General features: G+C 65.1%; 111 protein-coding genes, 2 pseudogenes and 1 riboswitch (2 of these 114 cut by a window edge). Of the genes and pseudogenes, 25 read left to right on the plus strand and 88 right to left on the minus strand.

All coding sequences use genetic code 11. The annotated features are described in order from the left end of the window. Both BQ7391_RS11280 and BQ7391_RS11285 read left to right on the plus strand, forming a co-directional pair. Nucleotides 1-337: the final stretch of a TVP38/TMEM64 family protein gene (locus BQ7391_RS11280; protein ID WP_075280694.1), read on the plus strand. The gene continues 392 nt to the left of window position 1, outside the view; the window shows 337 of its 729 coding nt (coding positions 393-729); the start codon falls outside the window, past its left edge; the stop codon is at nt 335-337. A 31-nt stretch (nt 338-368) separates the two neighbouring features. Further along, nucleotides 369-1094, plus strand: a complete 726-nt coding sequence (locus BQ7391_RS11285; protein WP_075280695.1) for a DNA alkylation repair protein — start codon at nt 369-371, stop codon at nt 1092-1094. Nucleotides 1095-1255: 161 nt separating this feature from the next. Here the strand turns inward: BQ7391_RS11285 and BQ7391_RS11290 are convergent, their stop codons facing one another. The 4 genes from BQ7391_RS11290 to BQ7391_RS11305 all read right to left on the minus strand — a co-directional run bounded on the left by BQ7391_RS11290 (nt 1256) and on the right by BQ7391_RS11305 (nt 4783). Then, nucleotides 1256-2422: a helix-turn-helix domain-containing protein gene (locus tag BQ7391_RS11290; RefSeq protein WP_075280696.1), complete on the minus strand. Its 1167-nt coding sequence runs from the start codon at nt 2420-2422 to the stop codon at nt 1256-1258. 120 nt (nt 2423-2542) lie between these two features. Beyond that, nucleotides 2543-3028 carry a GNAT family N-acetyltransferase gene (locus tag BQ7391_RS11295; protein ID WP_075280697.1) on the minus strand — a complete coding sequence of 162 codons (486 nt, stop codon included), beginning with the start codon at nt 3026-3028 and terminating at the stop codon, nt 2543-2545. Then, complete coding sequence (locus tag BQ7391_RS12535) at nt 3016-3306, minus strand: type II toxin-antitoxin system RelB/DinJ family antitoxin (RefSeq protein WP_200799613.1); 291 nt, start codon at nt 3304-3306, stop codon at nt 3016-3018. The genes BQ7391_RS11295 and BQ7391_RS12535 overlap by 13 nt, the downstream gene beginning before the upstream one ends. A gap of 100 nt (nt 3307-3406) precedes the next feature. Continuing rightward, nucleotides 3407-4783: an FtsX-like permease family protein gene (locus BQ7391_RS11305; RefSeq protein WP_075280698.1), complete on the minus strand. Its 1377-nt coding sequence runs from the start codon at nt 4781-4783 to the stop codon at nt 3407-3409. 222 nt (nt 4784-5005) lie between these two features. Here BQ7391_RS11305 and BQ7391_RS11310 point away from each other — a divergent pair, with 222 nt between their 5' ends. Next, nucleotides 5006-5416, plus strand: coding sequence for a helix-turn-helix domain-containing protein (locus tag BQ7391_RS11310; RefSeq protein WP_075280699.1), 411 nt, complete (start codon nt 5006-5008; stop codon nt 5414-5416). A gap of 26 nt (nt 5417-5442) precedes the next feature. Here BQ7391_RS11310 and thiD read toward each other — a convergent pair whose 3' ends face one another. From thiD to BQ7391_RS11355, 9 genes are all read right to left on the minus strand, one after another. Next, nucleotides 5443-6270: a bifunctional hydroxymethylpyrimidine kinase/phosphomethylpyrimidine kinase gene (thiD, locus tag BQ7391_RS11315; protein WP_235858674.1), complete on the minus strand. Its 828-nt coding sequence runs from the start codon at nt 6268-6270 to the stop codon at nt 5443-5445. A gap of 8 nt (nt 6271-6278) precedes the next feature. After that, nucleotides 6279-6974, minus strand: coding sequence for a thiamine phosphate synthase (gene thiE / locus BQ7391_RS11320; RefSeq protein WP_083662216.1), 696 nt, complete (start codon nt 6972-6974; stop codon nt 6279-6281). 23 nt (nt 6975-6997) lie between these two features. Then, nucleotides 6998-7561 carry a thiamine phosphate synthase gene (locus BQ7391_RS11325; RefSeq protein WP_075280700.1) on the minus strand — a complete coding sequence of 188 codons (564 nt, stop codon included), beginning with the start codon at nt 7559-7561 and terminating at the stop codon, nt 6998-7000. 8 nt (nt 7562-7569) lie between these two features. Continuing rightward, entirely contained in the window at nt 7570-8838 is a 1269-nt protein-coding gene (gene thiH, locus BQ7391_RS11330; RefSeq protein WP_200799614.1) for a 2-iminoacetate synthase ThiH, read from the minus strand. Then, nucleotides 8835-9647, minus strand: a complete 813-nt coding sequence (locus tag BQ7391_RS11335; RefSeq protein ID WP_075280701.1) for a thiazole synthase — start codon at nt 9645-9647, stop codon at nt 8835-8837. The genes thiH and BQ7391_RS11335 overlap by 4 nt, the downstream gene beginning before the upstream one ends. 92 nt (nt 9648-9739) lie before the next feature. Continuing rightward, entirely contained in the window at nt 9740-10405 is a 666-nt protein-coding gene (thiF, locus tag BQ7391_RS11340; RefSeq protein ID WP_075280702.1) for a sulfur carrier protein ThiS adenylyltransferase ThiF, read from the minus strand. Then, complete coding sequence (gene thiS / locus BQ7391_RS11345; protein WP_075280703.1) at nt 10405-10602, minus strand: sulfur carrier protein ThiS; 198 nt, start codon at nt 10600-10602, stop codon at nt 10405-10407. The genes thiF and thiS overlap by 1 nt, the downstream gene beginning before the upstream one ends. Nucleotides 10603-10611: 9 nt before the next feature. Further along, a complete protein-coding gene (gene thiC / locus BQ7391_RS11350; protein ID WP_075280704.1) occupies nt 10612-11973 on the minus strand; it encodes a phosphomethylpyrimidine synthase ThiC in 1362 nt (453 codons plus the stop codon). Continuing rightward, nucleotides 11965-12077, minus strand: a riboswitch (TPP riboswitch). Its footprint overlaps the gene before it by 9 nt. Before the next feature lie 99 nt (nt 12078-12176). Next, entirely contained in the window at nt 12177-13031 is an 855-nt protein-coding gene (locus BQ7391_RS11355) for a Rossmann-like domain-containing protein (protein ID WP_159437368.1), read from the minus strand. A 61-nt stretch (nt 13032-13092) separates the two neighbouring features. Here BQ7391_RS11355 and BQ7391_RS11360 point away from each other — a divergent pair, with 61 nt between their 5' ends. Further along, a complete protein-coding gene (locus tag BQ7391_RS11360; RefSeq protein WP_075280706.1) occupies nt 13093-13680 on the plus strand; it encodes a nucleoside-triphosphatase in 588 nt (195 codons plus the stop codon). 115 nt (nt 13681-13795) lie between these two features. Here the strand turns inward: BQ7391_RS11360 and BQ7391_RS11365 are convergent, their stop codons facing one another. From BQ7391_RS11365 to yedF, 7 genes are all read right to left on the minus strand, one after another. Further along, complete coding sequence (locus BQ7391_RS11365) at nt 13796-14887, minus strand: ABC transporter substrate-binding protein (protein ID WP_235858675.1); 1092 nt, start codon at nt 14885-14887, stop codon at nt 13796-13798. Nucleotides 14888-14946: 59 nt separating this feature from the next. Beyond that, nucleotides 14947-15756, minus strand: a complete 810-nt coding sequence (locus BQ7391_RS11370; protein ID WP_075280707.1) for an ABC transporter ATP-binding protein — start codon at nt 15754-15756, stop codon at nt 14947-14949. A gap of 1 nt (nt 15757) precedes the next feature. After that, nucleotides 15758-16774, minus strand: a complete 1017-nt coding sequence (locus tag BQ7391_RS11375; RefSeq protein ID WP_075280708.1) for a FecCD family ABC transporter permease — start codon at nt 16772-16774, stop codon at nt 15758-15760. Then, nucleotides 16771-18624 carry a selenium-dependent molybdenum cofactor biosynthesis protein YqeB gene (gene yqeB / locus BQ7391_RS11380; RefSeq protein ID WP_075280709.1) on the minus strand — a complete coding sequence of 618 codons (1854 nt, stop codon included), beginning with the start codon at nt 18622-18624 and terminating at the stop codon, nt 16771-16773. The genes BQ7391_RS11375 and yqeB overlap by 4 nt, the downstream gene beginning before the upstream one ends. Before the next feature lie 394 nt (nt 18625-19018). Next, nucleotides 19019-20167, minus strand: a complete 1149-nt coding sequence (locus BQ7391_RS11385) for an aminotransferase class V-fold PLP-dependent enzyme (RefSeq protein ID WP_075280710.1) — start codon at nt 20165-20167, stop codon at nt 19019-19021. A gap of 167 nt (nt 20168-20334) precedes the next feature. Next, on the minus strand, nt 20335-20559 hold the full coding sequence (locus BQ7391_RS11390; protein WP_235858697.1) for a putative Se/S carrier protein: 225 nt from the start codon (nt 20557-20559) through the stop codon (nt 20335-20337). A gap of 42 nt (nt 20560-20601) precedes the next feature. Further along, nucleotides 20602-21252, minus strand: a complete 651-nt coding sequence (gene yedF, locus BQ7391_RS11395) for a sulfurtransferase-like selenium metabolism protein YedF (protein ID WP_075280712.1) — start codon at nt 21250-21252, stop codon at nt 20602-20604. 118 nt (nt 21253-21370) lie between these two features. Here yedF and yqeC point away from each other — a divergent pair, with 118 nt between their 5' ends. Beyond that, nucleotides 21371-22030, plus strand: a complete 660-nt coding sequence (gene yqeC, locus BQ7391_RS11400) for a selenium cofactor biosynthesis protein YqeC (RefSeq protein ID WP_075280713.1) — start codon at nt 21371-21373, stop codon at nt 22028-22030. A gap of 132 nt (nt 22031-22162) precedes the next feature. Further along, nucleotides 22163-22528, plus strand: coding sequence for a helix-turn-helix domain-containing protein (locus BQ7391_RS11405; protein WP_075280714.1), 366 nt, complete (start codon nt 22163-22165; stop codon nt 22526-22528). Nucleotides 22529-22654: 126 nt separating this feature from the next. Here BQ7391_RS11405 and BQ7391_RS11410 read toward each other — a convergent pair whose 3' ends face one another. The 28 genes from BQ7391_RS11410 to BQ7391_RS11535 all read right to left on the minus strand — a co-directional run bounded on the left by BQ7391_RS11410 (nt 22655) and on the right by BQ7391_RS11535 (nt 46686). Further along, the gene (locus BQ7391_RS11410; protein ID WP_075280715.1) at nt 22655-23041 is read right to left on the minus strand and encodes a Rid family detoxifying hydrolase; all 387 of its coding nucleotides are present in this window, start codon (nt 23039-23041) and stop codon (nt 22655-22657) included. 131 nt (nt 23042-23172) lie between these two features. Further along, nucleotides 23173-24546, minus strand: coding sequence for a dihydropyrimidinase (hydA, locus tag BQ7391_RS11415; RefSeq protein WP_200799615.1), 1374 nt, complete (start codon nt 24544-24546; stop codon nt 23173-23175). Nucleotides 24547-24594: 48 nt separating this feature from the next. Then, nucleotides 24595-25539 carry an NTP transferase domain-containing protein gene (locus BQ7391_RS12050; RefSeq protein ID WP_083662219.1) on the minus strand — a complete coding sequence of 315 codons (945 nt, stop codon included), beginning with the start codon at nt 25537-25539 and terminating at the stop codon, nt 24595-24597. Between the two features lie 106 nt (nt 25540-25645). Continuing rightward, on the minus strand, nt 25646-26587 hold the full coding sequence (arcC, locus tag BQ7391_RS11430; RefSeq protein ID WP_075280716.1) for a carbamate kinase: 942 nt from the start codon (nt 26585-26587) through the stop codon (nt 25646-25648). Nucleotides 26588-26661: 74 nt separating this feature from the next. Further along, nucleotides 26662-27864, minus strand: a complete 1203-nt coding sequence (gene ygeW, locus BQ7391_RS11435; RefSeq protein WP_075280717.1) for a knotted carbamoyltransferase YgeW — start codon at nt 27862-27864, stop codon at nt 26662-26664. Nucleotides 27865-27973: 109 nt separating this feature from the next. After that, the gene (locus BQ7391_RS11440; RefSeq protein ID WP_200799616.1) at nt 27974-29380 is read right to left on the minus strand and encodes a YgeY family selenium metabolism-linked hydrolase; all 1407 of its coding nucleotides are present in this window, start codon (nt 29378-29380) and stop codon (nt 27974-27976) included. A gap of 72 nt (nt 29381-29452) precedes the next feature. After that, nucleotides 29453-30667: a diaminopropionate ammonia-lyase gene (dpaL, locus tag BQ7391_RS11445; RefSeq protein ID WP_075280718.1), complete on the minus strand. Its 1215-nt coding sequence runs from the start codon at nt 30665-30667 to the stop codon at nt 29453-29455. A gap of 325 nt (nt 30668-30992) precedes the next feature. Beyond that, nucleotides 30993-31751, minus strand: a complete 759-nt coding sequence (locus BQ7391_RS11450) for a hypothetical protein (protein WP_075280719.1) — start codon at nt 31749-31751, stop codon at nt 30993-30995. 45 nt (nt 31752-31796) lie between these two features. Further along, nucleotides 31797-32216 (minus strand): hypothetical protein, encoded by a 420-nt coding sequence (locus tag BQ7391_RS11455; RefSeq protein ID WP_075280720.1) that lies wholly within the window; start codon nt 32214-32216, stop codon nt 31797-31799. Nucleotides 32217-32761: 545 nt separating this feature from the next. Continuing rightward, nucleotides 32762-33550 (minus strand): ADP-ribosylglycohydrolase family protein, encoded by a 789-nt coding sequence (locus tag BQ7391_RS11460; protein ID WP_075280721.1) that lies wholly within the window; start codon nt 33548-33550, stop codon nt 32762-32764. Further along, a complete protein-coding gene (locus tag BQ7391_RS11465; protein WP_075280722.1) occupies nt 33534-34289 on the minus strand; it encodes an MBL fold metallo-hydrolase in 756 nt (251 codons plus the stop codon). Before BQ7391_RS11465 ends, BQ7391_RS11460 begins: the two co-directional genes overlap by 17 nt. 49 nt (nt 34290-34338) lie before the next feature. Continuing rightward, the gene (locus BQ7391_RS11470; RefSeq protein ID WP_075280723.1) at nt 34339-34566 is read right to left on the minus strand and encodes a hypothetical protein; all 228 of its coding nucleotides are present in this window, start codon (nt 34564-34566) and stop codon (nt 34339-34341) included. A gap of 49 nt (nt 34567-34615) precedes the next feature. Further along, complete coding sequence (locus tag BQ7391_RS11475) at nt 34616-34942, minus strand: HIRAN domain-containing protein (RefSeq protein WP_075280724.1); 327 nt, start codon at nt 34940-34942, stop codon at nt 34616-34618. Nucleotides 34943-35062: 120 nt separating this feature from the next. Next, nucleotides 35063-35920, minus strand: coding sequence for a hypothetical protein (locus BQ7391_RS12260; protein ID WP_129583968.1), 858 nt, complete (start codon nt 35918-35920; stop codon nt 35063-35065). Between the two features lie 124 nt (nt 35921-36044). Further along, entirely contained in the window at nt 36045-36404 is a 360-nt protein-coding gene (locus tag BQ7391_RS12265) for a hypothetical protein (protein WP_129583969.1), read from the minus strand. A 165-nt stretch (nt 36405-36569) separates the two neighbouring features. Then, nucleotides 36570-37217, minus strand: coding sequence for a hypothetical protein (locus BQ7391_RS12415; RefSeq protein ID WP_159437369.1), 648 nt, complete (start codon nt 37215-37217; stop codon nt 36570-36572). Next, nucleotides 37112-37696, minus strand: coding sequence for a 3'-5' exonuclease (locus tag BQ7391_RS12805; RefSeq protein WP_075280726.1), 585 nt, complete (start codon nt 37694-37696; stop codon nt 37112-37114). Before BQ7391_RS12805 ends, BQ7391_RS12415 begins: the two co-directional genes overlap by 106 nt. 86 nt (nt 37697-37782) lie before the next feature. Next, complete coding sequence (locus BQ7391_RS11490) at nt 37783-38907, minus strand: AAA family ATPase (protein ID WP_075280727.1); 1125 nt, start codon at nt 38905-38907, stop codon at nt 37783-37785. A 181-nt stretch (nt 38908-39088) separates the two neighbouring features. Further along, nucleotides 39089-39178, minus strand: a complete 90-nt coding sequence (locus BQ7391_RS11495; protein WP_235858676.1) for an SDR family oxidoreductase — start codon at nt 39176-39178, stop codon at nt 39089-39091. A gap of 95 nt (nt 39179-39273) precedes the next feature. Then, complete coding sequence (locus BQ7391_RS11500) at nt 39274-39564, minus strand: DUF7336 domain-containing protein (RefSeq protein WP_075280728.1); 291 nt, start codon at nt 39562-39564, stop codon at nt 39274-39276. Between the two features lie 76 nt (nt 39565-39640). Beyond that, nucleotides 39641-41020 (minus strand): ATP-binding protein, encoded by a 1380-nt coding sequence (locus tag BQ7391_RS11505; protein ID WP_159437370.1) that lies wholly within the window; start codon nt 41018-41020, stop codon nt 39641-39643. Between the two features lie 413 nt (nt 41021-41433). Then, entirely contained in the window at nt 41434-42177 is a 744-nt protein-coding gene (locus tag BQ7391_RS11510) for a hypothetical protein (RefSeq protein WP_129583971.1), read from the minus strand. Nucleotides 42178-42200: 23 nt separating this feature from the next. Next, the gene (locus BQ7391_RS11515; RefSeq protein ID WP_075280730.1) at nt 42201-42686 is read right to left on the minus strand and encodes a type II toxin-antitoxin system VapC family toxin; all 486 of its coding nucleotides are present in this window, start codon (nt 42684-42686) and stop codon (nt 42201-42203) included. Further along, on the minus strand, nt 42687-43064 hold the full coding sequence (locus tag BQ7391_RS11520) for a hypothetical protein (protein WP_075280731.1): 378 nt from the start codon (nt 43062-43064) through the stop codon (nt 42687-42689). A 155-nt stretch (nt 43065-43219) separates the two neighbouring features. Beyond that, complete coding sequence (locus tag BQ7391_RS11525) at nt 43220-43996, minus strand: ADP-ribosylglycohydrolase family protein (RefSeq protein WP_075280732.1); 777 nt, start codon at nt 43994-43996, stop codon at nt 43220-43222. Between the two features lie 50 nt (nt 43997-44046). Beyond that, nucleotides 44047-45021: a PDDEXK nuclease domain-containing protein gene (locus tag BQ7391_RS11530; protein ID WP_083662220.1), complete on the minus strand. Its 975-nt coding sequence runs from the start codon at nt 45019-45021 to the stop codon at nt 44047-44049. A gap of 196 nt (nt 45022-45217) precedes the next feature. After that, nucleotides 45218-45835 (minus strand): hypothetical protein, encoded by a 618-nt coding sequence (locus BQ7391_RS12270; RefSeq protein ID WP_129583972.1) that lies wholly within the window; start codon nt 45833-45835, stop codon nt 45218-45220. Nucleotides 45836-46014: 179 nt separating this feature from the next. Next, a complete protein-coding gene (locus BQ7391_RS11535; protein ID WP_075280734.1) occupies nt 46015-46686 on the minus strand; it encodes an HNH endonuclease family protein in 672 nt (223 codons plus the stop codon). 214 nt (nt 46687-46900) lie between these two features. Here BQ7391_RS11535 and BQ7391_RS11540 point away from each other — a divergent pair, with 214 nt between their 5' ends. Then, nucleotides 46901-47194: an HNH endonuclease family protein gene (locus BQ7391_RS11540; RefSeq protein ID WP_129583973.1), complete on the plus strand. Its 294-nt coding sequence runs from the start codon at nt 46901-46903 to the stop codon at nt 47192-47194. 193 nt (nt 47195-47387) lie between these two features. Here the strand turns inward: BQ7391_RS11540 and BQ7391_RS11545 are convergent. From BQ7391_RS11545 to BQ7391_RS12810, 5 genes and pseudogenes are all read right to left on the minus strand, one after another. After that, nucleotides 47388-48367, minus strand: a pseudogene (locus tag BQ7391_RS11545) (IS481 family transposase). 286 nt (nt 48368-48653) lie between these two features. Continuing rightward, complete coding sequence (locus tag BQ7391_RS12420) at nt 48654-48821, minus strand: IS3 family transposase (protein ID WP_159437371.1); 168 nt, start codon at nt 48819-48821, stop codon at nt 48654-48656. Continuing rightward, entirely contained in the window at nt 48818-49129 is a 312-nt protein-coding gene (locus BQ7391_RS11550; RefSeq protein WP_083662222.1) for a DDE-type integrase/transposase/recombinase, read from the minus strand. The genes BQ7391_RS12420 and BQ7391_RS11550 overlap by 4 nt, the downstream gene beginning before the upstream one ends. Further along, nucleotides 49126-49278 (minus strand): hypothetical protein, encoded by a 153-nt coding sequence (locus BQ7391_RS12425; protein WP_159437372.1) that lies wholly within the window; start codon nt 49276-49278, stop codon nt 49126-49128. The genes BQ7391_RS11550 and BQ7391_RS12425 overlap by 4 nt, the downstream gene beginning before the upstream one ends. A 3-nt stretch (nt 49279-49281) precedes the next feature. Next, nucleotides 49282-49533, minus strand: a pseudogene (locus BQ7391_RS12810) (hypothetical protein); the annotation flags it as partial. A gap of 69 nt (nt 49534-49602) precedes the next feature. Here BQ7391_RS12810 and BQ7391_RS12430 point away from each other — a divergent pair. Further along, nucleotides 49603-49743: a hypothetical protein gene (locus BQ7391_RS12430; RefSeq protein ID WP_159437373.1), complete on the plus strand. Its 141-nt coding sequence runs from the start codon at nt 49603-49605 to the stop codon at nt 49741-49743. 169 nt (nt 49744-49912) lie between these two features. Here BQ7391_RS12430 and BQ7391_RS11555 read toward each other — a convergent pair whose 3' ends face one another. The 3 genes from BQ7391_RS11555 to BQ7391_RS11565 all read right to left on the minus strand — a co-directional run bounded on the left by BQ7391_RS11555 (nt 49913) and on the right by BQ7391_RS11565 (nt 52240). Next, a complete protein-coding gene (locus BQ7391_RS11555; protein ID WP_159437374.1) occupies nt 49913-50227 on the minus strand; it encodes a transposase in 315 nt (104 codons plus the stop codon). 163 nt (nt 50228-50390) lie between these two features. Beyond that, nucleotides 50391-50588, minus strand: coding sequence for a hypothetical protein (locus tag BQ7391_RS11560; protein WP_075280737.1), 198 nt, complete (start codon nt 50586-50588; stop codon nt 50391-50393). Nucleotides 50589-51154: 566 nt separating this feature from the next. Next, nucleotides 51155-52240, minus strand: a complete 1086-nt coding sequence (locus BQ7391_RS11565; protein WP_075278793.1) for an IS110 family RNA-guided transposase — start codon at nt 52238-52240, stop codon at nt 51155-51157. A gap of 384 nt (nt 52241-52624) precedes the next feature. Here BQ7391_RS11565 and BQ7391_RS11570 point away from each other — a divergent pair, with 384 nt between their 5' ends. Further along, a complete protein-coding gene (locus BQ7391_RS11570; RefSeq protein WP_075280738.1) occupies nt 52625-53656 on the plus strand; it encodes an ATP-binding protein in 1032 nt (343 codons plus the stop codon). Between the two features lies 1 nt (nt 53657). Continuing rightward, nucleotides 53658-55895 (plus strand): S8 family peptidase, encoded by a 2238-nt coding sequence (locus BQ7391_RS11575; protein ID WP_075280739.1) that lies wholly within the window; start codon nt 53658-53660, stop codon nt 55893-55895. A gap of 284 nt (nt 55896-56179) precedes the next feature. On the opposite strand, the gene BQ7391_RS11580 is transcribed toward BQ7391_RS11575, so the two are convergent. The 8 genes from BQ7391_RS11580 to BQ7391_RS11615 all read right to left on the minus strand — a co-directional run bounded on the left by BQ7391_RS11580 (nt 56180) and on the right by BQ7391_RS11615 (nt 69277). Next, nucleotides 56180-57223 carry a 5-methylcytosine restriction system specificity protein McrC gene (locus tag BQ7391_RS11580; RefSeq protein WP_075280740.1) on the minus strand — a complete coding sequence of 348 codons (1044 nt, stop codon included), beginning with the start codon at nt 57221-57223 and terminating at the stop codon, nt 56180-56182. A 2-nt stretch (nt 57224-57225) separates the two neighbouring features. After that, on the minus strand, nt 57226-59646 hold the full coding sequence (locus tag BQ7391_RS11585) for an AAA family ATPase (protein ID WP_235858678.1): 2421 nt from the start codon (nt 59644-59646) through the stop codon (nt 57226-57228). A 61-nt stretch (nt 59647-59707) separates the two neighbouring features. Continuing rightward, the gene (locus tag BQ7391_RS12275; RefSeq protein ID WP_200799617.1) at nt 59708-61027 is read right to left on the minus strand and encodes a restriction endonuclease subunit S; all 1320 of its coding nucleotides are present in this window, start codon (nt 61025-61027) and stop codon (nt 59708-59710) included. Beyond that, on the minus strand, nt 61017-62528 hold the full coding sequence (locus BQ7391_RS11595) for a class I SAM-dependent DNA methyltransferase (protein WP_075280742.1): 1512 nt from the start codon (nt 62526-62528) through the stop codon (nt 61017-61019). The genes BQ7391_RS12275 and BQ7391_RS11595 overlap by 11 nt, the downstream gene beginning before the upstream one ends. A 9-nt stretch (nt 62529-62537) precedes the next feature. Next, a complete protein-coding gene (locus tag BQ7391_RS11600; protein ID WP_075280743.1) occupies nt 62538-65621 on the minus strand; it encodes a type I restriction endonuclease subunit R in 3084 nt (1027 codons plus the stop codon). A 419-nt stretch (nt 65622-66040) separates the two neighbouring features. Then, the gene (locus BQ7391_RS11605) at nt 66041-67339 is read right to left on the minus strand and encodes a BRO1 domain-containing protein (protein WP_075280744.1); all 1299 of its coding nucleotides are present in this window, start codon (nt 67337-67339) and stop codon (nt 66041-66043) included. 355 nt (nt 67340-67694) lie between these two features. After that, the gene (locus tag BQ7391_RS11610; protein ID WP_083662224.1) at nt 67695-68303 is read right to left on the minus strand and encodes a DUF4230 domain-containing protein; all 609 of its coding nucleotides are present in this window, start codon (nt 68301-68303) and stop codon (nt 67695-67697) included. A gap of 161 nt (nt 68304-68464) precedes the next feature. Then, entirely contained in the window at nt 68465-69277 is an 813-nt protein-coding gene (locus BQ7391_RS11615) for a hypothetical protein (protein ID WP_075280746.1), read from the minus strand. A 109-nt stretch (nt 69278-69386) separates the two neighbouring features. Here BQ7391_RS11615 and BQ7391_RS11620 point away from each other — a divergent pair, with 109 nt between their 5' ends. Beyond that, nucleotides 69387-69623, plus strand: coding sequence for a hypothetical protein (locus tag BQ7391_RS11620; protein WP_075280747.1), 237 nt, complete (start codon nt 69387-69389; stop codon nt 69621-69623). A gap of 69 nt (nt 69624-69692) precedes the next feature. On the opposite strand, the gene BQ7391_RS12280 is transcribed toward BQ7391_RS11620, so the two are convergent. From BQ7391_RS12280 to BQ7391_RS11640, 5 genes are all read right to left on the minus strand, one after another. After that, nucleotides 69693-73361: an nSTAND3 domain-containing NTPase gene (locus BQ7391_RS12280; protein WP_129583974.1), complete on the minus strand. Its 3669-nt coding sequence runs from the start codon at nt 73359-73361 to the stop codon at nt 69693-69695. Beyond that, nucleotides 73355-73672: a type II toxin-antitoxin system YafQ family toxin gene (locus BQ7391_RS11625; protein ID WP_075280748.1), complete on the minus strand. Its 318-nt coding sequence runs from the start codon at nt 73670-73672 to the stop codon at nt 73355-73357. Before BQ7391_RS11625 ends, BQ7391_RS12280 begins: the two co-directional genes overlap by 7 nt. 3 nt (nt 73673-73675) lie before the next feature. Beyond that, nucleotides 73676-73960, minus strand: coding sequence for a type II toxin-antitoxin system RelB/DinJ family antitoxin (locus BQ7391_RS11630; RefSeq protein ID WP_075280749.1), 285 nt, complete (start codon nt 73958-73960; stop codon nt 73676-73678). A 139-nt stretch (nt 73961-74099) separates the two neighbouring features. Then, entirely contained in the window at nt 74100-75500 is a 1401-nt protein-coding gene (locus tag BQ7391_RS11635) for a hypothetical protein (protein ID WP_075280750.1), read from the minus strand. A gap of 63 nt (nt 75501-75563) precedes the next feature. Continuing rightward, nucleotides 75564-76994, minus strand: a complete 1431-nt coding sequence (locus BQ7391_RS11640) for an alanine/glycine:cation symporter family protein (protein WP_200799618.1) — start codon at nt 76992-76994, stop codon at nt 75564-75566. A 236-nt stretch (nt 76995-77230) separates the two neighbouring features. On the opposite strand from BQ7391_RS11640, the gene BQ7391_RS11645 reads away from it, so the two are divergent. Next, a complete protein-coding gene (locus BQ7391_RS11645) occupies nt 77231-78187 on the plus strand; it encodes a Fic family protein (RefSeq protein ID WP_075280751.1) in 957 nt (318 codons plus the stop codon). A 42-nt stretch (nt 78188-78229) separates the two neighbouring features. Here the strand turns inward: BQ7391_RS11645 and BQ7391_RS11650 are convergent, their stop codons facing one another. Further along, nucleotides 78230-79633, minus strand: coding sequence for an AAA family ATPase (locus BQ7391_RS11650; protein ID WP_075280752.1), 1404 nt, complete (start codon nt 79631-79633; stop codon nt 78230-78232). Nucleotides 79634-79790: 157 nt separating this feature from the next. Between BQ7391_RS11650 and BQ7391_RS11655 the strand changes: the two genes are divergently transcribed. From BQ7391_RS11655 to BQ7391_RS11675, 5 genes are all read left to right on the plus strand, one after another. Then, nucleotides 79791-80249: an HD domain-containing protein gene (locus BQ7391_RS11655; protein ID WP_075280753.1), complete on the plus strand. Its 459-nt coding sequence runs from the start codon at nt 79791-79793 to the stop codon at nt 80247-80249. A gap of 205 nt (nt 80250-80454) precedes the next feature. Then, nucleotides 80455-80970 (plus strand): DUF2798 domain-containing protein, encoded by a 516-nt coding sequence (locus BQ7391_RS11660; protein ID WP_075280754.1) that lies wholly within the window; start codon nt 80455-80457, stop codon nt 80968-80970. Between the two features lie 223 nt (nt 80971-81193). Further along, nucleotides 81194-82015 carry a hypothetical protein gene (locus tag BQ7391_RS11665; protein WP_075280755.1) on the plus strand — a complete coding sequence of 274 codons (822 nt, stop codon included), beginning with the start codon at nt 81194-81196 and terminating at the stop codon, nt 82013-82015. A gap of 70 nt (nt 82016-82085) precedes the next feature. After that, entirely contained in the window at nt 82086-82367 is a 282-nt protein-coding gene (locus BQ7391_RS11670) for a hypothetical protein (protein ID WP_075280756.1), read from the plus strand. Further along, nucleotides 82354-82827: a PIN domain-containing protein gene (locus BQ7391_RS11675; protein ID WP_075280757.1), complete on the plus strand. Its 474-nt coding sequence runs from the start codon at nt 82354-82356 to the stop codon at nt 82825-82827. Before BQ7391_RS11670 ends, BQ7391_RS11675 begins: the two co-directional genes overlap by 14 nt. A 154-nt stretch (nt 82828-82981) precedes the next feature. Here BQ7391_RS11675 and xdh read toward each other — a convergent pair whose 3' ends face one another. The 5 genes from xdh to BQ7391_RS11700 all read right to left on the minus strand — a co-directional run bounded on the left by xdh (nt 82982) and on the right by BQ7391_RS11700 (nt 92006). Next, complete coding sequence (gene xdh, locus BQ7391_RS11680; RefSeq protein WP_075280758.1) at nt 82982-85747, minus strand: selenium-dependent xanthine dehydrogenase; 2766 nt, start codon at nt 85745-85747, stop codon at nt 82982-82984. Nucleotides 85748-85758: 11 nt separating this feature from the next. After that, nucleotides 85759-85971 carry a 4Fe-4S binding protein gene (locus BQ7391_RS11685; RefSeq protein WP_075280759.1) on the minus strand — a complete coding sequence of 71 codons (213 nt, stop codon included), beginning with the start codon at nt 85969-85971 and terminating at the stop codon, nt 85759-85761. A gap of 109 nt (nt 85972-86080) precedes the next feature. Beyond that, nucleotides 86081-89074, minus strand: a complete 2994-nt coding sequence (gene ygfK / locus BQ7391_RS11690; protein WP_075280760.1) for a putative selenate reductase subunit YgfK — start codon at nt 89072-89074, stop codon at nt 86081-86083. 129 nt (nt 89075-89203) lie between these two features. Beyond that, a complete protein-coding gene (ssnA, locus tag BQ7391_RS11695) occupies nt 89204-90547 on the minus strand; it encodes a putative aminohydrolase SsnA (RefSeq protein ID WP_075280761.1) in 1344 nt (447 codons plus the stop codon). 58 nt (nt 90548-90605) lie between these two features. Then, nucleotides 90606-92006 (minus strand): uracil-xanthine permease family protein, encoded by a 1401-nt coding sequence (locus tag BQ7391_RS11700; RefSeq protein ID WP_075280762.1) that lies wholly within the window; start codon nt 92004-92006, stop codon nt 90606-90608. 296 nt (nt 92007-92302) lie between these two features. Between BQ7391_RS11700 and BQ7391_RS11705 the strand changes: the two genes are divergently transcribed. Together BQ7391_RS11705 and BQ7391_RS11710 are read left to right on the plus strand one after the other, a co-directional pair. Then, nucleotides 92303-92956, plus strand: coding sequence for a helix-turn-helix transcriptional regulator (locus BQ7391_RS11705; RefSeq protein WP_075280763.1), 654 nt, complete (start codon nt 92303-92305; stop codon nt 92954-92956). A gap of 183 nt (nt 92957-93139) precedes the next feature. Then, nucleotides 93140-93745, plus strand: a complete 606-nt coding sequence (locus BQ7391_RS11710) for a hypothetical protein (RefSeq protein ID WP_075280764.1) — start codon at nt 93140-93142, stop codon at nt 93743-93745. Here BQ7391_RS11710 and BQ7391_RS11715 read toward each other — a convergent pair. From BQ7391_RS11715 to BQ7391_RS11745, 7 genes are all read right to left on the minus strand, one after another. Then, nucleotides 93738-94682, minus strand: coding sequence for a YitT family protein (locus BQ7391_RS11715; RefSeq protein ID WP_235858679.1), 945 nt, complete (start codon nt 94680-94682; stop codon nt 93738-93740). The genes BQ7391_RS11710 and BQ7391_RS11715 overlap by 8 nt on opposite strands. Before the next feature lie 199 nt (nt 94683-94881). Further along, nucleotides 94882-96324, minus strand: a complete 1443-nt coding sequence (locus BQ7391_RS11720; protein WP_075280765.1) for an MFS transporter — start codon at nt 96322-96324, stop codon at nt 94882-94884. Beyond that, the gene (locus BQ7391_RS11725; RefSeq protein WP_075280766.1) at nt 96321-96935 is read right to left on the minus strand and encodes a TetR/AcrR family transcriptional regulator; all 615 of its coding nucleotides are present in this window, start codon (nt 96933-96935) and stop codon (nt 96321-96323) included. Before BQ7391_RS11725 ends, BQ7391_RS11720 begins: the two co-directional genes overlap by 4 nt. 198 nt (nt 96936-97133) lie before the next feature. Beyond that, entirely contained in the window at nt 97134-98642 is a 1509-nt protein-coding gene (gatB, locus tag BQ7391_RS11730) for an Asp-tRNA(Asn)/Glu-tRNA(Gln) amidotransferase subunit GatB (RefSeq protein WP_075280767.1), read from the minus strand. Next, on the minus strand, nt 98639-100144 hold the full coding sequence (gatA, locus tag BQ7391_RS11735) for an Asp-tRNA(Asn)/Glu-tRNA(Gln) amidotransferase subunit GatA (RefSeq protein WP_075280768.1): 1506 nt from the start codon (nt 100142-100144) through the stop codon (nt 98639-98641). The genes gatB and gatA overlap by 4 nt, the downstream gene beginning before the upstream one ends. Then, a complete protein-coding gene (locus BQ7391_RS11740; protein WP_075280769.1) occupies nt 100144-100461 on the minus strand; it encodes an Asp-tRNA(Asn)/Glu-tRNA(Gln) amidotransferase subunit GatC in 318 nt (105 codons plus the stop codon). Before BQ7391_RS11740 ends, gatA begins: the two co-directional genes overlap by 1 nt. Before the next feature lie 639 nt (nt 100462-101100). Beyond that, nucleotides 101101-102057, minus strand: a complete 957-nt coding sequence (locus BQ7391_RS11745) for a bile acid:sodium symporter family protein (protein ID WP_075281019.1) — start codon at nt 102055-102057, stop codon at nt 101101-101103. Between the two features lie 364 nt (nt 102058-102421). Here BQ7391_RS11745 and sufC point away from each other — a divergent pair, with 364 nt between their 5' ends. Genes sufC through BQ7391_RS11775 form a run of 6 tightly spaced genes read left to right on the plus strand, consistent with a single transcriptional unit; the run spans nt 102422 to nt 107900 of the window. Continuing rightward, on the plus strand, nt 102422-103231 hold the full coding sequence (gene sufC, locus BQ7391_RS11750) for a Fe-S cluster assembly ATPase SufC (RefSeq protein ID WP_075280770.1): 810 nt from the start codon (nt 102422-102424) through the stop codon (nt 103229-103231). Next, the gene (gene sufB / locus BQ7391_RS11755; protein ID WP_075280771.1) at nt 103228-104649 is read left to right on the plus strand and encodes a Fe-S cluster assembly protein SufB; all 1422 of its coding nucleotides are present in this window, start codon (nt 103228-103230) and stop codon (nt 104647-104649) included. The genes sufC and sufB overlap by 4 nt, the downstream gene beginning before the upstream one ends. Then, the gene (locus tag BQ7391_RS11760) at nt 104646-105749 is read left to right on the plus strand and encodes a SufB/SufD family protein (RefSeq protein ID WP_075280772.1); all 1104 of its coding nucleotides are present in this window, start codon (nt 104646-104648) and stop codon (nt 105747-105749) included. The genes sufB and BQ7391_RS11760 overlap by 4 nt, the downstream gene beginning before the upstream one ends. Continuing rightward, the gene (locus tag BQ7391_RS11765) at nt 105749-106987 is read left to right on the plus strand and encodes an aminotransferase class V-fold PLP-dependent enzyme (RefSeq protein WP_075280773.1); all 1239 of its coding nucleotides are present in this window, start codon (nt 105749-105751) and stop codon (nt 106985-106987) included. Before BQ7391_RS11760 ends, BQ7391_RS11765 begins: the two co-directional genes overlap by 1 nt. Continuing rightward, nucleotides 106974-107408, plus strand: a complete 435-nt coding sequence (gene sufU / locus BQ7391_RS11770) for a Fe-S cluster assembly sulfur transfer protein SufU (RefSeq protein WP_200799619.1) — start codon at nt 106974-106976, stop codon at nt 107406-107408. The genes BQ7391_RS11765 and sufU overlap by 14 nt, the downstream gene beginning before the upstream one ends. 51 nt (nt 107409-107459) lie before the next feature. Then, entirely contained in the window at nt 107460-107900 is a 441-nt protein-coding gene (locus BQ7391_RS11775) for an RrF2 family transcriptional regulator (protein WP_075280775.1), read from the plus strand. Here the strand turns inward: BQ7391_RS11775 and BQ7391_RS11780 are convergent. The 6 genes in view from BQ7391_RS11780 to BQ7391_RS11800 are tightly spaced (at most 6 nt apart) and all read right to left on the minus strand, a layout consistent with a single transcriptional unit that may run on beyond the window. Continuing rightward, nucleotides 107835-109478, minus strand: coding sequence for a serine hydrolase domain-containing protein (locus BQ7391_RS11780; protein WP_083662225.1), 1644 nt, complete (start codon nt 109476-109478; stop codon nt 107835-107837). The genes BQ7391_RS11775 and BQ7391_RS11780 overlap by 66 nt on opposite strands. Continuing rightward, the gene (locus BQ7391_RS12435; RefSeq protein WP_159437375.1) at nt 109465-109638 is read right to left on the minus strand and encodes a hypothetical protein; all 174 of its coding nucleotides are present in this window, start codon (nt 109636-109638) and stop codon (nt 109465-109467) included. Before BQ7391_RS12435 ends, BQ7391_RS11780 begins: the two co-directional genes overlap by 14 nt. Next, a complete protein-coding gene (gene dltD, locus BQ7391_RS11785; protein WP_083662293.1) occupies nt 109638-110957 on the minus strand; it encodes a D-alanyl-lipoteichoic acid biosynthesis protein DltD in 1320 nt (439 codons plus the stop codon). Before dltD ends, BQ7391_RS12435 begins: the two co-directional genes overlap by 1 nt. Further along, complete coding sequence (gene dltC / locus BQ7391_RS11790) at nt 110957-111211, minus strand: D-alanine--poly(phosphoribitol) ligase subunit DltC (RefSeq protein WP_075280777.1); 255 nt, start codon at nt 111209-111211, stop codon at nt 110957-110959. The genes dltD and dltC overlap by 1 nt, the downstream gene beginning before the upstream one ends. Nucleotides 111212-111216: 5 nt before the next feature. Continuing rightward, on the minus strand, nt 111217-112398 hold the full coding sequence (gene dltB, locus BQ7391_RS11795; RefSeq protein WP_075280778.1) for a D-alanyl-lipoteichoic acid biosynthesis protein DltB: 1182 nt from the start codon (nt 112396-112398) through the stop codon (nt 111217-111219). Between the two features lie 6 nt (nt 112399-112404). Continuing rightward, a protein-coding gene (locus BQ7391_RS11800) for an amino acid adenylation domain-containing protein (RefSeq protein WP_075280779.1) crosses the window boundary here: on the minus strand, nt 112405-112510 show its 3' end. The gene runs 1475 nt beyond the window's last position; 106 of the gene's 1581 nt are visible here — the last part of the coding sequence; its start codon lies off the right edge, out of view; it ends in the stop codon at nt 112405-112407.

The raw sequence follows: 112510 nt of genomic DNA on the forward strand, positions 1-112510 counted from the left end.
GGCCGAGCAGCTGGAGGGCGTCTCGTGGCTGCGCGACTCCGCGCGCTTCGAGCTCCTGATGTTCGTCGTGTTCCTCATCCCCGGCACCCCCAAGGACGTCCTCACCTACGTCGCGGGGCTCACCTCCTGCCGCTGGTGGCGCATCGCGGCCATCGCCACGGTGGGGCGCATCCCCTCGGTCGTGACCTCGACGCTCGCCGCGGGGTTCGCCTCGCGGGGCGACTGGGCCGCGGCAGGGGCCACGCTCGCGGCGACCCTCGCCCTCGTCGGCGCCGGCGCGGCCGCCTACGCCGCCGTGAGGCGCCGGGAGGCCGCGAGGCAGGGGCGACCGAGGTAGAATGGGCGGGAAGCCGGCCGAGAGGAGACCCATGGAAGCCCGCTCCCCCGCCACCCCCGAGAGCGCCAGGCGCATCCGTCGCGAGCTTGAGGCGCTCGCCGACCCCGCGTATCGGGACTTCCAGGCGAAGCTCGTGCCGACCGTCGACCCCGCGCGCATCCTCGGCGTGCGTACGCCGGCGCTGCGCTCCCTCGCCAGGCGGCTCGTCCGCGAGTGCCCGGACGGCGTCCGCGCGTTTCTCGGCACGCCGGCCCACGCGACCTACGATGAGATGAACCTCCACGGCGAGCTCATCGGCCGGGTGGCGAAAGAGCCCGAGGAGGCGTTCGGGCTGCTCGACGCGTTCCTCCCCCTCGTTGACAACTGGGCGACCTGCGACCTCATCCGCGTCCCCGCCTTCCGGCGCGACCTGCCCGCGGTGCTCGAGCGCATCCGGGGCTGGGTCGTCTCGGAGCCGGAATACGCGGTGCGCTTCGGGGTGGTACAGCTCATGACGCTCTTCCTGGATGACGCCTTCGAGCCCGAGCACCTCATGCTCGTCGCCGGCATCGACCGCCCCGAGTACTACATCAACATGGCGCGCGCCTGGTACTTCTCGTTCGCGCTCGTCAAGCAGCCCGCGGCGACGCTTCCCCTCTTCGAGCGGCGGCCGATCGCCCTTGACTCCTGGACGCACAACAAGGCGCTCCAGAAGGCGCGGGAGAGCCGCCGCATCGCACCGGATCAGAAGGCGTACCTGCAGTCGCTCAAGGCGTGAGCGGCCAGCGCGGCTCCCGAGAGCAGGCGGGCGCCCACGCCCCGCAGATCCATGGCGACCTTGCTCCCTATTCGACGCGGCGAGCCCGCACGATCAAGGGCGGAGGGGCGGCGAAGCGGCCGGCGGCGCCCAGGGAAGCTGGCCTCAGCGTCGCGGAATCCCTAGCGCCCTGCCCCGGAGGGCCCAAGCGCCATGTCCCGATAGCGCGGATCATCGCCCGCGAGCTCACGCCACTCAGGGGACGATACCCGCTCGACGAGCGCCTGGCGCATGAGCGACGTCACCTCGTCAGCCTGGCGCGCCTTGTGCTCCGCCCACGCCTCGCCGGCACGGGAGGGGTCGAGACGGTCGCCCATGCGGTCCCACAGCGGGGAGCCGGACGGGTCCGGGCGCGCCGGGGCGGCGGGCACGGCCTCGAGCGCTCGCGCGAGGGCCTCGAGCGCGCCGTCCTTCTCGCCCGCCGCGCGCAACGCCTCGGCGACTTCAAGGGACATCGCCGCCGAGAAGGTCGGGTTCACCGCGCCCATGTCGAGCGCCTCGAAGACCACCGCGGCAGCGTCGCCGGCCGCACGGGCGAACGCCGCGTCGCCCCGCATGCCCACCTCCTGCATGAGCGACGAGAGCACGAAGCCCGCCGCGCGCAGGCGCTCCGCCTGCAGAAGGTCGAGGGCCTCGTCGTCGCGGCCGAGCCTGCGGTAGGCAGAGGCGAGGAGCATCGTCGGGGCGCTCGCGTCCTGCCGGCGCACGAGCGGCTCCAGCAGCTCCGCGGCCTCCTCGTGCCGTCCCGCCTGGAAGAGCGTCGTGGCCTTCTGCTGCTGGGCGAGGAAGAGGGCAGACGGGTCCGTGGTCACCTCGAGCACGCGGTCGAGCAGAGCGAGCGCCTCGTCCGCGAGCCCGCCGGCGTCGGACACGCCGCCCCTCTCGCCCGCAGGAGCGAACGGCGTGGCCATTCCGTCCGCCCACACCGTGAGGAGCGACGCCAGCATGAGCAGCAGGCTCGCGTCAGAGTAGTGCTCCGCAGCGATCGCACGCAGCCGTTCGCGCGCGGCCGAGAGGTCCTTCTCGCCCAGCGCGTAGACCTCGGCGTAGAGCGCGGCAGATTCCTCGCTCGTAAGCTCGTCATGCCAGTCGAAGAGCTCGTCCAGGGTGAGCGAGAAGTACGCGGCGATGCGCGGCAGCAGGCTCACGTCCGGGAAACTCTGTCCGAGCTCCCACTTGCTTACGGCGGCTTTCGAAACGCCGAGGTGGGCGGCGAGCGCCTCCTGCGTGACGCCGGCACGGCGCCGCTCCCGTGCGATCGTGCGACCGATGTTTACGCTCTCGCTCATGGCTCCCCCTCGACGCTGCAGCCGGCTTTCACCTCCAGTATGCGGTCGAGCAGAAGCGGAATCAAAGGAGCGCTCGTTGACATTCCTCGCACGCGGTCAACCGAGGCTCGACGCCGCTCCCTAAAGCCGTACGAACATGCGACGAGAATCGCTCGCTAGGAACTGGAAACCAAAGTGAGCGTAGAAGCCCTCCGCGTGCTCGTCGGCCGGGTCGACGACAAGCGCCCGCGATGCGACGATGCGCGACGCCGCAGCCGCGCGGCGAATGGCGTCCTGCAGCAGACGGGCACCCGCCGACTCCCCCTGATAGCGCTCATCAACGGCAAGCTGGCCAAGCAGCGTGCAGGGGATCGGGTTCGGGGCGTTTCGGCGCAACGAGCCGGCAAGCGTCCCAACACGCGCGACCGCATGAGTGCTCAGCGCATAGAAGCCGCAAATCTCACCTGTCGCGAGGGGCAGCACGTACACCCGCGCCGTTCCGTCGCGCATCGCGCGGTGCGCACGCTCCTTGAGCCAGGCGTCGCTATCGACGTTGCCGGAGCAGAACCCGCTCACATCGTCCTCATCGCGAAGCGAGCGAATGCGACGAAACGCTAATCCTCCCATGAGAACTCGCGATCGAGCAGCTCGCGGGTGGCAGCGGGAACGGCGGAGTCGAGGGCATTCGCAAAGCGTCCGTAGTCATCTGCGGAGAGGTAGGTCGTGGCATCGTCGCTCACCTGCCGGCGAACCTCAAACGGGAAGCCGCCGCACTCGTTGAACATGTGAACGAAGACCTTGATGGCAGCGGACGGCGTCAGGCCCAGGGCAGCGGTGTTCCTGACGAAGGCGTCCTTCTCCTCGGCGCTCAACTTGGTGTTGAGCGACGTCATTGTTGTTGCCACGGAACCCTCCTCCTTCTTAATTCGCTCGGAATCTGCTATTTGATTCATTTTATACCACCTTAGACCACTATGTAATCTAACTAACTCAAAATGGCACCACTCACACCTCGCCCAGCAGCACGCGCGCGCACTCGCGGACGCAGAGCAGGTAGTACAGGGCGAGAAGCCCGAGCGTGCCCACCACGGAGCACGCCGCGATGGCGAGAAACACCTCGTCGGGCACGCCGCCCGCGAGCTGGCGCACCAGCATGAGGCCAAAGCAGTCGTGCACCACCGCAAGCGCCGCGGGCAGCGCAAAGGCAACGCCCACCTGTGCTCGCACGGCAGCACGCGCCTGCCGTTCGTCCGTCCCGAGCGCCATCAGCGTGGCGTAGGCGCGCCGGCCGTTCGCAGCCTGGCTCACCTGCTGGAGCGCGAGCACCGCCGCAGCGGCAACGAGAAACGCCTCCCCGTAGAAGATCCCCACGTAGCCTATCGGCGCGAGCGACGCCTCCGAGAGCGCGCCCGGGTCCGCGAGCCCGGCCGCGCGCTGCCCCACCGAGAACAGGAGCCCCGCGCAGATCATGCAGACCGCGCAGGCCACGAGCACGCACGTGCACGAGAGGGCCTGGCACCCCGTGGACACGTGGCCCTCCACCTGCCGCAGCGTGAAGGCGCGCAGCCCCTCCCAGTAGCTGGATCCGCGGCGCACGCGACCCGGCGCGCCCGTCGCCACCAGCCGAAAGACGAGCGAGGTGGCAACGTAGGCGGCCCACCCCATCGGCAGGATCGCGATCACGAAGAGCCCGGGCTGGACCACGCACGAGCCCCACACCACGGCGAGAAGGACCACGGCCAGAACCGCCTGCGCGCGCGTCACGCCACGATGGGTTGCGAAGGTAAGCTGCTCCGGCGCACAGTCGTGCTCGAGAAGCTCCACGAGCGGCCGTCGCAGCACGTCAACCACGGAGAGCGCGATTGCCAGCCCCTCGATCCCGGCAAACCACGCGCACGCGTCGAGCGCGGCCGCGGGCGAGAAGGACCAGGCGAGTCGCCACGGCACGCCAAAGACGAACGCCGCCACCGCGCCGAAGGCCGGCGACGCCACGACGCCGAGCGCGAGCCCCGCCGCCAGCGCCGCGAGCCCCACAAGCGCGCCTTCCGCCGCGAGGATCGCCGCGAGCGCCGGCGCGCGCATCCCGAGCAGCGCGTACGTCCCGAACTCCCGCGAGCGACGCCGCACGATGAAGCGCGTGGCGTAGGCCACGAGCACGGCGAAGACCAGCACCACAAAGACCGAGAAGGCACCCGTGATGTCGCGCGCCTTGTGGATGACCTCGAGCTGCGGGCCCGTGAGCGGCATCGCCAGGAGGTAGTCGCCCGAGGCGTTGAACGAGTAGAGCAGGCACGTGGCAAAGGCGAGCGTGACGAGGTAGGCCGAGTAGTCGCGCGCGCAGCGCGAGACGTTGCCGAGCGCGACGCGCAGGGTGACGGGCATGGCGGCTCCTTCCGGCCGGCGTCAGTGACAAGCCCATCGTCCTTCTCGCCCGCCCGGCGCGCCATCGCCCGGGCTTATGCTCCCCTAACGGTTTCGCAAGGTTACCTGCCGTAAACTGACACTCTACCAACGGTCGAGCCAACTCAACTGGCGGTCGGTTGAGCGCGGGGCGGCGTCGCGTGACGATGTCCCTGCCAGACGGACCCCAGCGAAAGGACCACCATGACCAAGCAGACCTTCGGCGCCACCATCTCCGCCCTGCGCAAGGAGAAGGGCCTGACGCAGCTCGAGCTCGCCCGGCAGATGGGCGTCACGGACAAGGCCGTGAGCAAGTGGGAGCGCAATCTGTCGTTTCCGGACGTGGCGTCGCTGCCCAAGCTGGCCGAGGTGCTCGGCACCTCGGTGGACGAGCTGCTCGAGGTGAAGACGGCGGCGCAGGAGGAGCCGGCAGGGTCCCGCGTGCCCGCGCTCGTGGAGCTTGTCCTCAAGGCGGTCGCGCTGGCCATGGGCGTGGGCGTGACCGCGCTCACCATCGTGGACGAGGTGGAGCCGAGAAACGCGCTCGGGCTTCTCGGCATCGGCGTCGCGTGCCTGGCGCTCGTCCAGCTCATGCACGGCCCCGAGCAGGAGTGATACGAAGGGATTGTCCCTTCGTATCATTACGCGCGATGACGCCACATGTGGTCCACGGGCCCGGAACCATGCCCCAGGTCCAGGCCGGAGGAGAGCGCGCCGGTGAGGTAGGCCTTCGCGCGCGACACCGCCTCGGGCAGTGCGAGACCCTCCGCCAGGCCGCAGGCGATGGCGCTCGAGAGCGTGCAGCCCGTGCCATGGGTGTTCCCGGTCTTAACGCGCGGGGCGCGCAGCCACGTCACGCGCGGGGCGCCCTCGTCATCGACGGCCGACTCCACCAGCACGTCGTTGGCGTCAGCCACACCATGCCCGCCCTTGACGAGCACGGCACAGCCCAGGCGCTCGGCAAGCGCGAGCGCGGCCGCCTCCTGTTCCGCCTCAGAACGCACCGGCTCGCCGAGAAGAGCCTCCGCCTCGGGGATGTTGGGCGTGATCACGCGCGCGAGCGGCAGCAGGCGCCCCACGAGCGCCCCCGCTGCGCCGTCATCTATAAGGCGCGCGCCCGAGGTAGCCACCATCACCGGGTCCACGACCACGTTCTCGGCGCCCCAGCGCCCGAGCCGCTCGGCAATGGCCTCGACGATCACGGCGGAGGACACCATGCCCACCTTGACCGCGGCGGGCGGGATGTCCTCGAATACGGCGTCGATTTGCTCGGCCACCATCTGGGGCGTGGCCTCCATGACGTCGCGCACGCCACGGGTGTTCTGCGCTGTGAGCGCGGTTATCGCGGTCTCGGCAAAGAGCCCGTGCGCGGCGATGGTCTTGATGTCCGCCTGGATGCCCGCACCGCCGCTCGAGTCCGAGCCGGCGATGGCGAGCACCGCGGGAACACTCCAGCTCCCCATGTCCATGAGACCCCCTATCTCGACTCCACGGCACCCTCGGCAAGGCAGCGCAGCTCGCGCGTCGCGGCCTCGATGTCCTCGGCGGCGAAGATCGCCGAGACCACCGCCGCCCCGTCGACGCCCGTCCCCGCGAGCGAGCCCATCGTGCGCGCGCTCACGCCCCCGATGGCCGTCACCGGGATGTCCACGGCGGCGCAGATGCGCGCGAGGCCCCCGAGGGACACGGCCACGGTGTCGGACTTGGTGGACGTTCCAAACAGCGCCCCCACCCCCAGGTAGTCCGCGCCAGCAGCCTGCGCGGCGAGCGCCTCCTCCACCGTGTGGGCCGAGACCCCCACGATGGCGTCCGGCCCGAGCGCCTCGCGCGCGGCGGCGCACGCTATGTCAGACTGCCCCACGTGAACGCCGTCCGCACCGCTGCGCCGGACCGCCTCCACGTCGTCGTCGATCACGAGGGGCACGCCGTCCGCACGGCAGAGGGGCAGGAGCTGGCGCGCCTCCGCCACAATCTCGTCCGTCGAGAGGCCCTTCTCGCGAAGCTGCACGAAGGTGGCTCCGCCCGCGATCGCCGCGCGGACGCAGTCCACGAGCGAACGCCCCCTGAGCCAGGACCGATCCGTCACCGCGTAGAGCAGCATGCCACGGCGGATGTCGGCGGGCGAGAAGGATCCGCGGACGACGGGTCCCACTTTTATGTGATTGGCGTCCATGAGGGACGTCTCCTTTCCTGGGCTCACGCCATTGCGTCGGACATGCGGACGGCACCGGCGGCACCGGCGGCGCGGACGGCAGGCTCGGTGGCGTCGGTGATGCCGCCGAGGGCGAGCACCGGCACGTGGGCCGCAGCGATGACCTGCTCGAGAAACGCGACCCCGCGGCCCGGGAGTGGCTTGCACGACGGCGCAAAGACGGGGCTCGCCACAAGGTAGTCGGCGCCGAGCCCCTCGGCAACCGCCACCTCGTCCACCTCGTGCACGTTGGTGCCGACGAGGGCGAACCCCTCCGGGCGCCCAACGCGCCCAAGCGCGGGCAGCGGCAGGTGCAGGCGCGACGCGCCGGCCTCACGGGCGGCGAGCACGTGGCCGTGGGCGATAAAGGCGACGCCCGCGCGGTCGCAGGCCGCCATGACCTCGCGGGCAAGCGCGGCGTACGCACCGTCGTCCAAGTCCTTCTCGCGCATGATAAGCGCGTCGTAGGCACCGGCGACCCGCGCCACCTGCTCGGGCAGCGGCCGCGCGCAGCGGCACCGGTCCGTCATGGCAACGCGCAGGAAGCTGCCATCAAAGAGCGATCCCATAGGCGCCCTCACACCAGAACATGGTCGTTCATGACCGGCTCGAGCCCCATGTCTCGCATGGCGGTACACATCTCGGCCAGGCTGCGGCTGTCGTCGATCTCAAACTGGTCGTCGCCCTCCTCAGCCTGGTGTGTATGCTCGCCGATGCCCGTGGACACGCCGGCCGAGACCTTGGTGGCCGTGATCGTGGCCACGTGGTCGCGGAAGCGCGCCGACTCGCGCGACGAGACCGTGACGCCGGCAAAGGGCATGAACAGGCGGTAAGCGCAGATGACCTGCAGGAGCTGCGCCTCGCTCACGTGCGGCCCGTTGGGCGTGACGGCGCCCGCGGCGGGACGCAGGCGCGGGCACGAGAAGGAGATCTCCGCGTGCGGGTAGGCCCGGCTCACGTAGTAGGCGTGCAGCGCGCAGGCGAGCGCGTCGTGGCGAAACTCCGAGAGGCCCAGCAGCGGCGCGAAGGCCACGCCGCGCATGCCTCCCCTGAGCGCGCGCTCCTGCGCCTCGAAGCGGTAGGGCATGATGCGCTTGCGGCCGCGCAGGTGGAGCTTGGCGTAGCGCGCCGGGTCATAGGTCTCCTGGAACACGGTCACGAAGTCCGCGCCGGCCTCGTGCAGGCGCGCGTAGTCGGCCACGTTGGCGGGGTACACCTCGACGCCGACGTTCCTGAAGCGCGCGGCCGCGAGCTCGCAGGCGCGCGCGATGTAATCGACGTCGGACGTCACCGGGTCCTCGCCGGTGAGCAGCAAGATCTCCTCCTGGCCCGTGGCGGCGATGGCGTCGAGCTCGGCGACGGTCTGCGCCTCGTCCAGGCGGGCGCGACGGATGCCGCTCTCGCAGTTGAAGCCGCAGTACACGCAGCGGTTCTCGCAGTAGTTTGCCAGGTAGAGCGGCGTGAAGAACTGGATGTTGGTGCCAAACCAGCGCACGCGCTCGGCCCGGGCCCGCTCGGCCATTTCCTCGAGGAAGGGCTCTGCCGCGGGCGACACGAGCACACCGAAGTCGGTGGGCTCCACCACGTCGGCGTCGAGCACGCGGCGCACGTCGGCGGCGGTCACGGCGTCGGGGTCGTAGGCCTCCACGGCGTCGAGCACGCGGTCGAACATGCCGTTGTCCAGGACGTCCATGTCGGGCAGGAAGGTCATGGGGTCCAGGCCGTAGTCGGTGCGGATGGCGCGCGCCATGTCCTTCTCGTCCATGGAGACGATGCGGCGGCAGCGCTTACCCACCGGCATGGTCTCAGGCTCCGCGACCTGCACGTCCTTCTCGTCCGCGCTCATCGGGCCTCCTCCCCCAGAAATCCGGTGAGCGGGCTCGAGGCCTCGCCCGCGCCGTCGAGCACGCGGCCGGGGCCCGCAAGGAACGCCGCGCGGCCGGCCCGCACCGCGTCACCGAAGGCGCGCGCCATGAGTGGGATGTTGCCGGCGGTGGCCACGGCCGTGTTGGCCATGACGGCGGCCGCGCCCATCTCCATGGCCTCGCACGCCTGCGACGGGCGCCCGATGCCCGCGTCCACGATCACCGGCAGGTCAATCTCCTCGATGAGGATGCGGATGAAGTCCCGCGTCACCAGGCCGCGGTTGGAGCCGATGGGCGCGCCGAGCGGCATGACGGCGGCCGCGCCCGCGCTCACCAGGTCGCGCGCGACGTTGAGGTCGGGGTACATGTACGGCAGCACCGTGAAGCCCTCGCTCGCCAGCATGTCGGTGGCGCGGACGGTCTCGGCGTTGTCGGGCAGGAGGTAGCGCGCGTCGCGAATGACCTCGACCTTGATGAAGTCGCCGCAGCCAAGCTCGCGCGCGAGGCGGGCGATGCGCACGGCCTCCTCCGCCGTGCGGGCGCCCGAGGTGTTGGGCAGAAGCGTCACGCCCTCGGGCACGGCATCGAGGATGCTCCCCTCCTGATTGGTGTTGGCGCGGCGAACAGCAAGGGTCACGATCTGCGCGCCCGCGTCCTCCACGGCCGCCCTGACCACGTCGAGCCTGAACTTACCCGACCCCAGGATGAAGCGCGACGCAAACTCCTTGCCGCCGAGGGTCCAGGTGTCCGCGCTGGGCGCGACGGCGCCCGATGCGATGTGCTCTGTCATGGTGCTTCCTTTCGTTGATGGGCGCCGCGGGCGCTGGGCCCCGCAAAACAGGTCGGCCCGCGGCGCGTTTGGTTGCCAGATAACCGGGGACGTCAGGAGCCCTCGAGCCCCAGGACGATCCTCACGGCGAGAAGAGCCTGCTGGGCGGCGCAGAGCGCGACGCGCGGGGCGAGAAGCGCCCCGGTCGCCCCGACGTCCGACGCGCCGTCGCCGCAGACGTAGAAGCGCCGGCTCACCCGCCTCGTGACGATCTCGCTCGCCGAGCCCGCGCCCGCCATGCCGTTGCCGGCGACGAGCACGGGACCCTCGGGCAGGGTGAGGAGCTCCTCGGCGAGAAGCGCCTTGGCCTCGGGGTCGTCGAAGGCCTCGCAGACGATGTCGCACCCCCCGAAGATCACCCGGGCGTTCTCGGCCGTGACGCGGGTGCGCAGCGCCTGCACGCGCGTGCCCGAGCCGACGGCGCGGAGCTGCTCGGCGAGCGCCTCGACCTTGGGACGGCCCAGATGCTCGCGGAAGTAGTGCTGGCGGTTGAGGTTGCCCTCGTCAACCACGTCAAAGTCGGCGACAACGAGCTCGCCCACCCCGCTGCGCGCAAGCATGACGGCGATGTTGGAGCCGAGCCCGCCCGCCCCTGCGATCCCGATGCGCGCCGCGCGCAGGCGCTCCCGCGCCTCGTGCCCGATACGGCACTCGAGGGCGTCGGGGAGAGCGTCCCCCACGACGGCACCGCCCCTCTCGACGTCCCTCTCCCCCGCCATCAGCCGCCTCCCACGAAGCGGACGACCTCGAGTGCGTCCTCGGCCGTCAGCCGACGGGCGTCGAACTCGGCACGGGGAAGGATCTCTCCGTTGAGCTCGCACGCCACGCGGGCACGCTCGTATCCCATCTGCTCCAGCACCTCGGCGACGGTCCGGCCGTCGGCCTCGGGCGCGGTCCTGCCGTTTATCTGTGCCATGGCAGCCCCCTATTCCAGGTCGAGGTCGATCGTGGTGCCCTCGAAGACCTTGTTCACCGTGCGGACGGCGCACATCTTGCCGCACATGGTGCAGGTCCCCTCCGTCGAGGCAGGCGAGGCCTCGTGGCGCGCGCGGGCCGTGTCCGGGTCGAGCGCGTAGTCCCACATCTCGCCCCAGGCCAGGCGCCGTCGGGCGTCGCCCATGCGGTCGTCAACCTCGCGCGCGGCGGGCACGCCCTTGGCGATGTCCGCCGCGTGCGCGGCGATCCTGGTGGCGATAAGGCCGTCGAGCACGTCCTTTGCGTCGGGCAGGCAGAGGTGCTCGGCCGGCGTCACGTAGCAGAGGAAGTCCGCCCCGGCGCTCGCCGAGATGGCCCCGCCGATGGCCGCCGTGATGTGGTCGTAGCCCACGCCCACGTCCGTCACGAGCGGGCCGAGCACGTAGTACGGCGCGCCGTGGCAGAGGCGCTTCTCCATCGTCACGTTGGCGGCGATCTCGTTGATGGCCATGTGGCCCGGGCCCTCGATCATGACCTGCACGCCCGCGTCCCAGGCGCGCTTCGTGAGTTTACCGAGCTCGATCATCTCGGCGGTCTCCGCCGCGTCGTTGGCGTCGAAGAGGCAGCCCGGCCGGCACGAGTCGCCCAGCGAGATGGTCACATCGTACTCGTGGCAGATCTCGAGCACCTCGTCGTAGTGCTCGTAGAAGGGGTTCTCGTTGCCCGTGACCTCCATCCAGCCAAAGAGGAGGCTCCCGCCGCGGCTGACGATGTTCATGAGGCGCCCGGTCTCCTTGAAGGTCTCGATCACGCGGCGGTTGATGCCGCAGTGGATGGTGAGGAAGTCCACGCCGTCCTCCGCGTGGGCGCGCACCGTGGCGAGAAGGTCCTCAGCGGTGAGCTCCACGAGCGGCTTCTCCATGTAGCCAATGGCGTCGTACATGGGGACGGTGCCCACCATGAGCGGCGTGCGCTCCACGAGCTGCTGGCGGAAGAAGCGGGTCTTGCCGGAGTTGGAGAGGTCCATGATGGCGTCCGCACCGTACTTCTCGGCCGTGCGTACCTTCTCCCACTCCATGCCGGCGTCCGCCACGTCCCCGGAGATGCCGAGGTTGACGTTGACCTTGGTGGAGAGGCCCGCGCCCACGCCGCGCGGCACGAGGCCCTTCTCGAGGTGGCGAACGTTGACCGGGATGGCGATGCGTCCCGCCGCCACGCCCGCGCGGATGAACTCCGGGTCTCGGCGCTCCGCCTCCGCCACGACGCGCATCTCGGGCGTGACCTGCCCAGCGCGGGCGTAGTCGAGCTGCGTGACGAGGCCCTTCTCGCCGCGCGGTGCCTGCCCGCCCAATTTCTCTACAGCTGTGCTCATGCGCAAAACTCCCTCCGTTGGCATTACCCATGTCAGGTTCCTCGGGTCGGGGCGGGCGCGCCCCCTCTCAGCCTGCCGTCCTGCAAGCTCCCCGCGCTATGCGGTTGTTCCGGCGGAGCGAAGTCCGCCTGCGGCAAGTATAGCGCTCCCCTAGGACGTGTGTGCGCTCGAGTCTAGTGCGCCGCAGCGAGGCAAACGGCCCCTCAATCAAGGAGCTCGCCAGCAGCCTGCGCGTGAGCGCCATCACCACCTCCGCCTGGGCTTGCAAGCGCCGCGCGACCGCGAGGCGTTGCAACGAGCACGTGCTCGAGCGCCCCGGAGCCGTGAAGCGCCGCGCCGCAGGTCACGACCTCGCGGGCCAGCTCGGCGTCAGCGACCACGCTGCCGGCGACAAGGTCCGCTCCAGCCTCCAGCACCGGCGCGCAGATCGTGGCCGACGGGCCCACCACGCAGGTGAGCGCGCCGCGCGAAAGCTCCAGCAGGCGCGGCATGGTCTTGTTGGCGAGCGTCATGCCCGTCATGACGACGAGGTCCGCGCCCGGCAGCAGGTACTCGCAGGCGGTGTCGGGCAGGTCCGTGTCCGCGCGGGCAGAGCGCTCCAGCACGACGACGTCCGCATGCTCCGCGATGGCCGCGAGGTGCGGGAAGTGGCCGACCACCACCGCGCGGGGCCGCGAGCCGTCGCTCTTCTCGGCCGCCATGCGCGCGGCCACCGGGGCGAGAAACACGAACGGGTCCGTGCTCTCCGCGTCCTCGACCAGGCCCAGCGCACCCAGCCGCCCTCGCTGGTTGTGCCAGGCGTTGAGCGCCGCCACGCCCACCGACGCCACCTCGAAGTCCCACGACTTGGCACCCGCCGCAAGCTCGCGCAGCGGGCGGCCCGCCCAGCCGCGCTCCATGCGCAGGCGCGCGCCGCCGCGATGGAGCGCGGCCACGCCCGTCCCGCATTCGGCCTCGACGAGGCAGTGGTGGGCACCCATGACCACGCGCCGCACGAGCGCGTCCTCGGGAACCTGGGCAATCATTCGGTCGTAGAGCGACCACGCATCTGTCATCATTTCCTCCAGGTTGGGTCGTCGCGACTTTGGCTCGTCGCGGTTGGGTCGGTCGGGAGGCGGCATGCTGTTCATTCTCACCGGGGACATCCGGACGGGCAAGACCACGTGGCTCGAGGCGCGCGTGCGCGAGCTCGAGGCGGCGGGCGTGCCCGTGCGCGGCGTGCTCGCTCCGGGCGTGTGGCTCGACTGCAAGAAGGTCGGAATCGAGAACGCGCTGCTGCCCTCGCGCGAGCGCGTCCTTCTCGCCACGCCTGCCGGGGATGGGTGCTCGACCGGCCTGGGCTGGGACTTCGACGCTGCGGCGCTCGCCCGCGTGAACGCGCACCTCAACGGGCTTGCCGAGACGACAGGCGAGAAGGACGCGCGCCCCGGGCTCCTCGTCATCGACGAGGTCGGCCCGCTCGAGCTGCGCCGCGGCGGCGGCCTCACCGCGGCGCTCGAGCTGCTGGACGCCGGCCCCGCACCCATCTGGCCACACGCGCTCGTGGTCGTGCGCTCCGGCCTGGCCGATGAGGTGGCCGCCCGCTGGCGCCCCGCGTGGGGCTCGGTCGAGGTTCTGCGCCCCGACGAGCGGGGCAGGCGGCGCCTCCTGGGGTCCGTGCTCGACCAACGGGCGCCACACGGCGTTCGGGGAGAGGATTGTCGGTGATTTTTATCGCTCCCCACGAGTAGGGGCATGACGGCCGATTCGTCTACCTGCGGATCTTCGACCTCGCGTCGTGTCCATACTCGCCAGGAGCCCGTAAAATCACAGACAATCTCCCCTACTCGCGCACGGCGCCGCGCATCAGCGCGTCGTACTCCTCGTCCGTGAGGTCGTGGCCGTAGAAGAGCCGGTAGTACTCCCCCACCACGTCGCGCAGGTCGTCGTCGAAGCGCTCCGGGTAGCACAGGCGCGCGTACCACTGCAGGCCGATGATCTGGTTGACCGACGCCGGCATGGAGATCCAGTTGTACGGCACGCTCGGCGCGCGGAAGTAGTTGCCGGACGTGATGGCGGCAAGTTCAGCCCAGGCAGGCTCGTCCCCCACCGTGTCATAGATCGAGTCGCCCACGAAGACGATGAGCTCGGGGTCCCAGAGCGCGATCTGCTCGAGGCCGATCTCGTTGCCCTTGCCGCTGGACGACGGGTCGTCCACCACGACGACGTTCTCGGAGCACAGGTCGATGATGCCCGACTGGAAGCCGCCGCGCGCCATCGCGTTGGTACCCGTGTCACCGAGCAGGTACGCCGCGCGCGGGCGCTCGCCCTCGGGCACCTCGGCCACGACGGCCTCGACCTCTGCCACCGCGTCGCGGCAGTACTCCGCAAGCTCAGCGGCCTTCTCGGAGTCCAGGATGTCCGCAAGCTGGTCGTAGAGCTCGGCGTAGCTGTGGAGGTCGGTCGAGTCGATGTGCACGCACGGGATGCCAATCTGCTCCTGCAGCGTGTCCAGCTCCTCGGCAAGCGAGTCCTTGGCCTCGCCGATGTCGATAATCAGCTGCGGGTCCGCCGCGGCGACGGCCTCGCGGTTGAAGTCGCCCTTGCCTCCGTAGATCTGGCCAAAGACGGGCAGGTCAGCGAGGTCCTCGCCGAGGTAGGCAAGCTGCTCGTCCGTAAGCTCGCCGGAGAGGCCGACCATCTTCTCGGGCGCCACCGTGAGCAGCACCTGCTGCGCCACGGGCCCGGATGCCGCGATGCGCTCGACCTCGGCCGGAATCTCCACCTCGCGCCCGAGCGAATCCGTGACCACGCGCGTGGCCGCCTGCTCCGCCGCAGGCCGCTGGTCGTCGGCCTGCTGACCGGACTCCGCCGCCGGCGTGCCCCCGCATGCCCCGAGCGACGCCGCCACCGCAAGCGCCGCAACAGCCGACAAGAACGTCCTTCTCCTCACTTCTTCTCCCTTCCGCCTGTAAATTGGGGACAGTCCCCAATTTACATAAAACTTTTGTGCGAATTGGGGACTGTCCCCAATTCGCAGGCCGGCACGCAGGCGCGCGCCCGATCGTTGTGGAGCGAGCTGACCTCGACGGGCAGGCCGTAGAGCTCGCTCAGGAGCGGCCCGGTAATGACGTCCGCCGGCGAGCCGCACGCGCGCACGCGCCCGCCGTCGAGCGCGAGCACCGTGTCCGCGTAGAGGTAGGCCAGGTCGGGCGCGTGCGTGGACGCGATCACCGAGAGCCCCTCGCTCGCAAGCCGCCGCACGACCGCCATCACGCGCGCCGTGTTGCCAAAGTCGAGCGCGCTCGTGGGCTCGTCCATCACGATCGAGCGCGCGTCCTGCGCGATGGCGCGGGCGATAAGGACGAGCTGCCGCTCACCGCCAGAGACCTGCATGAAGCTCCGGTGCGCGAGGTGCGCCACGCCCACGCGCTCGAGCGCCTCCTCGGCGCGGGCGCGGTCCGCCGCGGCGGGCGCGCGCAGCGGCCCCAGGCGCGACGCCGCGCTCATGAGCACCACGTCGAGCACCTCGTAGTCAAAGACCTGCGCGTGGCTCTGCGGAACGAAGGCCATCTCGCGGGCGCGCTCGGCTATCGTGAGCTCCTTGAGCGGCCGGCCGTTCACGAGGATGGTCCCCGCGCGCGGGCGCTCGAGGCCCAGGATGCAGCGGAAGAGCGTGGTCTTGCCCACGCCGTTAGGCCCGAGCACGCACGCGAGCTCGCCGTCCGCGACGGAGAGGTCCACGCCCTCGAGAACCGCGTGGTCGCCGTAGGAGAAGCTGAGGCCGGAGATCTGGAAACTCATGTCAGCCGCGCCCCCTCTTCACGATGAGCCACAGGAAGAACGGCGCGCCCACCACGGACGTGAGGATGCCGATGGGAATCTCCGCCGTGAGCGCGAGGCGCGCGATGTCGTCCACCACCAGGAGAAACGTGGCCCCAGCGAGCATGCTGGCCGGCAGGAGATGCCGGTAGTCACTGCCCACCAGACCGCGCGCGAGGTGCGGCACCACGAGCCCCACCCAGCCGATGAGCCCGGAGACCGCCACGCTCGCCGCGGTCACGAGGGCCGAGAAGAGCACGGCCACGGCGCGCACACGCGGGGCGTTAACGCCCATGGAGAGCGCCTCGTCATCGGACATCGTGAGGACGTTGAGGCGCCAGCGCATGGCCATGAGGCCCGCGAGTCCGATGGCGATGGGGCCGGCCGCCAGCGCGAGGTCGGCCACCTTGGCGCCGTTGAATGAGCCGAGCAGCCAAAAGGTGATGGCCTGCAGCTGGTTGGACGGGTCGGCCACGAGCTTGGTGTAGGAGACGCCGGCCTCGAAGAGCGACTTCACCATGATGCCGGCGAGCACGGTGACAAGGATTCGGTTGCCGCGCGCCCGGCCGCTCACCAGCAGCACGATGCCCACCGCGACGAGCGAGACGGCAAAGGCGGAGCCGGAGATCGCGAGCGAGCCAGCCCCCGCGAGAATCGCCCAGCACGCGCCGAAGGCCGCGCCCTGCGACGCGCCGAGGAAGTCCGGCGAGACGAGCGGGTTCTGGAAGATGCCCTGGAAGGCGGCGCCGGCGGCCGAGAGGCTCGCGCCCACGAGAATCACGAGCAGGATGCGCGGCAGGCGCACGTTGAAGAAGAGCGTCTCCTGCTGCGCGGAGAAGTCGCCGAGGCCCGGCGCCACGCGGGAAAGCAGCAGCTCGAGCGCGTCGGCCGGGCCGATGGGATAGCGGCCGAGCGCCAGCGAGACGAGCACGGCGGCCACGAGCAGCGCGCCGAGAAGGGCTATGATGCGGCCGGGATGTCTGCGGGCGAGGGCCGTCATGCGCGCTCGCCCTTCCCCGGTCCCTCGCCGCGACGCTCGGCGCGACGGCGGACGAGCTGCGCCACGATGGCAAGCGCGATCTCGGCGGGAGTGACGGCCCCGATGGCGAGGCCTATCGGCATAGCCACGGCGTCGACGCGCTCCTGCGGCACGCCTGAGGCGACGAGGTGCTCGCGAGCGAGGGCGGCCTTGCGGGCGCTGCCAATGCAGCCCACGTAGGCAGGCTGGACGTCGCGAGCCAGCACGGCGAGAAGGACCGTCTCGTCGTGGGCGTGCCCGTGCGTGAGCACGACGACGGAGTCGCGCGGCCCGATGGCGGCGCTGGCGGCAAGATCGTCAAACGCGCCGCAGTTCACGGTGGCTGCCTGCGGCAGACGCTCGCGCATGGCGAGCTCCGGGCGGTCGTCATAGACGTGGACCTCAAAGCCGGCCGCCGCGGCCGCCAGGCCCACGAGCGCGGCGCCCACGTGCCCGGCGCCAAAGACGTGCAGACGGCTCGGGGCGGTAACGGGCTCGCGGTAGGTGGCGTGGGCATCGTCCCAGGCCGGGGCGTCCAAGCGCGCGGCCGGGCCGACCTCGATCTTAGGCGCGGCGGCGTCCGCCCAGCGCTCCGCCACGCAGGCGGGCTCGTCGCGCAGGAGCGCGTCACGCACGGCGAGAAGGACGGGCAGGTCGTCGGCCGTGAGCGCGCGCACGGCGAGCAGCGCGTCGCCACCACAGGCCATGGCGTCGCCGGTGTGGTACCACTCAAGGCTCGGTGCGCCGCCGGAGCGCACCGCGCGGGCGCGCTCGATGGCCAGCCGCTCGATCGCACCGCCGCCGACAGTCCCGATGAGCTGGTCGTTTGCGAGGACGGCCAGGCGTGCGCCCTCGTGGCGCGGCATCGAGCCGCTCGTGGCGAGCAGGCTCGCCAGCCCCACGCGCCGCCCGGCCTCGAGCTCCGCCACGAGCGCGGAGACGAATCCCTCGTCAGAGAGAGAGCCGTTGACGGGGCGCGCGTTCTTCTCGCCCGCCGCGTTCTTCTCGCCCGCCGCGCCCTGCTCTGCCGCCGCGTTCTTCTCGCCCACGGCGCCCGAGAGCGCGAGGATCGCCTCGAGCACGCCGCCGCCCACGGCCAGCGCCTTGTCGGAGGCGCTCTCGATGTACTCCGGGTGGCAGCGCGGGTCCACGTCGCCGCACTTCATGCCCTTGCGCACGGGAACGCCGGCCTGCAAGAGCCCCCGCACCACACCGTCAATTGTGGCGCGCATGGGCTCGCCGGCTACCGTGGCGCAGACGTCGCCGGCCGTGACCTGCGCGCCGATCTCCACGCACGGCTCGAAGACGCCGTCCGCGGACGCGCGCATCACGCGCTCGCCGGCGTAGCCGCCGATGAGCCCGGGCACCGCCGTGTTGGGGATGGGCGAGCCCTCGTAGTAGACGCGCCCCAGGTAGTGGCCGCGCATCGTCTCCACCGCAGCGTCGCAGTCCTCGCGCGCGGTGAAGCCGGGACCCACGCCGATCACGACGGGCGCCATGTCGCGCGTGGTGCCAAGGTTGCGCTTGGCGAGAATTGCGTCCACCAGTGCGTCCGGCGCGAGCTCGCGCACGCAGGCGGCCTCGGGGTCAACGAGCACGGCGACGTTTCCCGCCGCCGCTGCCGCACGAGCCGATGCGGCGTCCGCGCAGAGCACGCCGCGCACGCCCTCCACGCGCGTCTCGCCCAAGCGGATGGCCTCCGAGAAGCACACGGTGCGCCGGATGGACGTGGGAACCGCAAGGTCGCACATCACGACCTGCATGCCTGCGCGGAAGAGCCGCAGCGCGATGCCCGACGCGATGTCCCCCGCCCCGCGAATGACGACCAGCATATCCGGAAACCCCCTCGTCAACGTTATACTTTCAAAAGCATAACGGCCTGCGCGACCACTCGTATTCCATCTGGTTAGTCTAGCTTACAAAATGTTTGCCTTAACGCGCTGCCCCCCGAACGGCACCTTCCCGCCGGTGATGGGTCAAAAGTGACAGGCACTTTTGACCCATTCGGCGGCGATTGCCCTCCGCCTGCGCGGTCGTCGTCACCCCCGCCCCTGGGTACGTACACAATTTCAAGGTCTATTCGGTACCATGCAATATTGTTTCCGCAGCTAGCGGGGTTGAGCTCCCCAGCATCAACTTCGCAATAGTGTACGTATCCGGGACGGCAGCGTACGTACCCGGAAGAAGGGGACCGCCGCAGCCGACGCGCCGCAGGCGAGAAGATCCTCAACTCGCGGCGATAGCCCGCACGGCGTCCACGGCAGCGTCGACCTCCTCCTCCGTATTGAACCAGCCGCAGCTCAGGCGCACGGCGCCCCTGCGCTCCGTCCCCAGCGCGCGGTGCATGAGCGGCGCGCAGTGGGCGCCGGCGCGGCAGGCGATCCCCCAGCCGGAAGCGAGCGCGTCGGCAACCTCGGCCGAGTCCAGGCCGTCCACGTTCAGCGCCACGATCGACCCGCAGCGCCCGGTCGCCACGGGCCATCCGCCGTACACCGTCACGCCCGACACCCCGGCCACGCCCTCGTAGAGCCTCTGCGCGAGCTCGTGCTCGCGCGCGCCGACCGCAGCCGGCCCGCCGCCCTCCTCGATGCACCGCACGGCGGCGAGAAGCCCGGCGAGGCCGTGGGCGTTGAGCGTGCCCGCCTCCATGCGCGTGGGCCACCCCAGCGGGTGGCGACGGTCGAACGAGTGGACGCCGGAGCCCCCCTCCGCCCACGGCCGTGGCTCGACGCCCTCGGCCACCGCCATCCCGCCCGTGCCCTGCGGGCCCATGAGGCCCTTGTGCCCGGTGAAGCAGACCACGTCGAGGCCCATGGATGCCATGTCCAGGGGCACCGCCCCCGCCGTCTGCGACGCGTCCACCACGACGAGCGCGCCGACCGCGTGCGCGAGCTCGGCCACGCGCGCCACGTCCACGAGGTTGCCGGTCACGTTGGAGCCGTGCGTCACCGCGACGAGGCGCGTGCCCGGCGTGGCAAGCCGCTCGAGGTCGTCCATGTCCAAGAAACCGTACGCGTCGCAGCCCGCGTACGCCACCTCCGCGCCCCACTCGTCCGCCAGGCGCGCGAGCGGCCGCAGCACGGAGTTGTGCTCCAGCACGGTGGTCACCACGCGGTCGCCCGGCCCCACAAGGCCCGAGATCGCAGCGTTGAGGGCGCAGGTCGAGTTTGCCGAGAAGCACACGTGGTCGGCGCGCGGGCAGCCGAGCAGATGCGCCATCGCCTCGCGACAGCGCAGCACCATGCGCCCCGCGTCGAGCGCGCCCGCGGACGCGCCGCGCCCGGCGTTGCCGAGCGAGCCCATCGCGGCCACGACGGCATCCACGACCTCCTGCGGCTTGCGCATCGTGGTTGCCGCGTTGTCCAGGTAGATCATCGACCCCACGTCCTTCTCGCCTGCCGATTAACGCGCATAATCTGCTACGACTTTCTATATCCTCAGGTGGAAATAGCGCACATGTCAGATTTTGCGCGTTATTTCCGTCCCGCGCCACGCCTGCGCCGTACCCGGGCCCGCCTCGCCGACGAGAAGGACGGCACGCCTCAGCGAAACTCCAGCAGCTCCACCACGGCCCAGCCCTCCACGGGCACGCCGTCGGCGGCAAGCGCTGCCGCGAGCTCGTCTTGCGCCTCCGGCGCGGCCTTCCACGCCAGCCCGCAGCCTGCCGCGACCTCCCCGGGAACCGGGATCATGCGGCCGGGCAGCCCGCGCCGAAGGCAGCACTCCTCGCACGACATCGCCGCCGTGGCGGTGGGAAACGTCACCACCAAAGACGGCACCCGCACGCGCGCCATCGCCCGCCGTCGGCCCTACGGCCGCACCACGAGGCTCGCGCCGGTCAGGCGCTGCGCGATCACGTACATGTTGGTCACCTCGCCCACGGCCAGCGTGTCCGCGATGCCGTAGTGGTCGAGGCAGGTCCCGCAGGTGAGCACCTCCACGCCGGAGGCCGCGAGGCCCCGCAGGTCCTCGAGCGCCGCGGACCCCTCGCAGCTGAGGCGCGCGCCTCCGTTGTAGAGCAGGACGCACGCCGGCAGCTCGTCGAGCTGCGTGAGCGAGTAGACGAAGCTCCCCATGAGCTTCTTTCCCAGCACGTCGTCCCCGGTGCCCATGCACTCAGAGGTGATCGCCACGACCACGCGGCGCGGAGAGGCCGCCGCGGACGGCGTGCCCGGCGCCGGCACCTCGCACGTCGCCGACTCGGCCTCCGCGTCGCTCACCCCGAGCGCCACGGACGTGGTCACGGTAACGCGCCATTCCTTCTCGCCCAGGCGCTCGCTCGCCACCGCGCAGCCCTTGCCCTCGCCCATGCGCGTGAGGTTCTGCACCGCGATCTCGTTGTCCACGAGCGTCTCCACGCTGCCCGGGCCGGCCAGCGCCGCGAGTGCCTTGAGGGTCCGCACCACGGGGATGGGGCACGCCTCGCCCCGCGCGTCGATCGTGAGCACCGTCTCTGCCATGTCCGTCCCTTCGCTCGCTCGCCGAAAATCGTTCTGCCTGCCAGACAGATTGTAATAGGGCGTTATATTTTGAGAACTACAAAGCGGCAGGCGGTAGGACAGCATCGAGGAGGTGCGCATGGGCTTTGCGGAGGCGCTGGGTGTGGGACGCGGCGTGACGTCGGTCGTGGGCAGCGGCGGCAAGACGTCGCTCCTGGCGGCGCTCGCGCGCGAGCTGCCGGGTACCGTCGTGCTCGCCACCACCACGCACATCCTGCCGTTTGCGGACGTGCCGCTCGTGACATCGGGAGACGCCGCGGACGTGCGGGCGGCGCTCGCGGCGTCGCGCGTCGTCTGCGTGGGCTCGCGGGGCGAGAAGGACGGCAAGCTCGTAGCCCCCTCCCTCGGCATGGAGGCGCTCGCCGCCCTCGCGGACTACGTCCTCGTGGAGGCCGACGGCGCGCGGCGGCTGCCGCTCAAGGCGCACGCCGCCTGGGAGCCCGTCATCCCCGCGTGCTCGGGCCGCACGGTGCTCGTGCTCGGCGCGTCGGGGCTCGACCGGCCCGTGCGCGAGGCGGTCCACCGCCCGGAGCTCTTCTGCGAGCTCGCCGGCTGCGCGCCGGAGGACCTTGCCACGCCCGCGCTCGTCGCCCGCGCCGCCAACGCCGAGGCGCTTGCCGACGTCGCCCTCGTCAACCAGGCCGAGACGGCGCCCGGGCGCGCCCGCGAGCTCGCGGTCCTTCTCGCCATCCCGGCGTTCGTGGGTAGCCTGCGAACCGGAACCATAGGCACGCCATAGGCGTTCAAGACCGCAGGGGCACTGCCAGAAAACTCCGCGTAGCCGAACGCAACCCAAAGTTGCGCGATAGGTGCTGTTGTCAACCGGGGCGACTTGCTATGGTTGAGGCCAGCCACGCGGAAAGGAGCTGCCATGATTTACGGACTGGGACCGACGGAGCTCGCCATAGGGGCGCTCGTCGCGCTGGTAAGCGCCCTGCCGTGGATTCTGCTCGTGGTGCTCATGGTTCTTGCCATCCGGTGGTTCCTGCGCCAGGAGCGCGAGCGCAAGGACCCCGAGCGCGTGGCCGTGCGCCGCTCGCTCGGCGAGGTGCTGCGCGCCCATCGCGAGCGCTGCAAGATGACGCAGGAGCTTGTTGCCGAGAAGATCGGCGTCAGCAGGCAGGCCGTGTCCAAGTGGGAGTCGGGCGCCACGGAGCCCAGCACGAGCAACCTCATCAAGGTCGCCCGCCTCTATGGCATCGACCCGGCCGACCTCCTCCGCGAGGTAGAGGACTAGCTAAAAAAACAGACCGGCACCTGAGGACCGAGACGGCGGACGCCCGCCGACTTCCTAAGCAGGATCTTCCGCAAAGCGCAGTCCTGCGTGGAAGTCGGCGGGCGTCCCCTCCCGGCGAGGCTCTGCCTACAGGTAGGCCACGGCCTTGATCTCGACCTTGGCGGCCTTGGGCAGCGCGGCCACCTCGAAGGCGGCGCGGCTGGGGTAGGGCGCCTCAAAGAACTCGCCGTAGACCTCGTTCATGGCCGCGAAGTCGACGATGTCGTCCAGGAGGACGGTGACCTCGGCGACGTCGGCCATGCTCGCGCCGGCGGCCTCGAGGATGTTCTTGATGTTGGTGAGGCTCTGGCGGGTCTGGGCGGCGATGTCCTCGCCGGCGAACTCGCCGGTTGCCGGGTCGATCGGCAGCTGGCCGGACACGTGAATGGCCTTGGTGGCCGGGGCGGCCACCGCCGCGGAGTAGGGGCCGAGCGCGGCGGGAGCCTTGTCGGTGACGATTGCCTCGATTGCCATATTCTTCTCCTTTCTGTGTGTGACAGGGGGACGGAGGTTTTGTCACCGCTCCGTCCCTGTGTCACCTGGTTCCAAGCGTGACAGGGGGACGGAGCGGTGACAAAACCTCCGTCCCCCTGTCACGTCTCACACTATCTTGCCACGTAACGGCCGGGGGTGGGGCCGCAGGGCTCGCCGTCGCGTGCCACGAGCTCGCCGCCCACGTAGACGAGGTGCGCCCGTCCGTGCGCCTCGAAGCCCTCCCACGGCGTGTAGTCCACGGCCTGGTGCTGCGTGGCTGCAGAGATCACCCAGCGCGCCGACGGGTCCCACACGCAGACGTCGGCAGCGGCGCCCACGGCGAGCCGCCCGCGCTCCGGCCACAGGCCGAAGACGCGCGCCGGGCCCTCGGAGAGCAGCCGGCACAGCTCCATCGGACCGAGCTGGCCCTCGAAGGTCGTGGCCACGACGGCCGGGCGGTGCTCGATGCCGGGCCCGCCGTTGGGGATCTTGGTGAAGTCGCCGCGGCCGCGGTCCTTCTGGCCGTGCAGGTTGAACGAGCAGTGGTCCGTCGCGACGGAGTCCACCTCGCCGGCAAGCACCGCCTCGCGCAGCGCGCGCACGTCGGCCGGCTTGCGCAAGGGCGGGCTCATCACGTACTTGGCGCCCGCGAAGCCGTCGTCGCCGGACTCGAGGTAGCGGGTGTCGTCGAGCGTGAGGTACTGCGGGCAGGTCTCCACGTAGACGCCCCTCTGGCCGCGGGCGCGGGCGGCGCGCACGGCGAGAAGGCCGAGCTTCGTGGAGAGGTGCACCACGTTCACCTTGGCACCCGCGACCTGCGCCAGGTAGAGCAGCCTGCTCACCGCGTCCGCCTCGGCCTCGGCGGGACGGGAGAGCGGGTGCCCCTCCGGGCCCGCGATGCCGGCGCCCAGCACGCGCCTCTGCAGCTCGTTCACCACGTCGCCGTTCTCGCAGTGCACGCAGAGAACGGCGTCCAAGTCGCGCACGACCTCCAGGCAGCGGAGCGTCTCCGCGTCCGTGAGCCGCAGGTGGTCGTAGGCGAGGTAGGTCTTGAAGCTGCTCACGCCCGCCTCGCGCATGCGACGCATCTGGGCGGGCGAGTCCTCGCCCCACTCGGAGATGGCCATGTGGAAGCCGTAGTTGGCCGTGCAGCCGGCCCCGCTCTCCGCGCGGCGGTGCCACTCGGCCAGCGCGTCGTCCATCGTCACGCCGCGATCGGCCGTGGCGTAGTCCACGATGCAGGTGGTGCCGCCGCAGGCCGCAGCGCGCGTGCCGGTCTCAAAGCTGTCGGCCGTCCAGTCCATGCCGGTCCAGCACTGCAGATGGGTATGCGCGTCGATGAAGCCGGGGAACACCCAGCAGCCGCTCACGTCCTCGACCTCGTCGCCGGGCGCGGGCTCGATGTGAGCCGCAAGGCCAACGATCTTCTCGCCCTCCAGCGCGAGGTCGCCGCGGCGCAGGCCCTCCGGCGTGACCAGCGTGCCCCCGGCCAGGATTCTTCTCACCGCAATCCCTCCTCTCTCGTTACCTGACAAACTGCCCTGTCACCTTTGTCAGGTCCTGTCGGCCAGCGCGCCCTCAAGGCGCGCCAGGTCGTCGGGCGTGTCCACGTCCGCAAGCTCCCACTCGTCGGTCGCCTCCACCAGGCGAACGCGGCACATGAGCTCGGAATGACCGTCCAGGAGGACGCGCCCTCCCGCGTCGCCCTCGAGTCCCGCCAGCGCGCCCAGCGTGTCGCTTGGCCAGAGCACCGGGTTCGCGGGCCGACCCTGCCACGCCAGCCGCACGATCGCCGTGGGCTCGTGCGTGAGCGCGCTCACCAGCGAGCGCACGCTCCCCTCGCGCAGGAGGGGCTGGTCGCCGGTCACGAAGAGGCAGCCGGCACGATGCCCCAGCGCCTCCAGGCCCGCGCGCATCGTGTCGCTCTTGAGCGGGCCCTCCGCGCGCACGCAGCGCACGCCGAGCCGCTCGCACAGCGCCTCGACCGCGTCCCAGCGCGTGACCACCACGACGTCCAGCAGGTCCGCCGGCAGCGCAGCGAGCGTGCGCTCGAGCACCGGCGCGCCGGCCAGCGGCGCCAGGAGCTTCCCTCCCGGCTCGCCGCCGAAGCGCGCGCCCTCGCCGGACGCCATGACCACGCAGCCCAGGCGCGGCGCGTCGACAAAGCCCGAGAAGCACGTCTCGTAGGAAGCGGAGAGGGCCCGGCGGCTCGTGCGCTCGAACGCGCGGTAGCGCTCGATGAGCTCGCACGCCTCGGCCGTGAGCTGGGACCCGCCTCCCCCGGACCCGCCCACGGTCCGCTCGGTGAGCGCAAGGCCGAAGGCGCGCTCCGCGTCGCGCACGAGGCGCGTGGCCTTGGTGTAGGCCATGCCCATCTCGATGGCGGCGGCGCGGAGGCTCCCGAGCTCCCCCACGCGCTCCAGCAGGTCGACGGGACCGGGCCCGAAGACCCGGCGCCCGTCGTCATCCAGAAGATATGCCCTGAGGTCGGGTCTCATGCCCGCGATTCACCGTCCTTCTCGCCGAGCCGCCCTTCTCGCCGAGCCGGCGAGAAGGGCCCGGGGCCTGCGGCCCTCGTGCAAAAGTGACTGTCCCTTTTGCACACTAACCACGTACGATGGTACCCGTCTTGCCGGCGATGCCGTCCGCCGCGCGCTCGAGGAGCGTGATCAGTGAAGAGCGGCCCTCGCCGGACTGCGCGAACGCGAGCGCAGCCTGGACCTTGGGCAGCATCGAGCCCGGCGCGAACTGGCCCTCCTCGATGTAGCGCGCGGCGGTCTCGGGCGTGAGCTCGTCCAGCCACTGCTGGTCGGGCTTGCCAAAGTTCACGGCGACCTTCTCCACGGCCGTGAGGATCACCAGGAAGTCGGCATCCAGCTGCTCGGCCAGGCGTGCTGCCGCGAAGTCCTTGTCGATGACGGCCGCCGCTCCCTTGAGGTGGTTGCCCTCGGTCCTGAACACGGGGATGCCTCCGCCGCCGCAGGCGATGACCACGTGATTGGTCTCGACGAGCGAGCGGATGGTGTCAAGCTCCACGATGCCCGCGGGCTTGGGAGAGGCCACCACGCGGCGATACCCGCGCCCGGCGTCCTCCACCACGTCGTAGCCGCGCTCGGCGATCATGCGCTCGGCCTCCTCGCGCGTCATGAAGGAGCCGATCGGCTTGGTGGGGTTGGCGAAGGCGGGGTCGTTGGGGTCCACCTCGACCTGCGTGAGCACGGTGGCCGCGCCCACGTCTATCCCGCGGTCGAGCATCTCCTCGCGCAGCGCGTTCTGCAGGTCGTATCCGATGTAGCCCTGGCTCATGGCCACGCAGACCGACAGCGGGCACGGGATGTACTTCTCGGGGTCGGAGCGCGTGAGCTGCGTCATGGCCTCCTGAATCATGCCCACCTGCGGCCCGTTGCCGTGGGCAACCACGACCTCGTTGCCCTGCTCGATGAGGTCCACGATCGCGCGCGCCGTGTGCTTGACGGCCTGCATCTGCTCGGGCAGGTTGTTGCCCAGGGCGTTCCCGCCGAGGGCGATGACGATTCTCTTACCCATGGTTCCTCTCCTGAATAGAAAAGTTGCCTAAAAGGGGCCTGTCCCCTTTTAGGCAACTCTGGGGAATCGAGCGATTAGGCCTGGTTCCAGCGGGGCTTGGCCGCGGCCTCGAGCGCCGCGAGCGTGGCCACGGGGTCCTTGACCTTCTGCAGGAAGATCATCGCCGCGATGGCATACGGCTTGTAGCTGGCCTCCTTGTACATGCCCACGCGGTGCATGTCAAAGACGTCGGCCATGACCTCGCCGTGCTCGCAGGAGACGCCGGAGATGTCGGCGGGCAGCGGGTGCATGTAGATGGTGTCGTCGCCGTGAGCGGTCTTGGCCATGAGCTCGCGCGTGGAGCACCAGTCCATGTGGGTGGCGTTCTGGGCGAGGAGCTCCTTCTCGAGCGCCTTGATGCCGGCGTCGTCGCCCTCGGCGTAGAGGTTGGTGCGCTTCTCCATGGCGGCGTAGGGGGCCCAGCTCTTGGGGATGACGATGTCGGCGCCCTCGAAGGCCTCGGCCATGGTGTTCACCTGGCGGAACGTGCAGCCGGACTCCGCGGCGTAGGCCTTCGCGGCCTCAACGCGGTCGCCCATGAGGTCGTAGCCCTCGGGGTGGGCCAGCGTGACGTCCATGCCGAAGCGCGGGAGCAGCGAGATGAGCGACTGCGGGCAGGAGAGCGGCTTGCCGTAGCTCGGGGAGTACGCCCAGGTCACGGCCACCTTCTTGCCGCGCAGGTTCTCCAGGCCGCCGAACTCCTCGATGAGGTAGAGCATGTCGGCGGAGGACTGGGTCGGGTGGTCGGAGTCGGACTGCAGGGAGATGAGGGTCGGGCGGTGGTCGAGCACGCCGTCCTTGTAGGCCTCGTCGACGGACTCGGCGACCTCGGCCATGTAGGCGTCTCCCTTGCCGATGTACATGTCGTCGCGGATGCCGATGACGTCGGCCATGAAGGAGATCATCGTGGCGGTCTCGCGGACGGTCTCGCCGTGCGCGATCTGGGACTTGCCCTCGTCGAGGTCCTGGAGCTGGAGGCCCAGGAGGTTCGTGGCCTTGGAGAACGAGAAGCGCGTGCGGGTGGAGTTGTCGCGGAAGAGCGAGACGGCGAGGCCGGAGTCGAAGATGCGCGGCGAGATGTTGCGCTCGCGGAGGTTGCGCAGGGCCGCGGCCACGGCGTAGAGCGCGCGGAGCTCGTCGGTGGTCTTGTCCCAGGTGTGCAGGAAGTCGGCGTTGTACATGCCGGAGAAGTCGTAGCCCTTGAGCTCGTCGAGAAGCGCGGAGAAGTCCTTGGCCATGTTCGTTTCCTTTCTGCGTGCAAAAGGGACAGTCACTTTTGCACGGTCCGATTCTTCGGTTCTGGGGGCGTGCAAAAGTGACTGTCCCTTTTGCACGCCCCACGCATCGCTACTTGATGTCGTTGTCAGTGGCGCCGGCGCGGAAGACGGTGACGTCGCCGGTCTTCTTGGACGGGTCGTAGAGGTTGAGCGCGGCGGTGTAGAGCGCGGCGCAGGTCACGAGGTCCTGCTTGTAGGTGACCTCGTTGGGTGCGTGCGCCTGGCTCTCGGCGCCGGGGCCAAAGCCCACGCACGGGATGCCGTAGCGGCCCTGGATGGACACGCAGTTGGTGGAGAAGGTCCACTTGTCGGTCAGCGGACGGCCGGCGCGCTTGTCCATGGACGGCTCGCAGCCGATGCGTTCCTCGCCGAAGAGCTCGTGGTGGGCGTCGACGAGGGCCTGGACGTGAGCGGCGCTCTCGGCGTTGATCCACGTGGGGAAGTAGGCCTCGGTCTCGTAGACGGTGCCCTTCCAGCTGGGGCGGTCGTACATGTACATGGAGACCTTGACGTCATCGCCGTACTTCTTGACGGCGGGCAGGTCGCGGATCTCCTGGAGGCAGGAGTCCCAGGTCTCGCCGGCGGTCATGCGGCGGTCGATGGAAATCGCGCAGCTGTCGGCCACGGCGCAGCGGCTGGGCGAGGTGTAGAAGATCTGCGACACGGTGCAGGTGCCGCGGCCCAGGAAGCGCGCGTCCTCAAAGTGCTCGGGGTTGTACTTGGGGTCGAGCATCTTGACGAGGCCCTTGATGTCGGTGGACTCGTCGCAGCCGTTGTTGTTGAGGGCGCGGACGTCGGCGATGATGTCGGCCATCTTGTAGATGGCGTTGTCGCCACGGTCGGGCGCGGAGCCGTGGCAGGAGACGCCGTGCACGTCAACGCGGATCTCCATGCGGCCGCGGTGGCCGCGATAGATGCCGCCGTCGGTGGGCTCGGTGGAGATGACGAACTCGATCTTCTCGCGCGCGTCCTCCGGGCCGTCGAAGTACTTGTTGACGATGTACTGCCAGCACATGCCGTCGCAGTCCTCCTCCTGGACCGAGCCGACGACCATGATCTTGTAGCCCTCGGGGATGAGGCCGAGGTCCTTCATCATCTTCGCGGCGTACGTGGCGGAGGCCATGCCGCCCTCCTGATCGGAGCCGCCGCGACCGTAGATGAGCTCGTCGGTCTCGTAGCCCTCGTAGGGGTCGGCCTCCCAGTTGTCGCGGTTGCCGATGCCCACGGTGTCGATGTGGGAGTCGATGGCGATGATCTTGTCGCCCTCGCCCATCCAGCCGATCACGTTGCCCAGGCCGTCGACCTCGACCTTGTCAAAGCCGAGCTTCTCCATCTCGGCCTTGATGCAGGCCACGACCTCGCCCTCCTCGCAGGACTCGGAGGGGTGGGAGATCATGGCGCGAAGGAAGGCGGTCATGTCCTTGCCATAGGCCTCCGCGGCGCTCTTGATCTCGTCGAAGTTCAGTTCCTTGGCCATTTTGCTTACGTCCTTTCTGACGCCCTCGTTACCAGTCTTCTGCCGAGAAGAACGCGTTCTTCTCGCCCTTCCCTACTCGGCGGGGTACGCGCCATCCCACACGACCCTGCGGTAGTTCACCGGGTCCGTGTCGCCCTCGGTCGAGAAGAGCAGCACGGAACTCGTCTCGTCCAGGCCGATGGCCTCGCGGAGCTCGGCGTACTCGTCAGACTCCATGAGGGTCGTGATCAGGCCCGCTCCCACGGCGCCGGACTCGCCGGAGATGACGCGCGGGTCGCCCTTCCTGGGGGCGCCGAGCACGCGCATGCCCTTGGCGGCCACCCAGTTGGGGCAGCTCACAAACACGGACACGTGGTTGCGCAGGATGTCCCAGCCCAGCGTGTTGGGCTCGCCGCACGCCAGACCCGCCATGATCGTGGGCATGTCGCCGTCCACGATGCGCGGGTCGCCGTCGCCGGCAAGCGCGCCCTTGTAGAGGCAGGCCGCGGTGTCGGCCTCCATCACCACGAAGGTGGGCGGGTTGTCGGGGAAGAGGTTGGTGAAGTAGCCCACCACGCCGCCGGCCAGGCTGCCGACGCCGGCCTGCACGAAGACGTGCGTCGGGCGCTCCACGCCGGCTGCCGCATACTGCTCGGCCGCCTCGGAGGCCATGGTGCCGTAGCCCTCCATGATCCAGGACGGGATCTCCTCGTAGCCGTCCCAGGCGGTGTCCTGCACGATGACGCCGTTCTCGCAGGCCTCGGCCTCGGCGGCGGCCATGCGGACGCACTCGTCGTAGTTGACGTCCTCGATGGTGACCTCGGCGCCCTCGGCGGCGATGTTGTCAAAGCGGCTCTTCACGCTGCCCTTGGGCATGTGCACGACGGCCCTCTGGCCCAGCTTGTTGGCGGCCCAGGCGACGCCGCGGCCGTGGTTGCCGTCCGTGGCGGTGAAGAAGGTGGCCTGACCGAAGTCGCGCGCCAGCTCGTCGCTCGTGAGGTAGTCGTAGGTCATCTCGGAGACCGGGCGGCCGATCTTGCCCGCGATGTAGTTGGCCATGGCGAAGGAGCCGCCGAGCACCTTGAAGGCGTTGAGGCCAAAGCGGTAGGACTCGTCCTTCACGGCCAGGTTCGCGAGGCCGAGCTCGCCCGCCAGCCGGTCCAGCTTGGCGAGCGGGGTGACGTCGTACTGCGGGAAGCTCCTGTGGAAGCTGCGCGCCGCCTCCACGTTCTCGAGGGACATGATGCCAAGGTGCTTGTCGTCGCTCTTAGGCATCTTGTTGGCGACCCACTTGATCTTCTCGCTCAACGCTTCCTCCTTGTGCTCTGGCGGCTTTCCCGCCTGCGCTCTCGTGCTTGCCGTGCTTGCCAACTTTTTGTCTGGTATCCAAACAAAATGTTTGTTAGCCCATATATTCCCACTTTTCAAGCGTGTTTCAAGAGGAAATTTTGCGGTGTCGCAGACGGTACGTTTGCGGCTGCGAACGGCATGCCAGGAAGAACCACTTCATGACCAGCACACGCGACGTTCGTTCTTCTTGGCGGGGCGGCCGACCGCTCGACGCGGGAGAGCCGCCCCCAGCCCGCCGCCGCCAGAAAGAGCGGGGGACAGGGCCGCTCGCGCGCCGCGGCGGCTAGGACAGGTGGACGCGCTCGGCGACGAAGGCGTCCAGCGCCTCGACCCCCTCAAGCGACGAGGACAGGGAGACGCGCGCGTCAGCCGTGCGGACCACGAGCCTGCGCAGCGCCCCCGACCCGTCCGGGGCGACCACGCGATCGACACCCGTGACCTCGGAGAATGCGAACGCGCGCTCGGGGCCGAGCGTCGGCCGCACCCTCATCCCGCCCAGGTCCGCCGTCACCCCAAAACGCCACGAGCGCAGGGCGAGCGCCGCGCAGAGCAGGGAGAGGGGCGCGAGAAGGACGTTGATGAGCACCACGCCGTAGACCCCCTCGAGGGAGCCCATCACGAGGGAGAGGGCCAGCTCGGCGGCGGCGACCAGCGCCGCCAGGAGCGTCCAGAGCGCCGCGCTCGACCGCGGCGCGCGGACCTCGACCCGGAGGTGGTGGCCCCCTTGGCACCACAGCTCCCCGTCCTCGCCGAAAAAGCGGACGTCAAAGCTGTCGCAGACCCACGGCCACAGCGAGCAGACCGCCTCGGCGACGGCAAGCCGCCGGGCGCCGTCGAGCCCGGCGGCGGTGAAGGCCCCGTCCGCGCCCAGAAACCGCATCTCGTCCGCATGCGCGCAGAACCCGTCCTCCGCGGTCATGCGCCCGGGGACGAGCGATGTGCCACCCGGCAGGCGCACGCCAAACGAGCGCTCCAGCTCCCCGAGGTCCCACTCGGAGAGCTCGACGACGAGACGGGCGTCTGTGAGCTCAGCGACCCTCATGCGTGCCGTCCCGCCGGCTGGCCTTGGTGACGTCCTGGGTGCCCTCTAGGGCCGCCAGCACGTCCGAGAAGCTCCGTGCGAGAAGGACCGGCCCTCGTAGACGTTCTCCTGACGGGCGTCGTCAAAGTAGCCCTCAGGAGCCTGCAGGAGAACGCTGCCGTACGTGCTCGAGCGCTCGTCGCAGTCGAGCGCCGCAACGCAGCCACAGCTGTCGAAGATCGGCAGCAGATGCTCCGCTATCAGTCCCTCCGCGCGGCAGCATCGATAGATGTCGGGTATGCGCTCGGCGGAAAACCACTCGGAGACCTCGCACTCGTCGCCGTCGCCCGTGACGAGATACGCCCGCGAGGGCATGACGGGCTCGACGTGCGCGGCTGCAGCGTCCTGGAAGAGGAAGTCCCTGTACTCGATGGGCACGGGATGGCGGAACTCTTGCACGATCCAGCCCGCGAAGTCGCTCTCCATGTGCCCTCCCCCGCCTCGTTGGCGTGCGTCCCCTGTTTTCCATCTTACGAGAAGGGCGGGTGGAGTGACGGCCGGCGCCTCGTTGCTGGTAGTGAGACACGTGCTGTGGACGATCAAGCACATGAACGTCTAGGTGCTCGGCACGCCAGCGGCGCTGACCGCGGCGGATGCCACGCTCGTAGCACCGAACGTAGCCAAAGTCGTGCAAGTGTGGGTGTGGCGGAGCTCTCGAAACGCAGGGCGTCGCAGTGCAGCTGGAGCGCATGGACATGCCACCGATGCCGACGGCCACACGTGTTTGACGTCCCGCGTCATGGCGAGAGGGATCTCCCTGTGGGCGAGAAGAGCGTGTGGCCGAGGCTGGTCTAGCAAGGAAGTCGGGCGGGGCCCGCCGCGTTGTTCGCCAAGAGAGTTGGGCGGAAGGCTGGAGAGAGCGTAGTCTGGCTTGCCTCCACCTCGGAACACGTTGCGCCTCGCGCGGCGTCTGAAATGGCCACCGGGAACGGATCGCATGATTTGGGTTGAAGTGTTCTACCAGAGAAACATCAGAAGAGGCAGCGCTCGATGATGTCCTTGCCCCTCAGCGCCTCCATCCAGGCAGGTGGGATGGCGTCCGCCCCGTACGCGATGCCCGCGAGCGACCCGGCCACGGCGGCCGTGGTGTCCGTGTCGTCCCCGAGGTTGACCGCGCGCAGCACGCACTCCGCGTAGGATTCCGAGACCACCAGACACCAGAGCGCGGCGCAGTAGGTATCTCGCACAAATCCGCCCGAGCCCAGGTCCTTCTCGCTGGCGGCGAGAAGGACCTCGTAGTCCGGGACCGCCTCCGCCGGCGAGGCGCCAGCCGCGAGCGCGCGCATCACGCGCACCATGTCCACGCAGGCCTCGGTGGATACGGGGTGCGCGTGCGTGATAGCCGAGACCGCGCGGACCTCGTCGTCCGTGGCGTCCGTAAAGGCGAGCGGCGCGATGCGCATGAGCGAGCCGTTGCCGTTGTCGCGCTCGCCCGCGCAGCCCACGCCGGCGGCGAGCGCGCGGGCCGTAGTGTTGCCGTAGTCAAAGACCACGCCGTCGATGGCGTAGGCGCCGTCGTCGATCCACGCGCGGAACCGGGAGAGCATGTCGCCTGTGTCCACGCGCCCGCAGACGCGAATGCTGTCGCAGGTGGCGAGCGTCATGCTCGTGTCGTCCGACCAGGTGCCCGCCGGCTGGTCGTGCGTGCCGTGGCCGACCATCCCCGTGCAAGCGAAGCTCCCCCGCGGGCGGAACTCGTACGGCACGCCGAGCGCGTCACCCACGGCCAGGCCATAGATCGCGTCACGAAGCGTTGGCATGCGCTCCTCCCTCCCCCGGGGCCGGCTGCAGCAGCTCGCGCAGATATCCGACGAACTCGTCCGGGCCCTCCGGCGGGCAGTGGCCGATGACGAAGGTCTCCGGTGCCGGGTCCAGGCCCTCAATCGTGGTGAGAAGTGCGCGCAGCCGCGCGGGGTCGAGGTGGCAGACGGCCAAGTCGTCGCCGGAGTCGTAGTCCTCGCAGAAGCAGTCGCCAACGAAGAGGGTACGCTCCTCGGGGACGTAGACGAGCGTAGAGTCGTTGGTGTGGGGCGCGTCCGTGGCGATCAGCCGGGCCGTCGCGCCGCCGAGGTCGATCGCGAGCTCGCCCTCAAACTCTATGTCGGCGGTCACGACGACAGGGTCCTCCCCGGGCGGGAACTCCTCGGCAAAGCCCTGGGCCGAGCGGATGTCCGCGTGGCGCGGGTCATCCGGGTCCGAGAGGATTCCACGCGCCTCGAGTAGGTGCTCGTTCGTCTCTTTCCGGGCGACCGTGAGGCCGGCGACGGCGCTCATGCCAAAGCTGTGATCCCAGTGCCAGTGCGTAAGCGCGGTGAGGTCGGGCAGCGAAAGGCCCGCCGAGACGAGCTCGCGGTAGAAGTCCGCGACGTGGCGCGGCGAGTAGCCCGCGTCGACGGCAAGCGCGAGGCGATCCCCACGCACGAGCGCCAGCACGGGACGGTCAAGCTCCCCGACGTGCTGGAGATAGGATATGCGCTCCGACAGGCGAACGAGCGTCATGGCGCCTCCTTGCGTACTTGCCCGAAGTGGCAGAAACCCCGGGACGGCCCTAAAGAAGCAGGTCGTAGCTTCCCTGGTCGATGTTGAACCTCATGTTGCCGACGGTCTGCTCAAGACCGAACGAGCCGTCGGGCCGGATGACGCTTTGCATGCCACCGGGCGAGGGAAGGATCTGCGTCATCCGCCCCGTCGCGAGGTCAAAGCGCATGGTGCCGATCTGATGCTCGAGGTGTGTCGTGCCGTCGGACCTGATCACGCTGCGAAAGCCGTTGTCCATGGTTCTCCTCCCGTTCTTCTCACCTTCCCAGCCGTACGCCGACCGGGTCTCAGCGAGCGTCCGTCACGAAGACGCCGACGCGCACCTGCTTCCAAGGCGCAGCCTCCGGGTCCACCTGCAGCACGCGCGCCTCGAACGCCGCGGCGTGCCCGTAGAAGCACATCACCGAGAGCACGGCGTTCTCGTCCGATGGAACGTAACCGAGCTTGGTCCCATGGTAGCGCAGCGCAACTGCCTCGGGATCGTGCGGGTTGTCCGGCTCCGGGACAAGCTTGAGTAGCGTGCCCGCCTTGAGCTCCCCGAGCACCAGCGCACCATCCCAGAACTGGAACCCCGCGACGTTGAACGACATCAGCTGACGTGACGGCTCGTACATGTTGGCTCCCCTCTCTCGACTTGAGGGGAGTGTACAAGGGCGACCGGACAATAATTCGACGCGGGCCGCTTACGCCGCCTTTCGCGAAGCCCCCGTACGCCTAGACCAGGCAAGGCTCAATCAAAGGTTCTCGAGCGTACGGCGATAAGCATCGGTCAAATCGGTAAAGGCCGGATCGGAGAGAAAATCATGCGTCGTCGAAATCTGCCAGCCGTTGACGTGCGAAACCTCCCTCGCGTAACGCCGCGCTATAGAGCAGGGAATTTCTCCGCCAAAGGCAATATCGCCATCTGGCTCAAAGAGCACGACAGAGAGCACGTCAAAGTTCCAGGATCGAAAGGCGGAGAGTGGCGTTGTCCTTACGTCCGTTAGCATGCGAGCCTTCACCTGAATGAGCGTTCCATCCTTAAGCTCGACATCGGCAGAGGGATGTGAGACAGCAAGAGGAACCGTACCGTGATACTCGGCAACGATCCGCTCAGCAAGCTCTCCAACAACGTTATTTGACCTACCAAGAGCAGATGAGATGCGGTTCTTCACTGAGCAGAACTCGCGCCAAAGGGAGCCTATGGGCTCACTGGACTCATTTGTGGAAGCGGAGGCGGCCGCGCCCTCTGAATGGGACTGTTCATGCAGTCCCACATCTGCTTTTGTGGAAACCTCATACGAGAATTGCTCTTTGGGACAATACTCGCTCAGCTTTGGAAAGTCTCTCCTGTTGACGGCACGGTAGTACCAGCGCAACGCATTCTGAAGTCCGCCATTACGCTCCTCCGGACACGACTTGAGCGTAAGCAGCGCGGCGTAGACTCGGTCATCATTTGCCACAACCACGTCAAGGTCTTCTCTCAAAATGCGCTCTACCCTGCGGGCTCTGCTCAGACGCGTCCGAATTGCCTTGTCGCTGAGAGGATCGTTCTTCTCCCTGAGAGGATCGTTCTTCTCCAAGAGCGCGTCACGAAGCTTCCACTCGTTCATTGCCCCACACCCTTTATTCGCTTTAACGTATGCATCACGACCGCATGGCGAGACCCAGGCAGAAACCTCACCTTTCAGTCACAAAATCGGTTAACAGATCTTACGGGCAGTTTCCAATCCCCTACTACGACTGGGAGTACTCGTCCGCAATCTTCGTGTAAGTGCCGTATGAGTGGCCGTGCAGTTTCAGCCACTCGTCTCTCTTTCGATAGGCACACAGCGCCCTAGCGAGAGCATCTGCTCCATAGTCTCGAGCTATCCAGTCCAGAAAGCTGCGCCGGGCGAAAGTACTTATGTCACGACCAAGCGTTCCTCTCTGTACTAGAGAAACAACGGCATCGATATAGATTCTTGCGGAGCCCGCGTCCATTCCGGTTGATCTTGATACGTAATCCGCTAGCTTGGGCTTTGGTTCCCCATTGCGCAGTACCCTCCCGGCAGCTTCGTAGCAGGCACAAATCTGAGCTTCAGTTATTGCTGACATGAATGCCTCCTCGTTTGAATTGAACAAGGCAAACGTTAGCAGGTGAGACGTAATAACTAAATAGTAAACTTTCGGCTAAATTGATGGTTGCACGTCACCTTCCATTTTCACGTACTACCGCAGCCACCCCGCGATCTTGCGGATACCCAGCAGCCTGTCAGCGATTCACGGATAGAGCTCGTCCCAGTGGTCGGGCGCCAAGTCAGCCGGCAGCTTCACAAGCAGCTCTCGGGACTTCTCGTTTGCGTCGTTCCAGACAACCTCTCCCCCGTCGCGACCAAGAAGCTCGTCAATCTCGTCCTTCCGCTCCAGGAGCCGCTCGTACAGCGAGAAGTCCGCAATCCAGATGCTCGCGCCAACCCAAGCGTCCCGACGCGAGTAATACGCAAGGGCGTTGGCACCTCGAAGGCCCAGGCTGAACGAGATATTCCAGCCGGAGTTCTCATACCGATTCGACTGATCCCCGTACGCTTCCACAAAGTCCGGGCGGTCGGAGCAGTAGTTGAAGAGCCCGTCCCAGAACGCCGTACGAAAGATCTTGGGGTCAATTTCCTCAGCTCGCTCGGCATCCATCAGGTATTGCACGCGCACGCCGACGAGAAGCGGGCCCGTCTCGCCCACGAGCCGGGAGCGGAAGACCTCGGGCTCCGGTGCGCCGATGTCCTCGCGGCCGACCGCAAGGTCGATGGGGCAGCCCAGCCTGTCGGCTATCTGCCAACATGTGCGACTGATGCGCGACGCGAGCGAGACAAGATGAGACAGCGCAACTCCCGCCTGTGCAGGAGGCGCGGGCCCAGGGGGCGGCGGGAGCACGGGGCAATGTATCCTTGTAGTTCCCCGAGCCCCCTTGTTGGATATCTCTGGCGGTCAGCATCCCATCGCCCTGCAACGGGTGCGAACTCTCGCATTACGTCAAAGACCGACGCGTTGCCGAAGGAGATGCCTGCCGTCTGAAGAAACAGGAGGTCAAAGGCGACGTTATAACCAACGATAAGATCTGTGCCCTCGAAGAACTCCTCAATCTCCGGCTTCAGCAACACCAAAGACGGACAGCCTGTCACCATCGAAGGAGAGATGCCGTGGGTGCGCTGCGCCAAAGGCCAGCTTGAGTGATGCTCGGGTCGTACGTAGCGAGACAGCGAGACCTCTCCATCGCCACGAACAAGAGCAATCTGCAGTACTTCATCGGAACGCGGGTCGAGTCCTGTGCTCTCAACGTCAAGGCACACGACCCTATCGCACGAGATTTCGCGCAGAGCGGTAATGTCCCCCGTTCTGTACCACAGTCTCATTGCGCCTCCGTTCGCGATGGCTTCAAGTGTCTAGACCATAGCAACCGGACCGGACAATAATCCCTCCTAGGGCACGCGGAGGACGTTTACCCCTCAACCCCATACCGCGCCAGCAACGCCTCGCGATTCTCAATCAGGTACTCCCTCATGAACGGAATCGAGAAGCCCACGTATCCACGGGCTGTCGGCTCAATGACCTGACGGGAGACGAGCAGCTTTCGCGCAGTGGAAAGAGATGAGGCAGGAACGCCCAGCCGGCTGGCTATTTCCCCCGTTGAAGAAGCCAGCACGTCCTCCGACATCGCAACCAAATACTCCATCGCTGTCTTGGGAAGATGGGCGATTGCCGTCTCGAGCACCGTGCGCTCGAACTCCCGCCGCGCGACGGCAACGCCCTTCTCGACATCCTCAGCTGAAATGGCGTCGAATTCCCCGCCGCCACGAACCTGTGCGGCGCGCCAGATGTTGTAGCCCACCAGCTGAATGAGATAGGCATACCCCGCGGTTGAGTCGGCGGCAGTTGCGAGCGCGCCCTCGTCAATCCGGACGCCATTCTTCTCGAAAGTTGCCCTGAGCGCCGCCTCGACCTCGCCCACAGGAATGGTGTCCAGCTCTTTCGGGTACGCGCGCCTCAAGAACGTAGGCCCGTCCTCACCCAGCAGATTCATCACTCCCGCAGTCAGCCCCGCAAAAACAAAGGCGATGTTGCGACGCTCCCGGATAAGATGCTGAATCGCTACGGCAATCTCGCGAACGTCCTCAACGCTGGCGTCCTGAATCTCGTCAATTGTCACGAGCAAGCCTTTTCCCTTCTCGGTCAGCTTGCCGGCGACGCGCTCCAAGGCTTCATAGATATCCTCAGTTCTGTGAGGCTCCTCCTTCTGAGCCTTCGCCTTTACGACCATGAGATCAAGCTCTACCGAGTAGTCAACGCTGTCCGTCTTCTCGAGACGTCGACAAATCAATTGGGGAAGGTGCTCCGCCGCCGTCACGTCCACAACGCGCCACCCGCGCTGACGGGCAATATCGCCCAGCTCAGTGAGAAGAACGGTCTTGCCCGAGCCTCTTGGGCCCGTAATGCGCATAAGCCTGCCGGGGGCGCCGACGCCCTCCTCAAGCCCAATCTCAAAGTCGTCGAGAACCGCATCGCGACCTGCCAGGACTGGGGGCTCCGCACCCGCAGTCGGCTTGAACGGGTTGACCTTCCTCATGGCGCCTCCTCGCGTCGAGGGCTCCGTTTTCGTTATTTTATCCGTTTTCGTTTTTTTATTTTTTCTCGTTTTTCTATTTGAGATGGGAGGACGTCGAGCGCAGCTGCGGACCCGTGACCACAACAAATAGGCCCGGGAGCCGCCCTCAGCTCCCGGGCCCGCACGCGTCAACAGTCAGCACCTACACCGTCATGCCGCCGTCGACGGCCAGGACCTCGCCCGTCACGTAGGACGCGAGGTCGCTCGCCAGGCAGACGAAGGCGCTGAGCACGCCCTTGGTGTTGGTGTCGATGATCTTGCCAAGCTCCTCACAATAGCGTCAGACTTGATTGTCAGTCAGGCTGCCGCCGCCCCGAACCGTGACGGTCACTCCATCACCTCGAACTCGTCGATGAACCAGCACGGTCGGTCTGAGTCGGGGTCCCCGTCGACGAACCAGCAGCCACCATGGCGACTTGGATGCATGGTCGGGCACTCGGCTACGGTCTCCCACGCATCGTCGTCCTCCGCCCTGTTCTCGTCAACGCATCGCTCGTATTCCCACTCGATTGATTCGACATAGGCAATCGCAGCCTCGCGCGTGGAGTAGACGCGCTCAACGTAGCTCAGGTGGTCGCTATAGCAGCCGGATTCATGTCGGACGAGATAGACCTTCACTTCTTCCTCCCCTTGCTATGACGGACTCGTTTGCCCATGAGCCAGCTTATGCTGTCCTAAAACATCGCAGAGGAGCCTACCCCACCCTCACATACCGCTGGAACTTGCTCCTCGGGACGTCCGGCATGGTGAGCGCCAACTTCCCCGCGCGCACCAGCGGGAGGATGCGCGTACGCCGAGCCGTCTCGACCTGAAGCCCAAGCTCCTCCGCGATCTCCTCCCTGGAGCGAGGCTCACGGCAGAACTCGAGAATCCGCTCCTCGTCGGCAACGACCCCATCGTTCTTCTCGGCACGCCCACCGTAGAGCGTGCAAATGAATGTTCCCCTGCGCTCCGTGAACTCCGGCTCTCTGAGCCCCGCGGCACGCATCGCATCGCGCATCGCGGGAATCCCCGAGTGTCGGTTTTCCACGTCATGCGTTATCTCCAGCAGGGAGATGAGCGTGGGGTTTCTCGTTGGGAGACTCTCCCGGCCCAGAGCCTCCACGGTGTTTCCGCCGAAGATGCCGCCGGGATTGACGCACTCGATCCTGTTGGAGTACACAACCAGACGGACGGGGGTGCCTATCGCATAGGGACCATAGTCCCTGTGGACGAGGGCGTTCGCAATCATCTCCCTCACGGCAACCTCGGGGTACTCCGGGACGTTGTCGCGCTTGAGGCCCTTCACGACGGACGAAACGCGGACGTTGCGAGCAACGAATGCCCACGCGTCGTCCAGCATCTGTGGGATAGTGCCCTCGATGGTCCGGTTATCCAGGAAGCGCCGGCCCTCCTCGCCGGCGCCCATATGCTCCCCCGCCACCGCGACCGCGGTGATGCAGCAGTTCCGGTAGAGCCTCTGGGGGTAATCGCCAAGCGTCATCATTCCGGCAAGCGTCGGGGCGTCATCGCGCAGAACCCCCGTGAGGCGGAGCACGTCATCGTCGCTGCGACCCTCGAGGCGCGGACGATCCCTTCGGGCGTCAAGAACATATCTGGCAGTAGAGTCCACGTCGAGCATGCCGCGCGAGGCGTCGGGGTGCACCGAGACATCGTCGGAGACACCCTTCTTGAAAGCGTCAATCTCGTACAGCTCGGCGTCGGTCATGTGCTCGTCAGCGTCGCCAACACGCACGTAAGACCCCTTGAGCATGCCCGACGTGCGCCGGTACGCAGGGCGCTCCCCCATCATGAGACCACGGATGTGAGCAACGACGATCGTCTTACCGTCCAGCTCGCCAGTCTGAATGAACGGATGGATCTGCGGCTCCATCTCGCGGCACTGCTCGACGATGCTCTTCTGGAGCGCCTGGGCATCGTAGACGCCGCATGGCTTGAAGCCATTTGCCTCGTCGATTCCAAAGACGATGGCACCGCCCTCCTCCTGATTCGAGAACGAGGAGAGCGTGTCGTAGATGCGCGGGGCACCCTGCGCAGCCGCCTTCACCTCAATGGTCTGCGTCTCGCAGCGCATCGAGAGGACCTTTTGGATTAGTTGGTGAAGGGACTCCGGCATGGTGATCACCACCTAGATTGAGTTTCTCGGTACCGTAATTCTACCGTAAAACCGTGTCTCTATACCGTTCTTTTACTTACGATACCGTAATTTGGCCAAAAACCGTTATCTATACCGAAAAGTCTCGCGAAATACCGAGAAATCGGCTGTCACACCTCGGCCCCTCGCCGCAAGCAACGCCTTGCGATTCCCATCCAGAAGCTCCCCCGTAACCGAAATCGTGGTTTTATCCGTTTTCGTTATTTTATTTTTTCTCGTTTTCTTATTCGAGAAATGCGGCTCACTGGGCGCGACCGAAAAGCGCCTGTCCTCAATACAAAACGGGCCCGAAAGCAACTCCAGGGCCCGTGAAGTCCAGCGCTACCGCGCGACTACCAATCATGAAAGTCGTCTTTCACCGGCGACCACGTCCCAGCCAGGAAGTCGACAGGCTCGGTCGTCTCCTCTATTCGCACGCCGATTCGCTCGAGGAATCCCCGGTACTGCTCGTCAACGCCAAAGAACGGGTCCGTGTCCGCACCGCTCGGGATCCCCTTCTCCAGGAGGGCGAGGCACAGCTCGCGCTCGTCCTCCCAACGCTTGCCTCGCCGCCACACGTCATGGATGCACGCGTCGGGACTCGGGAGAATCCAGACCGTCCTGTCCTTCCGGTTGTGGAACCCAGCGCACTCCGCGATGTCGACAACGTTGACGCGGACGATTCCGCGGCCGCCCCCGTTCTTCTCCTTGTCCGGCATGAACGAGGTATGGAACAGGCGCCCGCCGGCAGCGAACACGTCGCTCTTGACCGGATGCACGTAATGGTGACGGGCAACAAGAACCGACACGACCGCAAGCGCGGCAAACACGACGAACACAGCAGCGCCGATCACGGCGAGCCACGTGACGTCCCGATCCCCAAACTCGCCGCGCAAGACGCCGTCGACGAGTGTCACGACGACGATGGCAAAGACGATGAGGAAGACCAGGGCGAAGGCGGCCACCCCGAGCGCCGTGCTGTCATGCGCGTAGGAGCGCCCGAACGTCCAGGCGGCCTTTGCCGCGGCCTTCTCGTCGTCCGTCGGCTCGATGATCCGTGCCAGACGCTGGCTCGACCGCTCTTGTCCCCTACTCATCTCCATAGCCTTTCCGAACGCACCTACTCCCCAACCAGCGCGAGAAAGTCGTCCACCGAGAGCGCCGCCACGGGAGCGTGGCGCAGAAGTGCCTCGTCGCTGGTCACGAGATAGTCAGCCTTCGCGCGCTGAGCCGCCGCCAGAACCATACAACCCTCGAAGTCCGTGTGGATTCGCTGATACTTTCGTGCAAGCCAGACATCCGAGGAATCGGCGCCCACAGCCGTCGCAATCTCGTCCATGTTGGTGACGCAGGCCGCGGCGTAGGCGGCTATGGCGCGAGCCTGGCCCTCGGAGAGCGCCGTACCCGCCGTCCGTGCCTGACGCTTGAGCGAGGCACCCACGAGGTAGAACACGTCCTTCGACGTGCCGATCGCGTAGAGCAGATCAATCCCCTTGCGAATGCAGACATCGATCAGCTCGCTTGCCTCGCGGGAGCGCGGACGTGCCCCGTCGAACGCGTCGAGCCAGACGTTGGTATCGAGAAGAACGCGCGAAGGCTGTGACATCTACGCCTCCCTGTCCAGGCGCTCGTCATACCAGTCCTCGCGGAGGTCGTCCCAGGATGGGATGTCCGCCCCGTCGTTTCCGAGGATGCCGAGCTCGCGGGCCGTCCGTGCGTACAGGGAACGCAGGCCGATAATCGCGGATGCCTTCCGAGCCGACTCGTCAGAGAGCGCAGAAGCCACACCGGGCTCGATGACCTTGCGCACAGACGCCGCGTCATCCTGATGGTCCACCACAAACTGCCAGAGCCCGCGCACCGCCGCCGACGGCGAGTAGCCAAGCCGCGTGAGCACGGCGTCCCCGGCTTCTTTGAGGGCCATGTCTATGCGCGTATTCATCTGCGTCTGCCGAACCTGCGGCGCCGCGGTTGTTCCTGGCATACTCATCACCTCGACTTTGTATAGCAGTATAGCAAGAATAATCTGACATGCGATGACCTTTGCTCAGAAAAGTTGACTCAAAACTTTTGACTCAACTTTTCTGAGCAAAACAACCGAGCAAACTCGAGCATGTCGAGAAATAAAGCAAGCACGCCTCAGAACAGGCAGCTCTCGATGAGGGCCTTGCCCCGCAGCTTGTTTAGCCACTCGAGCGGGATTCTCTCGATGCCGTAGACGATGCCGGCGAGCGCGCCGGCGACGGCGGCCGTGGTGTCCGTGTCGTCCCCGAGGTTCACCGCGGCGAGCGTGCACTCGGCGTAGCTCGACGTGTTGGCCAGGCACCAGAGCGCGGCGTCGAAGGTGTCACGCACGAAGCCGCCTGAGCGAATCTCGTCCACAGGGCGCGCAGCGATATCTCCCGCCACGTCCGCCGAGCTCGCGCCGGCGATGAGGTCCCGCGCGATATGCACAATGGCAACGCACGCCTCCGTGGACGTTGGGTGCGCGTGCGTTATCGCGGAGGCGGCGCGCACCTCGTCGTCGGTGGCATCGGTGAACGCGAGCGGGACCGTGCGCATGAGCGAGCCGTTGCCGTTGTCCCACTCCCCCGCAAGGCCGTGCCCGCGCTCGAGCGCCTCGCGCGTTGCGTTACCGATGTCGAAGAGCCCGTTGACCGTGTAGGCGCCGTCGCGATACCACCGCACGAAGCGCTCGCGGATGTCATCGACGTCAATGCGTCCCAGCTCACGATAGCTGTCGCAGATTGCAAGCGCCATCGACGTGTCGTCGCTCCACGTACCCGCCGGCTGGTTGTGGCTGCCGTGGCCGATCATGTCCGTGCAGCGGAACGAGCCCCGCGGACGAAACTCGTACGGAACGCCCAGCGCGTCGGCCACCGCCTGACCGTAGACACAGTCGCGAAGTGTTGGCATGGTTGCCCCTCTCAAAACGGCACCTCAAACAATACGTCAAACGAGACAACTCACCCGCGCAGCTCCGCTTCAATCTCCTCGATGGTAAGAAGCGAGCCACGAAGTTCCTCCGGCATCAGCTTGGAGAGCTCGTACTCGGATATGCCGATCGGCTGGCTGGAGCCCTCCACCGCGTACTGTGCCAGCACATTGTCTTTGCCTTTGCAGATAAGAAGCCCGACCGTTGGCTGATCAATCTCGCTCTTCAGGATGTGGTTGACCGCCACGACGTAGGTCCCGAGCTGCCCCACGTACTCCGGCCTGAAGTCGGTGGCCTTAACCTCAATGACCACATAGCATTGAAGTGCGGCGTGGTAGAAAAGAAGGTCGATCCACTGTTCCGTCTTCCCCACCACCAGACGGTACTCCCGACCGAGGAGAGCGAAGCCCATTCCCAGCTCCATCAGGAACTGGGAGATATTGGTCATCAGGGCATCCTTGAGCTCACGCTCGTCGTAGTCGTCGCGAATGGCGAGAAAGTCGAACTGATAGGGGTCGCGTGTGATCTCCCGAGCGAGGTCGCCCTGCGGGGCGGGAAGCGCACTCGTAAAGTTGTTTACCGCCTTGCCCTGACGCTCATAGAGACCGCTATCCAGATAGTTGAGCAATACGGCGCGCGACCAGCCATTCTCCACGGTCTTACGGATGTAGAACTCCGCTTTCTCGCGGCTGCCACGACACTTGTCAATAATCGTTCTGATATGGCCCCATGGGACAGAGAACAACTCATCGCAAGCCGGCAATTCTGCCATAAGTTGTGGCAGAATTGCCGGGCCCACAGGAAGCAGCTCGTAGAAGCGCTTCATGTACCGAAGGTTGCGCGGCGAGAAGCTCTTGGCGTTCAGAATCTCCTTTTTAAGGTCCCTGCTCGGCGTCTCGAAGAACCCCGAGCCCCACCAACTCTCAGCATGCAACTCGGCAATGTCTTTTCCCAACTGCCAGTAGAACAGCAAAATCTCACGGTTTACCGAATCTGCCGCCTTGATCTAACTGCATATTTACATCATTAGCAAAGCCGCTAAGCCAGAGACAACGCTCAAGATGATTGATTAACGTCGTGTTCTACACCACGTCAGTTGTTTTCTAAACGCCATCTATACCCCAGCATATACTGCCGCATGATATGGTCTAATCCAGCAAGCTGGTTTCTGAATATCTGATATGACAGACAAAAAGCCGGCACTACACCTCGTGCCTTGTCTTCATGGAATTAAGCAGTCCTACGCCGACCTCTAGCGTCCAAATAATGGAGTCAAAAGAGTATTTATCGATATCTCCGTGTGCAGCGCTGTTAAGTGGTGGTATCAAGTCTCGAAGGAGCGCATATTCGTCTGAATTAATCAGTTTGTCATTGTGCAGGATACTAGCAAGTTTGCCCAATCCACACCTGTAAAACTGAACATTGTTCTTTTCGGCAATTGCTCGTAACGTTTTTTCAAGCTCTATGCGCAGTGAAACTAAGGCGAGCTTTGGATCGCCCTGGACAATATCATCCAATGATCCATCAATCCTCTGCGCAGTTAGATTATCAACTTCGACTGCCTCAAGATTTAGTTTTTGTATATTTTCCTGCATTCTTACCTGTGTTTCCCTGTCAATTAACTCAACTTTTCCGATACCACTAATCTCCAAAGTCTTTATATAGGGAATTAACCACGGCATAAGAGCAAATATAATTAGGATGATGAAAGTACTGTCAATGCTGGCCTTAGGGAAAACTACATGAAGAATCGCTAGGGTGACAAATAGAGCAGTAATAATAATGCTTAGAGCAACCTTCGACTTCTTCATATTAATCATGAAAACCCCGATTCATGTCACATTTTCAGTCTCTGAATAGAGTATCAAAATTATGGGCCTTGAGAGGGTAATCGACTATGGGGGTGACAGGACCTCGAAGTCACGCTCGGGATGCCGTTAAGCGTGAGCGCAGATGACGCTCTAGTCCCATACATACAAATCGCACTGCTCTTTTGGGATTACCAGGCAGCTCTTGTCGAAGCTGCCCTTGAAGTGCGCCTTCTTCCCCGCGAGGGCACATCGGATAGCTCAGAGTTATAAGCCGTAAGTGTGAGGTTGCCCAGCGTGTTGATGAGCTCTTCGTAGACGCGCTCGCAGTCATCCCCAAGCATCTCGCGCCACTCCGCACTAGCAAGCGCATTCAGCGGCTTCGCGTGCCAGCTGTTCTCAAGCGTGGTGAGCAGGTAGAAGCCACGTTTGAACGCGTAGCAGTCGCGCGTCCTGAGCGCCCGCTCGAACTCCGCGTCGCTCGGCATGCGTCGAGCCGTCCCCTCCTCTCCCAGAAGAATCGCCTCATAGGCCTCGCGGATGTTGCCACCGTCATCCCGCACCGCGTTCAGCCGCGCAATCACGGACAAGAAGAACTTGTTCAGGCTGTTTGTCGCAACGTCACACACAGAGCGACGGAAGAGGTAGCTCTCCGTGGTCCTCAGCATGGAAGCGAAGTCGTCATGCGAGAGGGCATCGCCGACATAGTCCTCGAAGAAGGACATGAGCAGCGGGTTCACAACGGAGACGTCGAGCGCGTGGATGCGAGCGAGAAGAACGCGGAGCACCTTGTCCTCACAGGCACCAGCCGTGATGCACGCGTAGTGCCCGCCATAGCGGTAGCGCAGTCCAGCTATATCCAAGCATGACCCCCTTCCGCATGTTCTCGATCTCCGCCTTCACGACGGCGACGTCCTGCTCCAGGGCGTAGGTGCGCTCGACCATGTATTAGGACGCGGCCGCGGAAGAACCGTCGCGCTCACAGACGAACTGTTCCGCGTGTTGGAGTCAGCTCCCTCGGTTGGCCTTGAAGCGGAAGCTCGCTGGGGCCTCGTCGAGCATGCGTGGGAGGCCGGCGTGTCGCAGGCGCTCGTAAGCATTGCATATGACGGAGAGGCCGGCGCATTCTGCGCGGCAGAGGGAGGCATGCGGAGAAGGGGGCTCGCATCTGCCCGACACGCCCTCAACGGATACCAAAATGGACAGCGCTTCTACTGCTACGCGAGGATAGACCTTGAGAGCAAGCGGACGTGCGACGTCGACCACTTCTTTCCCCACGTGCTCGCATCAGCGCTCCCGGGCGTTAACATCGACGGCGTGTGGAACCTCGTGCTAGCGTGCCCAGAGTGCAACCGCGGAGAAGGCGGATAATTCGCGCGTGTGCCTGCGATCGAGTACCTCGAACGCCTGTCCAAGAGGAACGAGTTCCTCGTAAGCAGCCACCACCCGCTGCGCGAGGCGATAATCACGCAGACTGGCGCAACCGAAGATGAGCGCCGCTCTTTTCTTGCTCGCGTTGACCGCGAGGCTGTGAATGTGCTCATTCACCGTTGGAGGACGCCGGCTAGGTGTTGCGTGCCATGACGTTGTTTACGCCGACGATGCGCGACATTGGCGGCTGACCCCCGCACGCGCTGTGCGGACGTCCCCAATTGTAGTGCTCGATGAAGGCGGGCAGGGCCTCGGCCCTGCCCGCCTCGCTCTCCCACGCCCTCCCGTACTGCCACTCCTGCGCCAGCGTGCGGTTCATGCGCTCTGCCTTGCCGTTCTGCCACGGGCTGTATGGCCTGGTGTATATGTGGCGGACGCCCTCGGACGCCAGGAGGGCGTTGAACTCGCCCGAGCGGTAGCCGGGGTCGTTGTCGGTCATCACGCGCTCGACCGCGACCCCGAGGCCCGCGAAGAACGCCAGGCAGCGGGACACGAACGCCGAGCGCGTGGCCCTCCTCTCGTCCGGCAGCAGCTCCGCATAGGCGACCCTCGAGAAGTCGTCCACGGCGACGTGCAGGCACGACGCCCCCGCGCCGGAGTGCCCGCCGTAGGGGTCCCCGCCCCTGCCGAGGGCGCGCCAGCCGCCGCCGTCGGGGATCCGGGCGACCTTCTTCACGTCGACGTGCACGAGCTCGCCGGGGCGCGACCTCTCGTAGCGCGCGGGCGTGACGGGGCCCCTCCGGCGGACCTCGCCGGTCACGCGGTCGACGTCGGCCAGGCGCGGCAGCCCGGAGCGCGCCACGATCCTGGCGCAGGTGCGGGCCGGAACGCCCGTGGCGGCGGCGAGGGCGAGCGGGGCGAGCAGCATGGAGCGCCTCGCCTCGACGACCCTCGCCTCGGCCTCGGGCGACGTGGACCTCGCGAGCCTGCGCGGCCTGCTCGGGCGGTCGGACATGGGCTCGCCCCTGCGGGACCGGGCGAGCCACTTGCTCGCGGTCTGCCTGCTCACGCCCATCTGGCAGGCGCGTCCGAGACGCGCATGCCGCCGGCGACCCGGCGGCACAGCAGCTCGAGGCCCCTCGGCGTGAGCCTTGCGTTAGGATGTTGGGACATGGGAGGCCCCCTCTGCCGTAAGCCTAGACAACTCACAGCATGCGGGAGGCCTCCCTATTTGTCACCCTCCGGATGTGAACAACGTATCGGCACTGAACAGCTAGGGGTCTAGCAACGTTCTGATGTAACGTCCCGCCTCTCGTGCCGCCCGCACGACAGGCTCGTCCCCAGCGGCATCCGGCGGCGCGTTCACCCCTCCAGCACATGCGGCACAGGCTGTTGATGTGCAAAAAGAAGTGGTCCGAAGGGGGTGGTAACGGAAATCCGTACCTGGCCGCGCTGCTCCTCAGGCCGCCAGGTCCATCGATTTCCGGTACTCCATGGGGCTCAGACTCCCGAGCGAGCGCTTCCTGCGCCGAGAGTTGTGCCACTCGATATACGAGCGTATCGCCCCCTCGAGGTCGTCGAGCGTGGCGGCTGACCAGTCCCCGTGCTCGAGCATCTCCGCCTTCATCGTGCCTCGAACCGCCCTTCCATCCTCGAGTTGTCCGGGCTGCTGCCCTTGCGCGACATCGAGCGCTGGATGCCCGCCTCCCTGCATGTGTCGAGCCAGTCGGGCCAGCGGTAACGGCATCCGCGGTCGCTATGAACGATCAGGAACCCCCTGTCCCCCTCGCCGACCGTCTCGAGCGCCGCCCCGGGCATCGAGTTCGCCATCTCGGAGTCCGGCGATCGGGAGGCCGTCCAGCTCACGATGGCGCCGTCGAAGCAGTCGAGGACGGGGCTGAGACGCAGCCTGCCGGCGGGGGTCGAGAACGTCATCGCGTCTGTGAACCAGAGGCGGCTGGGAGCGCCGCGCTGAAGTCGTGCCTGATTCTGTTTCCCGGACGCTCGGATATCTCCCCCTTGTAGGAGCGGTGCTTCCTCTTCCTCCTCTCGGTTCCGGCGGCGACCGTCTCCCCCTCGGCCATGAGGCGAGCCACCCTCCGCTCGCCGATCGCATGACTCTTGGCACGCAGCTCGTCAGCGATCCACCTCCTCCCGTACGCGCCGCCGCTTGTTGATGTGCAATATGAACTGGTCCGAATGAGCGTCGGCTTCTGAGCGACGCACGCATCAGGAATTGAGCTGTGTTTGATAGCCTCGGAGTTGCAGGCTTGAGCGTCGAAATAATTCGGGTCTGAGCACGAAATTCTTTCGGCTTCGTGCACGGACACGCCGACCATCTGCAGTCGGCCCGACAATGTCGTTATTTCGGTTTACGATGCAAGGAGAGCCAGGGAGGAATGATTGGCGTGGACAAGATAGAAAACGTAAGCAAAAGGGCCCGGCGCGTCAATCCGATTGCGTCGATTGCGAGGGCGATCGGCGTCTCGGAGCCCACGGTCCGCAAGTACGCGAGGATGGACGACCTCTCCCTGGAGCCCCCGCGCTGAGCGAGCCGAAGAGCGACCTGCTCGCGCCCTACGAGGAGGCGATCAAGGCCTGGCTCGACGACGACCGAGGGAACTGGCGCAAGCAGCGCCAGCGCCACACGGCGACGAGGGTCTACGTGAGGCTCCGCGACGAGGAGGGTTACGCGGGCAGCTGCTCCACCGTGCAGCGCTACGTCAGGCGGCGCCGAGAGCAGACGGCCCGCGAGCGCAACCGCAGGACCTCCTCGGGGAAGTAGCTGCCCTCGCGCAGCCTGGGGATCCTGAGGGTGATCTCGCCGATCACCGTCATCACGCGGCGCTCGCGGTAGCCGTTGCGGCGCACGCCCTCCTCGCTGGCGATCTCCTCGACGGCCATCTCCATCGCGGAGTTGACGCAGCCCTCCACGAGCCCGACGGCGAGCCGCCTGAAGTCGATCGTGCCGTCGGCGGTCATCGGCATGTCGGTCAGCGCCATCGGCGCCGCGCCCTGCTGTAAAGTGTCCATGTGGTCATCTCCCAAGTCTCTGTCAGCGTGGTAACTGAAGATTCTAGGCGGTGGCCACACCCCTTTTCGGGGGTGCTCTAACATGCTCGACACCATCATCTGGCACGTAATCTAAAGCAGCTGAGGAGATAACATGCTTCAACGCCATCTCCTCAGCTCAAGCCTACAGTGGTATCAGAGACAGTCCCTGCTCGTTTTTCAACATCGCCTCTATGACGTCATCATTCCCGTCGGACACCAAGGCAACCAAATCTCGGGTATTGTTCCCCACCGTGCGGACAACCGCCCAAACAGGCACAAAGCCCTTCAGTTCGCTCTCCGGAACAAAATCATGATCTGCGTCAATATAGTTCTCGAACAATTCTCCTCCAAGATGTGCGCCAGCTCGTCGGCGCATCTGTGCCAGGGCCGTCGGACGGAGTATCTTGCGCTCCGCCCAACGGCCTATAGAATTAGAGTCTGTCGGACGGGCTAAGCCCGCTCCGAGCCGCCTCGTAGAGCCCCGTCTGCACACGGGGCTCTACCCTCTCTTGCGGAACCTGATCCTGCCAACATAGCGAATCCTGGTCGGCAGCATTCGGAACCGTACGCGTATAGTCCTCACAGCTCATCACCTCCCCTCGCATCGAGAGAATTAACCGGCCGCTGATATGTAGATCAACCTGTCAAGAGGCAAGACCGTCCCGGCCCGCGGAGGTGCGGGTTGGGACGGTTTCGCTATGCTCCGATCCGGGGCGGCGGCGCGGCGGAGAGCCGGAAGGCTTCAGCGATCTCCAGTCTGACATCCGCGCGTCGTGGCGCATTCCGATCTGTCCGGCGCGGGGCACCCGCTTTCTAGGATCGCGCGTCGCCAGGGGCTGCGCATAGCGGCATCGCGGTTCTCCCCATCGCCCGCCCGGCGCCTGCGCCCCGGGGGTCGGCGGTTTGTCAGCCCTCGCAGTTGGCGAGGGCCCAGACGAAGCCGGCGAGCTCGCGCGCGACGGCGACGTTGGCCTTCGCGGGGCGCACGCCCCTCCTCCTCAGCCGCTCCGCCTTCGAGTGGAGCCTCCGGTTGGCCTCCGCCGCGACGCGAGCGGCCTCCGGGCCTATCCCCCGGCGCGCGGCGACCTCGGTCGGCAGCAGGGGGCTCCATCTGCGCGCGTGGTGCCAGGCGGCCTCGACGAGCAGCGTCCGGACGTGGGCGTTGCCCGTCCGCGTGATCGGCCCCCGCGCGACCGAGCCGCCCGACGAGCCCTCCGAGGGCACGAGGCCGAGGTAGGACATGAACGAGGGGGCCGTCGGGAAGCGCGAGAAGTCGCCGATCTCGGCGGCCACGGAGAAGGCGGTGACGGTGGAGATGCCGCGCACGGCCGAGAGCCGGGAGACGACGGGGCGCCACTCGTCGGTCGCGGCGAGCGCGGCGATGGCGGCGTCGAGCCGGTCGCGCCGCTGCTCGCAGGCGACGACCTGCTGCAGGTACTCCGAGAGCACGAGCCCCTCGGTCGAAAGCGGCAGCTCGATGGAGCGCAGCCAGTCGCGGTGGGCTGCGGTCCAGGCGCTCTTCCCCGGGTAGACGAGCCCCTTCCTCAGCAGCATCTTGGAGAGCCTGTGGCGTGCCGCCATGAGGTCGTCCCGGGCGTCGGCGCGGGCTCGGGCGAGGTCGCGGGCGGCCTCCTGCCCGGGCGTCGGGCACCACACCTCGACGACGTTGCCGACCGCGAGCATGCGCGCCAGGAACACGGCGTCGCGCCTGTCAGTCTTCACGCGGTCCCCGGCCGGCCGGAGCATCTTGCTCACCGCGCCCACCACGCACGGCAGACCGAGGGCGTCGAGGGAGCGCTTGAGGTCGAAGCCGGTGGGGCCGGACTCGTAGACGGCCCGCGCGGGCTGCGGCAGGGCCGCCGCCCACGCGGCGACGGCGGCCGCGTCGTAGCCGAACGAGCTCTCCTCGACCTCCCCGGTCTCCGGGACGAAGGCCGCCGCGGCGATCGAGCGGGCGTGTACGTCGAGGCCGACGCTGGTACGATAGATCATGGCTGGGACCTCCTATGACTTGTGGCGGGCCTGTCTCACGACTCGAGCCTAACCCACGTCGCCGCTGGCGCGGCCCTTGGTTCATAGAGAGAGGTCCCAGTCGCTCTCTACATATCTTCTAGTGGCACCTGGCCCTGTGCCTGGCGAGCGTCTTGCCATCCTTCGACTTCTGCTTGCTCGATGTCGACGACTTGGCGAGACGTCTTGCCGCGGCTCCAAGCCTGCCGCCCGAATGACGCGCCATACTAGCCTCCTCCCCACATCCGAACTCCTACTTAAGGCGATAGTAGCATCTCTCGATTTGAAAATCTAGAACTCGATTTCAATCCGTCCCATTTTGACCAGAATCAGCTATACTGGAGAAGTGGAAGGAGAGGAGACAATATGAAGCGCGCCGATATCGTCAGGCTTATTCGTGCCCATTGCGATCAGGACAATATAGAGTTCAACACCGTAGCCCATTACATTGCCCAAGAGTTTGAGAGCACGGGCGAGCATGAGCTCGCCTCCTACATCATGTCCCTCATCTCGCAGACAAGGACATTTGTTCCCCAAGACTTTGGCGAGACTCACGTCTACCTCCGCCCGGTGACAATTGACAACGCCCCCCTGCCCCTCCCTGAATGCATTGCCGGCGATCTCCGAGGAATCATCAACGCTGTCAGTAGGAACATGGGCGTCAACGCATTTCTGTTTCAGGGCCCTCCGGGAACCGGGAAAACCGAATCGGCAAAACAGCTGGCAAGAATCCTTAGTCGCACCCTGTATATCGTTGACTTCAATTCAGTAATCGATAGTCATCTCGGAGAAACCTCTAAGAACATCTCGTCTCTGTTCGAGGAGGTCAATCAGGCCGGTAAGAGAGCGGTAGTCCTTTTCGACGAGATTGACGCACTCGCTCTGGACCGTATCAACCAAAACGACGTTCGCGAGATGGGTCGCGCAACATCTACGCTGCTCAGGGAGCTCGACAATCTCTCTGAGAGCGTCGTAGTCATCGCCACCACGAACCTCTACGACAAACTCGACCGGGCGCTAACCCGACGCTTCGACACGTCGGTTGACTTCAGCCGCTACACCCATGAGGACCTCGAGGATGTTGGCGTGTCCATCATGTCCCAGTACGCCTCTCAGCTTGACTTCATTCGTAGCGACCTCAAGCTCTTCAAGAAGATCCTCCACTGCGCCTCAAAGCTCCCCTTCCCCGGAGAGCTGTCAAACACCATCAGGAGCTGCGTGGCGTTCAGCGATCCCAACAACCCCTACGACTACCTGAGGCGCCTGTTCGAGGCGCTGTCGCCTTCGACAAATATGTCGGTAGCAAGCCTATCTGCCCTCGGGTTTACAGTGCGAGAGATTGAGGCGCTGACGGGCACGCCAAGGAGCACGGTCTCGCGCATGATCAAGGAGGTGTAACGTGAACAACCTGCTAATGCTCCAGAAGGACTTCGAATCAAAGTCCGCAGCCGCACCGACACACCCAACCATTCCGGCAAAGGCAGAGGTGAGCGCAAACGACATGCGAAGGCTCGCCCGATCCCTTCGGAGCGCAATAGCTGCCTGGCCAAAGGAAGCCCCGCTGCAAAAGATGCTTATTAGCGTTGAGTACAGGAAGATTGCCGCCAAGAGCAATCGAATCAAGCGCATCTTCGCGGAGGGGGCGCAGGACCCCGAAGTTAGCATTCGCGGCGCACGCTACGATGGGTCCGAAGACAGCAGACATCACGTAATTACTCATTACGTAAGTCGAGATGTTGCCGAGGCCTCTGCCAATGAATTGGAACTTGCGGCCAGCTTGCTGAAAGAACATTTCGGAGGACACATCGACAAGAAGTCGCTCGACAACCTCTGGGACAGGAGCGCTGGCAACACCAACGAGTCCTGGAAGAAGCTCACGGGAGGCGTGCTGTCCCGGATTAACTTTGCCCGGCTCATCCACGATACCTGTCACGTTGCGGGGTTCGACATCCCTCGCCCCCCAGCAAAAGAAGACGATGTCGTCCTGACGACACTCTACAGGACCGACGGAACGGCCTATGAGATGCTCCAGAGGCTGGGCATTGACGTCTTGTTCCTAGACACACTCGGAGACAGCGCCGTACTCAAGCAGGCGCAGTACCGCAAGCTTTACGAGACTGCTCCTTACCTCATCGCCATGTCCACATTCGACATGTCCCAGCTCGACGCGATTGACGTAACTGAGCCCTCCGAGACTACGGGTCCGCTATCCATCGGAAGCCCCTCAACCGAGCCCACCATCGGGGTCATAGATACCCCCTTCGACACGGAATACCCACCGTATTTCAGCGAATGGGTTGATGTTCACAATGAGTTGCCAGGAAGCGTTCTCCCAAGAAGCGAGGATTACGTCCATGGCACCTGTGTCACCTCGCTCATCGTAAACGGCCACATGATGAACCCCGGCCTCGATGACGGCTGCGGGTGCTTTAGGGTGAGGCATTTCGGAATAGCCCCCGCAAACGGACTAAACTCGTTTGTAATAGCGCGCAAAATCAAAGATATCGTCGAAGATAATCCCGATATCCACGTCTGGAACCTTTCTCTTGGATCGGACAAGGAGACGGAGCGCTTCTGTATCTCCCCCGAGGCGGAGGTGCTAGACAAGTTGCAGAGCACCAGAAACGTATTGTTCGTGGTCGCCGCAACGAACAACAAAACCTGCAGAGTCCACAGGATTGGCGCCCCCGCGGACTCAGTCAACTCCCTAGTCGTCAGCTCCGTCAGACCAGACGGCACACCGGCAAGCTACAGCCGCAGCGGCCCAGTCCTGGACTTCTATCGCAAGCCCGACGTAGCGTACTATGGAGGCGACAATGGCTGCAAGCTCTCTGCCTGCTGCGGCACCGGAGAGAAACTATGCATGGGCACGTCATACGCAGCCCCGCTTATCGCGAGAAAGGCAGCATTTCTCATTGATGTGATGAGCATTCCTCGGGATGCAGCAAAGGCATTGCTTATCGACTCAGCATCCGGCTGGAGGAATGACGGCCCTCACCCAATCATCGGGCACGGTATCGTGCCCGTCGACATTCACGACGTGCTGGAAGCCCCAAACAACGAGATTAGATTCTTCTTGACCGGTACGGCAAACACCTATGAGACGTACAACTACGGAATCCCCGTCCCCGTGGCAGGAAACGCATTTCCTTACCTTGCCCGTGCCGTCTTATGTTACGCACCAAAATGCGATAGGAACCAAGGAGTTGACTACACCTCAACAGAGCTTGACCTGCACTTCGGTCGACTCCGGGCGGGAGGAGTAGCCTCAATAAAACTAAACACTCAGGGCGAGAAGAACGACCGAACTACCGAGAAAGACGCACGCGATTTTCTAGGTAAGTGGGACAACGTGAAGCGAATCTGCGACAAAATCCCGGCTCACCCACGTGCAAGAAAAATCTACGACATGCCAGCATGGGGCATCAAGATTCGCAAGACATCCCGATTGAGCATGGGAGATCCGGCTGCCCAGCCTTTCGGCCTAGTGGCAACCCTCAGGGAGATAAACAATGCAAACCGAATTGATAGCTTCGTCCAGCATTGCGTTGCTGAGGGATGGATGGTACGCGCGTTCGATGTGGACACCCAAATTCGAATTTTCAATGCGGAGCAGGTTGAGATCGAGTTCGAATAAAAACTCATCACATAATGATTGCCGGGGCGACCGCTTTGACCGTCCCGGCAATCTCAAAAACGACCTGGCATCTGCTCCTCATAATACGCACCCGTATAAAGCTCGATAGTCTTCGGTATATTCCCCCATCATCGTCATACGCGAGAGCATCATCACTTCGCATTCTCGGTCTTGACGAAGGGCTCTGGCGACGTAGGTTCGGCTCATCAGAGATTCGGAGCAAGGGCCCCTACCCACTTTTCGCGACACTACACACGTATCGTCTACGGCGTAATCCCTGCCGCCTACCCCAGCAGCCCCGCAATCGCATCGAGCTGGGCTGCGATACCGGCAAAGTCTTGATTCAAATCGAGCGTTCGTGCGTGATACTGGTGCCCCATGTCCTTCCAGCTCTTGGCATCAAACGTGGCGTCCTCGGTCTTTGCGTACAAGAGCATCCCAGAAACATCCCCGCTAAACGAAGGCGCAGCGTGCATGACATACGCAAAGATCTGGTTCACATTCGCCGGAGATAATATCTCTTTTCCGAAGTGTGTTCCCAGAATGCTGCCGTAGCATTTGGCATCGATAATCAGGCAGTTGCCGTTCTTGTGCAGCATCACGTCGGTATAGAGACGCGGAAGAAAGCTGGGCTCCACATCCCCCGCCGCACGCTTGACCTCATTCGCCGCAGGATGCAACTCCAGCCAATGGCGCCGGTAATACTCCAGGATGAACTTCTCGTACAGCCGATGCAGGGCATCGCCGCTCAACACGTTCGCAAGCTTAACGTCACCTACGTCCGTTCTGGGCAGCAGCTCATGGAGAACCAGATAGCACACGTTCATAAGAAGCTGGTACGCCCGATTGTTTCTGTGGTACCTCAAGGCGTCCCACGCAATGTGCCGAACATCGAGCAGCGCAACGCCCTGCATGAAAACCAACGATCTCTTAAGCTCGCGCTTCCGCTCAGGGGCAACATCCGACGAGCGCATAAGATGAAATGCCGTCGTCTTAAGTATCTGATTCTTATACGTATTCTCCGCGCGCTCGTCAAACGCGCAATGCAAATCCTGCCGCTGCTTCAGGCGCAGGCGCATAGTCTTGTCCAAATCAATGCGTCCGGCAACACGGAGCAAGTCCTCCTCACGCGCCTGATACTCCCGTTCAAAGCCGCGCCGCCGCTGCGAGTCCAGTCCGACAGCAAGAATCGCCGCAAGCAGGTCCAACACATTGTCGAACGGCTCAACCTCGAGCCGTTGGAAATCCGCAACGTCAATCGCCCGGAAAGCATATGCCATCATGTAGTAGATGTTCTTAACGACAACCGTGTCTTCCGAGCAACCCATGTCTAGAACACGCTCTCGAGCTTCTCGGTGATGCTGGCAACCTTGTCCTGATCGTCAAACCAATACTCGGCAATGAGCGGCTCAATCTCGTAACGAGCAACGCTGTGCACCTCATCGTCGGACACACCCGCGCCCAGACAGAAGTAGCTGTGGCCAATGCAGAAGCCCTTCCCCAGGGTCGGGTCCTCGGCAATCCGCTGATTCACCTCTCGCACCTCATCTACCAGCGCGTTGAGCTTTTTGCTTCCCGTTTGATTCAGCCTTTCAGCAAACCCGGGGGAATCGAGCGCAGGTGCCATGTCAAAGAAGGCGAAGCGCCGACGAAGCGCATAATCAATAAGGGCGAGGCCACGGTCGGCGGTGTTCATCATGCCAATGAGGTACAGGTTCTCAGGAACTGAAAGCCTGCTGCGATCAGTTGCCAGCACAACGGAATCTCCGCGATGATCAGCCTCGATGAGCAATAGCAGCTCGCCAAACACCTTTGAGATGTTTGCCCGATTGATCTCGTCGATAATGAAGAAGTACTTTCGTGCGATATCGCGCGCGGCGCGGCTGCAAAACTCGGCGAACACGCCGGGCTGGATGTCGAAGCCACCCTCACCGTTGGGACGGTACCCAACGACGAAATCCTCGTAGGCGTACGACTGGTGGAACTGCACAAAGCCGATGCGCGAATCATCCTCCTCGCCCATCATGGCATACGCAAGTCGTTTGGCGGCATACGTTTTGCCCGTACCCGGTGCACCCTGCAGAATGAGGTTCTTCTTTCGCTCAAGCAAACCCTTCATGGTAGAGAGGTCTTGCCTGGAGACAAAGACGTCCTGGAGGAACTGCTCATCGCTATACGGCTTTTTGTCAGATGCCTGAATGGGCGATGTGTCATCCTCGTCAAACATCTCTTCGAGCCGCAGATACTCTTCTTCTGTGAGCTTGAAGAAGCTGCCGTTGGGATTCTTGCAGAACTCGCACTGAGACAGCGTTGGGTCATCCTTAATGTCAGCAAGCGGAACGGGGGCATCAAGATCGCGCACCTTCTTGAAATACAGGCGCTTACCGTCTTGTGGCTTTGATACCTCACAGATGGCTACGATCTTCTTCACGGGCGTGGTCTCATAGCCAACAACCACATCGCCCGCCCGGGCATCGAGGAAGTTCTTATAAATGCGTCGCGGATTGCCCTTCTCATTACGAATGGTGTAGCTCTGCTCTTCCCCCACGGCAATCTCGGAGAACGACCAAATCTTCCTGTTGGCGGTAAGCCACCAATACTGTTTGGAGGCGTCCAAAGCACCTGCGGCATCCCCTGGGCCTGGCTTGGCGTACAGCGGGACACTGCTAAAATCTCGTGACTTCAGGGCCTCTTTAAGCTCGGGGCGAATCATCCACAGGAATGAGCCACTCTCCTCCGTTGAGGCGCTTTTACCGTAAAACATGACTGCCCAGTATTTCCCCTGCCACAGCGGACAGTGAAGCTCTTCAGCAACGCGCTTGGCAAACCAAACGGCAACGTTTCGATAGTGCTCCGCACTCTCGCCGTAAGTCTCTGCAAGCTGTGTGCAGGTCGCCTTTCCGCCGACATCCATCATGCGGCGAAGCAGTGCCTGTGCCTGTGAATTAAAGATGGAAGGGTCATCGAGCATCATGTCCCAGACATCAGCATCGATTCCGGGGTCGTAGTCATCAAGCTTGGGGAAATATCCCTTGGGGGTTTTCGGCGCAGGCTTCCACAAGTACGCATCGGCAGAGAGCTCGTAGAAGGGCTTATCCGTTGCGGCGCGCACGGCATCCATGATGGCAAGGTAGCCCTCGCCGGTGGGCAAGGCGTTGCCCTTGACCTCGATGCCGAGCTTCTGGGCAAGATAGTCCCTGCTGTGGGCATCGAGGGGCATGAAGCAGCCGGGCTGGATCCAGAAGAGGCCAATAGTGATGTTCCATTTAATGCAGCGCTGGGAGCGGACGACGTCAAACGCATGAGCCATTTTATGGCGAGACTCTACTCCTGCAGGGTTGTCAGCCAGTTCCATTGCGGAGCAAAAGAGCTCCCACAGGTTATCGATATCATGCGCATCACGGTCCTGCTTACCTGCAAAGAACCAGCTGCGCATATTGTTTACATGCGGTAGTCCCTCGTAGTCCGTTGGCGTGGCAACATTTTGGCTGCCAAGACCGTCGAGCGCTAGCCGAACAATACGATTCCTCTTTTCCCAACTGACACCGCGATTGAAAGAGGCGAAGAACGTAAACGGATCAATGGTAGTAAGACCTTCCGCCTCTACATCAATGGGAAATGTCAAATCCTTGTTGCCGCTGAAGATAGATTCAAACAGTTCCAGCAGACGGGACCGATTGTCACTTAAGCCGTAAATCCCCTGCACGATTGCGGCGTATGCAGGAATCCAAGAAAACTGAGTCTGAGACATCGGTCCTCCAAAGAAAAGAAAGCTGATAGCCGTATTCTATCGCGCAGTGAGGACGGGTTGATTAGCAGCCAGGCGCAGTGTTCGATTCCGCCGCAGTAGTCGAATCTCTTCGCAAATAGTTCGCCGATGGCAGAGCTATCCCGCACCACGTGTTGTGATCCGACAGGCACCAAGCCAAATGATTATTTGGCTGCGTAAGGTCGACCTTTGAGACGTCGATTTCACCGGACATCAACCTTGGCAGCAGAGTATCACGCATACGCTCCAGGGCTTGCATCTCATCATCGTTCCGGCGAATCAATGCATCAATAGGTTCTAACCGGGACTCTAGGCGGGCTATCACATCGCTGCTGGGAAGATAAACTGGGAGCTTCTTCAAAGCCTTTCCATTGATTGACCCAAACACGGTGCCGTCACCATTGAAAGTGTCAAGTTGTCTTCCCTGGGCTCTGACAAGATGATGGACGAAGCTTTGATTGTTCTCCGAATGGATTGCAGCAAGGCCTCGACCGATACAACAATCTTCGTTCGCAATATTCAAATCACCAACAGGCGCTCGCACACTCATGAGCGTATCGCCTTCTCGCGCCATGCGCTTTGGTTCGGTAGTAAATAGGCGTCTGCGTGGGAAGAAAGCTCCGAACTCGGCGCGACCTTGATAAAAGACCTCGCCGTTCCCATCTTCATTGTACGAAGATCCTGACGGAGATTGGCCCATGGTGACTTGCGCAATGTCCGACAATATCGCGTTAGGCTCATTTGACTGGGGGCATTCTCTATTGAAGAGCGCGTCTCCGAGCTCAGCTAAATAATCATTTTGGCGATTGTTCTCTCGAATCTTCTTTTCAAAAGCCGAAAGAACGCTAGCTATTTTGCTCTGGACCTCAATTGGGAGATCAGGCAGAAGCTCAGAATCGGCAAACACTTTGTATTGGAAGTTCGAGAGACCGGTCGACCTATTTTGATAACCCCATGTTCTACCGGCAGAGTACATTTCCTGAAGCCAGTAGTAGACAAATTCGCTATTCGCTCTGTTGTCAAATCTAAGGAGACGACAGAAACTCGCGGGGATGACCGGGCAGTCATAGGCATCAATCAATTCATTAGTGACGAAAACCGTCCTACCAGTTGGCCGAGAATCAGTTCCACCTGAATTTTCCAAAACAATATCCCCGGCGCGAAGAGCGACGCTATTAACCTTAGAATCCTTCTCATACCTCACGGGAAGGCCGCCATAAGAGCCCTGCGCGACTGAAGGAAAATCTGCACCGCGAATAATTGCGACACGAGACGACCCCTCAAAAGGAGTTTCTTTCCCCCATCCGCCTCCCCGTGAATACTCAACAAGGTTGCCGACCGGTATCACAGGATTAAAGCCCATACCCGATCGCCTCCAAGTTCTTCTTGACCTGCTCCTGCAGGCGGTTGGACTCTTCGAAGCACTTGGCGATCTCTCCGGTCAGACGGGCCATCTTCTCCTCGAAGGGCTCGCCGTCGTCCTCGGGGTCTGGGATGCCGACGTAGCGACCGGGCGTGATGATATAGTCCTGCTCCTTGATGTCCTCGATGGAGGCAATGGCGGAGAAGCCCTTCTCCTCTTCGAGCGTTCCCTCGCGGAACGCATCGAATGTCCCGGCGACCTTGGCGATGTCCTCCTCGGTGAACTCGCGGAGCTTGCGTGATACCATGGTGCCCATGTTGCGGGCGTCGATGAACAGGGTCTTTCCGGGCTGGGCCTTCTTCTTGGTGATGATCCACAGGCTCACCGGGATGCCCGTACTGTAGAAGAGCTTGTCAGGCATGGCGATGATGCCCTCGATCAGGTCGGCTTCGATGAGCCGCGCCCTGATCTCGCCCTCGTTGTTCGTCTGGCTGGAGAGCGAGCCGTTGGCGAGCACCATGCCCATGCGGCCGGTGCGGTTGAGGTGGTGCACCATGTGCTGGACCCAGGCGAAGTTCGCGTTGCTCTCGGGCGGGACGCCGTACTCCCAGCGCGGGTCCTCCTTGAGCTTGTCGCCGCCCCAGTCAGAGAGGTTGAAGGGCGGGTTGGCGAGGATGAAGTCGAACTTCTCCGTGCGGTGCAGGTCGTTGAAGAACGTGTCGGCGTTCTGCTTGCCCAGGTCCGCGTCGATGCCCCTGATGGCGAGGTTCATGGTCGCCATCTTCCATGTGGTGGGGTTGCTCTCCTGGCCGTAGATCGACAGGTCGTCTATGTTGCCCTGGTGGCGCTTCACGAATTCCGCCGACTGAACGAACATGCCGCCCGAGCCGCAGCAGGGGTCGTAGACGCGCCCATGGTAGGGCTCGATGACCTCGACGAGCGTCCTGACAACGCAGGCGGGCGTGTAGAACTCGCCCGCGTTCTTACCCTCCGCCTCCGCGAACTTGGAGAGACAGTACTCGTAGGTGCGCCCCAGGATGTCGCGCGTGTCGCCCTTCTCCGCCATCTGCACGTTGGTGAAGAGGTCCACGACCTCGCCCAGGCGGCGCTTGTCCAGCTCCTGGCGGGCGAAGTTCTTGGGGAGGATGTTCTTGAGCTTGTCGTTCTCCGCCTCGATCTGGCGCATTGCCTCGTCGATGACCTTGCCCACCTCGGGGGTGTGCGCGGCGGCGGCGATGGTCTTCCAGCGGGCGCTCTCCGGCACGAAGAAGATGTTCTCCGCCGTGTACTCGTCGCGATCCTCCTCGAAGCCCTCTCCCTCGTCGACAAGCTCCTGGTGGCGCTGGTCGAACTTGTCGGAGATGTACTTGAGGAAGATGAGCCCGAGCACGACGTTCTTGTACTCGGAGGCATCGATGTTGCCGCGCAGCTTGTCGGCGGCGCTCCAGATCTGCTGCTCGAAGCCGATCTCGGCGGTGTTGTCCTTCTTCTTGCGTGCCATACGCAGCTCCTATTCGTAGATCTTCGTATCGGCCCAGAGCTCGCACTGCTCCATGACCGTCTCCATGGCGTCGTCGACGCCCTCGGGCGGGTACTTGTACTTGCGCAGGAGGCGCTTGATCGCGCGGCGCATGCCCGCACGGGCGCTCTCCTTCTTCTGCCAGTCTATCGTGGCGCTCCTCTGCAGGGTCTCGGTGAGCTCCCGTGTGATGGACACGAGCTGGTCGTTGTCGTAGAAGTCCTTGACCGCCTCGGGCTTGGTTATGGCGTCGTAGAAGGCCATCTCCTCGTCGTTCAGCCCGAGCTCCTCGGCGTCGGTCCTGTCCCTCATCATGTCCTTGGCCATCTTGACGAGCTCCTCGATGACTTCGGCGTTGGTGAGCATGCCGTTGAGGTAGGAGTTGAGCGTGGCCTGGAGCATGACGCTGAACTTCTGGGCCTTGACCACGCTCGTGCGCTGGTAGGCCCGCACACGCTCCTTGATGAGGCGCTTCAGGCTCTCGACGGCGACGTTCTTCTCCTTCATGCTGGCGACCTCGGCGAGGAACGCCTCGTCGAAGAGGGAGATCTCGACGTCCTGGTTGTCGAAGAGGTTGAGAACCCCGTCCGCATGGACGGTCTGCTGCAGGATCTCGGTCACCTGCTTGTTGAACTCCGCGTAGGTCATGCCTCCCGAGCCCCCGGACTTGCGCCCCGTGAGCCTCAGCACCTGGACGCGCAGGACCGAGAGGTACGCCGCCTCGTGCTGGTCCTCGTGCGAGACCAGGCTCTTGCACAGGCTGAGGGCCTGGTTCATGAGCTGGCACTGCTTGAGGAACTCCTCTGCGTCGTCCCGCCGCCTGGGCTCGAGCAGCCAGTCGACGCCCTCCGCGATGGCGCTCGCGAGCTCGGCCTTCTTGTCTGTGAAGATGAGCTTGCGATAGTCGAAGCCGTACATGAGGTCGCGGCACACGTCGAGCTTCTCCAGGAACTTTGGGTAGGCCGTCGCGGCGACGTCCATGTTGCCGTAGTTTGACTGGTCGCGGTTGGTATAGTCCTTCATGGCTTGCTTGAGGGCGCGGGCGATGCCGATGTAGTCGACGACCAGACCGCCCTCCTTGCCTCGGCAGACGCGGTTCACACGGGCTATGGCCTGCATGAGGTTGTAGCCCTTCATGGGCTTGAAGACGTACATGGTGGACAGGCTCGGCACGTCGAAGCCGGTGAGCCACATGTCCACGACGATGGCAATCTTGAGCGGGTCGTCATCGTTCTTGAAGCGCTGCTCCATGTCCTTCTTGTGCTTGGAGCCGCCGCAGACCTCGAACCACTCCTCGGGGTCCTGGTTGGACATCGTCATCACGACGCCGACCTTGTCCTTCCAGCCGGGGCGCAGCTCCATGATTCGCTTGTAGATCTTCATCGCGATGGGGCGGCTGTACGCCACGATGAGCGCCTTGCCTGCCAGCACGTCGGCGCGGTTCTCCTCGTAGTGCTCGACGATGTCCCTGCACAGAGCATCGATGGTCTCCGGAGTATCGAAGATGGCGTCCAGCCCGCCCAGGTCGTGCTTGGACTTTTGCACGGTCGCCTCGTCGGCTTGGTCGGCGAACTCGCGGTACGCGTCATCGATGCGCCCGAGCGCGTTCTCGTCGAGGTGGAGCGCCACCACGCGGCTCTCGTAGTAGACGGGCTTCGTCGACTCGTCCTCGACCGACTGGGTCATGTCATAGACGTCGATGTAGTCGCCGAATATCTCCCTGGTGTTACGGTCCTCCAGCGCGATGGGCGTGCCGGTGAACCCGATGTAGGAGGCGTTGGGTAGCGCCTTGCGCACCACGCGGGCAGCGCCCACGCTGACCTTGCCGGAGGCGTCCATCCTCTCGGTGAGGCCGTACTGGCCGCGATGGGCCTCGTCGACCATTACGACGACGTTGCTGCGGTCGCACAGGGGCTCATCGCCGTCGGTGAACTTCTGCATGGTGGTGAAGATGATGCCGTTCGCCTCGCGCCCCTCAAGCAGGTCCTTGAGGTCCTTGCGGCTCTCCGCCTGGACCGGTGCCTGGCGGAGGAACGCGGAGCAGCGCCCGAACTGGCCGTAGAGCTGGTCGTCGAGGTCGTTGCGGTCCGTGATGACCACGATGGTCGGACTGTCGAGCCTGCTCTGGAGCAGGTGTGCGAAGAAGACCATGGAGAGGGACTTGCCGGAACCCTGTGTGTGCCAGAACACGCCGATCTTACCGTCGCCCTCGACGGCCTTCGTGGCCCGCTCGATGGCCTTGCGCACGCCGAAGTACTGGTGGTAGGCGGCGAGGATCTTGACAATCCTGTCGTTGGAGTCGTTGAAGCACACGAAGTTGCGGACTATGTCGAGCAGTCGCTCCTTGGGAAGCATGCCGTCGAGCATCGTCTTCCACGTCGCGGCCTTGGTCTCGGAGTAGTCCCCGTCCACGGATTTCCAGGCCACGAAGCGGTCCTCGTCCGCCGTGATGGTGCCCACCCGCGTCTCGGACATGTCACTCATGACGCAGAAGACGTTGGGGACGAACATGCCGGGGATCTGGCGCATGTACTGACGGAGCTGCTTGTAGGCGTCAGACGCGTCCGTCTCCTCGCGCGATGGTGACTTGAGTTCGCACATGACGAGTGGCATGCCGTTGACGAACACGATGACGTCGGGGCGCTTCTCGGAGTACTCGACGAACGTCCACTGGTTTACGACATGGAAGTCGTTGTTGCCGGGGTCGTCGAAGTCAAGCAGGCGAACGATCTCGTCCCGGTCCTGCTCGCCGTCGAAGTAGCGCACCTCGACGCCCGACTGGAGGTAGTCGTTGAAGGTCTCGTTGCGCTGCTCCAAGGTGCCGCCCTCGACGTTCGAAATCTTGAGGATGGCCTCATCGATTGCAGCGGAGGGGAGCCCCTTGTTGATTCGCGCCAGAGCGTCGGGCAATACGTCGGGCAGGAACACATCGCGGTAGTCATCTGAGGAGCGGCGGACGTCCGGCCCATAAAGATGCTCGTATCCGAGGTTGTCGACGAGGTGTTCGACGACAACCTGCTCGAACCAGTCTTCATTGATTCGCAATGAGTCGTACTCTATGTAAGCGTGCTTCATGCTGGTACCTTAGGTGGCTTCATCATGTCGTCAACGACGATTAACAGGTATTATTCTATCACCGGTCATTTTGGTGAACTGGACAGAGCCCTTGTGGCTGAAGATGGGCCGAATGGCCGATGGATCACCGTAGAAGACGAGAACTCATTAACCGCGCCATTTAATAGAGAGAGGGGCCGAGAGCTTCATCCCTCGGCCCCTCTATCGTTTGCGAAGCTCCCCGTGGTGTAAAACTGGAGTACGGAATCTTTCAAGCTGTCAATAAGCCCTCATTTGTCAGGCGTTCTAGCTCCTGAGGCAGATGTTGCCATGATAGCTGAAGCCACTGAACAGTTATTCGGTGGGCTAATCAGAGTTCACGGCACTCCCTGAGAGGAAACGGAGGAGAAAGCGAGCCAACTCCTCAAGAGTCGTATCCCCTACTTCCCTCCGAACGGAAGCTTGAATGGAAGCGAATCCGTAGCCTTCTTGAGGTCAACGTTGCCCATAACCTTACCAAGCTCCTGGACTCCGTCAGCCACGGCAGCCCCCAGATCAGCTGCACCCTTCCCCGCAGCCTCGCCCAGAACACCCGCCCCATCGGCGATCGCACCGCCAAGCTGCTGCGCGCCGTTCGCGGCACCCGAGGCAACGTCGCCAGCAAACTTTCCGGCGACGTCAAGCCACTCCGGGGCGCGCTCGATGACCTTTTCGTCCATCTCGATGTCGAGCCCTTTGGAGAACTGGCTGGTCTGCTCCATCAGCGAATCAAGAGTTCTGAGAACGTCGTCCACGGCAAAGGGGTGGAGGAGCTTCTCCTCCCTGACTCTGTCTGCCGACAGCTCAAGCACCTCGCGAAGGGCATCAATCCTGACCTTGACCTTGCCAAGGCGCTCTCTCCTCGCCTCCACGATTCCCAAACGATGCTCCTCAAGCACCTCGGGGAGCTCGGCGTAGGCGCGTTCCAGCTCGATGACCGAGAGCTTGTCCCTCGTCTGCACTGCTCTCGAGACCATAACGAGCCACGTGGGCACGTCTTCCTTCACAGCGCTCAGCACATGCTCGATCTTATCGACGGACTCGGCGCGCGAGAGCTTATCCGAGATGCCCTGAAGCTTGGTCAGGGCATATCCGAGCGCCCGACTTGTCGTCTGGGCACACGGGGCAAGCTTTGACCAGGCGGCATCGCTCAATGTGCCCGTCTTGTCCCTGATTGCCGCGGCCTCATCCACCTCAAAGACCACCCCGATGAGGTCGGCCACGGTCTGGTCCTTCTGGTCTTGAAGGAGGTCTCCGACCTTCTCATCGATGCTCTTGAGGTAGTCCGTGATCTCCTGGATAGCCTGCTCGAGTGCCATCTGGGTCATCATCCCGGCAACGCCCGTCGCCATGGCAGGAGAGAAGAGCTGGCTCGGGCTCTCAAACCTGAGCCACTTGACGATCTGACCATTTGACTTCTGCACCACACCGGGTTGTATGGCACCCGCCTTGCCGTACTTCTCGAGAAGCTTGGCGGAGTCCTTGGTGAGCTTCACCCAACGACCGGACTCCGAGGACACCTTGGCTGCCGTTTGCACGGCGGAGCCACCGGTCCTCAGCGCCTTGGTCGCAAACTCGCGAGAGGCAAGGCCACAATCGTCGAGCCAAGCCTTGATCTCCTTGGGGTCGCCGAGGAAAAGGAGGCCGTGCTCGTCTTTGACCGCGGTGATTTCTTGGGTAGTTGCGCTGTTGTCGGCCATGGGGACCTCGATTCCGACGCGTTCTTCTCGTCAGAATCTATGGTAGAGATTCTGGGCACGCCCATAGGTCCCAGTCTAAGGAGTTGGGCTAACAGGAGGGTCCTAGACCATGAGCGGAAAGGTGACCTCAAAGAGCCGCTCTTCCTCACTGCCGACTTCCTAGGAGCGTCGCAAAGAGAGAATGGGGGCGCCTCCCTGCGAGAGCGCCTCCAGCTCCAGTTTGCCATGCCCTATGCGAAAAACATCCTATTGATCAGAATATAGAGGATGACGAATACTGCAATTACGGCTACCGCAATCGCTACGCCAGCGCCCCCACCATTGCTATTCTTATTTCCCATGCATGCCAGCCTTCCTACTGGAATCTAACTTCGAGAGTGGCGCCCTCGGGTATTGCCTCCGCAAAGAGACTTTCGAAGGTGACCTTTGCATTCTGCTGCGCCTCATCATAGAGTCCCAACGACTCAGCCCGCTCGACCATGGCGGCCTTTTGGCTCTCGATCCACTGCGACTCCTCGCCGGCCTTTAGAGGATTGGCGATGTTCTGCTGCTCGTACACACACGTAACATCACTGGTCTCGTGCGAGAGGATATCTGCGGGCGGGAGCTCAATAACCACCGTATCGCCGTTCTCGACGAAAGGCCTCACGTCTTGCAGGTTGTAGCCCGCCTTTATTGTCCCGTCAAACTCGAAGATGTAAGTGGCATCGGTAAAGGGAAGCGTAACCTCGGTTCCGAACACCTCCACCGTATTCTGGTCGGTAACGGAAACGGAGCTGGTGTAGAGGTACTTCGCAGTCGAGAGCTCACTGTTCTTCTCCATCGACTCCTCGAGCACGGTAAGATCGATGTCGGTCTTTCCTTCGGGATGGGCCACGTTGGCGCTCTGGAAATGCTGGAAACCGAGGACGAGCAGGGCGCCCAAGGCAACACATATCACGAACATTCCGGCTTTCTTTAGCATCCAATCCCCTTCCTACAAGCGGAACCAATCAATCAAATAAATTTCACTGACTCCGGTCGGAGACTTCGAACGAAGTTAACAACCTTTCCGCCCGTATTCTGCCGATGAGCCCCACGATCACCGAATTCTCAGGTACAACACCGACAATCCCGCTTTTCCCCTCAAGAAGAAAACCCGTGATTGTATGATGCATCCGCGTCCAAAGCAGTGATAAGCGACTCCTCCAGCTGGTCAAGCTTGTCCTCTGAGCATGGATAGAGCAGAACGTAGACATGCTGCTTGTACTTCACATCGGCGTAGACGTCCGCGTTCCCCTTGCCGACGAAGTCGTCGTGAATGCTTGCCCCCATGTTCGTGGACTTGCCCACGTAGATTTCCCGATACTTGCTGTAGTCATCCTTGTGGACAGCACCGTCACAGGTGATGATCACATAGCAGCCGCAGTAGTTGAGATAGCCTTCGCCAGTGCTCCCCTCCTGAAGCTTGGACTGGACGTCCCAGTTCTCCATGAACGAGGTCGAGGACATACGGATTCCTGCGCCGTCGAGCAGGGTCTTGCGGGCGAGCTTACGTGCCTTCTCCTGGGCCCTGACGTCTATCGCCCCCTGAACCGCGTTTCTCGCACCGGCTGCCACCCCTCCCGCTGCTTCAGCGGCACCCTTGGCCGCAGCGGCAACCTTGCCGAACCCAGCAGCAACAGCGTCGGGGGCTTTCTCGGCAGCAGCGCCAACAACGTTCTTTGCCGCCGGAGCCACCACGGGCGCAATCTTGGGAAGCTGATTGGCAACGCCCTGTATTACCGGAGCCGCCTTAACCACGGCACCCGCTACTGCAGCGGCCTTTCCACCCGGGACGAGCAGTGGTGCGGCCATGCCAGCAAGCCCAATAACCGCATTGACGGCATCTACGTACATGTCCGCCGAACGCTCCGCGCTCGGAATATCCTGGCTGTCGAACTCCTCCGGATTTACCACAACGCACTCCTTGGTCAAAGAGATTGGGCGAGCCGTCACAGACAAATCTTAGCGGCCGTACAGTAGCTGAAGGCCAGTTATCGACAGGCGGCCAGATTCCTGCGAGCAATTGAAAGACGGGCCTCTCGCCGCTCTCCTTGATACCTTCGACCGCGGCCTCATCACGCTCGATGACCGCTACCGCGTCGTGGTCTCCTCGCACGTGTCGCACACGCCCGCGAACGACCGGTGGCTCTACGCCTTCGACGGGAGGAAGATCGCCCTGCCGGGCAGCGACGAGTCGACTTGGCCGAGCCTCGACTTCATCCACTACCACAACGACTGCGTCTTCGAGCGGTGCGCGTAAGAGGTCAGAGCCGACATTCGGACGGAGATATAACGCTCAATCATGCTTATCTCTCCAGGACACACTTGATTAAAACGTCTCGTGGAAGCTCCGCCACCTCTCTTCATCGATTTTCCGCTCTTTTCTGCTGATGATTTCACCCAAGGCTTCCCTGTGATACCTGAAGCGACCATCATGTGGAAGCGAATCAGAGATCGTTTCAATAATCTCAATCTCAGCACGAATAGCTGGTGCAAATCCTTGCTCAATCGAACCAGCATAAGAGGACGAACCAAATGGAAGGACGTCAAATAGTTTGCCAGCTAAATCGCTGCTCAGCAGCGCAACATATGGTTCCACCCGGCTCATAAACGGGATGTCTGAAAGAACCCTACTGAAGTAATTTGGAATGTTGCCCTTCTCCAACCCGATTCTCAGTTCTTCAAATACTAAAGTTGGAACATCAAATCCAGCAGCAAGATAATCATTATGAACAAGCAGAGCGTGGACATCTCCTGTTGGATATTTAACAACGCCCGCAAGACGACGAACAACCTCTCGCATCCTTTTCATCGGATTACTCAGTCTTGATGCCTGCCCCAGTCGACAAATAATAACTCGGCGCGAGGCATAATTTTCAGCGGCCACCAGCAACTGAAATAGCCTCTCAATTGGGTCTGCTCCTCGCTCATCGAGGTATCTAAACACTAAGCCTGAGTAGTCGAAATGACGATCATGGATATTGTCTGCGTATATCTCAAGCAAATCGTTCAAGTCAGCCCCGAAGCACACGTCAAGATCGGCCATCGGCTCTCTTGAATTTGAGAGAGGCAAAAAGAATAGATGTGCGTATCCGAGTTTCTTGAGTAAAGATGACTTGACTGTCCTACAGTATCTGCTTGCAAAGCCGGAAGTCTTTGATTCGATGCTCATAACTCCATCGATATGCATCAAAACCTGCTCCGATTCCGCCATGAAAAGAAGGTAATCTATGTCGTTATTTGACGCAATATCAGCCGGCGCCATCTCAATTCCGGCGACGGCTAAAGTCGCAAGCCCATGAGAAATCGCCGTATCAAGAAGTAGGCGCCATCCGATTCTCTGACCGAGCCTCTCGATAATCCTAGAGCCAAGAGATATCTGCTGGTCAGCATTATGAAGATTGCAGAAATAATCGAAAATACCTTCGAGGCTAATGTCGGGCTTATCCTCTGAAAGCAGAGCAATAAAAACCCTGTCAACAAGAGAGCCAGCGCTGTATGGGTCTATCTCTCCTTTCTCCCACATCTCATGGTTAATCTTGAGTACATCCTTATACCTCTGGGAACTCCAGCCGTTAACTGCAGAGAGTATTTCTCCCTCATCTGGATCAAAGCTTTCCATCAACTTCTCGCGGTCGGAATACGCCAAGGGTAGAAGGTTCGACATCGTCTCTTGCTCTTGCAGCGAAAGCGCCTCACAAGCAAGAGAGCAATGGTAAACGAGTTCTAGTTCATCCCTAGAAGTGGGCACTAATCCTGCCGGAATATGCGATACAAACGACCGAATACCATTCTCTAGAAAGAAACGGACATCCTCCTTGACCGGTTCTTTTTCGACTATCCCGACATGCGAGCAAAGAACCCGAGCTGCATCGGATTGATAACTTGACAGCTCTAGCAAGCTGCAGAGGAATGCTATTGCGCTGCTTCTAAGCTCAAGAGCGTCTTCCGTTTCCGGCATTCTGATGGTGAGAAAACGAATCGCTCCCCCTTCCTCAGCTTCGGTCGATACGTGGGAAAAGGCCAGGTATTGCTCGCAAAGCTTTAGGCCAAAAAACTGCAAGTTTCGAGAGTCAGACTCTTTGTTCATCCTCTGGCTCAGCTCATTGAGGAACCTGCGCTCGCGCAGAAACCCAGTCTCTGCAGAGTGCATAGTTATTGCCAGAGACTCCTCAATGACAGACTTGTAATCCCCTAGTTTGAAGCATCCTTTCTGTATGCCATCAAGTAGGACAGAAATCGCATCGGGATAGTGTTTTGAGTCCATCAGCTCACAGAGAATGGCAAGGCTTACTGGAATCTCACCGGTCGCCTGTCTTCCATAATCTCCTTGCTCCGATATCGGAACGCATGATGACGACATCCCGCTAATCTCATTGCACGCGAAACAGTAGGCATTGTCTGGTATGAGGGGATGGAGCACGTCCATGATTTCACGGCGCTCTGTAATACTATATGAACCTGAGTTCATCCAAACTCTTTTGCAGTCATATTTGATTTTTGAAATGGTCTCGTCATCGCCGAATATGGAGATGAGCACGTTAAGAACCCTGACGACCCTCCGCCTATCACGAAGGACAAACATTGAAATAAACTCATACAGGTCAACGACGTGCTCTTCAAAAATGGCCTTATAGGTGCAGTAGTCTTGGAGATTCAGCTGCTCGAACTTAACCGAAATAACTCTTTCAGTGCCCTCTAATACATCGAGAATATTACGGTCATGGAGCTTCCTCGCCCTACGTTTCATTTCGGACAGCGGCATTCCCTCTGCTAGCAAGCTCTCATAAGCTTGATCTCCCTCTCTGAAGTCGCACGGAGAATATACGCTCAGATATGACAGCAACATCAAGTCGTCTTGATCAAGCTCATCAATAAGACCCTTGTAGAAGAGGTCCATTACAGCATGAGCACTCTCAATGCCAGGATAACCATCCTTTTCCGCGCACAATGCCGCCATTATCGCAAGCCTTAAGTTGCCGCGAGCAACCTTCCCGATCTTCTCAAGGAGGTAGTGGTTGATAATTCCGAAATTGTCTCTCACCAACTCTTCTACAGCCTGATTATCCAGCGGTTGTAGAGAGTATTCTTCGAATTGTACTGAACGACGTAGGGCGGTCAGCAATGACTTATGTGCGTAATCCCGCACGGTAAGTACAACTCGAAGGCCTTCGTTCTTTAAAACTACCTCAAGAAGCTCGTCGAGTCCGTCCGATTGCTGCGCGTCATCAACCAAGAGAACGGCATCACCCTCTGAAAGGAACTCGTTTACATCCTCCGCAACACCAGTCCCTCTCACTTTCGATAAAACATATGATGCAACTCGTTTGTCTCGCGCATAGCGGTTAACAAGCTCAAGAGCCAACCTCGTTTTGCCGCATCCAGAAGGACCGTGAATTACAACAATTTGGACTCGTTCAAGAGCATCTCTGAGTTCTTCCAGTTCTTTGGCTCTGTGACGCAACTCTCCCGATTGTGAGGTCGCATAGCCTTTCCTCTCTTCTCGCCTTATCCATTCATCAGGAGTAATAATTGCGTCGACTCCCATACGGACATGCAGAAATTCCGCGGCAAGATCGTGATACTTGTTCGCCAAATCCAATGCGATTGTCTTTGGGCCAATCAATTCGATTCGAGAATCAAGCGCACGAAGCTTGCCTTCCTGTTCTGGAGATAGCCTCCACGCAAGATGACAGCAAATGATTCTCTTGGTGTAGCCATTAGGAACTTGAGACGAAAGACAGTCTTTAATGTCTTTCTCGAGTTTTCTGAAATACCCGTGCTGAGCAGTAGTAAATGCAATGAGAATCGCATCGCAGTCTGTAAGACTGTGTGCATCGGGAATGCCCTCTGTCACTTTATTTGTTCCGGGCTGCGATCCAAGAGTAGTCAAGGACTGAAGGTGAAGCTTGCGGTAAACATATGCCTCAGCAAGTTTTTGAAACGCTCCACCTTCGAGCTGCTTCAGCTCGTTCTCAATTGCGTGCTGTCTCAACATGCATATCCTCTCAGATTCATGTTCGACAAAAGAGCTGCCCCCAACAACTCGCTATGACTTCCCATCCTCGTAGCAACAAGAACGAACCCCTCCTCGTCAACACGATAGATGAGCAGCCAGCCAGGCTTGATGTAACACTCGCGATGACCGCGATATGTCCCGCCGAGCGAATGGTCGCGCATCGCATTGGGAAGCGCTTCTCCCCGAACAAGCGTCTCAAGGGTCCGCTCGAGCTTCGAGAGGTCCTTGCCTTGGCGCTTCACACGCTTGTAGTCCTTCTTGAACTTAGCGGTGAACTTCAGCTCCAGCATGGCCTACTCCTCGTCGAGCGCGGCCATTGCCTCCTTGACGGTGTGGTAGGGACCTGAGAGATTCCTGCCCGTCGCCGCATCATCCATTGCTGCAAGCGTCTCCTGACTAAACCCGTAGGGATTGGCCGGATCAAACGGGAAGCCCCCGCGGCGATTGAACGCAGACACGAACATGCGGATTGCGTTACTTGGAGAGGTGCCAATCTCATCGCAGATCATGGAGAAGCGGTCCTTCTCGTCCTTGCGAAGCTTCGCAGAAATGGACTCGGTCGCAGCTGCGGTGGCCATGGTTGCTCCCTACTACAATGTCCTACTTTATCTTACATTGTATACCCAAGAATAAAACCTCCGATTCTCGTATGTTTAGTCATCCGTGAGTCCAGCCAGTACGGTTGCCAGCGAGGTGCGCCTCGCGCAGACCCGCCACCTACATTCGCACGAGAAGCGTGGGCGCGTCAGCAAACAGCTCAGGCTCGCTGTACTGAAAGCCGTTCGCCAGCGTCTCCGTCCGCATCGCAATCACCTCGTAGGGAGGAGCGCTGTCGACGTCCTCGGCGGCGGGGTTCTTCTCGACCCGATAGAGCGTGGGCGCAAGGCCGCCCGGCGTGACGCCCAGCTCTGCAAGGCCCGTCTGCGGGTCATGGTTGTCATATGCCAGTCTGATGTCAAACCATCCGTTGTCCTGCACGCTCTCCGGCAGACGCGCAAAGAGGTCCGGGGCCACCGCCAGGCTATAGGCCTCAAAGACCGCCGGTGCGAACTCGCGCTCGTCAAAGCGCTCGAGGCTCCCACTCTCCTGGAGTTCCTCCAGCGAGACGGGACTCTCCACGGTCTCCAGCTCCACATCACCCGTGCGCAGACGCACGCCGCACTCGTCGGAGGTGACGTAAACGCCCTTGCCCACGGGGAACCACTCCACGATGAGCCAGCTGCCAATGTCATCGGCACCCGTATCACTATCGTCAAAGGGACTGAGCTCGCCGAGCTTGCCGTTCTCCGCGTCGCTGAGAACGGCGGCGTCGGTGTCTTCGGGCACCCCATCGCGACACCCGGCCTGGTAGACGACCACCCGCGTCTCCGCGTCCCCGTCCGTCAGAGGAAGCAGCGCGCGGCACGCCCCCTCGATGGGCGCCACCCACGCGGGCGTCTCGGGAACGTCTGTCGGGAAGCCGTCCGCGTAGTCCGCGTCCGCACCGGAGAGCTCGATCTTAACGTACGGCACACCCAGGCTGACGCGCGAGGCCTCCTGCTCGAAAAAGCTGTCGTCGCCCGTGTAGCGCGCGTAGAAGAACGAGGCGCTCTGCTCCACGGTCGTCTCGACCTCGCCGTTCTTCTCGCCAGCTGGATCTTCCGGCCAGTAGTACGTCGAGATGCACCCCTCAAAGAAGCCGTCCTCTTCAAGCGGGACGCCGTTCACAGTCACGGATGCAACGTCGCAGCCCGCGTCCCCCAGGCGCTCGCAGCAACCCTCGAGCTCCTCGCGGAAGCGCTGCTCGTAGGCTGCCGTGACCTCGTCCTGCTGCCGGTTGTCGCCAACGACGCCGTCCTCAAAGTCCACGAGCACCGTCTGACCGTCGCTCATGGTGCAGAACGCCCGACCGGACGACTGGTAGCCAAACAGGGCGTACGACCGGTCCTCCCAGACGTCGACCACGTGGGCGTCGTCACCGTACTTCTCGGCGTAGTACTGCTCCGCCTGCCTGGCGACATCCCTCTCGTCGAACTCCCCCAGGTTGCCGCAACTCCCGAGGGCAAGAACGGTCACTATGGCGAGAAGAACGAGCGGGGCGAGCTTGCGACGCAAAATCGGGGCGGTGGCATACGTCATGGGGAACCTTCCGCGCGAGGGGGATTGTGGCTCCATTGTCGCAGAACGAACGCCAGGGGCCCGCTACTTGTCCCTGAACGACAGCATCCCGCTGTAGTCCGTGTCGCGCGGGCGTCGGCGGTCGGGATCGCGGAAGAAGTCCGCCGCAAGCCGGCGGATCACGGGCGAGAGCGCGATCAGTGCGATGAGGTTGGGGATTGCCATGAGGCCGTTGAAGCAGTCGGCGAACTCCCACACCACGTCGAGGTTGGTCACGCAGCCCGCAAAGACCATGGCCACGTAGGCAACCTGGTAGACGCGCACCGCCACGCGCTGGGCGCGGCTCTTGCGGAAGAGGTACTCAACGCACTTCTCGCCGTAGTAGTACCACGCGATCAGCGTGGCAAACGCGAAGAGCATGAGGCCCACCGTCACAACGTACTGTCCGCCGGGAATGCTCTGCCCAAAGGCTGCCGAGCTCATGGCGCCCTCGGACATCATGGGGTCAGCGTGCCACAGCCCCGAGGTGATGATCACGAGGCCTGTGACCGTGCACATGACGATGCTGTCGAAGAACACCTCGAACGTGCCCCACAGGCCCTGACGGGCGGGGTGGTCGGTGTCGGCGGAGGCGTGCGCGATGGGCGCCGAGCCCATGCCCGCCTCGTGCGTGAACACGCCGCGCGACATGCCCACGCGGCAGGCGTACATGACCGTGGCGCCCAGAAATCCGCCCGTGGCGGCCGTGCCCGTGAAGGCGTCGCGGAAGATCTGGGCGATCGCTGCGGGAATCTCCGCGGCGTTGACCACGAGCACCGCCGCGGCGCCGAGAAGGTAGAACACCGCCGCGAGGGGCACGAGCCTCTCGGTGATCTGCGCGATGCGCGTGATGCCGCCGATAAGGACAAGGCCCGCGAGAAGCGCCACGACGACGCCGATGACGGGAAGCGGCACCCCGAAGGTCGCGTTCACGCTGCCGGCGAGCGAGTTTGCCTGCACGCTCGCCCCGATGCCGAACGACGCGAGGAAGCCGAAGACGGCGAACAGCGTCGCAAGCCAGCCGACCCCCAGGCCGCGGGAGATGTAGTACATGGGACCGCCCACGATCTCGCCGCGCTCGTTGCGTGTGCGGTACGCCACCGACAGCGTGACCTCGCAGAACTTGATGACCATGCCCGCCAGTGCGGAGAGCCACAGCCAGAAGATCGATCCCGGTCCGCCCGTGGCCACCGCGAGCGCCACGCCCACGATGTTGCCGGTGCCGAGCGTCGCCGCGAGCGCGGTGCACACCGCCTGGAAGGGCGAGATGGTGCCCTCCCCCGCCTCGGACGGGTTCTGGCGCTGGAAGAGCGTCTTGGTGGTGTAGCGCATGACCACGTTGAAGCGCGTGAACACGGCGCCCCTGGTGACGACGAGCAGGAACACGCCTGTTCCGAGCATCAGCACGACCATGGGGACGCCCCACAGCACGTTGGTGTTCAGCGTGGCAACGGCGGACATGAAGCTTTCGAACATGAGGCACCTCTCGTTGGGGCGCGGGCAGCGCGAGCTGTTGAAGTGCCTACTGTACATGGCCCGTGTTTCGGCCCCGTGACGGCCGTGCTGATTATCGTGCCTTGCCCAATCTATCTACCAGCAACATGTTCTTCTCGGACGCAGGATTGTTCTTAGCAGAATAATCCTGTCCGCGCACTTCTCGCGTGCATTTTACCGCCATTGGCGGTAAAATAGTGACGGTAAAAGGAGGTCGCATGGGATACGAGCCACCTTTTGAGAGAACACCGGAAATCGACAATCTCTGCATGGAGATAGCGGAGCTCGTGGGCATGCTGCATCCCTCCTCGGGCCTCGGCACAAGCCACACCCTCCACCGCGAGCTGCGCATCCGTACCATTCGCTCATCCCTCATGATCGAGGGAAACACACTTTCCGAGGAAGCCGTGACCGCCATCATGGACGGTAAGCGCGTCCTCGGACCCGCAAGGGACATCCTCGAGGTCGAAAACGCAAAGCGGGCTTACGAGCTCATTGACTCCCTCGACCCGCTGAGCCTGGATGACCTCCTACGCGCCCATCGAGTCATGATGGATGGGCTTATCGAACATGCCGGCTGCTTCCGCTCCGGTGACGTCGGGGTCTTTGACGGGGACACTCTCATCCATGCCGGCACGCCGGCGAACTACGTTCCACAGGTCATGGCGAACCTCTTCGGGTGGCTTGCCGCGACCGATCTTCACCCGCTCCTCGCATCGTGCATCTTTCACTGCGAGTTCGAGTTCATCCATCCCTTTGCCGACGGCAACGGACGAACGGGAAGGCTCTGGCACACGTTGCTGCTCTCGCGCTGGAGGCCTGCCCTTGCATGGCTTCCCGTCGAGAGCGTCATTCGCGAGCGGCAGCATGAGTACTACCGTGTGCTGGCGGAGTCCAACGCCGCGGGCTCCTCGGATCACTTCGTCACGTTCATGCTTCAGGTCATTCGCGACGCGCTGCTCCCCTTCTCGTTACCGGAGACCCAAAGGGAGAGCCGCGTCCGACAGGCCCTCGCGTACTTCTCGGCTCACCCCAAGGGGACGATTGCGGAGCTCGCCGACCTTCTCGGCTGCTCCAAGCGCTCCACAGAGCGCCTTGTGGCGAGCCTCCGCAAGGAGGGTAAGCTCAGGCGCGAGGGTGCAGCACACGGCGGCACGTGGGTCGTTTGCCAGTAGCACGCCTTTCAAAGAGCGCCCCGTTCAGGCCTAACGTGCCCTCTACTCCGAGTCGTCAACGAGCACTACATCATCTCGCGCTCCAGCAATCTCCCGAAGCTCGTCCGTAAAGCCGCTCGCACTGAAGAGCGCAAAAGCGTCCGTTCGCCTGCCCCGCTCCCACGGGACGCGCGCCGCCTTCTCCTCAAGCGCTCGCAAAACGTTCGCGCCGACGGGATCCTTCCAGAACTTGCACTCGCCCCAGACGGCGCGACCCTCGCTCGCGCTCAGGCCGACAACGTCGATCTCGTCACTCCCCGACCACCAGCGGCCGACGCGCTCCGGCACGAACCCAAGCTCTCCGGAGTCCGCCAGATCCCACAGGCGCTCGCGACAGACATCCTCGTACACGTATGCCACATGCCCGTCGATGAAGTGCTCTCGGATGCGCTTCTCGACGGCAGCCGTGCGGCCCGTCTCCAGATAGCTCAGGTTGGGCAGCACGAACCGGAACCAGAACTGGAGGAAGTTATCCTTTATCCGATAGAGGCTCTTCTTGCTCTTGTCGGGGTTGCTCTCCGTAACGGGCACCTGACGCTCAAGGACGTCAAGGCCGATGAGGGTCTTGAGGTACTTGTTCAAGCTGGTTTGCTTGATCCCGAAGGAACGCGAGATCTCGCTCGGGCGATGAGCTCCCCCGGCTATCGCGCGGATGAGGGCAAAGTAGGTTCCCACATCAGGCACCTCGCGCTGGAGCAGGAAGTTTGGCTCGTCGTAGAGAAAGCCGCTGCGGTCCAAGACGTTGGCGGAGATTGCAGAGTAGACGTCCTTCTCGTCCTCAAAGAGCTCGATGTACTTGGGAACGCCACCGGTCACGGCATAGCGTTCCACCAGCTCTCGCGTAGAGCGTCCCAGAAGGAACTCCCGGTAGCGCGAGAAGGGAATCTGACCCATTCTGATCTGCGCCGTGCGGCGACCGTAGAGCGGGCTCTCCTCCGAGAGCACCTGGTCCCTCATGAGCGAGATGAGCGAGCCGCAGAGAACGAGCATGACGTTGGCGTCTTTGAGCATCGTGTCCCAGATTCGCTGAAAAATCGATGGATAGGCAGGGTTTGCCCTGCCGAGGTACTGGAACTCGTCGATGACGATGACGGCACGCTCGTCCGTGGGACCGCACGCGCGGGCAATCTCACGGAAGACGTCCTCCCAGCGCGAGATGCGCGCGGCGCGGAGCAGATCGCTCTGGAGGAAGTCGGCCGCCACGGACTGGAAGCTTTCGAGGTTCTGGAGCTCGGGCTCCTCCGTCGCCAGGTAATAGAGGGAACGCCTGTTACGAATGAACCGGGAGATGAGCTCGGTCTTGCCAACCCGGCGACGACCGTAGACAACGACGAAGGAGGACCCCTCGCGTGCGTACTCGCGCTCAAGGGCCTGAAGCTCTGCCTCGCGGTCAACGAAAGTGCGCATGGCTGACTCCTCTCGGCGAAGATTATTCTATACAGAATTATTCTATCTAGAATAATATTTGTCAGCAAGCGGTCCCTGTGTTTGCCCGGGCAGATACGTGCCCGCTTCGAAGACGTAAACTGATGGTCGCGCCAGACGGCAACAGGGAGGCCCCGCCATGATCTACACGCCGCTCACGAACCGAGCCCTGCACATCGCCTACGAGGCGCATGCCGACCAGGTGGACAAGTGCGGGACACCCTACGTGTTCCACCCCTACCACCTCGCCGAGCAGATGGACGACGAGGCAACCACCTGCACCGCACTCCTTCACGACGTCGTTGAGGACACGGACGTGACCCTGGAGGACCTCGCCCGGGAGTTCCCGGCGGAGATAATCGACGCGCTTCGCCTGCTCACGCACCAGCCGGGCATGCCCTACCTCGACTACGTGCGCGCCCTTGCGGCCAACCCCATCGCACGCTCGGTCAAGCGCGCCGACCTCCGACACAACATGGACGAGACGCGCTATGCAGGCGGGGCGCAGCCGCCTGCAGACGAGCTCGCCCGGCGACGCGAGAGATACCATGCCGCGCTCGCCATCCTAGAGGAAGCGCAGTCAGAAGCCACTGATTGATCACTGGATGCTGAGCCTATCCGGGGCGCACCCGACAGCACACAGCGAGCCTTGGCTGTGCCTCCTCCCCTCTGTGAAGATTTGGCGCCCCACCGCACCCGGCGCGCTACCATGGGACGCTGCAACGCGCTGCGGAAGGCATAAGTCCAGTTGCCCTTCCGCGGCGCGGCGACGCACCCAAAAGGGCTGGGCAGAGGGGAAAGCCATGCCCAGAACCCGTACCCAACGCATCGTCTTCTCGATCCTCATGGCCTTTGCCATGGTCTACGGCATGGAGCTCTACAACCAGGCGCTCCTTGCGGGCGGCCTCAGGACCGAGCTCTTCGCCGCGCCGCTCGCCGACATCGTGCCGCTCATGGCCGCCGTCATCGTGCTCGAGTCGCTCGTCGGCGGCAGGGTCGCGGCGCGCCTGGTCGAGCGGCTCCCGGACGCAGACCGCTGCCCGCAGGTGCTCGTCACCATCCTGCGCGGCGCCTTCACCTGCTGGACCATGTGCCCCATGATGAGCCTGGTCGCAACGCTCGTCTTCAAGCAGCCGCCCGCGGGCGAGCTCGTGGCCACGTGGCTCCAGACCGTCGCCCTCAACTTCCCCATGGCGCTGCTCTGGCAGCTCTTCGTGGCAGGCCCGGCCGTGCGTGCCGTGGTGCGTACGATGGGTGCGGCCACGGATCGCCTGAGGCAGCGCGCCATGGCGGGGCGCGCGGCGCGGTACCAATCGTGACGAGCGGTCCCGCTCCGTACTGACAATGCCGGCCGAGAGGGGCCGAGTACGAAGCACCCCTCCGCCGGGAGGCAAAACCATACCGCCCGCCGACGCAAACCCATCTCTTTCGAGAAGAACGACCGTCTCAAGCTGGGCGCGCAGCCAAGTGGAAGCTACTTGCAAGACAAGGAGCCCGGCCGAGGTGCTAGGGTCTCCCCATCACGAGAGACAGGGAGCCCCCATGCAGCACCACATCATGTACGAGCGCGCTCAGCACACCCCGTTTGAGGTCGCGTCCGACCCGGAAGCGTTTGCGGACACCTACGCAGAGCTCTGCGGGGTCATACCCATTGACGACCTGGTGGAGCTGTACGTCAAGGCATTCCCTGAGCTACCGATGGGCTATGAGACCATGCGCGAGGCGGCGGCACAGAGGCCAGCCTCCTGGAACGGTGCCTGCAAGACCTGGGCACACGAGGGCGTCGAGTACGCCCTTGCCTCCGCCTTCTCGGATTCCGGGCATGCCGAATGGTTCTTCTACCACATCAAGCACAACGACTGGGAGCACATGGACCGTTACGAAAAGGAGCTCCCTGCCGAGCTTGAGCGCGAGCGGGAGCTCCGGGCGGAGCTTGTTGAGCGTCATCGCGCTCATCCCATCAAGGAGTTGACCTTCGACGAGCTGGTCAAGGGGCACCCAGCACTTATCAAGGAAGCTCCCTGCACGCAGAGGCTCATCGATGAGCTCCTCGCCATCCGCCTCGGGCGAAAGGACCGCGCCAAGAAAGACATGGAGCGGTTCAAAATAGCCCAGGAGGTCAACCGGTCCGCACTCATTGCTTCGACCATGATCGACGTCAACGACAACCGCGCCTACGAGGACGCCGAGTTTCTCATGATCTACACCTATCCGCCCGGATCGCGCGACTACGACCCCTTCCGAGACGAGCCGGACCCCAACGTCCTTCTCGCCATGGAGAAGGTCTACCGGGAGCTTCCACTCTGGGGGCTCAATGGATGGAACCAGGAGGAGGTGCGCCAGCAGATGTTCGAGAGGGCGTGAGACGAGAAGTCAGCACCCTGCCGTATCGATACAATCAACGAGAGGGGAAGGCCAGTTGGAAGGAATCATCATGGACATCTCGTCGGCTCAAGCCGCTGCAAAGAGGGCAGTTGAAATCCTTGTCGAGCTCATCCCTGAGGCCAAATACGCAGCCCTCGAGGGAATCGAGCTGAGCGAGGACGGGACCAGCTGGCGCGTCGTTGTTGGCTATGTCCTTGGAAGCGACCTGCCGACTACGGCCCTCGCGGGACTCTCCGCGAGCCCAAGGTCGTTGCGCACGTACAAGACCCTCACCCTCGACGGAGCCACGCTCGAGCTCAAGAAGATGGAACCCTACCATGAGCCGTCGTAGGGTCGCGCTCGACACCAACGTCTTTCTGCTCCTCCTTGTTGGGCTTGCAAATCGCGAGGCGATAGCCCGACACAAGCGCCTTGCCGCATACGATGCCGACTCCTACGATATGCTCTGCAAGCTTCTTGCAAGCTATGACGAAATCGTCGTCACGCCAGGATGCCTTGCAGAGACGACCAACCTCCTGGACTCCGACAAGGGCTCCCAACAGCATTGCTATCAGATGCTGAAGGAGCTCATCCAATCTGGTGAGGGTCTCAGCGAGAAGCACGTCCCCGCCGATAAGGTGGTCGAGCAGAGGCCGTTCATGTGGCTAGGTTTTACCGACGCCTCCTATGTTGAGCTTGCCGATCAGGGCATTCCCGTCATCACTGCCGACCTCAAGCTCTATCTGCAGGTGGCTGAGAGAAACGAGAAGTCCGTCAACTTTGCCTCCGCAGCACTCGGCTTCCGGGCTTAAGGCGTCCTCAAGCGCGAAGGGCCCGCCGGGCATGGCAAACCGGCGGGCCCCAAGCAAGGGATGTGCGACGAGGCGGAGCTTCCTAGCCGCGGGAATGATGACAAACTCCCCCGGGACCTTTGTCAGGTTATGACAAACTCCCCCGGGACCTTTGTCAGGTTCGGGAGTAGTACGAGTGCCTGAGCGGCAGCTCGCACTGCAGCTCGCCGGTGAGCGCGCGATAGGCGTTCTGCACCGCGGGCGCCGTCGGGATCGTGGCGATCTCGCCGATGCCCTTGCCGCCGTACGCCACGTCCAGAAGCTCGTCCTTCTCGACGTAGATCGCGTGGATGTCCGGGATGTCCGGCGCCCTGAAGAGGCCCAGCGTGCCAAACTTCACCTGCGGCACGCAGTCCTCGAGGTCAAAGCGCTCGGTCAGCGCGTAGCCCATGCCCATGAGCACGCCTCCCTCGATCTGCCCCTGGATGGCGATCGGGTTCACCACGCGCCCGGAGTCGTGCGCGGCGTGGACCTCGGTCACGCGGCCGTCGTCGTCCAGGATCACCACGTGCGTGGCGTAGCCGTAGGCCACATGGCTCTTGGGGTTGGGCACGTCCGCTCCGAGCTTGTCGGTCTTCTCGAGGTACTCGTAGGAGAACTCGCGCCCCTCGAGCGCCGCCAGCGCGGCGACCGGGTCGCTCGCGTGGTAGCCCGCGCCCGGCCCCACGTAGGGCGTGCCGTCGGCGTACTCGACCACAAAGCCGTCACCGTGCGCGACCACGGGCTCCGTGCCGGTCTCCGTGCCCTCCTCCACCGCGAGCATGGCGTCGCGCAGCAAAAACGCCGCGCCGCGCACGGCCTCGCCGGTGATGAGCGTCTGACGCGAGCCGGAGGTGGTGCCGGAGTCGGGCGCATTCTCGGTGGAGCACTCGCCGTTGGCGATGTGCGACAGGGGCAGCCCCGTGGCCTCGGCCACGTCCTGCAGGAAGACCGTGTTGCAGCCCTGGCCGATGTCGGAGGTGGCGGAGTAGACCACCGCGCGGCCGTCCTCCACGCGGATCTTGCAGCGTCCCGCGTCGGGCAGGCCCACGCCCACGCCGGAGTTCTTCATCGCGCACGCAATGCCGGCGTGGCCGGGATGCGCCTCGTAGACGTCCTTCACGGCCAGCAGCGTCTCCTTGAGCGCGGTGGAGCGGTCGGCGATCTGGCCGTTGGGCAGGACCTTGCCCGGCTCGATGGCGTTCCTGTACCGGATCTCCCACGGCGAGATGCCCACCTCGTCGGCGAGAAGGTCGATGAGGCTCTCGAGCGCAAACTCGCTCTGGCACACGCCGAAGCCGCGGAACGCGCCGGCGGGCGGGTTGTTGGTGTACCAGCCAAAGCCGCGGATGTCGGTGTTCTGGTAGCAGTACGGGCCCACGGAGTGCGTGCAGGCGCGCTCTAGGACCGGGCCGCACAGGCTCGCGTAGGCGCCGGTGTCGAAGTTGATCTCGCAGTCCAGGCCCACGAAGGTGCCGTCCTCGTCACAGCCGAGGGTGAAGGTGCCCTCCATGTAGTGGCGCTTGGGGTGGAAGTTGATGGACTCCTGGCGCGTGAGGCGCACCTTGACCGGACGCCTCACGGCGAGAGCGGCGAGCGCGGCCAGGTGCTGCACGGAGACGTCCTCCTTGCCGCCGAAGCCGCCGCCCACGAGCATGGTCTCCACGACCACGCGCTCCGGCGTGGCGTCCCAGCCGAGCATGTGGGCGATCTCCTTGCGAGAGTCGTAGGCGCCCTGGTCGGACGAGCAGACCTTCACGCCATCCTTGTACGGGAAGGCCACGGCGCACTCCGGCTCGAGGAACGCGTGCTCGGTGAACGGCGTCCTGAAGGTGCGCGTCACCTTGTGCGCGGCGCCCGCGAGCGCCGCGGCCGCGTCGCCGCGGACCACGTGGCGCTGCTGGCAGATGTTGTTCTCGGGCGTGACCCAATTTCCAAACGCGAGGTAGGGCTTGTGGAGCACGGGGGCACCCTCCGCGCGGGCCTCCTCGATCGAGCGCACGGGCTCGAGCACCTCGTACTCCACCTTCACGGCCTTCTTGGCCTTCTCGAGCGTGGCGGCGTCCTCGGCCACCACGAGCGCGATGGCGTCGCCCACGCAGTGCGTGACGTCGCCCTCGGCGATCATGACGTCCCAGTCGTAGAGCAGGTGCCCGACGGCGTTCACGGGCACGTCGGCGGCGGTGAGCACGGCGAGGACGCCCGGCATGGCGCGGGCCTTCTCGGCGTCGATCTTGACCACGCGGGCGCGCGGGTGCTTGGAGCGCACGGCGCTGGCGTAGGTCAGGTCGGGGAAGTCGCGCTCGTCGATGTCGTCGGGGTACTTGCCGTAGCCGAGCACCTTGCGGCGCACGTCCACGCGGAAGGCGCGCTTGCCCACGCCGTAGTCGTCGCCGCGCTCGAGCTCCGGGTCGATGCTCTTCTCGACCCGCAGGATCGCGGCGGCGAGCAGGATGCCCTCGATGATCTTCTTGTAGCCGGTGCAGCGGCAGACGTTACCGCGGATGGCCACCTTGACCTGGTCCTCGGTGGGGTCGGGCACCTTGTGGACGAGGGCCGCGCCCGCCATGACCATGCCGGGGATGCAGAAGCCGCACTGCACGGCTCCCACCGCGCCGAAGGCGTAGACGAAGGCCTCCTGCTCCTCGTGCGGCAGGCCCTCCACGGTCACGATGTCGCGGCCGTTGGCCAGGCGCGTGGTGAGGACGCACGCCTTGGTGGCGCGGTCGTCCACGAGCACGGTGCAGGTGCCGCAGGCGCCCTCGGAGCAGCCGTCCTTGACGGAGGTGAGCCTGAGGTCGTCGCGCAGGTAGCGCAGGAGCGGCTTGTCGCACGTGACGACCTGCTCCTCGCCGTTGACGGTGAAGCGGTACTCGGCGGGTGCCTTGACGTTGGCTGCCATGGTCTCCTCCCCTACTGGGCCGGGGCGTAGATGCCCAGCGTGTCGTGGATGACGCCCTTGCGGCACTTGGTGGCGCACATGCCGCACGCGATGCACAGCGCGTAGTCGATGCGCGCCTGCTTGTCCTCCACGCGCATGGCGCCCGCGGGGCACGCGCGCTCGCAGAGGCGGCAGCCTATGCAGCCCGTCTCGGCCACCCAGATGCGCCTGGTCTCGTCGTCCATGGTGTACTCCCCTCGTGGCGTGCAAAAGGGACAGTCACTTTTGCACGGATTCCCGAAAAGCGCGTGGCGTGCAAAAGTGACTGTCCCTTTTGCACGCCACGCGGATGCGTTACCTGGCCAGCAGGTAGCCGTAGTCGTCGCGGACGGCGCGGATGGTGAGGCGCACGTCCTCGGGCAGGCCGCACGCGGCGTCGTCCACGTCGTAGACGCCCTCGCCGGAGGCCAGGCGCACGCGGAAGCCACCCTCGACGGGCAGGAAGCCGCGGTTCTCGCTCGCGTCCATGTCCTCGGCGCTCCAGAAGAGCGTGAGCTTGTCCTTATACGGGCGGCCGCTCCACGGGCAGAAGACGGCGCAGTTGCCGCACTCGTTGCACATGCCGTCCACGTGGACGACCTGCTCCTGCGCGAGGCCCGGCACCTTGATCGCCACGTTGGCGCGGTTGGGGCAGACGTCGCAGCAGACCTCGCAGACGGTGGCGCAGCCCAGGCAGCGGCTCGTGGCGCAGCCGGCCACGTCGAGGCAGATGTCGCCCTTGCGTCCCATGATGGCGTCGTGCTTGTCGGCGCGGACGTTCTTCTCGGCGTACTTGTTGAAGTCGACGCCGGCCAGGTCGCGGGCAACGGCCTGCGCGTCGGCGATGGCCTCCACGAAGGTGGCCGGCCCGCGGCGGCAGTCGCCGGCAGCCCAGACGTGGTCCACGCCGGTGGCGGTGCCAGCCGGGCGGCCGCGACGGTCGACCTCCACGCCCGCGCCCTCGTAGAGCCCGCGCTCGATCTGCTCGCCCACGGCGCAGATCACGGCCGTGGCGGGGACCTGCACGGTCTCGCCCGTGCCCTCCGGGCGGCGGCGACCGGACTCGTCCGGCGCGCCAAGGCGCATGACCTCGCAGGCCAGCTTGCCGTCGGCCACGCCGATCGGGGCGAGAAGCTCGCAGAGCTCAACGCCCTCCTCGAGGGCGAGCTGCAGCTCCTCCTCGTCCGCCGGCATCTCCTTCTTGGTGCGACGGTAGACGATGCGCACGTTCTTCACGCCCTCGGCGCGCTTGGCCACGCGCGCGGCGTCCATGGCGGTGTTGCCGGCGCCCACGATCACGACGTCGGTGCCGAGCTCCATGGGCTCGCCGGCCTTGGCGGCCTCGAGGAACTCCAGGACGTCGATCTCCTCGCCGGCCTTGAGGCCCACCTTGCCCGGCGCCCACGCGCCCGTGGCAACCACGACGTCCGTGAAGCCCTCGTCGAAGAGCTCGGCCACGCTCGTGACCTCGCGCCCCATCTGGACCTGCGCGCCAAAGGCGAGGCAGAGGGCCACGTCCTTGTCGATGTCGTCGTGGGAGATGCGGAACTCGGGGATGACGTGGCGCGCCACGCCGCCGAGCTTGTCCGTGCGCTCGATGATGGTGACCTTGGTGCCGGCGCGCGTGAGGAAGAACGCGGTGGCGAGGCCGGCCGGTCCGCCGCCGATCACGGCGACGTTCTTGTCGGCCGCGGAGGCCAGCCGGGCCGGGCCGGCGGCACGGAGCTTCTTCACGACCTCGTCGAAGCCGCCGCGGGCCGCCTCGAGCTTGGACTCGCGGATGCGCGCGCCCTCGGGCTCGTAGAAGCTGCGCTCGCACTTGGCGCCGCAGGGGTGCGGGCAGAGGTTGCCGGTGATGTGCGGCAGGGCGTTGCGCTCGACGACGACCTGGAGCGCCTCGGCGAGCTTCCCCTCGTCCACGCGGGAGAGGTAGGCCGGGATGTCCTGCTGGATGGGGCAGCCGGTACGGCAAGGCGCCGTGAAGCAGCTCATGAGCGGCAGCTCGGCGTCGACCTTGTGCGGCTTGGCCGGCTTGATGGGCTTCTGGTAGTCCTTGCCGGAGGACACGCGGGCGGCGAGCTCGGTCACGGCGTCAACGTCCACGTCCTCGGAGCGCGGCGCGCCGGCGAGAAGACCGGCGATCTGGAAGAAGCGCTCGTAACCGCCGGGCTTGAGGACGTTGGTGGCCATGGTAATCGGCCAGATGCCGGCCGCATAAAGCTCGCGGATGTTGCGCGCGTCGGCACCTCCCGAGTAGGAGATGCGCAGCTTGCCGTCAAACTGGCGGGCGATGCGGCGCGCCAGCTCGATCGTGAGCGGGAAGAGCGAGCGGCCGGACATGTACATCTCCTCGCTCGGCAGCTCGCCGCGGGTCACGTCCACCGGGAAGGTGTTGGTGAGCTTGACGCCAAACGCGAGGCCCTTCTCGGCGCAGAGCTTGATGAGGCGGTCGAACATGGGCACGGCGTCGGCCCACTGCAGGTCCTCGCGGAAGTGCGTGTCATCGAAGACGATGTAGTCAAAGCCGAGCTCGTTCAGGCGCTCGCGGGCAAAGTCGTAGCCCAGGAGCGTGGGGTTGCACTTGATGTAGGTGTTCACGCCCTTCTCGGTGATGAGGTAGGTGGCGATGCGCTCGATCTCGTCAGGCGGGCAGCCGTGGAGCGTGGACTCGGTGACGGAGTTGGAGACCTGCGGGGAGACGGCGTTGACGAAGTCGGCGTCGACGTTCTGGAAGCGGTCGAGGTTGGCGAGGGCCCAGTCGCGGCACTCGGCCCAGACGTCGGTGCCGGACGCGTCCTTCATGCCCTCGATGTACGTGTCGACCTTGGGGCTCTGGATGCCCTCGAGGCTGTAGCCCACGGACATGTTGAAGACAAAGCCGTCCGGGTCGCCGAGGCCGTACTCGCGGGCGATGAGCTTGCAGGCCCACCAGGCCTTGACGTACTCCGCGAAGGCCTGCGGGACGGTGAGCTCGGTGGACCACTCGCAGTTGTAGCACTCGTCCTCGGCCACGATGCAGGGCTTGTTCACGCAGGCGGAGAGCTCCTCGCCGTCCATGATCTGGACGGTCTTGAGCTCGAAGAAGCGCGAGCCCGCCACGTAGGAGGCCACGATATTCTGCGCAAGCTGGGTGTTGGGGCCGGCGGCCGGGCCAAAGGGGGTCTCGATCTTCTCGGCAAAGATCGGCTCGGCGCCGCCCTCGTGGACGTAGGCCTTGCGCACCCCGAAGATGCTGGCCTGCGTGTCGTGCTCGGTCAGGATCCAGTCCATGACCTGCGCGAACGGGATCGGCCTCATGACGTCGCTCATTGTTGCTCCTCTCCTGCGGGAGGTTTCCTCCCACGCCCGCCGGCGAGACCGCGCGCCGGCGAAAGGGTGACGTTCGGCCCCGCGGAGGCCGAGTGGGGCCGGGCGCCCCTCGCGCCCGGCCAACGGTTCCTAGTACGTACGCTCGTTGAGCGTGCCCCAGAGCTTCTTTGACTGCTCGAGGGTCCAGGCGTTGATGCGCTCCTCGTCAAAGGCCACGAACTCGCGGTCGCGGTAGAGCACCTTGCCGTTGACGATGGTGGTGCGGCAGTTCTTGCCCATCATGCCGAAGAGCATGTGGCCGTCGATGTTCTCGTCCGAGAAGGGCGTGAAGACCGGGTAGTCCATCACGATGACGTCGGCCGCGGCGCCGGGCGCCAGAACGCCGATCCTGCGCCCAAAGTACTCGCTCGCCATGGCGGGGTTGTTCTGGAAGAGCATCGTCATGGCCTCGACCCAGCCCACGTTGGGCATGGCCGCGTTGTGGCGCTGGATGATGAGGAAGACCTTGAGGCTCTCGAGCATGTCGTGCGTGTAGGCGTCGGTGCCCATGTGCACCGGGATGCCGCGGCGGAAGAACTCCAGCACCGGCGCACAGCCTACGGCGTTACCCATGTTGGACTCGGGGTTGTTGACGATGTGGGTGCCGGTCTCCTTGATGATGTCCATCTCGGCGGGCGTGACGTGGATGCAGTGGCCGAGCATCGTGCGCGGACCCAGGAGGTCGTGCTGCAGCAGGCGCTCGATCGGCGAGATGCCGCCGCGCTTCTGCCGGCTGTCCCAGACGTCGTTCATGCCCTCGCAGACGTGGATGTGGAAGCCGGTGAGGCCATTGTTGGCCTCGGCCATCTTGTCCATCGTCTCGTCGGAGAGCGTGAAGGTGGCGTGCCCGCCAAACATCGCGGCGATCATGCCGGAATCCTGCTGGGAGGCCCACTGCGCGAACTCGGCGTTCTCGGCAATGGCCTGGTCGCGCTTCTCGGGGCCGCGGCGGTCGGACGTCTCATAGCAGAGGCACGCGCGGATGCCCGTCTCCTCGCAGACGTCCTTGATCGCAAAGAGGGAGCCCGGGATCTCGCAGAAGCTCGCGTGGTGGTCGAAGATCGTGGTCACGCCGTCGCGGATGGAGTCGAGCACCGTGGCGTACGCCGAGGCGCGCGTGCCGTCGAGCGTGAGGTTGTCGTCGATCTTCCACCACTGCTGCTCGAGGTTCTCGAGGAAGTTGGTGGGGTTGCAGCCCTTGATGGACAGGCCGCGGGCCAGGCCCGAGTAGATGTGGGTGTGGCAGTTCACGAGGCCCGGCATGATGACGCCGCCGTGGGCGTCCACGTACTCGGCGCCAGCGTACTTCTCGGCGAGCTCGGCCTCCGGGCCCACCTCCACGATCTTCTCGCCGTCGATGGCAACGGCTCCGTGCTCGAGGTAGGGGGTGTCTGCGTCGCGCGTGATGACGCGACCGTTTGCTACGAGCAGCATCTTCTTCTCCTATCTTTGCGGGCGAGAAGGACGGGTGCGTAGGGTGCGGGCCCTGCGCCTACTCCTTGCTGGCGGGCATGACCTTGGCGACGGCCTGCTCCTTGGTGGCCGCCTTGCGGATCTCGTGCGGCGGGTCGACCGGCAGGATGAGGTTCAGGATGATGGCCATGATGGCGGCCGGGGTGATGGCGTTGGAGCCGATGACGGTGGTCACCCAGCTGGGCATTCCCTCGCCGGCAAGGCAGCCGGAGGCCATCCAGATGCCCAGGCCAAAGACCACGGAGGTGCCCACGATGGTGGTGGTGCGCGGGGTGAGGCCGTCCTTGGTGAACATGCGGACGCCGTTCATGGTGATGGTGCCGAAGACGCCCACCGTGGCGCCGCCGATGACCGGCTGCGGGATGGCCGTGAGCAGCGCGGAGAGCTGCGGGAGCAGGCCCGCCGCCGCGAAGACGGCCGCCACGATCACGAAGACCCACTTGTTGACGACCTTGTTGGAGCAGATGATGCCCACGTTCTGACCAAGCGCGGAGGTGGGCAGGCCGCCGATGAAGGCGGAGACGAGCGAGGTGCAGCCCTGGGAGACGATGGCGCCGGAGAGCTCGCGCTCGTCGGGCATGCGGTCCATGGAGCCGAGGCAGGCGGCGGAGACGTCGCCGATGACCTGGATGGCGACCATCGGGTAGACCACGGCGAGCGTGATGCAGACCTCGGGGTGGAACTCGATGGCATAGGGCATGATCTTGGGGAACGCGAAGATGCCGGCCGAGCCCACTGCGGAGAAGTCGAGCATGCCGAAGGGCGCGGACACGATGATGCCGGCGATCATGCCGAAGAAGACGCTGCCGAGCTTGAGGGTGCCCTTGGCGAAGTTGTTGAGGCCAAAGACCACGGCAAACGTGACGAGCGCCACGCACCAGGCCTGCGGGGTGCCCCAGAGCGCAGTGCCCTCGCCGCCGGCCATGTACTTGATGGCCGTCGGGTAGAGCGAGACGCCGATGGTAAAGATCACCGTGCCCGTGACGACCGGCGGGAAGAACGCCTTGAGCTTGCCGTAGAAGATGCCAAAGAGGATGGCCGCGATGCCGCCCACGATCTCGCCGCCGAGAAGCGCGCCGAAGGAGAACGTGGCGCCCATGGCCTGGAGCGCCGGCAGGAACGCGAACGACACGCCCATGACGATGGGCAGATTTCCGCCGATGCGGCGGAACGGCGCAAAGGCCTGCAGCGCCGTGTCGATGGCGGAGAGGATCAGCGCGACCTGGATGATGTCGGTCTTCTCCTGGGCAGTAAAGTTGAACGTGGCCGCGATGAGGATCGCCGGGGTGATGATGCCGGCGAAGGAGGCCAGCACGTGCTGCAGGGCGCAGGGGATCATCTCGCCGACGGGCGGCATCCCCTCGCGCTGGAACAGGTAGTCGTGGGCGCTCTTGACCCCCGTCGCTTGCGTCTTAGCCATGATCGTCCTCTCCACGATGCTCCGACTATGTTTCGATAGTATTGCGAGAGATGTCTAACAATTTGTCTGCTTTGATGAAAATCTGTTAGACGGTAGGTTGCGGGGCGTGAGCGGTCGGGACACGGCCCCGTCACAAGAAAAATACCGTTATCTACGCCGTGAAATAACGCCACGTCAGAGCCCGTTTTTCTCGCCAGGGCGAGCCGAATCTCCAGGTTCGGACGCCTAACAAAAAGTTTGAAGTCGCAGCAAATCGGCTAGTATGCTCTCATCGCACCGCCAATCGAGGAGGCCCCATGACCGAGGAGCAGCTCGACTTCTACAAGCGACTCGCCCACGCCCTTGCCCTGCAGTTTGGCAGCAGCTGCGAGGTCGTCGTGCACGACCTCGAGACGAAGGACCCCAGCCACTCCATCGTGGCCATCGAGAACGGCCACGTCACCGGCCGCAAGCTCGGCGACGGCCCCAGCCACGTGGTGCTGGAGGCGCTGCACGCCGGCGACGCCAAGCTCGAGGACCGTCCCGCCTACCTCACCAAGACCGCGGACGGCAAGATCCTCAAGTCCTCGACCGTCTTCATCCGCGACGAGGACGGGCATGCCGTGGGCATCTTCGCCATCAACTACGACATCACGATCCTTCGTGCGATGGGCGACACGATCGCAGAGGTCGTGGGCACGGAGCCGAGCGCCCCGCGCGAGCCCGAGCCCATCGTGCGCAGCGTGGCCGACCTCCTGGACGACCTCATCGAGCAGAGCGTGCAGCTCGTGGGCACCCCCGTGGCGCTCATGAGCAAGGAGGAGAAGGTCCGCGCGATCCGCTACCTCAACGACACAGGGGCCTTCCTCATCACCAAGAGCGGCCCCAAGGTCTGCAAGTTCTTCGGCATCTCAAAGTACACCCTCTACAGCTACCTCGACGAGGCGCGCGCCAGCGAGAAGGACGCGTAGGTCCGGCGCACCGAGGCGTCGCTCTGGCGCGGCTCCGTGCGAGCGAGGAAGCCGCAGGGGCGCTCCCCGCTCCGCGGATGTGTATGAGATGCATGTTCGACGTCATTTTCGCAGCTGCACCCGTCCTCTGGCCCTAGGCTTGGATGGAGCCAAGGCCACCTGTGGACGGAGAGGCGACGGGAGATGATGCGAATGCGCGGCACGGAAGCCTGGCCGGCCGTTCTGGGGATCGCGGCGGGAGCGCTGGCGCTCTTCGGGACCGTGGGCATCGTGGGCGTCGAGCTTCCTCTTGCGACCATGCCGCTCTCCGCAGGCAGACTGGCAGACGCGCTGCTCACCGCCTTGGAGTCGCTGCGAAGCATGCCGCTTGTCGAGGAGCGCGCCTCGGAGATTGTCACATTCCTTCAGAGCGCCACCGGAGGGCGCCTCGCGACCCTCCTGTGGACCCTCTGCGCCGGCCACGTGCTGGCGTGCGGCGCCGCCATCACCCTCGCAGCGCTCGACCTCCGGGGCGCGCACCGCGCCTGGCGCCCCGTGGTGGCGGGCGCGCTCGTGGTCGCCGACGCCGCGGTGGTCTCCGTGCTCTGCTCGGCGATGAGCTGGCAGCTCTACCTGGTTGTCCGCTCGGTCGCACGGGGAAACCCCTGGGCCGTGGGACGCGGGGTCGCGGGGCTTGAGCTCACGCTCACCCCCGGGCTCGGCCTGGTGGTCGCCGCCCTTCTCGGCGTCTGCGCGATCGCGCTCGCGCTGGTCGGCCGCCGCGGCGCGTCCGTCGCGGCGGCTAGTTGACCCCGCGGAAGCCTCGGCCGATGATCTCTGAGCTGCTCGTGATGGTGATGAAGGCGCCCGAATCCATCGCGCGGACGAAGAGCCGCAGCTTCATGGCCTCGCGGCGCGAGAGCACGCTCGTGAGGATGGTCACGCGGCGGCCGGAGTAGGCTCCCCAGCCCTGTGTGACCGTTGCCGTGCGCCCGAGCTTCTTGACGATGAACTCCTCCACCTCGCGCGGGTGCGAGCAGATGACCTGGCAGACCTTGCGCTGGCGGATGGACTCGATGAAGCCGTCCACGACGAAGGTCTTGCCGATGAGCGCGAGCACGCAGTAGAGGCCCACGCGCGGCCCATAGAGCCCGATGGCCGCCACGACCACGCCCACGTCCACGGCGAAGAGCGCCTTGCCGATCTCGATGTCGGTGTGCTTGCGCAATATCATGGCCAGAATGTCCGTGCCGCCGGTGGAGGCACCGATGTCGAAGACGATGGCGGAGCCCACGGCCGGCAGCAGCACCGCAAAGCACACGTCGAGCCAGAGGTCGCCCGTGATGGACTGGGTCACGGGAAAGAGCCACTCGAAGAGCGAGGTGTACCCCGAGAGGGCAAACGACGCGAAGGCGCTCCAGAGCACCGCCCTGCGGTCGAGGAAGAGGAGGCCCAGGAGCACCAGGACCGCGTTCAGAATCCACATGTAGACCGAGACCGAGAGCGCGGGCACGGCGGTGTTGAGCAGGATGGCAAAGCCCGTGGTGCCGCCAAAGGCGAGGTGGTTGGGCGTCTTGAAGAGCACGAGCGCAATGGCGGTGAGGATGAGGCCCACGTTGAGCAGGCCGAAGAACGCCGGGAAGCTGTAGGCCATCCTCCGCTTTGACAGACGCTCCCCCCGCGCCGCCTCGTCCTCCGTCACCGACCCGGACACGGGCTCGACCGCGTCCCCCGCCTGCTCCTCCACCGCGCCTCCTCGGACATGCCCGGGGATGGCCCCGGGCGGGTTTTTCAGCTCTGGAAACGGCAGTCTAGCAGTTTGGAGGGACTCCGGCAGGCTCGTTCGGAAGGCCGCTCCCAAGAGTCCGACCCTCGGCGCGCTGCGGGCGCGCGGGCGAGCGGCGAGCACCCTCCGAGAGCCCGGGCGGGGATGGCGTGGCGCGACCCTAGCCGCGCGCCCGGCGGTCGATCACGAGGGTGCGCACGAGCGAGAGCGCGAGGCCCACGATGACGAGCAGAGAGAGCAGGTGGAACACCGTCGACAGCCCGTCCATGAAGAGGGCGGCGCCACCCTCCGCATAGCTCGTCACCCGGTGGCCGGCCTCGGCGCTCATGGTGCCGTAGAGCACCCCCATCGACACGGTGATGCCGAGCGACTGGCCGAGGTAGCGCATCAGGTTTCCCAGGGACCCCACGAACCCGAGCGTCTCGGGCGACGCATGGCCCATGATGAGCGAGTTGTTGGGAGACTGGAAGAGCGCCGAGCCGAGCGAGGTGAACATCAGCAGCACAACGATTGCCCCGACCGGCGTGTCAAGCGCGAGGTGGGAGAGCAGGGCGAGCCCCAGGGAGAACACCGCCTGTCCGAGCAGCGTGGGCTTGATGCAGCCCACGCGGTCCGAGAGCGCGCCCGCGAGCGTCCCCACCGTCGCGTTGACGAGCGGGTAGCACGCCATCACGAGGCCCGCGACGCCCGGGTCGAGGCCGAGCGCGTCCTGCAGGTAGAACGGCATGACGATCGTCACGCCGGACAGGCCGAGGAACACGAGGACCATCGCCACGAGGTCGATGTCGAAGCTCGGGCTCAGAAAGACGTCGAGGCGCACGAGCGGCTCTGCCTGGCGGCGCTCCACCAGGGCAAAGGCGACGAGAAGCAGGGCGCCGACGGCGAGCATGGCGAGCGAGGCGGGACCGACCTCGGTCTCCATGAGCGTGATGGCCGCAAAGAGCAGCAGGATGGAGGGGACGACGAGCAGGCACCCCGCGACGTCGAGCGGCCGCCGCTGCGCGAGGCGCGTCGCCGGCAGGGCACAGACGCCCATAGCGAGCGAGACGATGCCGATCGGCACGTTGATGACGAAGATCGACTCCCACGGGAAGACCGAGACGAGCGCACCGCCCACGGTCGGGCCGGCCATGGCGCCGAGCGCGGTGAACGTGGCCACGAGGCCGAGGGCGCGCCCGCGGCCGTCGGCGAAGAGCTCGGTGATGATGCCCTGGTTGTTGGCGAGGCTGCACGCCACGCCGAGCGCCTGGACGGCACGCGACGCGACGAGCATGGGCAGCGTCGCCGAGAGGGCGCAGAGCGCGGAGCCGGCAGTGAAGAGCACCACGCCCGCCTGGAACACGCGCACCTTGCCCACGATGTCTCCAAGCCGCCCGAAGACGAGCAGGAAGGCGCAGGTCGTCACCAGGAACACGCTCGCCACGAGCTGTATCTCGGTCGCCCCGACGCCGAGCTCCGCCTGCATCGTGGGCAGGGCGACGTTGACGATCGTGCCGTCGAGCGTCTCCATGAATGTCATGAGCAGGATGGCGAGAAGGGCCACCCCGCGGCGCGGGCGACGGGGCGCCCCGCCCCTCTCGCCCGTCGTCAGATCCTCAGTCATCGGGCCTCGCCGCCCTTCTCGCCCGCCGGCCCATACAGCGCGTCGAGCGTGTCCTCGACGAGGGCGTCCACCGCCCGCTCGAGCACGTCGGGGTCGATCTCCTCGCGCTCGAGCAGCATGATCGCGCACACGCGCTGGAGCGCGGCGGCAAGTCGCGGGTCGGACGAGGCGCCGAGCGCCCTGACGGAGCGTGCGATGCGCTCGAGCGCGCCCCCCTCGAGCTCGGGCCCCAGGACGAGGTCGTCGGGCAGCAGCTCGCGGATCTTGCGGTAGTCGCGCATCCCGATGCAGCGGAAGATGCTTCGGTCGCTGTGCCAGACCTCGCGCATCCACCTCCCGAGCTCGTCGCGGCCCGGCGCCTCCCCGGACTCGCCGAGCATGCCCCCAAGACGGGACAGCAGCTCGCGCCGGTTCTCAGCCACCATCTCGGCCACGAACTCCGCCTTCGACGAGAAGAACCCGTAGAAGGTGCCCTGGGCGATCCCCGCCTGGCGCGTGATGTCCTCAACGCGGGTCCCACGGTATCCGCGCTCGAGCAGGCAGGCCCAGCCCGCCTCGATCATTCTCCGCCGCATGGCGTCGCGGTCGCCCGTGGAAAAGATTGCCGGCATGCGTCTCCCTTTCGTCCGTGTTGTGCCGAGTCCCTTATACCAACTTCTTTTTATGAATATTCATTTTATTCCGTCGTTTTTCGGAGGCGCGTCACCGAGGAGGCCCCGCGCATCTCGTGGAAAGAGGCGGCCCGCGGATGGCCCCGGCCTCGGGACCGTCCGCGGGCCGCCCCATCCAAGGGCCCCTGGGAGACGCTGCTACGCCTCGAGCCGCTCCGCGAGCATCTTGTTGAAAGCCTTGGGGTTGCCCGAGCCCTTGGCGGCCTTCATGCACTGGCCCACCAGGAACCCAAGCACCTTCTTGTTGCCGTCGCGGTACTGCTGGACCTGGTCCGTGCAGCGCGCGAGCACCTCATCCACGATGGCGCCGAGCGCGCCCTCGTCGGTGGACTGGCGCATGCCGTGGGCGTCCACGTAGGCGGCCGGGTCCTCGGACGTGCCGTTCACCGCGTCGAGCACCTCGCGCGCCTGCGCGAACGTGATGGCGTCCTCGGCGAGAAGCCCCGAGAGGCTCGCGACCTGCGCGGGCGTGAGGGCGTCGTAGCTGGGGACGAGGTTCACCATGACCTTGGCCACGGTCTCCGCGCCCTTCTCGCCCGCCGCGGAGAGCGCCTGCTCGAAGAAGGCCGCCACCGCCGGGTCTCCCGCGAGCTGGGCGGCGTCGGCGCGCTTGAGGCCGAAGTCGGCCATGTAGCGGTCGCGCTTGGCGTCCGGCAGCTCCGGGATGCGCGCGCGGCAGCGCTCGACGAACTCGTCCGTGAGGTCGAAGGGCGCAAGGTCCGGGTCCGGGAAGAGGCGGTAGTCGTCCGCGGTCTCCTTGACGCGCATGACCACGGTGCGGCGGCGGCTGGGCTCCCAGTGACGCGTCTCCTGGTAGACGATGCCGCCCTCCTCGAGCACCTCGGCCTGGCGGCAGATCTCGTACTCGAGCGCGTCGTGCAGGCTCTTGAACGAGTTGATGTTCTTCATCTCGGTCTTGGTGCCGAACTCCGTGGAGCCGCGACGGCGGAGGGATATGTTCCCGTCGCAGCGCATGGAGCCGTTCTCGAGCGAGCAGTCGGAGATGCCGAGCGTGAGGAACGTCTGGCGCAGCTTCTCCATGAACAGGCGCGCCTCCTCGGGCGTGCGCAGGTCGGGCTCGGTGACGAGCTCTATCAGCGGGGTGCCGCAGCGGTTGTAGTCGATGAGGGACTCCGTTGCCGCGGTGATGCGGCCCTCCTCGCCGCCGACGTGCACCATCTTTGCGGCGTCCTCCTCCATGTGGATGCGCAGGATCCGGATAGGGGCCACGTAGCTGCCGTCCTCGTTCTTCTCGACCGTGGCGTCCGGGCGCTCGGCCGCGCCGGCCCCGCTGACCTCCAGGTCCAGGCGGCCGTGCATGCAGAACGCCACGGGGCCCTGCGTGGTCTGGAAGTTCTTGGCCATGTCCGGGTAGAAGTAGTGCTTGCGGTAGAACATCGAGTGGCGCTGTATCTCACAGTTGGTGGCCAGCCCCGCCATCACGATCGACTCGATGGCCTTCTCGTTGGGCACGGGCAGCGCGCCCGGCATGCCCAGGCAGACGGGGCAGACGTTGGTGTTGGGCTCGTCGTCGTGGGAGAGCCGGCAGTTGCAGAACATCTTGGTCTCGAGCGCGGTGAGCTCGGTGTGGACCTCGAGGCCGATCACGGCCTCCCAGTCGCGCAGGACCTCGGCGAGCTTCTTCATGCGAGCTCACCCCCCTTCCCGGCAAACGCGGGCGCGACGGGGGCCCCGCCGCCAGGCGAGAATGACCGCTCGATCGCGCGCGCGAACGTGAGCAGGCTGGCATCGGCGAAGGCCGGGCCCTGCAGCTGCGCGGAGACCGGCAGGCCGCTCTGCGCGCCCAGGCCCAGCGGCACGGAGACGCCGCCGTTGCCGACGATGTTGTTGGAGATCGTGAACAGGTCGGAGGCGTACATCTGCGTGGGGTCGCTCATCTCGCCGAACTTGAACGCCGTGCGCGGGGCGGCCGGCATGAGGATGACGTCGCACTTCTCGTAGGCGCGGGCGTAGTCGGCCGTGATGAGGGTGCGGACCTGCTGCGCCGGGTAGTAGTACTTGTCGTAGGTGCCGCTGGAGAGGAGGTAGGCGCCCAGCATCTGGCGGCGCTTGGCCTCCTCGCCAAAGCCGTGCGCGCGGGAGAGGGAGGTCTGCTCGGCCAGCGTGGCGCAGCCCTGCTCCTGGTAGCCGTAGCGCACGCCGTCGAAGCGCGCGAGGTTGGAGAAGGCCTCGCACGGCGCGATCACGTAGTAGGCCGCGATGGCGGAGGCGATGTTGGGAAGGTCAACCTCCACGAGCTCGGCGCCCTGGTCCTGCAGGGCGCGGCCGGCGGCGGCGACGGCGTCGCGGACCTCGTCGGTGAGGCCGGCGGCCTCCATGAGGGCGGGCACGACGCCCACGCGGCGGCCCTCGACCGGGTCATTCAGATGGGCAAGGAAATCGGCCTCGCAGGGCTGGCTCGTGGAGTCCCACGGGTCGCGCCCGCCGGCGACGAGCGCGTTCATGGCCAGGGCAACGTCCTCGACGCTGCGGCCGAAGGGACCGACCTGGTCGAGCGAGGAGCCGAAGGCGACGACGCCGTAGCGGCTGACCGCGCCGTAGGTGGGCTTCATGCCCACGACGCCGCAGAGCGAGGCCGGCTGGCGGATGGAGCCGCCGGTGTCAGAGCCCAGGGAGACCGTAACCTCTCCGGCAGCGACGGCCGCGGCCGAGCCGCCCGAGGAGCCGCCGGGGACGCGCTCGGTGTCCCACGGGTTGGCGGTGGGGTGAAAGGCGGAGGACTCGGTCGAGGAGCCAAAGGCAAACTCGTCCATGTTGGTCTTGCCCACGGGCGTGGCGCCGGCGTCGAGCATGCGCTGGACGCAGATGGCCGTGAACGTGGACTCGTAGTTGGCGAGCATCTTGGAGGCGCAGGTGGTGCGAGTGCCCACGAGGTGCATGTTGTCCTTGAAGGCAACGGGCACGCCGGCGAGCGGGCCGAGCTTCTCGCCCGCCGCGCGGGCCCTGTCCGTGGCCTCGGCAGCCTCGAGCGCGAGGTCGGCGGAGACCTGCAGGAACGCCTTGACCTCGCCGTCGCGGGCGTCCACGGCGTCGAGCGCGGCGCGGGCCACCTCGGTTGCGGTGAAGTCGCCGTTTGCGACGCCCGCGGCGATCTGGGCGGCGGAGAGCCGGTCGAAGTTCGTGGCCACTAGCGGTCACCCCCCTGGTCGCCGAGGATGGACGGGACGCGGAAGCTGCGGCCGCGGGACGCGCCGGCGTTCTTGAGCGCCACGTCCACGGAGAGGTGGCGCACCTCGGTGTCCGGCACGTCGTCGGCCATCACGTTGGAGAGGTCGCCGATGGGGTGGAACGTGGGCTCCACGCCCTCGAGGTCGTACTGGCGGATGGGCTCAAGCAGGTCAACGGCATCGTTCATGTACGCGGTCATCTCGTCGAGCTCCTCGGGCGTGAGCGCGATCCGCGCGTAGTCCGCGATGCCCGCGACGTCTTCTCTGGTAAGGGGCATGGGTCCTCCTATCTTGGCTGCGCCCCATTCTACGACAGGGCCAGCGCGTCCTGCCCCCGCCGAGACGCGGCCGCAACAATGCGGGAGGCGGGCCAGGGACCCCTCCTCGCTCAACTCGCCCCGGATACGTACACACCCCTCCCGGGTACGTACGAGATTTCAAAGCTGACGTTCTTCTCGCCACGCCGCCTACCTGCGGGTTCTCTGGAGAGGACAGCACATCAGACCTCGAATTGCGTACGTATCCGGGAGGAAGGTGTACGCACCCGGATGAGGGGGTGTGCGCACCCGAAGCAAGAGGTCCGCCCCGTCCGAACCTTACGAAAGCGAAAGGCAGCAGTAAGCCGCATCGATGGCCCCGGGAGGAGACGGACGGGAGAATGGACCCATCAGAGAGAGGGAGGTCATCATGAAGAAGATCATCTTCATCGCCGTCGTGGCCATCGCCGCGCTCGCCGTCATCCTCGACGACGGCCGCCCGCGCCCGCGCATGTACCGCCACCACTGACGACCGAGGCCCCTGCCTCCGGCGCGGCAAGGCCGCTGCCGCAGGCCCCCGTTCTGCAACGCCGCGGAGGGCGGAGCCGCCACACCCCCGGAAGCGCCAGTCCCGCGCCCGCCCCGCCCGCGGCGATTGAGCTACTCGGGCGCCTCCCCGCGGCGCGCGCGGCGCAGGACGGTGCCAAAGCACGCGGCGATCACCTGCTGGAAGAGCGTCCCTATGACCACTGGGAACATCACCTCGCCGGGGAAGTACTCCGCGGCGATGACCGCCCCGGCCGATATGTTGCGCATGCCCACGAGGTAGGTCATCGAGACCTCCTGCTCGCGGGGCCGCCGCATGAGGCGCGCGGCGGCGAGGCCGAGCGCATAGCCCCCGACGGAGAAGGCGCAGATGAACGCCATCACGCCGACGAGCTGGGGCGTGAGGGCGCGCACGTAGGGGGCAACGCCCGTCGAGTTGCTGAGGATCACCAGCACGAGCGAGATCTTGCCCGCGGGCGACAGCACCGGCGAGAGGTCGCGCGCCGCCCAGCCGCGCGAGGCGTCGTTGAGCAGCGTCCCCGCAAGCGCTGGCAGCGCAATGGAGACCACCATCTCCCCCATCATCCGCGCGGCGTCCACCTCGACCGTCTGCCCGAGGAGCAGGTGCAGCGTGAGCGGAATCGTGACCGGCGCGGCCACCGTGGACACGAGGATCGTGGCGAGCGAGAGCGCCGGGTCCCCGCCGAGCATGTTGGTCCACATGGCAGACACCACGGCCACAGGCACGCTGTACTCCAGGACGATCCCGCAGACGAGGTTGGGGCTCGCGCCGAAGAACGCCGTCGCCAGCACGCAGGCCACGCACGGCATGAGGGCGGTCGCCAAGAGGAGCGTCGCCACGAGCGGGGCCGGGCGGCGCACCGTCCGGGCGAGGTTGCCGAAGGTGTTGGAGAGCGAGCTCTGGAACGTCATGAACGCAAAGAGCGCGGTCACGGCCGGCCTGAGCACGGAGAGCTGGTCGGGGAAGAGCACGCCGAGCACCACGCACGTCGGAGAGACGAACGCCATGTGGCTCCCGACGAAGCCACCGAACCGCTTCCACGCCTCCATGCCGAGAAGAACCTCCCGCCACCGACCGCCCACCGTGCGCCATGGTACTTCTCGCCACGCGGGCCGCGCGCACGCGTAACGCGACGGCAAACGGCGTCGCAGGAGCGCGTGGCCGATGCCCCGGTCGCATGCCCCGACATATCTTGGAAAATGCGCCCTGATTTGTCGGGGTATGCGACCTCCGTCCCCCGGCATCGCGCCACGGGGCGACCTGCCCGACTTTAAATGCCTCTAAATAAGTAGGAATTGTTACGAAGGGACGTTTTTCTTGCCCTGACCCCTTGCCTTTAATACCCCACTCATTACTATGAATTAGGCGAAATAAGACGCGGGCCCGCGCGACCCGCGAGGAGAAAGGCGGAACATGTCCACTCAGCTGCTCAACGTGAGCGCCCTCTCTGCGGGCACCGAGGACAAGCCCATCCTGCACGGCGTGGACCTCGCCGTGGGCGAGGGCGAGTGCCACGTCCTCATGGGCCCCAACGGCGCCGGCAAGTCAACGCTCGGCCACGTCATCATGGGCGACCCCGCCTATCGCGTGACCGCGGGCTCCATCAGCTTCGCGGGCGAGGACGTGACCGAGCTCTCCGCCGACAAGCGCTCGCTCGCCGGCATCTTCCTCTCCTACCAGGCGCCCGTGGAGGTGCCCGGCGTGCCGCTCTACAGCTTCCTGCGCTCCATCTGCCAGATGCGCCCGGAGCTCAAGACCACCGCGCGCAAGTTCCGCCAGCGCGTGGGAGAGATCGCCGACCAGCTGGAGCTCGACCAGGGCTTCCTCATGCGCGAGCTCAACGTGGGCTTCTCCGGCGGCGAGAAGAAGAAGATCGAGATGCTGCAGCTGCTTCTGCTCCAGCCCAAGCTCGCCATCCTCGACGAGACCGACTCCGGGCTTGACGTGGACGCGCTGGGCATCGTCTCCCGCGGCATCCAGGCCTATCGCGAGCAGGTGGGCGGCGCCCTCATCGTGATCACGCACAACACGCGCATCCTCGAGCGGCTTGACGTGGACCGCACGCACGTCATGGTCAAGGGCCGCATGGTGGCCGAGGGGCCGGCGGAGCTCATCGCCGACATCGACGCCCGCGGCTTCGAGCGCTTCGAGCGCGGGGCGGGCCAGGACGAGGCGGCCTGCGTGGACTGCCCGGGCTGTCCCAAGGCGGGTGACGCCCAGTGAGCGAGGAGCGCAAGCGCACCGAGGTCGCAGACGTCGATCGCTCCCTTTACGACTTCACCAAGTCCGAGGAGGGCTACGAGCGCTACGACGACGGCCTGACGCCCGAGATCGTCCGCGCGATCTCCGCCAAGAAGGACGAGCCCGAGTGGATGCTCGAGATGCGCCTGCGCGCGCTCGACCTCTACCACGCGCGCGAGATGGCGCCCAACTGGGGGCCGAGCATCGAAGGCCTGGATCTGGACCACATCTCCACGTACGTCTCGCCCAAGACCAAGCAGGCCAAGAGCTGGGATGACGTGCCCGAGGACATCAAGGACACCTTCGAGCGCCTGGGCATCCCCGAGGCCGAGCGCGAGAGCCTCGCCGGCGTGGGCGCCCAGTACGACTCTGAGATCGTCTACCACAACATGCGCGAGGAGGTGGCCGAGCAGGGCGTCATCTACACCACGATCGAGGACGCCCTCCACGACCCCAAGTGGGAGCCCGTGGTGCATGAGTACTTCGGCACGCTGATTCCGCCCACCGACCACAAGTTCGCGGCGCTGCACTACGCCGTGTGGAGCGGCGGCTCCTTCGTCTACGTCCCCGCCGGCGTGACGCTCCCCTATCCGCTGCAGAGCTACTTCCGCCTCAACGCGGCGGGGGCCGGGCAGTTCGAGCACACGCTCATCATCGTTGAGCCTGGCGCCGACCTGCACTTCATCGAGGGCTGCTCCGCCCCGAAGTACTATGAGGCCAACCTCCACGCAGGTGCCGTGGAGCTCTTCGTGAAGGACGGCGCGCGCCTGCGCTACTCCACGATCGAGAACTGGTCCAAGAACATGTACAACCTCAACACCAAGCGCGCCACCATCGGCGCCGACGCCAAGATGGAGTGGGTCTCCGGCAGCTTTGGCAGCCACGTGAGCTACCTCTACCCCTCCACCATCATGGCGGGCGACCGCGGCACCTGCGAGTTCACCGGCATCACCTTTGCCGGCGCCACGCAGGACCTCGACACCGGCTGCAAGGTGATCATGAACGGCGCGGACACCACGGCGTCCGTGAGCACGAAGTCCATCTCCAAGGACGGCGGCGTGAACACGTTCCGCAGCTCCGTGGTGATCGGCCGGCACGCGGACCGCGCGCGCTGCAGCGTGAGCTGCCAGAGCCTCATGCTCGACGACATCTCCCGCTCCGACACCATCCCCGCGATGGACGTGCGAAACGCCACCGCGCAGGTGGGCCACGAGGCCACGATCGGCCGCATCTCGGACGATACGGTGCTCTACCTCATGAGCCGCGGCTGCTCCGAGGCCGAGGCGCGCACCCTCGTGGTCAACGGCTTTGCCAACCCCGTCTCCAAGGAGCTCCCGATGGAGTACGCCGTGGAGATGAACAACCTCATCAAGCTCGAGATGGAAGGGGCCATAGGATGATGGCCGAGAAGAACCTGGCGCCCGAGGCCGGCGCCGAGGGCGAGCTCACCCTCGAGCGCGTCAACGTGGCGCCCGCGCAGACGTGGAACCGCCTGCGCACGAACGACATCACGCTCACGGTGCCCGTGCGAGGCCGAAAGGGCGACGTGTACTTCTCGCTGCCTCGCCTCTTCGAGGGCGTGGAGTGCGGCATGGGGGGCGCGGTCACCGACTGGGTGGAGTCCCAGGCTCGTGGCGCGCGCTACGTGGAGGTCCCGCGCGACGAGAAGCGCGAGGAGCCGATCGTGGTTGCCGTGGGCTCGGGCGACGTCGCCGACACGGGCGTGATGGTCCGCGCCGGCGCCGAGGCCACCATCGTCGTTGCCGCGGGGGACCTGACAAAGGTGACAGGGTCATCTGTCAGGTCCGGCACGTCCGCTTCGCTCCTGCGCGTGATCGTCGAGGCCGGCGCGCGCGTGCACCTGCACGAGTACGTGAGGGTGGGCTCTGACCAGCAGCACCTCGAGAGCGTGGGCATCTCCGCGGCGCGCGACGCCCGCGTGGACGTGCACCAGTACCTGCTCGGCGGCGGCACCGTCGCGCTGGGCCTCGCCTGCGACCTCGCCGGGGAGCGCGCGCGGGTTGACCTTGGCTGCCGCTACCACGCCGGCGGCACGGAGGTCCTGGACATCAACGAGGTCGTGCGCCAGCGCGGCCGCAATACGCGCTCCGAGCTCAGCTATAACGGCGTGCTCGAGGATGCGGCAAAGAAGGGCCTGCGCACCACGATCGACCTCGTCCACGGCGCCAAGGGCGCGCAGGGCAACGAGGCCGAGACCGTGCTCGTGCTGGGCGACGACGTGGTCAACAAGACGCTCCCCACGATACTCTGCGACGAGGACGACGTCGCCGGCAACCACGGCGCGACGATCGGCTCCGTGAGCCCCGAGCAGCTCGCCTACCTCGCCGACCGCGGCCTCTCCCGCGCAGACGCCGAGCAGCTCTTCGTGAGCGCCCTCTACGAGGACGCCCTCATGCACGCCCCCTGCCCCGAGGCACGTCTGTTAATTGGGGACAGTCCCCAATTAACAGAAACATTTGATGAGGTCGAGGAGGCGTGATGGTCGACATTCGTCAGAACCCATACCGCGCGGACTTCCCCCTGCTGGCCGGGCACCCCGAGATCGCGTTTCTCGACAGCGCGGCCACCGCGCAGCGGCCCGCCTGCGTGCTCGACGCCCAGCGCCACTTCTACGAGACCATGAACGCCAACCCGCTGCGCGGCCTCTACAGCCTCTCCGTCGCGGCCACCGCGGCCATCGCGGACGTCCGCGCGCAGGTGGCGGCTCTCATCGGCACGCCTGACGCGCGCGACGTGGTCTTTACCCGCAACACGAGCGAGAGCCTGAACCTCGTGGCCAAGTCCTGGGCGCCGTGCGTCCTGGGCCCCGGCGACGAGGTGGCCATCACCGTCATGGAGCACCACTCCAACCTGATCCCCTGGCAGGAGGCCTGCCGTGCGGCCGGCGCGCGCCTCGTCTACCTCTACCCCGAGAAGGACGGCACGCTCACGGATGCGGAGATTGCCGAGAAGATCGGACCGCGCACGCGCATCGTGGCTGCCGCGCACGTCTCCAACGTCATGGGCTGCGAGCTGCCCGTCCGCAGGCTCGCAGACGCCGCGCATGCCGTGGGCGCCGTGATGGTCGTCGACGCCGCGCAGTCCGTCCCGCACCTGCGCGTGAACGTGGACGAGCTGGGCGCGGACTTCCTCGCGTTCTCCGGCCACAAGGCGCTGGGGCCGATGGGCGTGGGCGTGCTCTGGGGCCGCCACGAGCTCCTGGAGGCCATGCCGCCCATGCTCACCGGCGGCGAGATGATCGACTCCGTGCGCGAGCAGGACGCCACGTGGGCGCCCGTGCCCGAGAAGTTCGAGGCGGGCACGCAGGACGCCGCCGGCATCTATGCCACCGGCACCGCGCTCTCCTACCTCACCGAGACCGTGGACCTTGGCACCGTGGCCAAGCGAGAGGCGGCGCTCGTGGCCTACGCCTTCGAGCGCCTGGCGGAGCTCGACTTCGTCGACCTCATCGGCAGCGCGGACCCCGCGCGCCACCACGGCGTCATCAGCTTCAACGTGCGCGGCGTCCACCCGCACGACGTGGCGAGCATCCTCGACGCCTCCGGCGTGTGCATCCGTGCCGGCCACCACTGCGCGCAGCCGCTGCTCGCGTGGCTCGGCGTGGAGAACCTCGCCTGCTGCCGCGCGAGCCTTGCCTTCTACAACGACGCCGCCGACGTGGACCGCCTCGTCGACGGCCTGAGCCAGGTCTGGGGGATCTTCCATGGCAGTGACTGACCTCTACAACGCGGCCTTCATGGACCACGTGTCGCACCCCGACTACAAGTACCAGATGGAGGACGCCGACTGCAGCCACGAGGGCGTGAATCCCTCCTGCGGCGACGAGCTCACGTTCTCCGTGCGCTTTGCTGACGACGGCACCATCGAGGAGGCGGCGTTCACCGGCCACGGCTGCGCCATCTCCCAGGCGAGCGCCGACATCATGAGCGACCTCATGGTGGGCAAGACGCCTGAGGAGGCGCGCGAGCTCTGTGCGCTCTTCATGCGCATGGTCCGCGGCGAGGAGACGGACGAGGCCGCGCTCGAGGCCCTCGAGGACGGCGTGCTCTTGCGCGACATCGCGCATATGCCGGCGCGCGTGAAGTGCGCCGAGCTCGCCTGGCGCACGCTCGACGAGATGCTCGAGGCCCGGCAGTGATGCGTGCGGCGTGCAAAAGTGCCTGTCCCCTTTGCACGGGGAGGTGACGAGATGGCAGGAATGTTCTCGACCAAGGGGATGTACGCGCTGCGCGCGATGGCGGACCTCGCCTGCCACGAGGGCTGGGTCTCGCTCGGCGACGTCTCGCGTCGGCAGGGCATCTCGCGCAAGTACCTGGAGCAGGTCATCTCGCTCATGCACAAGGCCGGCTACGTGCGTAGCCAGCGCGGCAAGGGCGGCGGCTACCAGCTCACGCGCAAGCCGGAGGACTACACCTTGGGCGAGCTCCTGCGCGCCGCGGAGGGGTCCCTCGCGCCCGTGAGCTGCCTCGACTGCAGGAGCGACGAGCTCTGCCCCCAGCGCGACACCTGCACCACCGTGGGCGTCTGGCGCGACCTCGGCCGCGTGACGTCCTCCTACCTCGACTCAAAGACGCTCGCCGACCTCGTGCGCCCCGACGACGCGGGCCCCTGCACCGCCAAGCCGATCTAGCGGCGCCGCGACGCCCTGCGCCCCACTCCGGCGAGCGTTCCCGGAAAGGTCGACGAGCCCTCCCGCAAGGAGAAGGATAGCGCAGGCGAGAAGGACGAGCGCCTGGTCCGGGTAGAAGGCCGCGAAGTCGCGCCATCGCATGCCCGTGAGAAGCGGCGGCACGCCCAGCAGGTAGACCGGCGCCGCCATGTGCAGCAGCAGGGCCGGGAGCGCCCGGGGCGCCCGCCGGGACCCGCGGCGCCGCCGCAGCGCGCCCCACGCGAGCGGCAGCGCGCAGAGCAGCACGGCCAGCGCGTAGAGCACGTCGTAGCGCACGTGCTCTCCCAGCGGCGGCACCACGTCCGCGGGGTCCGCGCGCCCGCCCACGGCGATGGCCGTCGCTCCGTCCGCCAGCGAGAGGAACGCCTCGTTGCCGCCGAACTCGTCGTTGCCGTCCGCCAGCACCACGACCCCGAGGTCACGCCCGGGGATCGCGCACATGCGCGCCACGTAGTTCTCCACCTGCCCATCGTGCGACATCACGAGCTCCCCGTCATCCCAGGAGTAGGTGGTCCAGCCCATGCCGTAGTAGGTGTCGCCCGCAGGGTCGGGCACGCGCGAGAAGATCATCCGGTGGACGGAGCCCGCCGAGAGCACGCGCGCGCCACCGGGCGCCGCGCATCCGCTGTTGAGATACATCCGCAGGTACGCCGCCATGTCCGAGACGCTCGCGCGGACGTAGCCGGAGGCCGGGCCGCCCCAGGCGTCGTCCCCCTCCCCGTGCTCGAAGCCGTCCGCCACCCACGCGCCAAACCACGAGCGGTGCCCCTCGGCCCGGGGCGCGCGCTCAGGCTCGTCGCCCGCCGAGGCGTCGTCCATCCCCAGCGGCGAGAAGACGCGCTCGCGCAGGTACGTCCCGAGGCCCAGCCCGCTCACGTCCTCCACGATGCGGCCGAGGAGGTCGTAGTTGGCGTTGGCGTACGAGAAGGACCCGGCGCTCTCACCCACGGACGCCCCCGCGAGCGACTCGAAGTACCCAAAGCCGCTCGTCTGGTTGAGCAGGTCGCGAACCGTCACCGAGACGGGGACGCCCGTCTCCGGGGCGTAGGAGCACGCGGGCCCGTCAAGGTCGACGAGCCCCTCCTCGGCGAGCTGCATCACGGCCACGGCCGTCATGGACTTGGAGAGCGAGCCCACCACGAACGTCCGGTCCTCGCTCGTCACGTCCCCCAGGCAGCGCAGGTAGCGCACGCCATCCGCGTCCACCACGGCAACGGCGACGCCCGGCATCCCGCAGGCGGGGAAGGCCTCGTCGAGAAACGCGTCGAGCCGCGACGCGAGCTCGGCGCCCACGGGCTCGTCGCCCGGCAGCGCCGCGCCCTCGTCGGTGGGATCGAGCTCAGGCTCGGCGATCTGGGCGACCTCCTCCTCGGAGAGGCCCGGGTCGCCAATGTCGTCGGGCCCGGGCAGCAGCGCCTCGTCGGCCCGCGCGACCGCCGGGGTGCCGAGCGCGCACGCCGCCAGGAGCGCGGCGGCCACGGCGCCCGCCGCGAGCAGCCGTCCCCGGCACCTCGCGCGACCATGCCTAGAAGCTGTCATAGATGAACTGCACCGGCCCCGAGAGACCCGAGAACACCACGAACCACGCGATCACCGCCACGAGCGCCACCACGGCGAGAAACGCGCCCGCCGCGAGCAGCCCCGGGCGCGCCTCCACCCACGCGCGGGCCCGCGCGGCAAGGCCCTTCTTGCCCGGCATCACGAGTCGCCTCCCTCCGCGGCGAGCCCCGGCGCGTCGCCAAGGTCCGCGCCGCCCAGGAAGTCGTCGTCGCGGCCGCTCACGAAGTCGTAGAACGCGCGCTCGATGCGCACCCAGCCCACCCAGCCGGGATGCACCGTGTCGCACAGGAAGTACTTCTCATATTCGCAGCTCGAGAAGTCCGCATAGGCGGCGCCGGCCTCGTCGCAGATACCGCGGATGCGCTGGTAGTAGGCCGCGCGCTCCTCGGCGGAGACGTCAGCGAGGTCATACCACGCCCCGTGCACGGGCAGGATGCACACGAGCGGCTCCAGGCCCGCCTCCCGGCAGACCTCGAGCAGACAGGCAAGGTCCGCGTACTCGTCGTCCGCCTCGTGGAAGTTCTCGAAGAGCTCGGGCATGTAGGTGTGGTTCTTCTCCCAGTACGCGTCATAGACGCCGTAGTCGTTGGTGGTGCAGGACGCCGCCCCCTCGGCGCGCGCCGCATCCAGCAGGGCGTCCCAGTCGGGCTCGCCGGTGGGCTCCCCCGCCGCGCGCGCCGGGCTCTTGGAGGGCGCGATGGCCACGATCCCGGGCACCTCCGAGCGCAGGCGCCAGCCGTCCGCGAGCGAGAAGAACCAGTCGTTCACCGCGTCGAGCGGCATGTCCTGCGCGGCGGCCGCGAGCTGGCCCGCGTCCACGCCCAGCTCCTCGCAGCGCCGCCGCACGTAGGCCTTGGTCTTATCGGAGATGCTTGGGTTCTGCGCGAAGGCGCGGTAGAGCGAGTAGGAGAACTTGCTCTCGAACTTGTCCTGGTCGCCGTTGCCCTTGAAGAACCACTGCGGCGAGACCACGATCATGACCTTCTTGTTCTTGACGCGGCCCCCATAGGCGCCGGCGGCGATGGCCTGCCAGAGGCTCTGGTCGTAGCCCTGGCCCACGAAGGTCATGTCCACGCCGGTCACGTTCTCCCCGAAGACAGCCTGCGGGCACATGCTCACCTTGTCCTTGGAGATGTAGAACTCCGAGGAGCCCAAGCAGAGGTAGGAGTCGTCCGACATGTTGGCGAGCACGAAGTCCGCGTTCTCCGACTTGCCGTCGGCATAGACGTAGTCGTAGATTCGCGAGGGGTCGGCGGGGCCGTTGCCGGGGAGCAGCACGTCCAGCGCCACGAGCCCCGCCGCGGCCACCACGAGCCCGGCCGCCACCGCAAGGAGCAGCCGCACGCCGGGACCCATCCGGCGATGGGGGCGCCCCGCGGCGGATGCGACCGTACCGTCCTTCTCGCCGTGGTCCTTCTCGCCGTGGTCCTTCTCGCCACGGTCCTTCCTGCCGCGCATCACGCCACCCGCTTCTCCACCTGCTCGACGATCTTGTTGGGCGTGTTCATCTGCTCGCGCGGCACCGCCGTGGGCGCGATGGACACGCCCAGCTCGTCCTCTATGCCCACGAGCAGCTCGATGGCGCCCATCGAGTCAAGAAGCCCCAGCTCAAAGAGATCATCGTCCAGGTGGTCCCGCACCGCGTCGTCCCCGCAGACGTCCACGAGGAGGTCAAGCACCCTCTCCCGGACGGTCGCATCGCCATCTGCCATGTCAATCAGGCTCCCTTCACGAGATAGGAAATCTGGCCGGAGAAGATCGCAAAGCCCAGCATCACCAGCTGTAGCGTCACGAACCACATGAGGATGCGCATCCAGCGGTCGCGCCGGTGCGCGCGATAGAACTCGGAGCGCTTCTGGAGCCACTCGTTGGCGGCGAGAAGGACCCCGTGGTAGAGGCCGTAGCCCAGGTAGTCGGGCGTGAGTCCGTGCCAGCACCCCATGACGAGCATGTCCGCCACAAAGCCCGCCTGCGCCACGCGCACGCGGTCGCGCACCCAGCCCCAGCCACGCCGCCGCCCACGGCGCATAAGCGTGCGCGTGAGCCGCATGAAGACGAAGTCCCTGAACCACGTGGAGAGCGTGATGTGCCAGCGGTTCCAGAAGTCGATGACGTCGGACGCCAGGAACGGCGCGCGGAAGTTGCGCGGGCAGCGGATGCCCAGGCAGTAGCTCGCGCCCATGGCCATGAGGCTGTAGCCCGCGAAGTCAAAGAAGAGGTAGGCGGCGTAGGCGTAGGCGATGCGCACCTGGTTTGCCAGCTCGGCGAGCCAGGGGCCGTCCCCCCAGGGCTCGAGCACCCACCAGCGCTGCGCGACCTGGGCGATCACCAGCTTGTAGACCATGCCGGCGAGCAGCAGCAGGATGCCGCGCGCGAGCATGCCGGCGTACTCGTCGCGCGCGGGGACGCGGTGGGCGTCCGCGAGGAAGCGCCGGCTGCGGTCGATGGGGCCGGAGGTGAACTGCGGGAAGAAGAGCAGGAAGCTCAGGTAGTCGAGAAGGCCCAGCTCGTCGCGCCCGATGAGCCCGTCATGCACCTCGAAGACCACCTGGAGCGCCTTGAACGTCACGTACGAGATGCCCGCGAAGCCCCAGAGCGAGACGCTGCCCGCGGTGAGCTTGTAGACCACGAGCGGCAGCATCGTGAGTCCGGCGGACGCATAGAAGACCCCCTGGTTGTCCGGGCGGCCCGCCAGAACCACCACGCACACGCGCGCGACGGCGAGAAACGAGACGAGCGCCACGGCCTGCGTCCCCGAGCCCAGCAGGCAGGCGAGAAACACGACCGAGGTCACGAGGCCCCAGCGCTGGAGCGAGTGCCCCGTCAGGCCGAGCGCGACCGCCACCGCCACGGCGGCAGCGAGGAGCACGAAGAACGCAGGGTCGGCAAAGAACTCCACCTCGGGTCACCCGCGGCTCGCGAGCGCGCGGCGGTCGATCTTCTCGTTGGCCGTGAGGGGCATCTCGTCGATCACGCGGATGCGACGGGGGACCATGTAGGAGGGCAGGGTG

Source organism: Thermophilibacter provencensis, from assembly GCF_900128445.1.
In the GTDB taxonomy this organism is placed as follows: Bacteria; Actinomycetota; Coriobacteriia; order Coriobacteriales; family Atopobiaceae; genus Thermophilibacter; species Thermophilibacter provencensis.

Coding starts and splice junctions, on each gene's coding strand:
- BQ7391_RS11600 (WP_075280743.1), bottom strand. CDS start 65,621: ATGAAGCACGCTTACATAGAGTACGACTCATTGCGAATCAATGAAGAC.
- ygfK (WP_075280760.1), bottom strand. CDS start 89,074: ATGAGCGACGTCATGAGGCCGATCCCGTTCGCGCAGGTCATGGACTGG.
- BQ7391_RS11725 (WP_075280766.1), bottom strand. CDS start 96,935: ATGCCGGCAATCTTTTCCACGGGCGACCGCGACGCCATGCGGCGGAGA.
- BQ7391_RS11510 (WP_129583971.1), bottom strand. CDS start 42,177: ATGAGTAGGGGACAAGAGCGGTCGAGCCAGCGTCTGGCACGGATCATC.
- BQ7391_RS11325 (WP_075280700.1), bottom strand. CDS start 7,561: ATGGGATCGCTCTTTGATGGCAGCTTCCTGCGCGTTGCCATGACGGAC.
- BQ7391_RS11640 (WP_200799618.1), bottom strand. CDS start 76,994: ATGTTCGAAAGCTTCATGTCCGCCGTTGCCACGCTGAACACCAACGTG.
- BQ7391_RS11625 (WP_075280748.1), bottom strand. CDS start 73,672: ATGCTGGAGCTGAAGTTCACCGCTAAGTTCAAGAAGGACTACAAGCGT.
- BQ7391_RS11775 (WP_075280775.1), top strand. CDS start 107,460: ATGGCAGGAATGTTCTCGACCAAGGGGATGTACGCGCTGCGCGCGATG.
- dltD (WP_083662293.1), bottom strand. CDS start 110,957: ATGCGCGGCAGGAAGGACCGTGGCGAGAAGGACCACGGCGAGAAGGAC.
- BQ7391_RS11675 (WP_075280757.1), top strand. CDS start 82,354: ATGAGCCGTCGTAGGGTCGCGCTCGACACCAACGTCTTTCTGCTCCTC.
- BQ7391_RS11290 (WP_075280696.1), bottom strand. CDS start 2,422: ATGAGCGAGAGCGTAAACATCGGTCGCACGATCGCACGGGAGCGGCGC.
- BQ7391_RS11605 (WP_075280744.1), bottom strand. CDS start 67,339: ATGGCCGACAACAGCGCAACTACCCAAGAAATCACCGCGGTCAAAGAC.
- BQ7391_RS12050 (WP_083662219.1), bottom strand. CDS start 25,539: ATGAGACCCGACCTCAGGGCATATCTTCTGGATGACGACGGGCGCCGG.
- BQ7391_RS11410 (WP_075280715.1), bottom strand. CDS start 23,041: ATGGCAATCGAGGCAATCGTCACCGACAAGGCTCCCGCCGCGCTCGGC.
- gatB (WP_075280767.1), bottom strand. CDS start 98,642: ATGAAGAAGCTCGCCGAGGTCCTGCGCGACTGGGAGGCCGTGATCGGC.
- BQ7391_RS11780 (WP_083662225.1), bottom strand. CDS start 109,478: ATGACAGCTTCTAGGCATGGTCGCGCGAGGTGCCGGGGACGGCTGCTC.
- yedF (WP_075280712.1), bottom strand. CDS start 21,252: ATGGCAGAGACGGTGCTCACGATCGACGCGCGGGGCGAGGCGTGCCCC.
- sufU (WP_200799619.1), top strand. CDS start 106,974: ATGGCAGTGACTGACCTCTACAACGCGGCCTTCATGGACCACGTGTCG.
- BQ7391_RS11455 (WP_075280720.1), bottom strand. CDS start 32,216: ATGGAGAGCGACTTCGCGGGCTGGATCGTGCAAGAGTTCCGCCATCCC.
- BQ7391_RS11385 (WP_075280710.1), bottom strand. CDS start 20,167: ATGATCTACCTGGACAACGCGGCAACCACGATGCGCAAGCCGCAGGAG.
- BQ7391_RS11440 (WP_200799616.1), bottom strand. CDS start 29,380: ATGGCCAAGGAACTGAACTTCGACGAGATCAAGAGCGCCGCGGAGGCC.
- ygeW (WP_075280717.1), bottom strand. CDS start 27,864: ATGGCCAAGGACTTCTCCGCGCTTCTCGACGAGCTCAAGGGCTACGAC.
- BQ7391_RS11460 (WP_075280721.1), bottom strand. CDS start 33,550: ATGCCAACGCTTCGTGACGCGATCTATGGCCTGGCCGTGGGTGACGCG.
- BQ7391_RS12265 (WP_129583969.1), bottom strand. CDS start 36,404: ATGTCAGCAATAACTGAAGCTCAGATTTGTGCCTGCTACGAAGCTGCC.
- BQ7391_RS11295 (WP_075280697.1), bottom strand. CDS start 3,028: ATGGGAGGATTAGCGTTTCGTCGCATTCGCTCGCTTCGCGATGAGGAC.
- BQ7391_RS12435 (WP_159437375.1), bottom strand. CDS start 109,638: ATGCCGGGCAAGAAGGGCCTTGCCGCGCGGGCCCGCGCGTGGGTGGAG.
- thiS (WP_075280703.1), bottom strand. CDS start 10,602: ATGGCACAGATAAACGGCAGGACCGCGCCCGAGGCCGACGGCCGGACC.
- BQ7391_RS11685 (WP_075280759.1), bottom strand. CDS start 85,971: ATGGACGACGAGACCAGGCGCATCTGGGTGGCCGAGACGGGCTGCATA.
- BQ7391_RS11305 (WP_075280698.1), bottom strand. CDS start 4,783: ATGCCCGTCACCCTGCGCGTCGCGCTCGGCAACGTCTCGCGCTGCGCG.
- BQ7391_RS11550 (WP_083662222.1), bottom strand. CDS start 49,129: ATGACGTTCTCGACCCCCGCCGGCAGGCTGCGTCTCAGCCCCGTCCTC.
- dltC (WP_075280777.1), bottom strand. CDS start 111,211: ATGGCAGATGGCGATGCGACCGTCCGGGAGAGGGTGCTTGACCTCCTC.
- BQ7391_RS12260 (WP_129583968.1), bottom strand. CDS start 35,920: ATGAACGAGTGGAAGCTTCGTGACGCGCTCTTGGAGAAGAACGATCCT.
- BQ7391_RS11505 (WP_159437370.1), bottom strand. CDS start 41,020: ATGCGCTGCGAGACGCAGACCATTGAGGTGAAGGCGGCTGCGCAGGGT.
- BQ7391_RS11355 (WP_159437368.1), bottom strand. CDS start 13,031: ATGATGACAGATGCGTGGTCGCTCTACGACCGAATGATTGCCCAGGTT.
- BQ7391_RS11405 (WP_075280714.1), top strand. CDS start 22,163: ATGATTTACGGACTGGGACCGACGGAGCTCGCCATAGGGGCGCTCGTC.
- BQ7391_RS11570 (WP_075280738.1), top strand. CDS start 52,625: ATGAAGCGCGCCGATATCGTCAGGCTTATTCGTGCCCATTGCGATCAG.
- BQ7391_RS11335 (WP_075280701.1), bottom strand. CDS start 9,647: ATGACAGAGCACATCGCATCGGGCGCCGTCGCGCCCAGCGCGGACACC.
- BQ7391_RS11645 (WP_075280751.1), top strand. CDS start 77,231: ATGGGATACGAGCCACCTTTTGAGAGAACACCGGAAATCGACAATCTC.
- BQ7391_RS11705 (WP_075280763.1), top strand. CDS start 92,303: ATGACCGAGGAGCAGCTCGACTTCTACAAGCGACTCGCCCACGCCCTT.
- BQ7391_RS11450 (WP_075280719.1), bottom strand. CDS start 31,751: ATGAGGGTCGCTGAGCTCACAGACGCCCGTCTCGTCGTCGAGCTCTCC.
- thiE (WP_083662216.1), bottom strand. CDS start 6,974: ATGGACGCCAATCACATAAAAGTGGGACCCGTCGTCCGCGGATCCTTC.
- thiD (WP_235858674.1), bottom strand. CDS start 6,270: ATGGACATGGGGAGCTGGAGTGTTCCCGCGGTGCTCGCCATCGCCGGC.
- BQ7391_RS11525 (WP_075280732.1), bottom strand. CDS start 43,996: ATGCCAACACTTCGCGACTGTGTCTACGGTCAGGCGGTGGCCGACGCG.
- BQ7391_RS11635 (WP_075280750.1), bottom strand. CDS start 75,500: ATGACGTATGCCACCGCCCCGATTTTGCGTCGCAAGCTCGCCCCGCTC.
- BQ7391_RS11465 (WP_075280722.1), bottom strand. CDS start 34,289: ATGACGCTCGTTCGCCTGTCGGAGCGCATATCCTATCTCCAGCACGTC.
- xdh (WP_075280758.1), bottom strand. CDS start 85,747: ATGGCAGCCAACGTCAAGGCACCCGCCGAGTACCGCTTCACCGTCAAC.
- BQ7391_RS12270 (WP_129583972.1), bottom strand. CDS start 45,835: ATGATTAATATGAAGAAGTCGAAGGTTGCTCTAAGCATTATTATTACT.
- BQ7391_RS11565 (WP_075278793.1), bottom strand. CDS start 52,240: ATGATCTATCGTACCAGCGTCGGCCTCGACGTACACGCCCGCTCGATC.
- BQ7391_RS11370 (WP_075280707.1), bottom strand. CDS start 15,756: ATGAGTTTCCAGATCTCCGGCCTCAGCTTCTCCTACGGCGACCACGCG.
- BQ7391_RS11285 (WP_075280695.1), top strand. CDS start 369: ATGGAAGCCCGCTCCCCCGCCACCCCCGAGAGCGCCAGGCGCATCCGT.
- BQ7391_RS11520 (WP_075280731.1), bottom strand. CDS start 43,064: ATGCCAGGAACAACCGCGGCGCCGCAGGTTCGGCAGACGCAGATGAAT.
- thiH (WP_200799614.1), bottom strand. CDS start 8,838: ATGAGCGCGGACGAGAAGGACGTGCAGGTCGCGGAGCCTGAGACCATG.
- yqeB (WP_075280709.1), bottom strand. CDS start 18,624: ATGCTGGTCGTCATTCGCGGGGCGGGGGACATCGCGTCGGGCATCGCG.
- BQ7391_RS11765 (WP_075280773.1), top strand. CDS start 105,749: ATGGTCGACATTCGTCAGAACCCATACCGCGCGGACTTCCCCCTGCTG.
- BQ7391_RS11630 (WP_075280749.1), bottom strand. CDS start 73,960: ATGGCCACCGCAGCTGCGACCGAGTCCATTTCTGCGAAGCTTCGCAAG.
- BQ7391_RS11580 (WP_075280740.1), bottom strand. CDS start 57,223: ATGGGTTGCTCGGAAGACACGGTTGTCGTTAAGAACATCTACTACATG.
- BQ7391_RS11515 (WP_075280730.1), bottom strand. CDS start 42,686: ATGTCACAGCCTTCGCGCGTTCTTCTCGATACCAACGTCTGGCTCGAC.
- BQ7391_RS11700 (WP_075280762.1), bottom strand. CDS start 92,006: ATGGCTAAGACGCAAGCGACGGGGGTCAAGAGCGCCCACGACTACCTG.
- BQ7391_RS11360 (WP_075280706.1), top strand. CDS start 13,093: ATGCTGTTCATTCTCACCGGGGACATCCGGACGGGCAAGACCACGTGG.
- BQ7391_RS12425 (WP_159437372.1), bottom strand. CDS start 49,278: ATGGCCGAGGGGGAGACGGTCGCCGCCGGAACCGAGAGGAGGAAGAGG.
- BQ7391_RS11475 (WP_075280724.1), bottom strand. CDS start 34,942: ATGTACGAGCCGTCACGTCAGCTGATGTCGTTCAACGTCGCGGGGTTC.
- BQ7391_RS11760 (WP_075280772.1), top strand. CDS start 104,646: ATGATGGCCGAGAAGAACCTGGCGCCCGAGGCCGGCGCCGAGGGCGAG.
- BQ7391_RS12275 (WP_200799617.1), bottom strand. CDS start 61,027: ATGGGCTTTAATCCTGTGATACCGGTCGGCAACCTTGTTGAGTATTCA.
- BQ7391_RS11490 (WP_075280727.1), bottom strand. CDS start 38,907: ATGAGGAAGGTCAACCCGTTCAAGCCGACTGCGGGTGCGGAGCCCCCA.
- BQ7391_RS11740 (WP_075280769.1), bottom strand. CDS start 100,461: ATGCCCCTTACCAGAGAAGACGTCGCGGGCATCGCGGACTACGCGCGG.
- BQ7391_RS11610 (WP_083662224.1), bottom strand. CDS start 68,303: ATGCTAAAGAAAGCCGGAATGTTCGTGATATGTGTTGCCTTGGGCGCC.
- BQ7391_RS11665 (WP_075280755.1), top strand. CDS start 81,194: ATGCAGCACCACATCATGTACGAGCGCGCTCAGCACACCCCGTTTGAG.
- BQ7391_RS12280 (WP_129583974.1), bottom strand. CDS start 73,361: ATGTTGAGACAGCACGCAATTGAGAACGAGCTGAAGCAGCTCGAAGGT.
- BQ7391_RS11375 (WP_075280708.1), bottom strand. CDS start 16,774: ATGACGGCCCTCGCCCGCAGACATCCCGGCCGCATCATAGCCCTTCTC.
- ssnA (WP_075280761.1), bottom strand. CDS start 90,547: ATGCTGCTCGTAGCAAACGGTCGCGTCATCACGCGCGACGCAGACACC.
- yqeC (WP_075280713.1), top strand. CDS start 21,371: ATGGGCTTTGCGGAGGCGCTGGGTGTGGGACGCGGCGTGACGTCGGTC.
- BQ7391_RS11585 (WP_235858678.1), bottom strand. CDS start 59,646: ATGTCTCAGACTCAGTTTTCTTGGATTCCTGCATACGCCGCAATCGTG.
- BQ7391_RS11670 (WP_075280756.1), top strand. CDS start 82,086: ATGGACATCTCGTCGGCTCAAGCCGCTGCAAAGAGGGCAGTTGAAATC.
- BQ7391_RS12805 (WP_075280726.1), bottom strand. CDS start 37,696: ATGAGACTGTGGTACAGAACGGGGGACATTACCGCTCTGCGCGAAATC.
- BQ7391_RS11745 (WP_075281019.1), bottom strand. CDS start 102,057: ATGGAGGCGTGGAAGCGGTTCGGTGGCTTCGTCGGGAGCCACATGGCG.
- BQ7391_RS11555 (WP_159437374.1), bottom strand. CDS start 50,227: ATGGACACTTTACAGCAGGGCGCGGCGCCGATGGCGCTGACCGACATG.
- BQ7391_RS11710 (WP_075280764.1), top strand. CDS start 93,140: ATGATGCGAATGCGCGGCACGGAAGCCTGGCCGGCCGTTCTGGGGATC.
- BQ7391_RS11655 (WP_075280753.1), top strand. CDS start 79,791: ATGATCTACACGCCGCTCACGAACCGAGCCCTGCACATCGCCTACGAG.
- thiC (WP_075280704.1), bottom strand. CDS start 11,973: ATGAGCACAGCTGTAGAGAAATTGGGCGGGCAGGCACCGCGCGGCGAG.
- BQ7391_RS12420 (WP_159437371.1), bottom strand. CDS start 48,821: ATGAAGGCGGAGATGCTCGAGCACGGGGACTGGTCAGCCGCCACGCTC.
- BQ7391_RS11650 (WP_075280752.1), bottom strand. CDS start 79,633: ATGCGCACTTTCGTTGACCGCGAGGCAGAGCTTCAGGCCCTTGAGCGC.
- BQ7391_RS11310 (WP_075280699.1), top strand. CDS start 5,006: ATGACCAAGCAGACCTTCGGCGCCACCATCTCCGCCCTGCGCAAGGAG.
- thiF (WP_075280702.1), bottom strand. CDS start 10,405: ATGGCGGGGGAGAGGGACGTCGAGAGGGGCGGTGCCGTCGTGGGGGAC.
- BQ7391_RS11660 (WP_075280754.1), top strand. CDS start 80,455: ATGCCCAGAACCCGTACCCAACGCATCGTCTTCTCGATCCTCATGGCC.
- BQ7391_RS11720 (WP_075280765.1), bottom strand. CDS start 96,324: ATGACTGAGGATCTGACGACGGGCGAGAGGGGCGGGGCGCCCCGTCGC.
- BQ7391_RS11470 (WP_075280723.1), bottom strand. CDS start 34,566: ATGGACAACGGCTTTCGCAGCGTGATCAGGTCCGACGGCACGACACAC.
- BQ7391_RS11595 (WP_075280742.1), bottom strand. CDS start 62,528: ATGGCACGCAAGAAGAAGGACAACACCGCCGAGATCGGCTTCGAGCAG.
- arcC (WP_075280716.1), bottom strand. CDS start 26,587: ATGGGTAAGAGAATCGTCATCGCCCTCGGCGGGAACGCCCTGGGCAAC.
- sufC (WP_075280770.1), top strand. CDS start 102,422: ATGTCCACTCAGCTGCTCAACGTGAGCGCCCTCTCTGCGGGCACCGAG.